Genomic DNA, 115343 nt, shown 5'->3' with positions numbered 1-115343 from the left:
TTGGCCACATGTGTGCCCCCACAGGGCTGCAAGTCCACAGCATCCACATGAATCAACCGCACCCGCCCGGTTCCCCGGGGAGGCTGCACAGATAGAGTACGTACCAGTTCCGGCTGTGCATCCAGTTCTTCGTCGGTAATCCAACGCATGGAAACCGGATGCTGCGCCTGAATCAATTGGTTCAGCTGTTCAGTCAGGCTCTCTTTGTCAGGGGCTTCCGGCAGATCAAAGTCCAGTCGCCCCTTATTGCCGGATATGTTGCCTCCGGTCACCGGAGCATCAATGAGAGAGCACAATAAATGCAGACAGGTATGTACTCGCATGTGAACATGGCGCTTGTCCCAATCCAGCGTCATGGAAACCCTGTCGCCTTTATTGAGACCATCCACGCTTTCAAGAAAATGAATATGCTGCCCGCTATCCCGGTCTTTACGGGTATCCGCTACCCGGTATTGCTGACCGTTTTGCCCGGTCAGATAACCTGTATCCCCTGGCTGTCCACCACCGAGGGGATAAAAGATGGTTCTGTCCAGCTCAACGCCCTGCTCCGTCACAGCCACAATTGTTGCCTCTCCTTCACGGAGATAACCGTCTTCTCTGAACAACTCCAGGGTCATATCCTCTCCTTTCTTTGTTTTCAGGACCAATTCCCGGTTTCCAGGATCAATTCTCGGTTTTCAGGACCAATTCTCAGTATTCAGGATCAATTGAAGAGGAACTCTCTTTGTCCTGCACCAACACCCAGGGCGCGACAACCACAGCCCAGACTCCACGCTTTTCCTCGTGCCATCTACGGGCTTTATCCGGATCAACCTGACCAACCTTTTGCTGGTTCATCCAATCTCCCACCGCCGCACTGTCATCCTTGCTGACAGCCAAAGCCACTTCAATCAAATCCAGTTCCGGCTGAACCTCCACAACCTGCCCTTTGGCATAAAAAATTTCCAGATCTCGCCAATTGATGCGGGAGGTTTCTCCCAGCAACTTGGCCTTGCGCTCATCATCGCTGCCAATGGTGTTATCAGTACTCACAGGAATCTATTTCTCTTAATGTCAGGGTTTAAAAAATTACTTACGTGGGGTCAGAGTCCGCTTCCCTGACCAAAAGACTCATTATCAGAAATCATTTCGAGGATATCCACCCGGCGATACTTGGTCGATAGAGATCTTTAACGGCTTTTCTGAGGATCTGTCTGACGACCTGATCCAAATTGGCCTCGGATTCCTGGTGAAATTTTACTATCCTGTACGGAAACTCATTCGATTTCAAAACTGTGATACTGCATGCAAGAGCCAAGCGTTTTCAACACTCTATTACCACTTCTGATTGTCTTCACCGTTGTCGTGGTCACTTATCTCGGCCTTCACAAAGTCGTAGAGTTTGGAATGATCCGTATGGGAATTCTCAAACCTCTCTCAAAAACCACCTGGGAAGACGTTCGCAAACTTCGGGATAGCGGCCAGGTCTACTGGGCGCTTCGAAGATTTCGGCAATTGAAGAAAAAGGACGGTCTTCGTCTTTCGTTCCGTGAGGGCATGGACCAACTTCAGAAATTATGAGCCCGATTGACGTATTACGTCACTTTTCTTCCTGTTTTTTACATCGCCAACCCTCCCGTCGTCCCCTCCCACGCATAAGTCAATGATATATATAAATTTTCATAATTGGCACGTTATCTGCTGTATTCTCGCTGAATATCTATAAACGATGGATTTGAATGAGCCGGGTATCAAACCCAGCCATCATCAGGCACCTGAAGCCACAATTGAGTGAAGAAAAACGGGAGAAATATCGGCATGCAAAGAAGTGCAAGGATTATCGATTTTCTGCAATTTAAGTCCGATAAAGGTCTGGATGCACTTAACCGACTGACGGGATTGAACTGGGGTAGAATGCCCAGATCCCTGATAAATGCATATGATGAGGTCAGTGGAACGGCAAAAAAGCCTGAAATGGCCCCCATGGAGGGAGCCAAGACTCTGATAAAGGAAACGCAGCCCCACACACCTCGGGCCGCAGAAGGTAAATAGCAGAAACTCCGAAAAGAGACTTAAGCAGTATGCTTGCGGGCTGTCGCTGCTGATTCTGTCCGTTCTTTCTGGACATACAGCTCTTCTACAGAGAAAAGCTCACCGTCACGGGCACCACCACAACAAGCCTTCATGTATTCGATGTTCCCTTTCGCTTCGATAGTGACGCAACCAGACAGCATGGTTGATGAGCCCGCCGTGAGTTTAGCCTCATCCAGCATCACCGCAAATTCATCCCGCTGATCGCGATATACCAGCCAGAATGAAATAGGCTGTGTCGGTGCGTTGACAAATCGTATCCACGCCGCCGCATTAAAGGTTTTCTTTTCAATGGTGTTGGACACCGGTGCAGGTGCTGATGGTTTCTTGGACCCCATTCTAAGCTTTTTAATAAACGACAGGCGCGATGCTGTATCCGCTGGATTATCACACTTGGGAGCGTCACAGAATTCCGCGCGTGGGACCTCTGCCAGCACCTTAAGCTTAACTAATTTGGAAGGGATGATGTCCGACATATGCGACTCCGAACAAATATATGTGTAGTTTCATCTGTCCGTGCAGTTTGGAAGTCTTGCTCACTCATTATAGCTAACATTTTATAGCCTGTTTCCTTGGCTGGCAGGGACATACGTAGTTGGTTGATAACGCTACTTTAACCGATCTTGGAACGTGACGCAGCGATCAAATTTCCATTGGGATGAGGAATCCGACACGTTTATACAAAACTTCACCCAGCCTCACAGACAGTTACGATCATGGTATACTCCCGTCCCCTTAATTTCTGAATGGAGTTTTGACCCGATGTTCAATGTGAACGAATATTTTGATGGCAAAGTAAAATCCATCGCCTTCCAGACTGCGACCTTGCCTGCCACTGTCGGTGTCATGGCTCCCGGGGATTATGAATTCGGCACCAGTCAGCATGAGACCATGACCGTTGTCAGTGGTGAGCTGACCGTACTGCTTCCCGGCCAGGACGAATGGCAGTCATTTACACCCGGGCAAAATTTCGAAGTGCCTGCCAATAGCAAGTTTCAGCTCAAAGTTACGGTAGACACTGCCTACCTTTGTACTTACGCTTAACACCTAATAAACTGACAAACATGAGCCAAAGTGGCGAATAGCATTCGCAAAGGGAAATATACGCCACTCATCTAGATCTAAGAGAGAAAGACTATGACAGAGCCAGAAGTTACTATGAATCCGGACGAGCTGTATCTGGAGGAAATATTTACAGATCAAAAAGTTGGCACCATTCGTCGCCTGACGCCAATGAACAAAGACGGTCAGCCCGACAGCAACCGCAAGGTACTTTTCTTCGGACAAGCTCAGATGATGACACCTGCCGGTGCTCTACCCCTGAATTTTGAGCTTGAAGTGGACACTCTGGCGGACGCCTGTGCCAAATTTGCCGACGAAGCCAAGGTTGCGATGGAAAGAACGATCGAAGAACTGAAGGAATATCGCCGTCAGCAAGCCTCTTCGATTGTAGTTCCCGGTCAGGAAGGCGGCATGGGTGGAATGCCCGGCGGCCCAGGCGGAAAAATCCAGCTAAGATAACAGCTGCACTTTCTTTATTCCGGCCACCGTTCCGGAAAATAAAAAGCCCCTCAGTTGAGGGGCTTTTTTGTGACTGCTATTTGCCAGTCTTTTGGTTTGTCAGTCCCTTGGCTTGTCAGACCATGAAAAAAGGACTGATAGCACTCAGTTACAGGTTAGTGCCCGGCTACAGGAGCAGTAGCACCACGAGGAACCCGGATATCTTCCACCAGATGCTGGATATGCTCAGGGGGCTCTGCCGTCAGTTTGGACACCACCGTGGAGACCGCAAAGTTGAAAATCATCCCCAGGGTACCGATACCTTCCGGCGAGATCCCAAACCACCAGTTATCAGGAGTATTACCGGCAGGATTAACGAACTTGAAGTACACGATATAGCTGAAGGTAAATATCAGACCTGTCAGCATTCCAGCAATCGCACCTTCTTTGTTCATCCGCTTATAGAATATTCCCATAATGATGGCAGGGAAGAAGCTCGCCGCGGCCAGGCCGAAGGCAAATGCCACCACCTGGGCCACAAATCCCGGCGGATTAATCCCAAAATATCCTGCCACGGCAATGGCACAAGCTGCTGCGATACGAGCCGCCAGCAATTCGTGCTTCTCACTGATATTCGGCATGATGTTACTCTTCAGCAAATCATGGGATATGGAGGTCGAGATAACCAGCAACAGCCCTGCCGCTGTCGATAATGCCGCCGCCAAACCACCGGCTGCGATCAGCGCCACTACCCAGCCCGGCAATTGGGCAATTTCCGGATTAGCCAACACCATGATGTCACGGTCTACGTATAGTTCGTTGGTGTTGTCTGTCGGCGCATTAGTCAACATGCGCTGACCGTAGTCACCACGTGTGTCGCCTGCAAAGTCAGGCTTACCGGCAAAGGCCGCACCCGCTGTATAGGTGATCTTGCCGTCACCGTTTTTATCCTGCCAGGCCAACAACCCCGCGTTTTCCCAGTTCTGGAACCAGCTCGGCAGCTCCTGGTACTGGGTTTCAGACACGGTATTCACCAGGTTCAGACGGGCAAAGGAGGCCACAGCCGGAGCAGTGGTATACAGGATCGCGATGAAGAACAATGCCCAACCCGCTGACAGACGCGCATCACTGACTTTAGGGACAGTAAAGAAACGCACGATAACGTGAGGAAGTCCTGCGGTTCCCACCATCAGCGCAAAAGTAATGGCAAAGGTATCAATCGTGGATTTCGATCCCGACGTATATTCATTGAATCCTAGATCCACCGATATCTGGTTCAGCTTATCAAGGAGATAAGTGTCCGTACCGTCGACTGTGCTGCCAAACCCAATTTGAGGAATCGGGTTACCGGTTACCAGCATGGAAATAAAGATAGCAGGAATCATATAAGCAAGGATCATGACGCAGTATTGCGCCACCTGGGTATAGGTGATCCCTTTCATTCCCCCCAATACCGCGTAGATAAATACAATCGCCATCCCAATGATAACGCCTGTATTAATGGGCACTTCCAGGTAACGGGAGAACACGATTCCTACACCGCGCATCTGACCGGCCACATAGGTAAAGGAGATGAATATGACACAGACAACAGCGACCATACGCGCTGTCTGCGAGTAATACCGTTCTCCGACAAATTCCGGCACTGTAAACTTACCGAACTTACGGAGGTAAGGAGCCAGACACATGGCCAGCAACACATACCCACCGGTCCATCCCATCAGGTACACTGCCCCGTCGCGACCGATAAACGAAATGATCCCCGCCATGGAGATAAAGGATGCGGCTGACATCCAGTCAGCACCAGTGGCCATACCGTTGGCGATAGGGTGAACCCCTTTGCTGGCAACATAGTATTCACTGGTGGAACCGGCCCGCGACCATATCGCGATGCCGATATAGAGGGCAAAGGTCGCCCCGACGAACAGATATACTAGAGTTTGGGTATCCATTTGGGGCTCCTTCAGTCTTCGTGAACATCATGCTTACGATCCAGTGCGGCCATCCGCACGACGTAAACAAAAATCAGGACTACAAAGGTGTAGATAGAACCCTGCTGAGCAAACCAGAACCCGAGGGGAAATCCTCCGATTTTGATTTTGTCCAGTTGATCAACGAAGAGAATGCCTGCCCCGTATGAGACAACAAACCAGATGACAAGTAGCGTTATAAGCAGTTTTAGATTATCGCGCCAATAGGCGGCTTTGGGAGATGGATTACTAGCCATTACGACTCCTCCAATTTTGTTATTTTTGTATGCATATCCACAATAGCACCGTCTGAAAATTGGCAAATCTAGACCTTGGTATAAGGAATAATACCTATACATATCAATAGGATACGATTTTGACATGAATAAAATTTCATTTTCAGCCGCAGCAATTAGACTTAAGTCTATCCGCCTCTCTCGCTTTTTTTGGAAGATCGTGGGACGCTATAACCGGTTGTCATTTCAAAAGAATAACGTGCTACATGATTAACGGCTTTTTACTTTTTATTGTCTCCATCGCTTACATTGCCATTCTGTTTGGCATCGCCTATTTCGGAGACCAGAACACTCGGGTCTATGCTCAGCAGAATCGACGGCGAGCGATTTACAGCCTTTCGCTGGGTGTCTACTGCACTTCGTGGACTTTCTATGGTGCCGTCGGCAGTTCAGCCCAGAATGGCCTGGGATTCATGCCGATATATCTCGGCCCTATTGTCGTGCTGATTTTCGGAGCGCCGTTAATCGCCCGTATCATCCGCATCAGTAAACGACATAACACGACCTCCATTGCCGACTTCATTGCATCCCGTTACGGCAAATCCCAAAGCCTGGCGGTCATCGTCACTCTGATTGCCCTGGTGGGTATCGTCCCCTACATCGCTCTGCAGCTGAAAGCAGTGTCCATGGGATTTAATGTACTGACCGAAGGCGGCCAGGTCCGCAGCATTGAACAAACGCCCTACATACAGGACTCAGCCCTTTATGTGGCCCTGGTAATGGGGTTGTTCACCATATTGTTCGGGACCCGTCATATCGATGCCACCGAGCACCATCGCGGCCTCATCCAGGCTGTGGCATTCGAATCGATTGTCAAGCTGGTGGCCTTCGTCGCCGTCGGAATTCTGGTGTCCATATTTCTGTTCGATGGCTGGGGGGATATTACGCGTCAGCTACGCACAACGAATCAGGCTGCCGTGTTCAGCTTCGATGCGATCACGCCAAGTTCCTTTATCGTGCAGACCCTGTTGGCCGGGATTGCCATTATCTGCCTGCCAAGACAGTTCCATGTTTCCGTCGTTGAAAACTATGAACCCAGGGATATTTACACGGCACGGTGGGCGTTGCCGGTGTATCTGCTCGCGCTGACGGTATTTGTGATTCCTATCGCTGCCGCCGGAATTCTGATCTATCCCAACGGCACGATTGATTCAGACATTTTTGTCCTCAGTATTCCCATGGTGGCCGACTACGAGTGGCTGGCAATGCTGGCGTTTATCGGCGGAGGATCTGCCGCGACCAGTATGGTGATTGTCTCCACCGTCACCCTCAGTACCATGGTCTGTAACGAGATTATTGTGCCTCTGTTGCTGCGCATTCAGGCCCTGGATCTGTCTCGCAAGAAAAACGTCCAATTCTGGCTGCTGACCATCCGCCGTGTCACCATCCTGGTTAACCTGTTGGCCGCTTATGGCTACTACCGGCTGATGGGGGACTCCTTTTCACTGGCATCCATTGGTCTTCTGTCATTCGTTGCTGTCGCGCAATTCGCTCCGGTGTTGATAGGCGGTGTGTTATGGCGTTATGGCAATCGCCAAGGCGCCATCTCAGGACTGGTCTGCGGATTCGCAATCTGGATTTACACCCTATTGGTCCCGACAATTATTCAGGCCACCAACGCAGACTCAACCCTCATTAGTGAGGGCCTGCTCGGTATTGCCTGGCTGCGCCCCACAGCGCTATTTGGGCTTGATGGTTTTGACCTGATCACCCACGGTACCATTTGGAGCCTTGGCTTCAACATTCTGCTTTACTTAGTGGTGTCAGCCATTACGACGCAGAGGGTTATTGAGAGAATACAGGTAGCGTCGTTTCTGGACAGTGCCCAAAGCGCTGAAGCCAGTACCACCACCTGGGTCAGTGAAGCCACGGTTGAAGATATCAGCGCACTCTCCGAGCGTTTTCTTGGCCCGGAAAGAACCCAGGAAACGCTGAAGGATTATTCCCGCCGTAACCGGGTACGACTGTCACCCAATCGACCAGCCTCTGTCGATCTGATCAAGCACATTGAGAAACAACTGGCCAGCGCCATCGGCTCCTCAACCGCCCGCGTGGTTCTCAATTCTGCCCTGAAAGGTCAGAACATGCAGATTGAGGATGTGGTCAGTATTGTTGATGAAGCTTCGCAGGTCATTAAATTCAACCGGGAACTGCTCCAGTCAGCAATTGAAAACATGAACCTGGGTGTTGCCGTTGTCGATGATGCCCTCAACCTGGTGGCCTGGAACAGCCGCTATGTGGAGCTGTTCAACTATCCCCAGGGATTCACCCGGGTAGGTCGCCCAATCGCCGATCTTATGCGCTACAACCTGCTGATGGCCCATGTGCCTGCCAGAAGAGCGCAGAAAATCATTTCCCGTCGTCTGGAAATGATGAAGTCTGGTGAAGCTCATGAATACGAACGTATGCGACCGGATGGCACCGTGCTCCTGATACAGGGAAGCCCAATGCCAGGCGGCGGATTTGTTACCACCTTTTCCGATATTTCTGCCATGCGCCGCACTGAGCTGGCCCTGAAAGAAACTAATACCTATCTGGAGCAACGCGTTAAGGAACGGACCGAAGAACTGTCCAAACTTAACAAACAACTGGTTAAAGCCAAGTCAGTGGCCGAAAACGCCAACCTGAGTAAAACCCGCTTTCTGGCATCGGCCAGTCATGACCTGCTACAGCCCTTAAATGCGGCACGGCTGTTTACCTCTGCGCTGGCCAATAAGGTGAAGAATGAGAACGAATACAACGAACTGGTTTCTCATATTGATCACTCCCTCAATGCTGCCGAGGAAATTCTCAGCACCCTGCTGGATATCAGCAAACTGGATGCGGGAGCACTAGAGCCCCACTACTCCGTTTTCAACATCAATGAACTGCTGGGGCATCTGAACACTGAATTTACCGTCATCGCCGCAGAAAAAGGTCTTGGACTCCGCACTGTCCCCTGTAATGCCTTTGTCAATTCGGACCATCAGTTGCTCAGACGGGTTATCCAAAACTTCCTGACCAACGCCATTCGCTACACCCGAAGCGGGCGGATACTGCTGGGTTGCCGGCGCCATGACAAAGCAATCAGCATTGAAATTTGGGATACGGGCCCGGGTATTCCTGAGGATCAATTGAGCTCCATTTTTGAAGAGTTCAAACGCCTCAACCAGAATACGGAGAAAAACGGGCTTGGCCTGGGTCTGGCCATTGTTGACCGCATATGTCGCATGTTGGATTACCGGGTAGAGGTGAAATCCATCCTGGGCAAAGGCAGTATGTTCTCGGTCACTCTTCCTGTTGTCAGCAAACCGGTAGAAAGCTTGGCATCGCCCAAAAAAGTCTCACGCAGTCTGGGCAGCCTGGAAGGCACTGTGGTGTTCTGCATCGATAACGAGCCCGTCATATTGGAAGGCATGCGAGCATTGCTTGAGGGATGGGGATGCACCGTCTTCACCGCATCGAATCCCAACGAAGCTGTGACAACCTGCATGGCTAATCCACCGGAAATTATCCTGGCCGATTATCAACTGGATGAAGGCGACAATGGACTGGATACCATGGATATGCTGCGTCGTAGCCTGGCCCGTAATCTTCCGGGCATACTGATTACCGCGGTGAACAATGATGAAGTCAAAATGGAAGTCAAACAACGCGGCTATCAAATCCTGCACAAACCGGTAAAACCTGCTGCTTTGAGGGCCATGATTAACAAAGAGTTGAGTAAGAATTAAGTCTGAAACACTTAAGGAAGAAAGGAAGAAAATTTTAATCGTGACGGGAAATCCTTCGACAGGTCAGAGTAAACCTGTCGAAGTCCCTAAACCGTCCTGAAGCAGCTCATGCAATAGCAGGACAGAATCTATGCATTCCTGTCAGCTCTGGGCTGCCTGCTCCACTTCCATCTGCTGAACGGCGATGACTGCCTGAGTACGGTTGCGCACTCCGAGTTTACGGAACAACGCTGTGATATGGGCTTTGACTGTCGCCTCAGACACATCCAGTTCGTACGCAATCTGTTTGTTCAGCAAACCTTCCGTCAACATTCCCAATACACGGAATTGCTGCGGTGTCAGAGTGGCCAGACGCTCTGAGAAGTCAGTATCCTCAACCCTGACCGAGTCAATCTTCGCTGCCACTTCAGCCGGCAACCAGACTTCTCCGTTAAGCACTTGCTGGATTGCCTTGGAAATATCGTCCAGTGCCGCAGATTTAGGGATAAATCCGGAAGCACCGTAGTCAATGGCCCGGCGAATGACTTGCAAATCCTCACTACCGCTGACAATCACCACCGGTAGTCCGGGATACTGTCCGCGCATGAATACCAGCCCGGAAAAACCATGGGCGCCCGGCATATTAAGATCGAGCAGTACCAGATCGGCATCCGGGTTGGCTTCCACCGCATTCTGCAATGCGGCGATGGTATCCACTTCAATCACTTCGACTGACTTAACGGCCTGGGTCACCGCCTGCTTTAATGCGGCTCTGAAAAGGGGGTGATCATCAGCGATGATGATCTGTTGAGACATTAGCATGAGCCCTCACTTATCCTGCTCATCAAGTTCGATTCGATTGTATGTCCATAGGCTAACACATATTTCACCTGCTGGACTTTGCACTTTCCGCTATATCCAGCATTTTAGCGCGCGTTCACCAACAATACCTAATAATTACACCAATTTCCGGGCGTTTATCCTAATGGATCCAAAAGGCAGAAAATCATTTCCACCCGTCCCAAAAAGATCACCATGCCGTCTTCAAGCTCAATGTCGTCGGTCTTTTTACCTTCAACATGAACTCCGTTGGTGGAGCCTTTGTCTTTTAAGGTCCATTGCCCACCGGCATAAGATAATTCAGCATGTTTATCAGAAACACTCGGATCACCGATAATCACGTCGGCTTCTCCACCACGACCGATGACCCAGAGAGGCTTTGGCGTTTCCAGTGATAATCCCACCACTTGAAATTCCGTTTTATTCTTGAAAAAAACCAATGCCGCACTGTAGATCTCATTACTGCCGGACAAGGCCTGAGTTACCAGCTTGTCTACACTGGCACGACTATGGGTTGATTCATCCTTACGAAATTCAGCCAGTCGGTCACGATCAAGGGGAGACCATCCGGGAGGCAAAGGATAGCTTTGTTGCACCCGAGTGGCATCCGGATCTTCTTCATCCTCTTCACTGACCACCAGGGATTCAGCCTCTGCGGAACCGACTCCCAGGTGACTGGATACAATGGTGTGATCCGCTTCGTCTTCACAGGTGATCAAAAACTCTTCACTACTGAACTTCACCACATCCCCCGGATTCAACCGGGTCGCTTCCGATATTCGCCGGTTATTGACTGTTGTCCCATTAGTGGAATGCAGGTCCTCGACAAACAACCCATCCTTGCGCCAGACCAGTCTGGCATGTTCCCTCGAAGGAACGCCCTGTTCCAGGGATATGTCACAGGTCGAACTTCGACCAACCAGTGTAGAGGGACGGGTTACGGGGAAATCCTTTCCATCATGAACTCTCTTAAGATGGAATTTAGCCAACATTTCAGGCAGATCCTCAAAGCTTTTTCCATAGCTTAGCTGGAATAGCCTTAATTCCCAAGGTTTGCACAGGGGGAAATTTCAGTCGATTGAAAACGGCTACCAGACTGCAAAGACTTCATCGTAGGGAGACTCTCGTCTCCCCTGTTATTCGAGGCTCTTCGCTCCAGGTCCTGGCCTATTCCAGATAAAGTCCAGATTAAGCGCAGAATCAGGCTGCCTGGCTCTGTTGCTCCAGAGTCGTCTTCTTCAGCTTGTAAACACGACGCGGTCTGAGTGCGTATCGGTTCAGGCCGGGAACGTGAACCTTGCGAAGATACATCCCCCAGTCATAGTTGGAAGAATCGACCGGGAACTCTTTCCTGTCATATTCCCCCATTCTTTCCGCCAGGGCCTTAAGCTTGGAATTGCTGAACGTATAGGATGGTGAAGTGTAGAAAGAGAATACGATCGACAACTTACGGGTCGCCTCCAGATTGGAGAGCATTCTGGAACTGGGCTCACGGCCTAGCGCTTCCAGTAATTTGAAGCCCAGCTTGATGGCGTTATATCCGACGGTCATTACTGCATTGAAAACCGGGCTGGGAATCAACATGAAGGACTTCTGCGGCTTACGATAGAAAAGACGGTCATGAACCTCATGATGCTCTTCAGCTTCAGCCTGCACATGAGCAATGACATCCTTGATCCGGATGGGGTTAGCCTCACTGCTGCAACACTGATAAATACGCTGCTGGCCAGAATCCGCCATAGCTTCAGCCGCTGACAGGATAATACTGTTGGAGACCAGATCCGCCGGGATAATATCGATGATCCCGTCTTTTTTGCCCGGAAAGAAATTCACTTTTTCACGGGCATAGGCCAGGATGATGGCGTCTGCCACTTTGACACCTTCAATCCAGCCAGGGACCGGACCTTCCAGTGTACTTTCCACGATGGCAGGACGCAGAATGGTCAGGGTTTTACCGTACATGGCTTTCATCAAAAGCTGCTCACCCATCCACTTGGTAAAGGTGTAGGTGTCATTCCAGCCGTAGCGATTGGATTCTGCAATCCCCAGATCAACCAGATCCTTTTCACGCTGGTCGTCATCTTTAGCCGCTGCAGACACATCCTGAATTCTGGATTGCAGGAGTTCAATCAGCGGTTCGACTTCATAATAACCGAACTCAGATCGCTCAATCGGGTGCCCTGCAGGTGCAACGTTATCCTCCTCCATGACGCCCTTGTTATGGCCGTTTACATAGCAGGTGGATACTTGAACGATCGGCAGGTCTCCTCCAGCCTGTGACAGAGCAATCATGTTGTGCAGGCAAAGAGTATTGATCTTCAATGCCTGGTCGAGGGCTTCTCGAAAGTTGACACTGGCTGCAGAATTGATAATGAGATCGATATTGCCCGCCAACTCCTGAAATTCATCATCGGACAGACCAAAGTTCTTCTCGGTCATCTCACCACTGACAAACCTCAGATGCTCATCACACAATTTCTGGAATTGTTTTGCATCCTCACCTTTCAGGGTTTCGAATATGGAAGACTGGGCAATCTCGTTGGCAAACCGTTTCTCTGCCGTGGGATAACTGCGGTTGCCACGAACTAACAGATAGACTTTGCCGATAGTAGGTACACTGCGAAGCAGCTTTTCGAGTACAACCTTGCCCACAAACCCTGTGGTCCCCGTGATGAGCACGTTTTTTCCCGCCAGTGCGGAGAGAGTTTTGGATTCATTCATATCCACTTGCTCCTGTTTTCCATTAATGTTGTAAAGCTGATATTTCTAAGTGACCTGTTCTCTATCCTTACTGCTATCCTTTATTTCGAGCGGCCTTTATTCCGAGCTGGCGTTTATTCCGAGCTGGTTTTTGATTCGAGCCAGCTATCGTTTTCGCCTTGTCGTTACAAACAGGACTCCGCTTCAATTCACTCGCCGGTGACCCCGACGCCAAATCAGGTGACTGTCAGTCAGATTCCATAAAACCATTTAGAAATATCATCTCGCTTCGGGACTCTACTGCTCAAAGTTGACCCCTTCTTGATAAAAATATTTACATTTGGTTACAGAGTAGAACGTGAACTGATTCGCAATAACCGCCCTTTGCCAAATCTGATCCGCTCCCCGTGATAAATCTCACAGCAAAAATCTGACCAGCTTTCCAAAAGCCTCCTCGATTGTCTTACAATCTGTTTTTAAACCACTGGCAAGTCAGCTGCAGAACTTCCCTTTTCTGGGTATCCATATGCCCCATATGGCCATTTTCAGGAAGAATATGAAGCGCCTTATCGCCGCGTAGCCGGTGAAACAGCATTTCAGCTGACGCAGGTGGGTCGACTTCGTCGCGAGCACCATGAATAACACACACGGGACAGGTAACCCTGCCAACCCGTTTCAGGGTGTCCACTTCAAAGCATTCCAATGAGCCAGGAAGCGGCAGGCGCGAATAAGCCTCTATAATATAAGGGTCTTGTATGACGGCTCGGTTAATGTTGTCGTCTACTGCTGCCCTCACCTGACTCAAGGCGAAAGCTAACGGTAACCGCACTTCCTTGAGCCCAAGCATGACTTTGCATCTGCCCAGCAGGCTGGCAACTCTAAAGAAGGGGGACTCATACCACTTGAGCACACTCCTCACAGTGGCATCCAGAGTCACCAGCGCTTTTAACGGAAGCCCCTCAGCGGCCGCTTCCAAAACGGCGGTTCCTCCGGAAGAAAAACCAAATGCACCGACGGCTTCGTGCACCACATCGGTGCGCTGACGTAGATATTTTAGTGCACAACGAAGGTCTTCCAGCCATTCGTCCATTTTGACGTGATAACGCTGACCACCGGACTCCCCATGGCCGTGCATATCCAACACCAGGCTGGCAATGCCCTCTTTGGCCAGATCTTCTGCCAGCTCAAAGAAGTGTTCCTTATAGTCGAAAGCGCCATGACAAATGATGACAACAGGAGAAGGATGTTCCTGGCGGGGGAAAAACATACGGCCAACTATGGTGGCACCAAGAGACCTGAACTGGATGGATTCCTGTCTGGGCATGTTTGAATCGTATTCCTGATTGAGTGTCTGGAGTCTGGAAATCCCCTGAAAAGTCCCTTTTTACTACTCAAAATTCCAGAGCCTGCCAATGATTCATTTAACGCTAAAGGTCAAATAAAGCATTCACAACTCCAGGGAAACGAAAGTGTACGCGTAAGTGATTTCAATCAAAAGAGGCAGACAAAATTAAATTGTGACACACCCCACAACCGACCATTTGATTGTCTGACAATCTAATACAAATTAATGAATTTCATTGGGTTTTTATGCGCTTTCGTTAACTTCTGCAACCAAAAAGTGCGGCATGACGCACAGTCTTGTAACAGTCAGTAAACTACCATTCAGTCCAACATGAAAAACAAAAACAAGACTCACTAAAACAAAAAGCAGGCAAGAGATCATGACAACAGAAGTCGTAAGCATGAAAGAATCCGGCAAAGACAGTGGTGTCACAAAAGATAAATATCGACTGATCGGCCCCCTGTATGACTTTCTCAGTGCACTTTACAGCGGTAAGTCGATTCATCAGTGCAAAATCGGCATGCTTAATTCCGACCAGGTACGCCCAGGAGACAAAATCCTTTTTGCCGGCGTGGGTCACGGTAAAGATGCCATTCATGCCGCCGAGCTTGGCGCTGAAGTGACCGTCGTTGATCTCTCCGCTACCATGCTGCGCAAGTTTGAACAAGGTTTGTTGGAACAAAACAAATCCCACCTCCCTATTCGCCAGGTACATGCGGATATTTTCACCTTCGACGAGCTGGAAGAATACGATATGGTCGTCGCCAACTTCTTCCTGAACGTTTTCAATGAAGACCTGATGGCAAAAGTTCTGGAACACCTCATTGCCTTGACCAAGAAAGGTGGCAAAGTGGTTGTGGGTGATTTCGCCTTCCCTACCGGCAATATCTTTTCCCGCACCTTTAAAAAGGCCTATTGGTATGTTGCCGTATCACTATTCTGGCTGTTCGCCAATAACGCCATGCACAGTATCTACAACTACCCCGAGCACATGAAAAAGCAAGGGCTGGTTATTCGCGACAGGAAATACTTCAAACTGCTTAACGTTAATTGTTACTGGTCCATTCTCGGCTACAAATCACTGTAAATACGAATCTCACAATAACGATAAAAACAGACGAGGTGTTGTGGTATGACTGATCAGGTATTAGTCCTGGACCGGTACAGCGATGTTCGCCAGGGTAATTTCAGTTTCTCAGAACGGGTCAACTATTTGAAAGAGTTTGGCCGGCATTCACAATCCTTTTCCACTCTGCAGCCAGGTATGGACTTTTTTGACCTGGAGGGAATCGGCTATATCGGGTACATGCGTAAATGGGGCAATGTATTCGTTCTCTCCGATCCGGTCTGTGCAGCGGAAAACTTCGATCTTATTCTGACTGAGTTCCACAAGAAATTTCCCCGGGCGAACTATATCCAGGTAAGCAAGTCCGTGGCGGATATACTGCACAGACGATTTGGCCTGTATGGCACTCAATTTGGCTCTGAGACCAGGATCGATTTACAGAAATGGAGCCTGACCGGTAAAAAGAAACAGGTACTCCGGACAGCGCTTAACCAGGCTGAGAAACAGGGGATCACTGTAAAAGAGCGTTTTAGTGACGACCATACCCGAGAAATCTCTGAAGCCTGGATCAAAACACGAAAGTGCAAAAGCAATGAAATTCGTTTTCTGATTCGCCCGATGAATATGAACTACAAGGAAAACGAGCGCCATTTTTATGCATACCAGGACGGTAAGGCAGTCGGCTTCATTTACTTTGATCCGATCTACGACAAAAACAAAATTGTCAGCTACGTACCCAATATTTCCCGTGCTTCAGCCGATTTCAAACAAGGCATTTTCTACACATTAATGGCACACGCCATGGAAGTGTTTAAAGAAGAAGGCGTTCCTTTTCTCGACCTGGGGCTAATCCCCTTGATGCTGACCAAAGAAACGGAGCCCCAGGAAGCCGGACTGCTGAAAAAACTGCTGCATCTGGTATATGAAAAAGGAAACTTTCTATACAACTTCAAGGGATTGGAGTTCACAAAAACCAGATTCCGGGGCGAGGTTTTCAAAACCTACTGTTGCCACAGCAAGACACTTCCCATGCTTGAATTCCTGGCGATGTTTAAGCTGACCAGATTGATCTAAACCTCAAAGAAAGCCACAAATAACAACTAAAAATAATGACAATATCCGCCCGCAGGATCGCGGGCATTATTTTTTTATAAGCTAGCGTCAACAGCCCGTGGACCAGCTTTTTATACACACTACTATTTCGCTATATACACTTCCATTTCGTTATAAGCACTCCGATTGCAGTTCTACATATACATATATATGGCGACACCATATCGATAGCATTATATCGACAGCGACATCACCTGATGAAATCCCAGGCGTGCCACGCCATTCTCCCACTCCGGATTCACTTTCGTACCGCTAGACACGGCAACATGGCGAACAGAACTTTCCCCAGGCAGAGTCGAAGCTCCAGCCATCGTCAGCAAATCAGCCACTCGGCGGGCAATAGCCTGTCCTGAATCCACCCATCCGATATGCGGTGAAATCTGCAATAGAAAAGGTTTCAGCAAAGGAAAATGCGTGCATCCCAATACCACTTGGTCACATTCCGCTTCCAGAACGGGAACAATCTCTCGCTGCAAAAGTTCCAGATCCGGCAATTGTCCGCACGAGACATCTTCTGCCCACCCTACCAGAGCATTCGATCCAACTCTTGTAACCTGGCAATCGGATGCATGTTGATGAATCAAATCCTCCAGATATTGACGCTGTACCGTGCCCGGTGTTGCCAGCACCCCTATTCGCCGGTTGCGGCTGAGCGATGCAGCCGTTTTAACCGCCGGCACCACTCCGACAACAGGAAAAGGAAATTGCTGACGGATAGTATCCAGCACAATGGTGCTGGCGGTATTACAGGCAACGACCAGAAGACCAGGCCGAATCACTGGAACCAGAGTCTGCAACAGAAGAATCACCCTGTCGGTGAGCTCCTGCTCCGACTTCAACCCATAGGGATAAGCGGCGAAATCAGCCAGATAGAACGTATTCAGCTGGGGTAAATGTCTGACGATCTCTCCCCAGACCGTAAGCCCGCCGCTTCCCGAATCGAGAATCAATGCCGGTGAATTGCCATAGGACAATCCGCCCAGACAATCTCTGAGGTCTGTTGCCAATCTGTCGTCTCTGGTGCTGTTCAGGAATGCTCCTGACGAATAATCTGTATGGAGGCATCTATCAGTTTGCGGGAGATGGTCTGGCGTGGTGGAATCGTCGGCAGCTCATCAATATCGAACCATCTGGCGTCTCTCAATTCCGCAGGATCGAACAGAAGATCACCGCTTTTGTACTCGGCCAGATACCCTAACATCAGCTGGTGAGGGAACGGCCAGGCCTGAGAAAACTGGTATTGAATGTTGTGCACATGAATACCAGACTCTTCAAGCACTTCTCTTTTCAGGCCATCTTCGGCACTTTCTCCTGCCTCAATAAAGCCTGCCAGGCAGCTGTACATTTCGGTATGGATACGAACAGGCTGCCCCAGCAGAATCTCACGCCCTTTTCTCACCACAGTAATAATACAAGGGGAAACCTTTGGATAAGACAGATAACCACACTTGGCACAGGCAAGCGCTCTGTCGCTATCGTTAAACTCGAGATTATGACCGCAACGACTGCAAAAATTCTGGGTACTTAACCAATACCGCAACTGAGCAGCAGCATTGATCACCTTAAATGCGGGCTCGGGCGCACGCAGGAGGTAATCACGCAATGCAACCGCCTGCCAGCCATCCGGGGCCGATTCAAGTTGCACCACTCTACAGGGTGAATCGTTCAGCTCACCCAACAGCAATGCCAACTTGGGTTCCGGCGACAGCGTTTCATAAGACCATGGCATATGCTGGGAAGGATCCGCCAGCAACTCCGGTTTTACCAGCAATTGGTCATCGACAAAATAAATCGATAACGTCTGTGGGTTATCAACGCCTGCCACCATGGCCGGATGATATTTAAAATGAACCGCCATATTTACTCCTCATCTGGCGCTCATGCCGACCGTTATCAACATGAGCGCCTTTTGACGTGAAGGTCGCCAGCTCCCCGGATTTTTCGTGAGTCAGTGCGACCTCTGCGTCAGACCATCCTTTTGCTTCTTCGCCACAATGCAACCAACAGAGCAATCACCGTTAGCGCCAGCGGCACCAGGACAATATTGATCAACTTCAGTTGACGCCCCAGGTCCTCAATATTTTGGTCAAGGCTGTGCTGGACATCCCGCAATGCCTTGCGAATTTTGAGTTTTTCCTCCTGGAAGCTCAGCAGCGCCTGTTCCTGCTCCGGAGATAGTATCGCACTATTGGCATCGGCTCCGGCACGCGCTGATTGAAGTTCCGCCAGCTTGGACTCGGTTTCCTCCAGACGCGTCTCCAGCTCACGCTGCTGGTCGGCAAACTTTTCTTCTGCCTTGCGACGCAGCTCTTCCACCACCGTAAATGGGCGGGTGAAGCGACCGCGGGAGCGAATATTAATCAGGTCAGCATTCCCGGACAGGTTATCCAGTGCATTAACCAGCAAATCGCCGTTGTTAGCCCAGGGACTGGCAATCCGTTGGCCGAAAAACTCCTGAACCTGCACCCAAAGACGGTCACTCAGAATATCCGTGTCGGCAAACACCAGCACATTCAGATTGTCAGTCTCACTGATATCCGCCATCACTTTGCGGGTCACTGTCTTGGGTTCTGCATCTGCCTCATCTGCGGTCGCTTCGCTATTATTTGTGGCTTCATCGCCTGCGGAACTTGCGCCAGTATCATCACCCTCTGCGGGCTCTACAGGCTCTTCAATTTCGATCCCGTCAGGATAAGCTGTCGTCGCTTTACCCTCCACACGTGCTGCAATGGTATAGCGCTCGCCGCTTGGCGTGAAACCATCAAACAGTTTTTCCGGATTATCCAAAGTGGCGAACAACGACGCTTCCAACGCACTCGACTCTGTGCTGGAACTGATCAGCGGGGTGATTTTCGTGGTATGCCCTTCAACCATGTCCAAAATACCCGAGGTGGATACATTGATGGACTCAAGTCCCGATAGCACCACATCTTCACCATCCCAGTTGTCCTTGGTCAGCCCTAACAGAGCCAGATGCCGTGTAGGCGTTCTCTGGGGACCAACGCCGACCACCATGCTGTTGTCGAAATCCGCCAACACCGCGCCTTCCCGTAACTGCAATCCCCAGGCTTTGAGTAAAGGACCGAGATCAGAGTTACGTGACTGGTTAGCCGCCATCATCGGCATGGAGGGCTGATCCTGCTCAGCAAACGGATCAACAAACGCAAGAATCCGTCCCCCCTTCAAAGCAAACTGGTCGATTGCCAACAGTGCCTGATCCGAAAGATCCTTGGGATGTATGAGCAGCAGCACATCAATGGAGTCGTCAATCTTATCCGCATCATTGGATACCCACTGCACATCGAAAAGGTCTTCCAGGTATTGCATGAAGACCCAGGCTGGACGCTGTCCCTGGCCGTAAAAATCCATACCGCCGTTGATTTCCAGGCCGGAGAGAATACCGACTACCGGAGACTTCTGCCGATTCAGGCTATAAATGAGTTTGCTAAGGTCGTATTCCAGAAACTGTTCCTTATCCGGCTGAAAAAATGCGATGACTTCTTCAGCAGCGACTACTGCGGCAAGATCTTCCTCAGTTTCTGCATCTTTAGCATCCCCCACCTCGTCAGACTTCACCTTCCCTACCAGTCCAAAAAACACATTTTCCCCAGAAACTCCCACCGGGATGGACTGCAGTCCTGCCACTGTGGCGTTGTCTTCATCTTCGGAAAACGGCGCCGGATCAATAACATTTAACGTAATTTTTCCGCCGGCCAGTTGTTCAAATTCCTGCAGCAGCTCCTGCACCCGCTTGGCATATGCCCTCAGCGCAGGCAGGTCTTTGGAAGACTGATCAGAGAAGTAGAGATTCAGTTCAATATCCTTATCCAGATTCTGCAGGATCGACTTTGAACCTTCGCTCAGCGTATACAGTTTGTTTTCTGTTAGATCCCAGCGCATTCCGGTCAGTCCGGAGGACATCAACAGGTTGAAAATCACCAGTGCGGCGACGGCGATAACAGCAATGATTCCAGTACGTTTCATAATTTCCTTACCTCTTCACCGTATGCCGAACCAGATGGGCCGTGAGCCAGAGGCCAAACACCATAATGGAAATAAAATAGAGGGCATCCCGGATGTCGATCACCCCACGGGATATAGCCTCGAAATGTGACATGAAGCTTAAGCCGGCAACCAGATCCAGAACCCAGTTGGGAGCCCAGACCGAGAAGGCATCCAGCACCAACGGGAATCCGGAGGCAACCAGAACAAAACACACCACCAGAGTCAGGACGAAAGCAATCACCTGATTGCGGGTCGCAGCAGAAAACATGGAGCCGAGCGCCAGGAATCCACCAGCCATGAACCAGCTTCCCAGATATCCCGCAAAAATGGCTCCGTTGTCCGGTTCTCCCAGGTAATTGACGGTAATCCATAACGGGAAAGACAGAATTAGCGCGCACCCGAGGAACACCCAGGCCGCCAGGAATTTGCCCAACACCCAGGCAGAAGGTGATACCGGCAGAGTCAGCAACAGCTCAATGGTTCCGCTCTTGCGCTCTTCCGCCCACAGCCGCATGGTCAACGCTGGAACCAGCACCAGATATAGCCAGGGCATAAAGTTGAAAAAGGAATTGAGATCCGCCTGCCCACGCTCGAAGAAGCGTCCCAGGTAAAACGTAAAAATCCCGCTGAGAACCAGGAATATCACTGTAAACAGATAGGCCAACGGCGTTGACAGATAGCTCAGCAGCTCTCGTTTGAATATTGTGGTTACCGTACTCATGCTGCATCCTCCATCGTCAGGCGGCGGAACACATCGTCCAGGCGGCCTTTTTCCACATGCAGCTCTTCCACATCCCAGTTACGGTCATGTATCAGTTGATTCACAGCATGCAGTGCCTGGGTACCGGGTTCGGTGTATAGCAGATAGCCATGATCGCTGCAGGTTTCCACCTCGGTAATTTCCGGCAGTGCCCGGAGCGCTTCCAGTGGCTCATACTCCTCACTGAAGCGTACATAGACCGCTTTGTGATATCGGGACATCTGGGCCAGTTCCATTGGTGTCTTGTCGGCGACGATTTTACCTTTGGCGATGATAACCACCCTGGAACACAAGGCATCCACCTCTTCCAGAATATGGGTGGAGATAATCACGATCTTATCCTTGGACAGGTTTTGAATCAGTTTACGCACCTCATGCTTCTGATTCGGGTCCAGGCCATCGGTAGGCTCATCCAGTATCAGCACCTGAGGGTCATGAATAAGCGCCTGCGCCAGACCGACCCTGCGCTTATAGCCTTTGGACAAGGTATCAATCGGCTGACTTAAAACCTTCTGTAACGAGACCTGCCTGACCACTTCATCAAACCGTTCGTTCAGGCGCTGTGCGGTCATACCACGCACCTGCCCCACAAAGCGGAGGAACGCCGCCACGGTCATTTCCCCATATAAAGGCGCACCTTCCGGAAGGTACCCCATAATTTCCTGGGCCTTCTGTGGGTTGGACAGCACATCCGTCCCCATGACGGAGATATTGCCCCTGGTTGGCTGAATGTATCCGGTAATCATTCGCATGGTGGTCGATTTGCCGGCACCGTTGGGGCCAAGAAAGCCCAACACTTCCCCCGGTTTGACTTCAAATGAGATACCCTTTACGGCATGGAGGTTGCCGTAGCTTTTTTCCAGATCTTGGAGTTTGATCATGTGATTAGGCTTCCCGTATAACGAGCTGCAGGTTTTATTATGTGTACAGGTCTGTTGCAGACCTGGTATTCGGATGCAGAACTCCCCGGAATCCCCCTCTCCATGAGAGGTCCAGGGAAGCAGCGAAAAGAATAAGTAGTCAATAGTAGGTTTGCAAGAACCTATCGAAAACAATCTATTACAGTGTGGCAAGGTTCAGGGTTGTCGACTAAAGTGAGGTTTGCTCCAACGGCCACGCAGACTAAACTTGTTACCAGGTTTCACCGGGTGGAAGTCAACTTGACAAGGCATCACGAGGCGGCGACTATTCGCCAGGGTCCGGTGACCTGAATTAACCCTTCCCTTCAACCGTTGGATAAATCAATGTTTGGGATCAGCTCCTTCTTCTTTACCATCCTCCGTAAAATACTGTTCTTATGGGTACGTACCGACGTGATCGGCAATGACGCCAAAGAGTTGGGGCTGGACCCTAACAAACCGGTCGTCTATGTACTCCAGCACAGCTCACTGAGCAACCGGTTGGTATTGGAGCAGAAGTGTCTGGAGAACCATTTTCCTTCCGCCCAGCAACCTTTATCCCTGGGCGATGAAACCATCAGGCGCAGTCACTTTTTTATATATGAAAAACAGGGACAGCCGTTCCGCCGCCGCTACCGACCGGTGATTACGGAAAGACTCAAACAGTTGGTCGCCGCGGCTAAAAAAGATTCTGATCTGGAAGTCCAGATTGTTCCGGTTTCCCTGTTCTGGGGAAGGGCTCCCGAGAAAGAAAAGTCTCTCTTTAAACTCATGCTGGCAGACACTTGGTCAGTAGCCGGCCGGATCCGGCAGTTCTTTGTCATCATGATTCATGGCCGAAATACTTTCGTGCAGTTCAACAAGCCGATCTCTCTGCACCAGATCGTGGAAGAAAGCGAAAGCAAAGCGATCGCCACCCGGAAGCTGGCCCGTGTCCTCAGGGTACATTTCCGACTGGTGCGTCAGGCGGTGATCGGACCGGACTTATCCCACCGCCGCACCCTGGTATCCTCACTCATCCGTTCCAATGCGGTGAAAGAAGCGATCAAGGAAACGGCCAGAAAAGGGAAAATCCCACCGCTCAAGGCCAAGCAGAGAGCCCGCAAATATGCCAATGAAATTGCTTCCAACGTTTCCATCGCGGCTGTCCGCTTCCTGGATATCCTGCTGACCTGGGTCTGGAACAAGATTTATAACGGGGTCAAAATCAACAACCTTGAGGCGGTTAAGGAAACGGCTCAGAAAGGCGCTATCGTTTATGTCCCCTGTCATCGCAGTCACATCGATTACCTGTTGCTGTCATATGTCCTGTTCCGCAACGGATTGATGGTGCCGCACATTGCCGCAGGGATTAACCTCAATATGCCCATCGTCGGCCCGATCCTGCGTCGCGGCGGCGCTTTCTTTATGCGTCGCAGCTTCAAGAACAACAAGCTATATACCGCTGTCTTCAACGAGTACATGCACTCCATGTTTACCCGCGGCTATCCGGTGGAATACTTCGTTGAAGGGGGCCGCAGCAGAACCGGCCGGACACTGCAGCCGAAAGCCGGTATGTTGCTGATGACCGTCCGCAGTTTCCTGCGGGACTCGAAGAAACCCATATATTTCGTACCGGTCTACGTAGGCTATGAGAAGATTCTGGAAGCCAGGTCTTACCTGGGCGAATTGAAAGGGGCCAAGAAACAGAAGGAAAACGTGTTTGGCCTGTTCAAGTCCCTGAGAAACCTGCGCAGCTCATTCGGCCAGGTCAGCGTGAACTTTGGAACACCGTTCGCACTGGAAGAAACTCTCAGCAATATCCAGCCGGACTGGAAAGAACATACCTATACCCAGGATTCCCGACCCGAGTGGTTGCCGGGGGCCATCGACGAACTGTCCAACCAGGTCGCCACGAGTATCAACAACGCTGCCGCCATCAACCCGGTGAATATCGTCGCGACGCTGTTATTGGCAACACCCAAGCAGGCCATGGATGAAAGAATGCTCGGCGACCACTGTGACGCGATGATCGCTTTGCTGAAACAATTCCCTTACAGCGATGTGATGAGTTTCCCTGAAGGAAAAGGATCAGACTGGATTGCCTATATGGAGTCCATGGGGCTGGCGGTCCGCCAGAAACAGAAGCTGGGGGATATTATTGCACTGGAAGGCGCCAGCGCGATTCTGCTGACCTACTACCGTAACAATATCCTGCATTTGATGGCCCTCCCTGCTCTGGTCGCCAGTATGTTCCAGAACAACACCACGCTACGAAGGGAAAAACTGGTCTGGCTGGTGAAAACTGTCTATCCATATATCCAGTCCGAACTATTCCTGCGCTGGTCCAGGGAAGAAATTGATTCCGTGATTGAACGCTGGATCGACACATTATGTGCCAATAACCTTCTGCTGAAGGACGATGACAATCTTTACAAGCCGATTGTCGGATCCCGGGAGTTTGTCCTGCTTGACGCGCTGGCCAGAACTATCATCCCGACACTGGAAAGGTACTACATTGCCATCGCCATTCTGCGTCGTAACGGTCGTGGCACCATTACCGCCAACAAACTGGAAGAACAAAGTACGATGATGGCGGAGCGCATGTCGATCCTCTATGGACTGAATGCGCCGGAGTTCTTCGATAAATCCCTGTTCCGAAACTTCATCAATAATCTGAAGCGCAAAGAAATCATTCAGATTGATGAAAACGGCAATATCGTTTACGACGAGAATCTGGATCAGGTCGCTGAAGATGCACGTCTGGTGCTCAATGCTGAAATGCGCCAGAGTATCCTTCAGGTCGCCATTGAAGCAGAGTCCAAACCGGTCTCGAAAGAGCCACCTCCAATGGACAAAGCCGCCGGCCAGAACTGACAGATCTGCTCTTTCTCCCCAGGTCAGCATTTTTTCTGCCCTGGGGATATTCGCGGAGCCTTTTTCATTTCACTTTTTCTTCTTTTCAATCTACCGTCCATTCTCTTCCTGACCACTTTTCATTTTCTTCCCGACCACCTTCCATCCACACCCTGTCCACCTTCCCTTCTTTCCTGTTCATATTTTCTGCCTTGCGTTCATATTGCCTTGCCTGCATCTCTATAGCCCTGGCGAATCATTCGAATCCACTCCCCTGACAGAAAGTTGGATTTGATGTTCTAAACAAGGGCGACTTCACATTACGTGATTTTCATCTGCGTATAATTTCAGAATCCATTGATGTTTCTCCCAAATCGAACACCAATGGAAGCATCAACAGATGCTGGTCCTGTGAGTCGTAAAGGGACAATAAAAATAACAACCCGGAGAGAATCATGAATCTGGCACCCCAACCTCAGGCATTGGGTATTTCAGAGCACCTGCGTGTATTGATTATCGACGACCATCAATTGGTTGCCGAAGGCCTTCGCGCCTCACTACGCCAACAAAATCTCCATTTGGATATGGAAATCGCACTGAACTGCACCGCCGCCGCAGAAATTCTTAGCAAAGACCAAAACTTTGACCTGATTCTGTTGGATCTATCGCTGCCTGACAGTAAAGGGCTTCGCTTTCTTCGCAAACTTTCGGAGCTTCGCGTGCTCATCCCGGTGGCCATCTTATCCGGGTCTGAAGACCCCGAAGACGTGGATCTTGCACTGGCCAGCGGCGCTTGCGGTTATATCAGCAAGTCCAGCAGCGGAAGCAATATATATCAGGATATCTCGGCCATTCTGGAAGGAAAAATGGTACTGCCGGATTTCTATCCGAGATACCGTCGTCGTCGGCCTGTTGATCTGCAGGTGGATATTCAGGCCATCACGCCCCGTCAAATGGAAGTGCTTCAGCTACTGGCCCAGGGATTGCCGAACAAAAAGATCTGTACGAAATTGCAGCTCACAGAAGACACGGTCAAGACACACCTGAAATCCCTGTTCATGCATCTGAATGTTCATAACCGGACAGAGTGTGTCAGGGTCGCCGAGAAATGGAATCTGATCGACTGACAGATTCCTTCAAATAAACAGGCTCCTTCGAACAAACAGGCTTTCAAATAAGGCCGGTAAGCAGCCTGATCATGCAACCGGCTGACTGAGCTGACTGCGAATAGCGCTTAACAGCCTGGCAGGCGTCACGGGCTTGGTGAGAAATACAATGTCCGGCCGATCATCCGAAAGATCTCGCACCTTTTCCACATCGGCCGACAGGATTATCGCGGGGACAAACCGGTCCGCCAGCTTGCGTATCAATTTCACCACGCTGAGGCCGGTTTTACTGTGCCCCAGTCGGTAGTCAGTCAACATCAGGTCCGGTGTGGAAGCATCATTCAATCCATCAAGCTGTGCGACAAACTCTCCGTACCCGGCCAGAGACACCACCTCTGCCCCGCATTGAGTGACAAAAGCGGTCAGCGCTTCTCTGTTGGTCTCGTCATCTTCCACCAGCCAAATCCGCACACCGGAAAGTACCTGATGCATACCTCCTGCGGCGCTTTCCTGGGCTGATGGCAGTACGGGATCTGAGGCGGGTATCGTCAGGCGAAATACCGTCCCTGCTCCTTCGTCACTCTCCAATTGCAAAGAAATGTCCATCAGCTCAGAAAGCTGTTGAACAATTGCCAGTCCCAATCCCAGGCCATTGGGAGGTCGCCCATTATTTCGGCGAACCTGCTGAAATTCCTGAAACACCTTTTCCTGATGCTCTTTTGGAATCCCCCGTCCGTCATCCCTGAACACCAGCGTCACCCACTCCTCTGAAATTTCAGCGTCTATTACCACGTTGTCGGCCTCCGCATGCTTCAGACTATTGGACAGCAGATTGCGAAGAATGCGCTCGATCAGAATCGGGTCTGAGTAGATTCCCGTCCCTTCAGGTATTGAATTGAGCATTGCGGGGCTGGCGTCATCCGCCTTAACCTGCTCTTCGATAATACGCTCTACCAGATCGTGAAGGTCAAATGCACTGCAGTGCGGCTTGATCACCCCCAGGTTCAAACGGGATATGTCCAGCAAGGTACCCAATAGACCATTCAATTGGTCCAGGGATCTTTTCAGTTTTTGTTGAACTTCCGAAGTTTCAGTATCACCCGGTGCCGGTTTCGGCATTCCTTCCAACAGCAGATTCATGGCATTCAACGGCTGCCGCAAATCATGGCTGGCGGTGGCAATAAATCGGGTCTTGGCTTTGTTTTCCCTGTCAGCTTCTGCCTGACGAATATGCAATAGCTGCTGGTTCAGGAAACTGCTACGGAGATTGTGTTCCTGAATGTAGGAACCGACAGAACCAATCAGATTGGCACCGGCCAGAAAAAACATATTCAGATAAAGCTTATCCGGCGGCATGTCAGCCATGACTTCCGCCACGGCATAAAAAGCAAAAATCAGCCAGGAAGGTACCAGGGCATGGCGGAATGGAATGGACATGACGAAATAGCCATAGCTCAGAACGAGAAACAGGCCGTCGTAGGGCACCATCACATTGTTGGAATGGGCAATCCAGATAATCGCAACCACTGCCATGCCACACACAAAGTAACTGGCCATGTATACAAAAAAGAAAAGTCGGGGTGACCGGGTTCTGCAGTTAATGATGGTAGAGATCACAATGACCGGGGCCACCAGAAACAGGCGTATGGGAATCGTCCAGCTCGCCACCTCAAACGGAAATATGAGGTAATCCACCAGTGAATAGATAACGAAGAAAACCAGCGCGACCAAGTTCACAACGCCCAGCCTGCGTCTGATACGCTTAAACTGGAACGTTTCAAACAGCCGCTCCAGTTCAGGTTCAAAATTCAGATTGTAGTAACCGGCTCGACTGGCATTTATTATTAATTGTTCGTTCATATCAACTCCAGCAGAGCCGATATGATAACACTCAGCCATTTAGCTCAATGTGCCCTAAGTCCAGAAAATGTGGCATACGTCCAGAAATTGATCAGAGTGTGGATGATTGTTGCCGATCGATAAGGCCCTTTCACAGCGATCCAAAAGACTAAGAAGTACGATCTCTCAAGCGCGCTTTGAGCCGTTCTCTTTCATCGGTAAAATACTCCGCCCTTAACGACTCCAATTGCCTTTGCTGATCTTCTTCACTGAGACCTGCCTCGAGTATCTGGTCCCGCTGTACCTGATATTGCGCATATCTCAAATCGAACTTCCTCCGCGCTTCCCAGTTCTTCGCGATCTGATCAATTTCCTCTGCGGGATAACCGAGATTTCCTAACCCGCTTCGAATATCCTCCTCACTGGCTGCATTCTGCAACAGCGCTGCAGCCTGCTGAGCCCGTATGGCCGAACGCTCCAGCTGCTCGTCCACCGTCCGAAGCTCCTGTGGCAAGTGGCGACGTCTCTCTACAATCAACTGCTGCTTTTTATCGGGACTGAGCTCCTTGTCCTGCTGAATCGACATTTTATCCAGCGTGTAATCCGCATAGGCCTCTTCCATGCCGAAAAATGCCTGGACGGTATCCTCGTTCATGACCTCACGGCGAATCTGTTTCAGCCGGGTCAGTGACCCTCGCAACACTTTCAAATGGTACTCAGGGGTCTGCTGATCAACCGGTAGTAACGGCTCCTGCATCAGATCCAATGCCAGTTGCTTATACTCAAGATACTGGTCCATTAACGCCATGGCTTCATCCGCGGCTGCCGGGGGCAAGCTACTGCGGGCCAAACGTTCAATTTCCGCCAGCGCTTTCTCAGGAGGAACCTCTCCCACCGTATTGAAGAAATAATCAAAGAAATCTTTGACTGCAACGCTCACTATCAGATGGCCGGATTCATCCGCCCGCAGTTCGCCATCGATATCCGTGCCGGCCAGACTGGCAGCAAAAGCGGCACCGTCATATTGTTTTGGGGTCACCCAAGTGGTTTCATCCTGCCTCACCGATTCGTCATCCAGTGTGGCCGCCTCTTCGGTGTTGGTAATGCCTAGCGGCCCCTGCGGTGCAACCCAGGGGTCTTCAAGTGCTGTCTCCAGAGATACCGTTTCAACATCGGGTTTGGCTTTGTACGGTTCACTTTGCCATAACCAGGCGGCAGTTAACGCCAGGGATATGGCCGTGATGACGACAGACAAGGGAAACAGATACTGGTCTCTGATTTTTATCTTCATTCGGGTCCTTCCTGGCGGGCTACTGATCATAAGTCAGCAACCCGCGCAATGGTGATGAGACAACGTCCAACACGGATCTTATAAGCCTTCTTTCTTCAGCCGGTTAGCCTGGCTTCGGTAAAGCGATACCGGATTGGTCCACAAAGAACGCACCGCAAACAGATGATTGATGGCATCCAGGTGATTCATGGAATAGTGGGTTCCAATGACCTTGCCCAGCTTGCTGGAGCAACTTGAGACAAACCCATCGTTCCGCTCATGGCCAAACACCAGTGATGTCACTCCCAGAAAGGCATCCGAGGGATCAAGCAGATTAGTCACAGGACTACGGCCGCTCCAGGAATACAGTTTCACCAGATCGTCGCCATACCAGACCTCTTCATCGCCGCTGTCACAGTTTTCGGGGCTAACGCCTCTCCACTCGAGATCATTGTTCAATTCCAGCATATCGGGAGAGGTCATGGCATCCAGCGCCTGCATACCGTCCTGGGGATTGCTATTCCCGGCCATGACATCCACCAGACTCCCGGCGGCCCGGGCAATGACATCAACACCCCCTTCAATTGGTGTATCAGGGGGGATAACACCTCTGACAATATCGGCGACTTTAGAGCCCTTATTGATACCATCAATTGATGTGACAGACGCGACATGGCAGGAATTGAAGTGAGTGGCCACCCGGGCAGTCGGCGCCCCCTGACCATGCGCCATGATGTTGACCTTGGGGTAACCCAGGCAGTCGATATATTCCTCTAGCTGCTGGCCCCGGTCCCAACTGCTGTGCACAAAGGAAACATTCGCGACTTCCACCGTGGCACCTGAGCGGGCGAGATTATAGGGAATCGTATGGAAATAGCCGATCAATCCCCCGAGGTTATCAAAACCTGCAAAACCGTGGACCAGAAGAATCGGATATTTTGTTTTGGTATAACTTCCGGCCTGGGCGGCGCCCATCATCATCAGACTGCACGATGCAGAAACAATCAGCAGTTTCTTGGCAAAACGACGAAAGCCAGGCTTTCTCACCGGGTTTAACGTTTTTTTATGTTGTTTATTGAATACATTGGCGGTAAATAAGGTATTCATGAATGCTCTCCGGACTCGTTCCTTTGTCAGTTTTCCGTAATATTTTGAATGCACGGCTGATACTGCGAGCGGCAAACGATAGAGTGATTATGACAAAACTGTTAGATCTTAAAATCGCCTTAAGGGACGATATTCCGGGTGGCTCTTCGGCCGAAGGATGATGGCCGATTACCCGACTGTTATCAGCCGGGACTAGGCCTTACTGAATGATTTTGAAGAGATGAAGGCAAGAAGGTGAAATAGAGTCGTGAAACAGGGTCCAAAACAGACGGCACAGACTATAAAGACATATCCCGCAAACGAGCCTGAACCAGCTCTTCTTCCCCAGTGAAAAATTGCTGCCGCAACAGCACTACTTGCTTATCCTGATCCTCGGCAGTCAGACCCGCAGCCAGTATCCGCTCTTTTTGCGACAGGTATTGTGCATATTTATCTTCAAACTGGCGCTGACTCTGCCATTGCCCCACCAAATCATCAATTTGGCGCGGTTCATAGCTCAGTCCCGCCAGCCCTTGCCTCAAAGCCGTCTCGCTGGTCGCAGACTGAAATAACTCAGTCGCCTGACTCGCCCTGATAGCAGAGCTTTCCAGCTGCTCATCCACGACTTTGAGTTCCTGCGGAAGCTGTTGCCGTTTAGCTGCCAGCAGCTGTTGTTTTTCAGTCATGCTGAGACTTGGATCCTGCTGAATCGCCATTTTGGTCAGAGTATAGTCAGCGTAGGCTTCCTCCATGCCAAAAAACGCATCGACGACCTCCTGATTCATTATCTGGCGGCGAATCTGCTTCAACTGCTCAAGCGATTGGGTCAGCACACTCAGGTGATATTCCGGGGTTTGCTGGTCAACGGGCAGCAGAGGTTGTTGCATTAGCTGTAAAGCAGCCTGCTTATATTCAAGGTACTGGTCCAGCATTGCCAGAGCCTGCTCTGCTGCTGCCGGTGGCAGGCTGGTCCTGGCAAGGCGCTCTATTTCCGCCAGGGCCTGCTCGGGTGTCACCTCGCCAACCGTGTTGAGGAAATAATCAAAGAAGTCTTTTACTTCTATTGAAATGATCAGCTTTCCGGTTTCATCCACTTTGAGCTGGCCATCGATATCAGTCCCTTCAAGACTGGCCGCAAATTTCTCCCCATCGTACTTTTTTGGGGTGGCTCCCGGCAGGTTAGCGCTATCTCCTGACAGGTTAGGAACCGCACCCGGCACGTTGGAAGCATCTCCCCCCGAATGACTTTCAGCCGCCTGCTCCAGGGCATGCGGCGCAGTTTGAGTAGTACTTTCAGTTACCTGACGAGAGGGTTCCTGAAAGAGGCCTGGCGTCCGGTTGAACCATAACCAGCCGGCGATGATCATTAGTACAGCAGCGATTGCGATAACGGTCACCTGGACCGGCATGTGGCGACGTACAGCGTTGTGCATACAACTCCCCTTTATCGACGGATACTCAATCAACCTGATCTATGGACGCTTGGCCTCTATTCAAGGTGGCCGTTACAACCCTCTATTTTTCAGACGGTTGGCCTGGCTACGGTAAAGTGATACCGGATTGGTCCACAGCGAACGGATGCCGAACAAATGATTGATCGCATCAATGTGGTTCATGGAGTAATGGGTACCGATAACATTCCCCATTTTGGTCGCACAGCTTGCCACCAGACCATCATTGTCTTCCCAACCAAAAGACAGCCCGGTTATCGCCAGGAATCCGTCAGAAAGATCCAGAACATTGGTTACGACACTGCTCCCGGTCCAGGAGAAGAATTTCACCTTGTTGGAACCGTACCAGACGTCCTCGGCTTTGGTGGCACAGTAGGTCTGGCTGACCCCTTTCCACCCCAAAGTTGAGTTAAGGTCCGTGGTTCCCTGAGTGGTCAAAGTCTCCAGCGCTGCAATACCGTCCTGAGGGTTGTTGTTGCCGGACAATAAATTCACCAAGCCGCCAAGCGCGACGGCAATGGCATCAGCACCACCTTCTACATAGGACCCCGGAGGGATAATCCCGCGAATGACATCCGCAACCTTCGAGCCCTGATTCACACCGTCGATAGATGTAACAGAAGCCACTTTTGAAGGATTGAGATGAACCGCCACTCGTGAAGTCGGCGCACCCTGGCTATGGGCCATGATGTTCACTTTGGAATATCCCAGGCTGTTGATGTAGTTCTTTAGCTGAACGCCACGCTCCCAACTGCTGTTGACGAATGAGACATTCGCCACTTCAACAGTCGCGCCGGAACGGGAAAGGTTATACGGGATCGTATGGAAATAGCCGATGAGGCCGCCCAGATAATCAAATCCGGTTACCCCATGAACAAGGAGAATTGGATATTTGGTTTTGGTGTACGTGTCTGCCATGGCTGCTGATCCAATAAGGAACAGGCAGCAGGAGACTACTGCGGTGAGTAGCTTCTTCATTAAGTGCTCTCCAGTCTTGTTTTTGTTGTCAGGATTTTTCGCTGTAACTGCGAGCGAACACAGGGAGCACTATATCAAAGGGGTCTGGCCGGCAATTCACCTGAATGGGTGATTTTCAGCCCAGGATGTCGTCCATTTGGGTGACCTGGACGCGAGCTTGCCTCTGCCTACACTGCAGGAAATTGGGGGCATACTGGTGAAAGAGGCACTGGACCGTACCCGGGGCAATCAATCTCTGGCTTCAAAGATGCTGGGCATTTCCCAGCCAGGGCTTAGCAAACGACTGAAAAAACTCTCGCCAGAGGAGGACCCGACCAGCTCTATGATCCAGAATTAAGCCGCACCGGCCCGAATCAGGCCACCCAGGCCTACCCGGTCCAGCTCGCTTTCCAGCAGGCGGCGAATTCTGTGCTCATCAGATTTGCGTTTAACTTTGGTCCACAATTCCGCTGCCCGCTCATGGGTCATTGTCCGAATGACCAGCTTGGTTTTGGGGAGGTTATATGCAGAGAGACTGAGCATCTCTACTCCCATTCCCAACAGCAGAATAACGGCAGCCGGATCCGCCGCCATCTCGCCGCACAGGCTGACAGGAAGATTGTATTTTTGCGCACTTTGTACCACGTGTCCGATAGATCGGATAACTGCCGGATTCAGCCAGTTATACAAGTCCGACACCTTGGGATTGTTGCGGTCTACAGCCAGAATATACTGGGTGAAATCGTTACTACCGATGGATACGAAATCTACCAGCTTGGCAATATCACGCAGCATGACCATAGCCGAAGGTACTTCGATCATTGCCCCTACTGGCGGCCGCTGAACCTTTATGCCAGCAGATCTCAATTGTGAAACCGCTTCTTCCAGAAGGCCGTGGAATGCTTTCAGCTCGTCCAAATGACTGACCATTGGCAGCAGAATCTTGAGATTATCGAGCCCTTCAGAGGCCCTCAGCATGGCACGGATCTGACTGAGGAAAATACTGGTGTTGTCGAGAGTAAAACGGATTCCCCGCCAGCCAAGAAACGGATTCTCCTCAGAGAAGCTGAAATAAGGCAGATTCTTGTCCCCGCCAATATCCAGTGTTCTCATATGCACGGGGTTGGGCGCATAGGCTTCCAATATTTTCCGGTAAATATGAACCTGCTCATCCTCAGAGGGAAACGATTCATGCAGCATGAAAGGAATTTCCGAGCGATATAGCCCAACTCCTTCCGCCCCACGCAGCAGTCCTGGTGATATATCCGCCACCAACCCCGTATTGGCATATAGCTTAATGCGGAAACCGTCCGGGGTTTCGGCGGGAAGTTCCCGCAGTTCATCCAGCCCCTTGATAAATTTGGCTTCCTGGCGGGCCAGACGGCGGTATTCTTTGCGCAGATTGGGAACCGGATTGAAAACTACCACTGCCCGGTAGCCGTCAATCACTGCCTCGGCGTGGTCAATCTGCGACGGATTGATACCCCCTCCCCCCATCACCGCCGGTATCCCCAATGCATTGGCCAGAATGGCGATGTGAGATAGCGATGATCCGCTGGAACAAACGATACCCGCCAGGAATTTGGGAGGGAATTGGGCGATATCCGTTATGCTGATGTCCTTCCCGACCAGAATGGTAGGTTCATTAACCTGTAATCCATCTCCGCCGTCATCTCCCTGCATGTTGGCATAGACACGATTACCGATATGACGGATATCATCGGCCTTGGCCTGCAAATAGGGATCGTCCATCTTGGCAAAAATCCGGGCGTGGGCTTCGACGGTCTTTCGCAACGCCGTGGCAGCCGACCAGCCTTCACGGATAAATTGCTCAGTTTCAGAGGATAGTTCACGATCCTCCAAAATCATTTTATAAACACTGAACAAGGCCAGAACGTCTTTCGGCAAAGTGCCTTCCATGCGCCGACCACTATTGTGCAGCTCCTCTTTGGCAAGGTTCAGTGCACGATTGAACTTTTCCAGCTCATACCCCGAGTCCAATGCAAGCCGATCCGGCACAGAAGCCAGCTCGTAGGCACTATGCATCCAGCGGACTCGTCCGATGGCCATGCCCGTTGCACCTTTGACCCCCTGAAATTTCAGATTGGATTGGATAGGAACATCCGGCTGAGCCAGAAACGTTTTGACGTCTTCTGCATGCACCCATTGACTGAGAGGACCGGCCAGCTGGGCGGCAATCGTGATGACAAATGCTTCCTGTTCGTCACTGAAATAGGAAGCGTCCTCTTTCTGAACCGTAATGACACCTATCAACTTACGAAAGCTGATGATAGGAACACCAAGAAATGCCGAATATCGTTCCTCACGGGTTTCCGGGAAATACTTGAAACTTGGATGCTCACTGGCATTATCAACATTCAGCAACGACTGATGCTGCGCGATATAGCCAACCAGACCCTCTCCAACCCGCAGTGTAACCTGCCCCACTGAGACCTGATCCAGACCACGGGTCGCTACAAGTGCCAGTTCCGAAGACTCCGGCTCAAGCAGATAGATACTGCATACATCAGCCGTCATGGATTGCTGCACCCGTTCGACGATAAGTTCCAGAAGATCCTTGGCAGCCTTTAAATCCGCAGCATCCTGAAAAATTTCTCTTAAAGTCTTTAACGGTTCCAGCATCTGATTACTCTGAGGTACAACGATTGGAGGGACGCGCTTAAAACGCTAGTAACATACTATACTGGCCGAGAGCCGTTCTACCAAGAGGGATTTGAGAAAAGAGGAACGGCATAACAGAGGAATACCGGAGAAAATTATCGGTGCATCAACTCCCTTTATGCAACCGCCAGGCACATGCCAACCCAAAACAAATCATAAAAATGTGACCGGCCTGAAAACCAGTTTGATAAGCCCCACTGCCAGCATTAGGGTCCCCACCGATCATTTTGACAAAGGCGCATATTCCAACGATAACTCCGAATATAAAGAACAACTTTTTCAATTTACTCTACCTTGGTTTTCTAACTTCTAAAGGTTCAAAAGGAGCATAGGATCAGGGAAACCTACTCAGAGCCTTCTCTTACTGCCCGCAACAAAATTACCGAAATATTATCGTGACCGCCGGCGGCTTTTGCCGCTTCAGCCAGTTTGAAAGAGATCCGTTTCAGATTGGGTTCAGGCTGATCTGCCTCGGACTCAGTCAATTCGATAAGAGCCCCTTCGGCCTGCAAAATCTGCAGAACGTCACCTGAAGACAACTCATTATACAAACCATCAGAGCAAAGCAGATATAAATCACCCGGTTCAACATCAACATCCATCTGATGCACGATGATTCCGCCGTCACTGCCGACGGCTTGGGTAAGCATATTGCGATAGGGGGAGAGCTCTGCCTCTTCGGCACTGATCGTGCCATCTTCCACCATGGACTGGACGACAGAGTCATCTCGAGTCAGCTGCTCCATACGGGTATTCTGGCCTTGGGGACGAATGCGATAGCACCTGGAATCACCGACGTGCAGTATGGAAGCCTGATGATTTTGGGCCCATAACGCTACGAGAGTGGTTCCCATTTTACCGTATTCCGGCTGCTCGCTCCGGGCCTGGCAGATGGATTCGTGAGCTTGCTCTGCGGCTGTATAAAGCGCGCCTCTCAAGCGCTCCAAATCAATCAGCTTTTTGCTGGCCAGAGGCATGGCCAGTGTAGCCACAAAGACCTCGATCGCCATTTGGCTGGCCTTGGCTCCTCCGGCATGGCCGCCCATGCCATCAGCAACTACGGCAAGAGCAGTTTCCCTGCTGGGAGACAAATACCAGTCAACACTATCCTCATTGGCTTTGCGGACCGCACCTATATCCGTATGGCCTGCGACATCAAACCGCAAACGTTGATCTGAATCCAAATGTATTCCCCTCATTAACACCTGATGAGGGTAACGGCAGACGCTCAGAATACTGGGTAGACATTGCCTGCAGTGACCCCCTAACCTGCGTGACAGCTTAGCGTTAAATGCACACCAGTTCCAGATCTGAGTGTCAGGGGTGCGAACGCCTTCCCAGCCTTTTACGAGCTGGGAAGTTGCGTTGCGCGGTAGGAGGCTGCAATCAGATAAGGTCTGTTACAGCTGGAATGGATAGATTGAACCCAGTTTCAGCAGCTGAGTCAGTTCATCCAGAGCCGTGCGGCATTCTTCCAACAGCGCCGGATCGGCCAGGTCCTGCTGACTGATGCGGTCCCGGTAATGCTTATCTACCCAGGCATTGAGCTGTTCGAATAACTGATCAGACATCAGAACCTGTGGATGAACCGCTGCCAGTTCCTCTTCGGTGAGCGCCACCCGTAAACGCAGACAGGCCGGGCCACCGCCGTTCTTCATACTCTGTTTGAGGTCAAATACCTTCACTTGCTTAATCGGCGTGTTCCGGGTCACCAAGTCATCCAGGTAAGCTTTTACCCGGGTATTTTCCTCACACTCCTGGGGCACCACCAGCACCATATTGTCATCCCCCATGCTTAGGAGCTGACTGTTGAACAGGTAGCTGGATACAGCATCCTCGACCGTAACAGCAGAACTGGGCACCCTCACCTCTTTCAATAAAGCACCCTGAAGCTTCTCTTCCAGCTCCGCCATCACCCGGGAGCTGTTCAGAAAAGCTTCCTCGTGATAGAACAGTACATTCCGGTTACCGACCGCAATAACATCATTATGGAATACCCCTTGATCAATCACTGACGGATTTTGCTGGGCATAAACCACGGAGGAACTATCCAGTCCATGCAAACGGGCAATCGCCTGACATGCCTCCAGAGTCTGCCGGGCCGGATATCTGGTGGGTCTCGGTGCAGATTCATCAAAGGCTACGCGCCCATAGACAAAGAATTCAACTCCGGCGTCATCATAGTCACGACAAAAACGAGTGTGATTGGCCGCTCCTTCATCGCCGAACTGAATCGACGATGGCAATGCAGGATGATGGGCAAAGTGTTTGTCGTTATTAAAGATAGCGCTCAGCACCCGGGAAGTGGTGGTGTGCTCAATCGAACGATGGAACTTGGCCGTCAGATTCGCCGCTGTAAAGTGGACACGGCCATCACGGGTATCCGCACTGGGCGATACGGTGGCGGCATTGGCTGTCCACATACAGGAAGCTGACGCTACAGCCCCGAGAAACGCGGGCGCTTCGTGGGCAGCCTGAAGCATGACCTCCCGATCAGATCCAGAAAAACCCAGTTGACGAAGAGTATCGATACAGGGACGCTCCTGGGGTAGCAGGATGCCCTGTTTCAGCCCCAAATCATGCAGGGCTTTCATTTTTTGCAGTCCTTGCTTGGCCGCTTCCTTAGGGTTGGAAACATCCTTGATATTGGTCTCGGAAGCCACGTTCCCATAGGAAAGTCCGCTGTAGTTATGGGTGGGTCCGACTAATCCATCAAAATTGACTTCGTAGGCTGTCATAGGACTGTTTCCTCTTATCGTCGCATTAAAGCGGCATTAACTCTTTATTAATACGGTTGTCTGCCGGCTTGGGATTTATCCCCAAGCCACGTGTTTATTCCTGAAGCCGGTAACGACGCAGGTTTTGATCAACTGTGCTACAGCTTCATACCTGGAGACAGGCTACCGGGCATTTCAGCCTCGTCAGCCTCCAGGGAGGCCACCGGGTAAGCACAGTAATCCGCCGCATAATAGGCACTTGGACGGTGGTTACCACTGGCTCCTATACCGCCGAAAGGTGCGGCACTGCTGGCTCCGGTTAATGGCTTGTTCCAGTTAACGATCCCGGCACGGCTTTCGAGCAGGAACTGGTCATAGAATTTACGCTGGTTGGTGATGATGCCCGCTGCCAGACCATAACGGGTCTGATTCGCGAGACGGATACCATGTTCAAGGTCCCGACAGCGCTGTATCTGCAATAGAGGACCGAAGTATTCCTGGTCAGGAAGGTTTTCAACTGCCGTCACATCAATAATGCCCGGCTTGAGCAACGAACTCTCCTCTCCTAGTGATTTAAGCGGCAACAGAACCCGCCCTCCCAGCTCTTCAAGGTGACGCTGGGCATTCAGCAATTGCTGCTTGGCTTCCAGCGAAATAACGCCCCCCATGAAAGGCTGCGGATATTCATCATAAGCTCCTACCTTCAGAGCCTCGGCTGCTTTCACCAGATCATGAACAAACTCGTCCCCTTCGGTTCCTACCGGTACGATTACCCGGCGTGAACAAGTACATCGCTGACCTGCGGAAACAAACGCAGAAAACAATGTATGGTGCAAAGCTCCTTTGAGATCATATGGCGGGATGACAAGCAGTGGGTTATTGCCCCCCATTTCCAGGGCCATAATCTTCTCCGGGTGGCCTCCCATCTGCGCATGCAGTGCATGACCGGTGTTGGAGCTGCCGGTAAACAGCAATCCATCCAGCATGGGATGACACGCCAGATCGATACCGGTTTCCTTGGCCCCCTGTACCATATTCAGCACGCCGGCAGGCAAACCGGCCTGTTCCCAGACTTCGACGGTTGCCTGAGCGAATGCAGGAGTCAGCTCGCTGGGCTTGAACACAATGGTGTTACCGGCAATCAGGGCTGGGACAATATGTCCGTTAGGCAAATGTCCGGGAAAGTTGTATGGGCCGAATACTGCCAGGACACCATGAGGACGGTGGCGCAATACTGCATGCCCGGCAGCCACGTTCTGCTCGCGATGACCAGTGCGTTCTTCATAGGCCTTCACTGAGATTTCCACTTTGGCAACCATCGAGGCAACTTCTGTGCGGGCTTCCCACAAAGGCTTACTGGTCTCCCGACCGATCAAATCAGCCAGGTAATCTTTGCGTTCTTCCAGCAATTGGGCAAAACGGCGAATGATTGTCAGCCGGTCTTCCGGCTTTTTACGTCCCCACTGGCGGAAAGCGGAACGAGCGCTTTCAACTGCGTGATTTATATCTTTTTCCATCGTGGCCGGAGCAGACCAAAGAAGTTCCTGGGTCACGGGATTGACGGATTCAACGATTTTTCCATCACCGTTGCCCCAGTTGCCGTTGATGTAATATGAATATTGTTCTGTCATGACGCTCGACCTGGTATATCTGATAAGTTATTAAGTAAGGTACGGTCAATCGACTTATTCAGCCCGTTTAGCCCTGAGCTGTACCGTACGCACCATATCTCCTGACTCCAACTGCAGGTTTTCCAGCAAATCATGGGTCAGAGACACGACATCCTGTTTGACCTGATTCTGGTCAATCAGAGCCACACGAAAGTTTTCAAAAGAACGGTTGGAGACCATCACCGGGGTATCGATTTCCCCGCCTCCGTGCTGGCTGGGCATGACATGACGCTTGACGCTGTCACGCACAGTGCGGATATTGCGGACAAAAGCTTCCACCAGAGGGCCCGCATCAAAAATATCCACCAGTCCGTTAAAGTTAAATCCTTCACTTTCCAACATGGCCAAAGCCGGACGCGTATGCGGGTGAACCTGACCAATCACGTCGCGGGCTTCTTCCGTCAGAAACGGTAAATAAATGGGATATTTGGGCATCAACTCAGCAATGAATGCCTTATTTCCCAACCCTGTCAGATAATCTGCTTTAGAGAATTCCATGGTGAAGAACTTTCGACCCAGACACTCCCAGAACGGCGAGTTGCCTTCATCGTCAGCATAACCGCGCATTTCCGCAAAAACCTTGCTACTGAAATATTCAGCAAAATCCGCCAGAAACAGAAAACGGCACTTGGACAACAACTGACCGTTATGGCCGTTTCTATAATCCGCATGCAGAAATAGCGTGCAGATTTCAGAGCAGTCCGTCATGTCATTCGTCAGATACAACGTAGGCGTCTGCTTATGTATTCCCAGTTCCTTGGAAGCATTCACGGTGGTAGAGACCCGGTAGTTATACCAGACCTCGTCCAAGCCCACTCTTGCCATGATGCCGCTAACCCCTACGACCCGCTTGAGTTCAGTGTCTTCCAGGGCAAAGAGATAATAAGCGTCCTGCGGATCTACACTGCGGGCAAAGGACCGCTCAGAGTGTTCAATTCGGGAAGCCAGCAATTCTTCATTAGCCGGCAAAGTCGTCACTCCCACGCCGGCACTCTGCGCCATGCAATACAGGGCTTCCAGATCATCAGCTACGATGGGGCGAATAAGCATCATCGATTGTTACCTTCTTTATTCTAAGTTGTGCGTTTGACTGCAAGTGACTGGTTACAGAGGTGCGAATGCCACATCTTCGCCTTCGGCAATCTGTAGAGCTTCAGCAGTTGCCCGCTTCAGCCGCAGCACATCTCCCATGCCGTCAGTCATATTGGCCAGGGTGGCACGGAATTCACCAAACCGGGTATTGCTCATCAGATACTGCAACCCTCCCTGGTGCTCTGACAGTTTCACCTGCTTGCGCTTCATGGATTTCACTGTATTCAGATCGGAGCGGTATGCTTCCAGAGTTGGACCACCATCGAATATGTCGATATGACGGCCAAGTTTGAATCCTTCCCGGTACAGGAACTGGCAGTTATCCGCTGCACTGCCATGCGGCTGGGCAATGGCGTCTTGAGCCTCCCGGCTCAACAAGGGGACGTAGATGGGATGAGAGGGCATCATTTCAGCAATGAATGTCTTGCTCTTGATGCTGGAATAGTAATCAGCCGTTGCGAAGTCCATATCAAAGAAATGACGTCCCAGGCTCTCCCAAAAAGGTGAGTTACCGGTTTCGTCCTGCATGCCCTGAATCTCAGCAATAATACGTTGCACAAACCGCGTATGATGCAGCTGCATAAACATAAAACGTGATCGGGACAACAGATCGAAATAAGAAGTCTTCCGGAAACGTGGCGAGATCGACAATGAGCAGAGAGCGGTTGTGCCGGTCAGCTCGTGTGTCATATAGAGGATGTCTACTTCATTGTAGACATCCAGCTGTTGCGAGGAATGAATCAGTTCGTCCAGCCGGTAGTTGTAGAATGGCGCACCGTTTCCGGCACTGGTATCCATTCCACTGGTCCCCAGAATTTCTTTGGTCTCGGTGTCTTCCATCACAAAGAGATAGCGCTCTTTGCCGGATATTTCATCATCTCCGGCAAAAGATCGAGTGGAATAATCCACCTTCTCCCCTAACTTGTCCCTGTCAGAAGGCAGCGTGGACAAACGCGCTGCACTTTCATTGACCAGTTTTTCAATGCCGGGAAGATCTGCAAACCTGCTTGGACGAACAATGATCATGCCGCTCTCCTCTTATCAGGCAGACGCCACAACTTTGGCGACGGCACGTTCAAACCGGGCAAGACCTTCCTTGATATCTTCCTGAGGAATAATCAGTGACGGAGCCATACGAACAACGTTAGGGCCGGCTACCAGAGCCAGAACTCCCTCTTCCAGAGCAGCCGTCATGAACTCTTTGGCTTTGCCCTGGTATTTATCGTTCAGCTGCGAACCAATCAATAACCCCATGCCGCGAACATCGGCAAATACGTTGTACTTCTCGTTGATTGCCTGCAGACCGCTGACCATCAGATCGTGACGCTCCTGAACTCCTGCCAGCACGTCAGGTTGACTGATAATTTCCATCACCTTCAGAGCAACAGCGCATCCCAAAGGATTACCACCGTATGTGCTGCCGTGTGTTCCCACTGTCAGGCTTTTGGCCACTTTATCGGTTGTCAGCATGGCACCGATGGGGAAACCGTTACCCAGAGCTTTTGCGGTTGTCAGAATGTCTGGAGTAACGCCATAGTTCATGTAGGCGTATAGCTGACCGGTACGACCAACACCTGATTGAACTTCATCAAAAATCAATAGCGCTTGATGTTGATCGCACAGTTCCCGGGCACGCTTCAGGTATTCCTGCTTCGCAGGAGTTACACCGCCTTCACCCTGAATCGGCTCAACCACGAATGCACAGGTATTTTCGTCAATGGCTGCTTCCAGAGCTTCAATATCATTGAAAGGTACGTGCTTGATACCACCCGGTACCGGCTCGAAGCCTTCACGGTACTTCTGCTGTCCGCCGACACTCACCGTGAACAACGTACGACCATGGAAGCTGTTAGAGCAGGCTACAATGTTATGTTTGTGGGATCCCGCGTGTTCCCAGCTGTAGCGACGAGCCAACTTGAACGCTGCCTCATTGGCTTCACCGCCCGAGTTGGAGAAAAAGACTTTGTCCGCAAAAGTGAGTTCCACCAGTTTCGTCGCCAGACGAATGGCGGGCTCGTTCGCCAGAACATTACTCAGGTGCCAGAGATTGCCCGCCTGTTCGGTCAGCGCCGCCACCAGCTCCGGATGCGCATGGCCAAGACCGGTAACCGCGATGCCCCCAGCCAGATCCACATATTCCTTGCCCTGTTGGTCCCATACACGAGAACCTTGACCACGTACTGGAATTACCGGACCCGGAGCGTAATTGGGAACCATGACGTCATCAAACATTTCGCGTGTAACTGTCAAACCGTCGGACATGCTTATTTCTCCACTCGTCAGAATATTATTCGATCCCCGGCACAATGCTGCTCAGGGTAGTGGAGAAGAATAGCCGCAGATGGCTGAAAGGGATTTTAGGATCGCGACACCGGTTTATAAAAATGCGTCGTCATATTTTCCGAATATTTGCCAGATTAGCCCGCAGCCCTCTCTTCTGAGGGGGTAATCTGATACATGCTTCGGTAGGAGGTTGAAAAGTGTGCACCGGATGAAAAACCGCATCGGAGTGCGATTTCGGTAATTGAAACATTCGTGGAAAGAAGTAACTGCCGGGCAACTTCCAGCCTGATCTGAACATAATATTTGGAAGGTACGGAATCGAGATGTTTCTTAAACAATCGCTCTAACTGGCGACGTGAAATGTCCAGGTGCTGGGCGATATCATCGGTGGTCAGAGGCTCTTCGACATTGGCTTCCATCAACTGAACTGCCTCATACAGAACAGGAACTTCCTTTTTCAGATTCGCATCCGGATACTTGCGAACTCCTGCTGCAGACTCTCCGACACGATATCGGGTAATGGTCTGGGCAATCATCTCTGAGATGGCGACAGATTCAGACTGGCTGATACGGAACAACATCATATCCTGAGCTGCACTACCTCCACGGCAGGTCCACACGGCTTGATCTGCGGAAAACAAATCTGCCGACTGCTTCACGGATTTACAAGCCTCAACAAGATTCGCAGGAATCGGCGGTAATGACGCTTTTCGACCTTTCAGCAGCCCTGTTTCCACTAACAGCCAGACACCACTGGCAATACCTGCAATCCACTTGAAACCTGCCGCCTGCCCTTTAAGCCATGGAGCTATCTGCATTCCGGCAGGAGTTGAAGATTGGCTCCCACAGATAACCAGTGCATCCAGTCCGTGAGGCAAAGCAAGATTCTGTTCTACAGAGACACTAAGCCCGTCACCGCTATGAACCACCGGTTCCGAGCCCACGGTTACCCAGCGAAAACGCTCTTCCCCCATCAATTGGTTACAGATGCGCATCGGCTCGACCACACTGGCATACGCCAGGGTGGAAAAATGCGGTAATAGAAGAATTCCTACTGACTCGGGCAAATCAAAACCTTTTCTATCGGGTAGCCATTACATACTCCAGCAGCATCCTCGGATCTGTTTTGGAGACAGCAGACACAGGGACACCCAATAAGTTTAGTTGCTGGATAACAATAGGCACACTGGGAAAGTGCCTTGTAGAAGCCATTGCCAAGGAGCAACATTTAAGACTAAGTCCCAAATTGGCGCAATGTGGCTTTCACTTAGATGACTAAATATCCGGAAGAACGAGAAAATGACCAAGCCCCAAAAGGGACAAATAAGCCCTAAGAAACGAATTTAGTAAAGACGGGAACATCCTTGTTCCAAAGACGAAAAGAAAGGTCGATAAAATCCAGCCTCAGCCCAACCCTGTCCAGAGACTGCATAGGAAAATTCATTGTCTAGTGAATTGCTGCCAGCTTTTCCCTTTTATAGCGAACCCATTCACCACTGACGCATTTATAGTAAAAGGCCATCATGTATTGGCTCACAGGCATTTGAATACAGATCACATCACCATTAGCTGAAACTTGCATAAGACTCTCCTTATATATCTGTCGCAATATCGAATTTTTGATTAACAACCGGCGGCTCTACTCATTTATTTAGACCAGCTAAATTTCGAACCACTCTTTTACTTCGAACCGCTCTTTATCTCGGTATGTTCGTCTTTCTGAACCACTCATTCATCCAGAGCAATCCAATGCGATAGTTCGAGCTATTCATTGCGATAAGAAGCGTGAAACAATAAACAACTTTTAACATGTGTTTTTATACAGTACTGACACTGTATACAGCACCTGTTGTTATGTCCAGTAGTTAATCATAAATATTTCCAATCCATTCTTTGATATTTAGACGATTTTCGCTATTGTGCAAACTCCAAAAAACAACAGGAAATAATTTTGGCCAGGAGACTGCTCACCGCAACGCTGACAACCCTCATTATCGTGCTGGCTTTGTTTTTCGGTGTGGTCCCGGAATTAGTTGACCATATCGCTAACAGCCGTCTCCCGGGTGATCCCAAAGTGGTCTCTCCTTCTGTCGAATCACTTCACAAAGATCTGTTTATCAGCGATCTGCACTCTGATGCCCTTTTATGGGGGCGGGATCTTTCCAAAGGCTATAACCGCGGCCACACCGACCTACCCAGGCTGATCCAGGGGAATGTTGCACTGCAGGGATTCTCAGTCGTCACGAAAGTTCCTTTCGGCTTGAACCTGCAAAGCAACGATAGCCAAAACGACATGATTTTCTGGCTTGGTGTGTCCCAGACCTGGTCAACCAAAGCCCTTGGCAGCTTGTTTGGTAGGGCTGAAAGAGCTGCCAACCGGCTTCAGAGTCTGGCAGATAGTCAAACGGACTTCTTTCTTATCCGCAGTCGTCAGGATCTACAGGATTATCTGGATACCCGGAAAATTGATCAGAAAATACTGGCCGGCTGGCTCACCCTGGAAGGTGCCCAGGCTCTCGAAGGCAATCTCAACAATCTGGATCGGCTATACGATCTTGGCTACCGCATGATCGCCCCCACCCACTTTTTTGATACTGAAATTGCCGGTTCGGCTCATGGAGTGGCAAAGGGTGGGCTCACCCCGCTGGGCCGACAATGGGTTAAAGCGATGGAAGAAAAGTCCATGATTATTGACCTTGCCCATGCGTCCAGACAGACCATCGCTGAAGTCCTGGAAATGTCTACCCGGCCGGTGATTGTGTCGCACACTGGGGTCAAGGGAACCTGCGACAATAACCGCAATCTGTCTGATCAGCAGCTGAGGGCTATCGCAGAGAAAGGCGGCATCATCGGTATAGGTTTCTGGCCTGTGGCAGTCTGCGGAAATAGTGTAGACGCCATTGCCGGCGCTATTCGATATGCCGTGGGAATTGCTGGGGAAGAACACGTAGCGCTGGGCTCAGATTTCGACGGAGCAGTGGCCACACCGATAAGCGCACCGGAAATGGACCAACTGACCCAAAGCCTGCTGGATGCCGGTTTGAGCCAGGAAACCATTGCCAAAGTTATGGGTGATAACGTTAAGAATTTTCTATTGAAGTATTTGCCTTAATCGGCCGCAAACCGTTCCAATTGCCGGTCATGCCAGCGGCTCAGCATCAGCAGAGCCGCGATCCCACCAACCAGAGCATATTGCATGTCGGACTGGGTGTCCCAAACGTACCCCTGCGTCCCCAGAAAAGCCGTCGCAGATTCTCCACTCATCAATGCCACCCACCACTCAATCAACTCATAAAAAGCACTGAAAGACAACACAATACACAGCACAACATAGGCCAACCAGAGACGACCGTTCACGACATTGAGTCGAAGCAACAGCTCCCGGGCCAATATCGCGGGAACAAAGCCCTGCACAAAATGTCCGACCTTATCGTAATTGTTGCGGCTCCCACCGGTGTAGTCCCGAATCCAGTCAAACAACGGAACCTCAGCATAGGTATAGTGCCCTCCCACCATCAAAATAAGGCAGTGAATCAATATCAACCAGTAGAGTAACGGTGTGAGTGGGAAGCGCCGATAGGTACCGACGATCAATGCGATACCAATCAATGCCGGAACCACTTCCAAAAACCAGGTCGGGTAGTCCTTCGGATTCACGGCGGACCAAATCAGAACAGCCAGAAATATCAGCAGCCATACTGCCCTCTGGCCAGTTCCCGGATAAGATACCTTTCTTTCGACTGAACTTTCGACTGACATAGCGGCTTCCATCAAATACTAACCAGTAACAGGGTTAAATTCGCTACGGCTACGGCGATTTACCCACAACACCAATACCACCAACATGACCATCACCGACGACAGTCCGAGTAATGTATCCCAGCCATATTGATTAACCACCCAGCCAGAACTCAAAGCCGCCGTCGCCTGTATACCAAAGACGATAAATTCATTCACCGACTGAACCTTGTATCGCTCCGCAGGTTGATAACATAGAGGTAACAGGGCTGTCCCGCCAACGAACAGGAAGTTCCAGCCTACGCCCAGCAATACCAAAGCCCACCAATAATGCATCAAATGATGTCCCGAGTATGCAACGGCAAGGCATACCACATAGGCCAATACACCGGCGGCAATCATCCTATGATGACCGATTCGGCTGATCAGCCAGCCCGAGAAAAATGAAGGTAAAAACATGGCCATGATGTGGGATTGAATGACCCATTTGGTATCCATCAGGCTGTGGCCGATAATCTTGTGCATATTGACCGGAGTGGCCGTCATCATGAAGCTCATCATGGCATATCCCATGGCAGAAGCCACAATCGCCAGCCAGATCAGGGGATGCCGAAATATCTGTCCCAAGGGACGCCCTTCCCCAAAAGCGGTGACTTCCACGACGCTTTGATTCCTGTAGCCAACAAGCAGCACCAGCATGGCCAGCAGGCAGACAGCTCCAAGCAGAAGAAATGCTCCGATAAACGGTAAATGTTCGGGATTATCGGCAGTCAATCCCACTATGGGACCAAGGTTTCGGCCATACACGACCAACTCAGGCCCTATATACGCCGCAATCAAGCCACCCAACAATACTCTAGAGGCGGCTTTCCCTGAATCCCCTGAAGACACGGCCTCTATCGCAGCAAATCGGTATTGCTGCGCGATAGCCACGCTCCCCCCCATCAGAAAACCGGCCACACAGAACCACCAGAAACTCGCTGCAGAAATCGCCATCGCAGCAATAACCGACGAGCCACCGGCTAACAGAGCCCCCAGCACAAAAACCGAACGCCGCCCCCAACGATGCATCATTCTTGTCACGGGTATGACGCTGGCTGCCGTTCCGACCATGACCAGAGCGATTGGCAGGGTTGCCCAACCCGCTACCGGCGCAAGGTCTCCACCAACGATACCGCCGCTGAAAACGATCAACGGCGCGGCAGACATTGACAACGCCTGTGTGAACATCAGAACCCAAACGGTGACAGGCATGTAACTCCCTAACATTGTAGATTAACGGCTAGTCATCATAGATTGGATCTCGATTGCCGTCACCTTCGGGAAAGGACTTACCGGTTAGCAGATAACCAGATAACCAGATAAATATGGCGCCACTCCCCGCCAAGGATCGGGGGGAGTGGAAAGATGGAAGAAGAGGAATGTTGCCTGTATTAAACCTTAAACCTCGCCACTTGCTCACGCAGGTGCTCACCCAGATTGGATAGCTCGTGGCTGGTCTGAGCCGTCTGCTCGGTCCCTCTTGCCGTCTGTTCAGAAGCATCGGCAATGGAGGTAATGCTCCGGCTGATATCCTCCGTTACAGCGGTCTGCTCTTCCGAGGCACTGGCAATCTGGGTATTCATGGAACTGATCGTACCGATGGAATTGGTAATAACAGTCAGCGATTCACCGGCCGATTGTGCTTTACCAACCGCACTTTCTCCATTGGCACGGCTCTGTTCCATTGAACTGACCGCCCGGTTTGAGCCGTCCTGCAAGCGGGAAATCATGGCTTGTATCTCTTCTGTGCTTTCCTGAGTCTTGCTGGCCAATGCGCGCACTTCATCCGCTACCACAGCAAACCCACGACCGGCTTCCCCAGCCCGGGCAGCTTCTATCGCCGCATTCAATGCCAACAGGTTGGTCTGCTCTGCAATCCCCCTGATAACACTTAATACAGAAACAATGGAGTTCACATCGCCCTCCAGAGCATTGATTACCTCGGAGGCTTCACCAATCTGTTCAGACAACTTGGCAATGGACTTGATTGCATCATCCACGACAGTCTGCACATTGACGCTTTCTTCATCCGCTTTTTGGGCAGCTTCTGCAGCCTGCTGGGCATTTTGTGCAATTTCCCTGGCGGCGGCAGACATCTCATTGACCGCAGTTGCCACCATTTCAGTTTCTTGCCGCTGCATGGCAACCGCATCACTGGTGTCACTGGCGAATTGGTTCATCTCATTGACCGAGCCCGCCATACTTTGTACGGAGTTTTTAATATCAGCCACCAGTTCCTGGACTTTGCTGGCAAACCCGTTAAAGCCGCTGGCCAGTTTGGCGAATTCATCATTGCCGTGAACATCAAGCCGCTGAGTGAGATCCCCTTCGCCCTGCGCGATATCCTGCATAGTGTCCGCCAGTTTCACTACCGGCTTCATCAGGCTGTTCAATAGAAGAGTCATCAGGCCGATGACTATGGCAACCCCGACAATGGTGAATATCAAAGCAGAGTTCCGGAAACTGTACAGAGAGGCATAAGCCTTGTCCTTGTCGACAACGATCGCCAGATTCCAATTAACGGATTCCACCCCCTGAATGGGCACGAACCCCACTAGTACGTTTTGTCCATCGATAGCCGCATTGGTCAATTCCTGACTCATGCTGACCTTACTTCCCTTGAAGAGATCAGACAGTCTTTTATCCACCCATTCCTGCTCAGGATGCACCAGGATTGTGCCGTCTTCTGATACGAGAAAGGCATACCCCATATCGAAAAAGTTAATGGAGTTCACCAGATCGGTGATGACATTCAGGAACAGGTCGCCACCCGCAACACCTCGACTGCTTCCCGAAAAAGGCATTGCAGCGGTGATTACCAGTTTCCTCGAGTCCGCATCAATGTAGGGAGCGGTAAATACACCACGACCTTCCTGATTAGCTTTGATATACCACGGGCGCTTGCGAGGATCATAATCCGACGGCTGAACATAAGTCGGATTGTTCATGATCATTGTCCCGTTATCGAGACCAACGTAAACATCCGGCATTTCCTTGAATGCAGCGCCCTGGTCAGTAATGATTTTTAACGTCGCGTTGTCTGTTTCAGATGCGGCCCGTCTGGCAACAGATTTAACCGTATCCAGTTTCGCATTCATCCAATTGGAAATATTGCCGGAAACAGCTTTCCCCACTTCATTAAGACTGGCCTGGAGCTGTTTATCCGTTTCACCGGCCAGATAGAAGTAGTTATTAATGGCAAATGCCGCAATGGAAATGAATAGTATGCTGGCACTGAGTAGTATGATTTTATGTCTGAATTGTAGGGACATCACCCACCTCATGGTATTCCTGAAGACAATCAATGTCGGCAAAGTCGTCCTGGCAAGATGTTTAAATCCTGAATGCTATAAGTTTAGACAAGGATGGAGATTTGGCAGGAATAATGTTGCAAATCAGTCGAATAATATTATTTGACCCGTTTTAACAGTATCACTCCGAGAATACCGCTGATAATGATCGGCACCAGCGTGGCCAATATCGGGTTGAAGCCGAATACCAGACTGGCCGGCCCAAGCAGGTCCTGCATGTATTTAAACAACAGCCCCACGATGATTCCGCAAAACACCCTGAATCCCATGGTGACCGAGCGCAAGGGACCGAATATGAAGGAGATGGCCACCAGCACCAGAACCCCTGTCGCCACCGGCTGCAGAACTTTCTTCCAGAAGGCCATGAGGTAAGTGTTGGCATTCAACTCCTGGGCAACCAGATAATTCACATAGGTATACAGCCCTCGAATGGAAAGGTACTCAGGCTTGATGATCAAAACCCCAAGCACCGCAGGTGACAATTCCGTATCCCAACGCCTGGAAACGATGTCCATACGTGTGGTTTCATTGTCCTTAATATAGGTTTCCTTCAGATCCTGCAGTATCCAGTAGTCGCCCTGGTATAGTGCCCGCTTGGCAAAAGATGACTTCACCAACTCATGGGCACTGTTAAATTCAAACAGACTGACGCCATGCAACACCCCTTTGGGTTCCACGGCGTTGAAATGCATATAGATGTTTCCTTCCCGGTGCCATATCCCCTGCTCTGAAGCGATGCTCTCAGCGGCCCCTTGCTCCAGGGCTCTCTGGGTTTGAGCAATTCGTTCCGTGTGAGGAGCAATAAACTCGCCGATAAAGAGACTCAGCAACACAACCGCCAGGGCCGGCTTCATGGTTGACCAGACGATACGCGACACAGAGATGCCTGCCGCCCGCATGACGGTCAGTTCGCTGGTATTGGCCAACACTCCCAGTCCAACCAGGCTTCCGATAAACGCCGCCAGGGGTAAATAGTCATAAATACGTCGGGGAATCGTAATGCCGACATATTTGATTGCCTGCAGTACTTGGTAATTGTTTTTCAGCTCGTCCATTTCGGCGATGAAAGCAAACACCAGGTCCAGTGACAACACGACCAGTAAAACCAGCAACATGGCGGAAGACACCGTAGATACGATGTAACGGTCAAGCCTGCGCACGTTGCACTCTCCTCTTCTGCATCCAGTCGGGCCCGAACATCAATCCCAGCGCCGTGATCAGAAACACCAGGTGAACCCACCACATTCCAATCCACTCCGGTATACGTTCCTTTTCCAGACTCTTGCGGCTGGCAATCAGCAGCCCCAGATAGAGAATATAAATCAGCATCGCCGGCAGCAGATGGAAGAACCGGCCCTGACGAGGATTCACCCGGCTCAGCGGTATCGCCAGCAAAGCCACCACAGGCACCAGGAGCGGGATAGAAATCCGCCACTGCAAGAGGGCTCGTTCTTTGGGATCGTCCGACGACCATAGTTCCTTTGTCGGAATGGCTTCCGCTTTTCCTCGCTTGGCTTCCTTGGCAGGTTCTGCAATTTTGACCCCGTAGGACTGATAGTCGATCACCCGGTAATTGAGTTCGCCAGGCCTTCCTTCATAACGGGCGCCTTGGTGCAGAACGATAAAACGACTTCCCGTTTTATCGTCAACCAGCTGGGTTCCTCTCTGCGCAGCCAGCACAGCAATAGATCCCTGGGCTTCGTCACGCTCAGCAATAAAGACGTTCTGCATTTCACGCTTATCGTCACTTAACGCTTCGGTATATGTGACCCGCTCACCTGATCGCAGACTTTGGAAGCGACCTGGCACCAGCATTTCAAACTCGGTCATTTTGGACTGGTCGACAAAAATCTGTTCCACCTGCTGCATACCCCAGGGGCTGAGGTAAAGACTCATAAATCCGACCAGCAGGGATACCAGACCGGCAGTCGCCATAGTTAATTTGATGAGTTGCCATTTGGTCATTCCGCAGGCAAACAGAACCGTCATCTCACTTTCCAGGTACATGCGTCCATAGGCAAGCAGAATGCCGATAAACATACCAAGGGGGAGAATCAACTCTAGAAATCCGGGTAATCGATACCCCATTATGGCAAACAGCACATCCGCCGATAGCTGGCCCGCCGCTGCATCCGCCAGGTATTTGATAAAACGGCCACTCATAAAGATCAGTAGCAATATACCGGCCACGGCTATCATGCTGATCAACAGCTGCTTGGAAAGGTAACGTAGGATGATGAACAAAACAGGTTCCGTGGATCTGACACTCAGGGAGGCAAGATACCAGACACGGACATATTTTTCATAGAAAAACCTTTCACGCCCGGTTGGTGGCCGCTGTTAATTCATTGTATGCTTCCTGTCTTATTTTAACTCTGTACACATAAGTTCAACTTTTTACTTTATTCGTGTGGCGTTACATCCACCTTCATTCAATATTCCATGCCACAAGCTAAGGAAGCAGATATGAATTATTCCGTGCTAACCCAAGACGCATATAAACAAAAAACAGACTGTCTGATTTTGGGCATTCCAGAAGGCAAGACTTTACCCAAGTCTCTTGCTGCACTTGATGCAAGCCTTGATGGCATGCTGAAAGGGCTTTTCTCAGCCGGGGATATCAGCAGCAAAGTGGGCGATACAAGTTGGGTGCATACACCAGACAAGCCTGCCAAACGACTTCTGTTTGTCGGTGTGGGTAAAAGCAAGGAATTGGATGCCGCCAAACTCAGAAAAGCCATTCAGGCTGCCATGGGTGCACTGGCTAAAAGTTCAGCCACTACCGCGATATCTACACTTGGGGAGTTTGCCGACAAAACACTGGCCAACGACCGGGTGGTCGAGCACAGTATCCTGGCACTGGAATCCGCTCTCTACACGTTCGATCAATTAAAAAGTGAGAAAGCCAAGCCAGGTAAACTCAAACAATTGAAACTGACTGGCAGCAAAGCTGATGAAAAAGCTGTCGCCAAAGCCGAAGCCATCGCCAAAGGTATTGCTCTGACCAAGACTCTGGGCAACCTGCCCGGCAACATCTGTACACCGGAATATCTGGCCAAGCAAGCCAGGGAAATGAGCAAATCCTACAAGTCCGTCAAAGTTACCGTCCTTGATGAAAAGAAAATGAAAGAGCTGGGCATGGGGTCTCTGCTGTCGGTCGCTGCCGGTAGTGCCGAGCCTCCGCGGCTGATCACCATGGAATACAAGGGTGCGGACAGCAAGAAGAAACCCCACGTGTTGGTCGGCAAAGGTATTACATTCGATACCGGCGGTATCAGCCTGAAGCCGGGTCAGGCGATGGACGAGATGAAGTACGATATGTGCGGGGCAGCCAGTGTTTTCGGTACTTTGACCGCCCTGGCAGAGATGAACGCACCTATTAATGTCGTCGGCGTTGTCGCAGCAGCCGAAAACATGCCTGGCAGCAAGGCAACCAAGCCCGGCGATATCGTGACCAGTATGTCCGGACAGACCATCGAAATTCTGAATACTGATGCAGAAGGTCGTCTGGTGCTGTGTGATGCGTTAACCTACAGCGAAAAATTCAATCCAGACACCGTCGTGGATATCGCCACATTAACCGGCGCTTGTATTATCGCCCTGGGTAATGAAACGACCGGCCTGATGGCCAATGATGACAAACTGGCCCAGGAACTGCTGGCAGCGGGTCAAGCCACCGGCGACCGCGCTTGGCAATTACCGCTATGGGATGAGTATCAATCAGCCCTCGACAGCAACTTTGCCGACATACAGAACATTGGAGACCGGTCTGCCGGCACCATTACTGCCGCCTGCTTCCTGTCGAGGTTTACCAAGAAGTACCGCTGGGCTCACCTGGATATTGCCGGAGTAGCCTGGACATCCGGCAAGGCAAAAGGCGCTTCTGGCCGTCCGGTGCCATTACTGACAGAGTACCTGCTTAACAAACTTTAATCCCGGTAAGGTCAAAGGCACGTGGGCTGCTTATGCCTAGTCCGCGTGCCCTACCAGCAATCAACACCAAATTAGCTTCAGAAAAATTATCAGTTCCAACACATTTATCAGTTCCAACAACGAGTCCTGAATGCCCAAAAAGGCCGATTTCTATCTGTTAAACACGGCAACTCCTGAAGCCGTGAATCAATTTGTATGCCGTCTGGCGGAAAAGGCCGTTCGCCTTGGGAACCACATATATATTGCCTGTCGCAACCAGGAGCAGCTGCAGTTTCTGGATGACCTGCTTTACGAATTCAAGCCAGACAGCTTTCTGCCACATGCGCTGGTTGAGGAGTCTGATGGCAAAGCCCCCATTGAATTGGGTAGCGGAATCCACCCTCATCAGCCCCCGGCCGTAGTGGTTAATCTGTCACCAGTCGTTTATACAGAAACGTCTAGGGTTATAGAAATAGTCCCAAATGCATCGGCCGAAAAGCATATTGCCAGGAACAAATTCAGAGAGTACAAAGAAGTTGGATTTGAAATGAAAACCCATTCGCTGGAGTTGTAATAATTTATTACTAGGCTTTTCGGACTGTTGCCAATTTGGGATATTTTTACCAAAATCAACCAACATTCCGGAAACGGTATGAATTATTCAGATAATAATAAACAGTAGAAGACGTACTACAACCCCATAATACTTGCAGAGAACAGGGATTATCATGAGTGCCTCCATAGCCGGGAATGACAATAGCATCATTCCACTATTGGACGACCGAGTCCTCGAACAAAAAAAGGTCAGGGACAAGGCTGCTCCATCTCAATCCACAGGATCAGCAACTTCTTTGGAAGGAACCGACACGATGAAATCAGTCAACAATCCAGACCAGACACAATCAAAGAACCCATTTCTGCCTTATGAAAACCTTGCCAAGCTGGCCCTCGAGCGCGCAGAGTTCCAAAAACAGTTCAAATCTTTCTTTGAAAGCCAGCAGAATCAACGCCCTGCCAGCTCCGCAATGAAGGATACCCAGGATCTGGACCGTATCGTCCATCTGGCAACCCAGAAGGTGCTGGCCGAATACATGCCTCAGATTGAACAGCGAATCCGTGCAGAGGTCATTCGCCAGCTGGGCTCTCGCCTACCGGCACTTGGTAACTCAGGTATCAAAAGCTGACCTCCGGATTATCCTCCCAATCCCCTCCCGTCTTCATGGGTTATTGGCAGACTTCTGATGCAAATGAGCGTCAATAGAAAGCCAATAGCCCACATTAGCGCCCCGGGTTCTATTAAGCACATGGTGCGCTGTGTATAATGCTGGTCTTTTATTTTCATCGTCGAACCTGACTCTGGGCACGGCGATGTTAATGTCCGGAGTTCAATAACCTCCGGGCGAACCTAGGTTATGACTTACTGTGGATTATCATTTACAGATCGTGGGTTATCATTTGCAGACTGTAGGTCGTCATTTACAGAAAGCCCGCCTTATTCATGGTAATAAGTATTAACCTAAGGATATTGATTTCCCGGGCTTCCGTGGATGCCGGTGCACAAAACCTCGCAGGAACCCCGATTTCCCAAACAACGTTCAGCCAGAAACTTTATCAGCATGATGGAAAAAACCTACCAACCAGGTCAGATAGAAAATCAGTGGTATAACTACTGGGAGCAGCAAGGCTTTTTCAAGCCGCACCAAACCAACACCAATGAACAGAGCCCCTCGTTCTGTATCATGATCCCTCCTCCCAATGTCACTGGCAGCCTGCACATGGGCCATGGATTCAACAACGCCATCATGGACGCGCTGACCCGTTATCACCGTATGAAAGGTGACAACACTCTGTGGCAACCAGGCACGGACCACGCAGGCATTGCCACGCAAATGGTGGTTGAACGCCAACTGGCAATGGAAGGCATTTCACGCCACGACCTAGGGCGCGAGAAATTCCTTGAGAAAGTCTGGGAATGGAAAGAACAGTCTGGTGGCACCATCACTCGTCAGATTCGTCGTCTGGGCTCCTCTGTTGATTGGTCCAGAGAGCGTTTTACTATGGATGATGGGCTCTCAAACGCAGTAAAAGAAGCATTTGTACGCTTGCACGAAGACGGGTTGATCTATCGCGGCAAGCGCTTGGTTAACTGGGATCCGAAACTACATACCGCCATTTCTGACCTGGAAGTCGAGAACGTCGATGAGAAAGGCAGTCTCTGGCACTTCCGCTACCCTCTGGCAGATGGCGCAGCCACAGCAGACGGCCTTGATTACCTGGTCGTTGCCACGACACGTCCGGAGACCATGCTGGGTGACACAGCAGTTGCCGTTCATCCGGAGGACGAACGTTATAAAGACCTGATCGGCAAATTCGTGACTCTGCCGGTAGTGAACCGTCGCATCCCAATAGTTGCCGATGATTATGTTGACCGTGAGTTTGGAACCGGTTGCGTCAAAATCACCCCGGCCCATGACTTTAACGACTACGAAGTGGGCAAACGGCACCAACTGCCGCTGATCAATATTTTCGACCGTGATGCCGCCGTACTGTCCAAAGCTCAAGTGTTCAATATAGACGGAACCGTCAACGAAGAACTGGACACTTCATTGCCGGAAAAATATGCCGGCCTGGACCGTTTTGAAGCTCGCAAACTGATCGTAGAGGAGTTTGATTCACAGAGCCTGCTGGAAAAAGTAGACCCGCATGCCCTGAAGGTCCCCCGCGGAGACCGTTCAGGGGTGATTATCGAACCCTGGTTGACCGATCAGTGGTACGTGAAAGCCAGTGCCATGGCAAAGCCCTGTATTGACGTAGTGGAAGACGGGCGCATTCAGTTCGTTCCCAAGCAATATGAAAATATGTACTTTGCCTGGATGCGTGATCTGCAGGACTGGTGTATCAGCCGACAGCTGTGGTGGGGTCATCGTATACCAGCCTGGTATGACGATCAGGGCAACTTCTATGTCGGACGCAACGAAGAGGAAGTACGCGCCAAGCATAACCTTGGTGATACCGCTTTGCGTCAGGACGAAGATGTATTGGATACCTGGTTCAGTTCTGCCCTGTGGACGTTCTCTACTCTGGGCTGGCCGGAAGAAACCCCGGAATTGAAGACATTCCATCCGACTGACGTTCTCGTTACCGGCTTCGATATCATTTTCTTCTGGGTAGCCAGAATGATCATGATGACGACCCACTTCATGAAGAATGAAGACGGCTCACCCCAGGTTCCGTTCAAGTACGTTTACGTACACGGCCTGGTCCGGGACAGTGAAGGTCAGAAGATGTCCAAGTCCAAGGGTAATGTTCTGGACCCACTGGATATTGTGGACGGTATTGATCTGGAAGCCCTGATTCAAAAGCGCACCACCGGACTGATGCAGCCCAAGATGGCGGAACAGATCAAGAAGAAAACTCACGCGGAATTCCCGGAAGGTATTGCCAGCTATGGTACTGACGCCCTGCGTTTTACCATGTGCTCACTGGCCTCGACCGGCCGTGATATCAAGTTTGACATGGGCCGGGTCGAAGGCTTCCGTAACTTCTGCAACAAAATCTGGAATGCCGCCCGCTATGTACTGATGAATGCGGAAGGTCAGGATGTCGGGTTGGAAAACACCGAAGTGGAACTCAGTCTGGCAGATCGCTGGATCATTTCCCGTCTGCAGCATGCAGAGGCTGAAGTAGTTCGCCAAATGGACCAGTTCCGTTTTGACCTGGCCACCCAGGCGATTTATGAGTTTATCTGGAACGAATACTGCGACTGGTACCTGGAACTTTCCAAGCCGGTTCTCTGGGACGACAATGCATCAGATGCCCTCAAGCGCGGCACCCGCAGAACTTTGGTCAGAGTACTCGAAGCAGCATTAAGATTGGCGCACCCCATCATGCCGTTTATTACGGAAGAGATCTGGCAGAAGGTCAAAACCCTGGCAGGTAAATCCGGCGACACCATCATGCTGCAGCCCTACCCGGTCCCTGAAGACACCAAAGTCGATGAAGAGGCCGTACAATCCATTGAATGGCTCAAAGCTGTCATGCTGGCAGTGAGAAATATTCGTGGTGAAATGGATATTGCCCCAGGGAAACCTCTCTCGATACTGCTCTCACATGGTACGGACAAAGATCGCGAGGAATTGTCCAAACAGGAAACCGTGCTGAAGAAGCTGGCCAGACTGGAATCAATTCGCTTCCTCAGCGAAGGTGAAGTACCGCCGGCTTCGGCCACTCAGCTGGCCGGGCAATTGGAAGTGCTGGTGCCCATGGCAGGCTTGATCGATAAAGAAGCCGAACTGGCGCGCCTGCAAAAGGAAATCGACAAGCTGACCAAGGAACAGCAACGCCTGCAAGGTAAGCTATCCAACGAGAAGTTTGTGGCCAAAGCACCTGCTGAGGTTGTGGAGAAAGAAAAGGCCAAGCTTCAGGAAGCGCTAGACGCTCTGGCTAAACTGCAGGAGCAGGTCACCCGGATCGAAGCGCTATAATCCCTTCATGACACCGACGATCCATATTCTGGGCGCCGGATCCATCGGCGGGCTGTTCGCAGCCCGCCTTTGTCATCACTTCCCGGTGACATTTGTTACTCGTCAGCAGGAAGAACACCGGAAGTTTCGGTTTACCGACAGCTCAGGTCAGAACACACCGATTACCATTTCCTGTGAACCTCATCACTCCAACACCCCACTGGAACATTTGCTGGTCACAACCAAGAGTTACGACACCCTGAATGCACTTCAGAGTCTCGTACATAGACTTACCCCCAAGACACACATTTATTTATTCCAGAACGGCCTGGGCAGCTATTTCCAGATCCTCGAGTACTTTCAAAATCTAGAGCACTTTCAAAATCTGGAGCATTTTCAAAAATTGAATGGAGCGACACCATCTCTCTATGCTGCCTCAACAACGGAAGGGGCTAACCGGCCATCCCCCGGACAGGTTATACATGCCGGTGACGGTCAAACCTGGATTGGTTCTCTGAATGAAGCGGCCAAATCCGCAGGCTGTGAAAGTATTATTACTATGTTCAGACAGGCAGGTTTTCACACTGAAGCCAGCCCTGATATCTGGGAGATTCTCTGGAGAAAACTAACCGTTAATTGCGGCATCAATCCTTATACGGCCATCTGCCAGTGCCCAAACGGAGACATTCTCCAACAACCCCTGTTTCAGAATACGATTGATTCCTTGTGTCACGAACTTGAAAGCATCTTGCGTGTCGCAGGCTATCCCGAGGATCGCGAGGCGATAAAAGCCAGAATACTGTCAGTGGCTGAAGCCACTAAATCCAACATCTCTTCGATGTTACAGGACATACGTAACAGCAAACCGACTGAAATTTCTGCCATAAATGGATTTGCGACCGACTACGCCCACCGTCACGGGATAAAGGCAGATACCAATGAATATCTGACGCAGCAGGTTTTAACATTGTCTGGGCAGAAGAATACTTAACCCCATCAAGCAACAGGTTAATGAAATGGGCAACAGACTATCAAAAATTGTTACTCGCACTGGAGACGGCGGCACTACCGGACTGGGCGACGGCCAGAGAGTCCCCAAAGACTCAATCAGGATAGAAGCCATTGGTGCAGTAGACGAAACCAACAGCAGTGTGGGAATCCTCATTGCTGAGCTGGATTCCTCCGATGTTCTCAAGCCCATATTCCAGACAATTCAAAATGATCTGTTTGATGTGGGCGGTGAAATCGCGATGCCCGGCTATCAGCTGATTACCGAAAACCATATCAATCGACTGGAGAACTGGATCGGGGATATTAACGCTCCCCTTCCCCCACTGAAAAACTTTATTCTGCCTGGCGGTAACCGTCCTGCGGCACTGTGTCATATGTCCCGCAGTTTGAGCAGACGAGCCGAACGAGTGGTTGTTACGCTGAGCAGCAGTGAAGCCATCAATCCGGAGTTACAAAAGTATCTCAACAGACTGTCGGACTTCCTGTTTGTCGCAGCACGCACCCTGGCCCGACGTAACGGGGATGAAGAAATTCTCTGGACCAAAACCGAATTCTAAAAAAAAAGCCACCGTTTGGTGGCTTTCTTATAACAACCCTATTGTTTCCTATATCTTGAATGATGCCAGCAGTTCATGGAGCGTATCAGTCAGCTTAGACAATGAGCGACTGCTCTCCAGGGTTTCGTTGGCATTATCCATACTTTCCTGGCCGAGGTTGGAAATGTGGCTGACATTCTCATCAATGTTCTTGGCCACTGCTGTCTGCTCTTCGGCTGCTTGAGCAATCTGGTGACTCATATCCACGATCGTCGCAATAGAAGCCACAATATGGTCCAGCGCCTCAGCCACGTTCTGGGATTGTGCCACAGTGGACTGCGTCACTTCCTGGCTGCTTTGCATTGAGCCGACCGCTTCTTTCACACCGGCCTGCAACTGAGAAATCATCGCCTCAATTTCTTCTGTGGATTTCTGGGTACGCTGGGATAACGTGCGAACTTCATCAGCTACCACCGCAAATCCACGCCCCTGCTCACCGGCACGGGCAGCCTCAATGGCCGCATTAAGAGCCAACAGGTTGGTCTGTTCGGCAATCGCCCGAATCTCCACCAACACCTGGGAAATATTCTGCGAATCCTGAGAGACCCGATTAATCGATTCCACGGAAGAGGATATTTCGTCAGACAGCCGGTTAATGGTGTGCATGGTATCGTCGACTACCTGCTTACCTTTCTGCGCTTCCTGATCAGCCTGATGTGCGGAATTGGCAGCTGCCTGGGAGCTGGAAGCTACTTCCGCAACCGTATCCACCATCTGGTGCATCGCTTCAGATATCTGTGTGGTTTCTGACATCTGGCGATTGGATGCATCACTATTGGCCACGGCCACATTGTTAACCCGCTTAGCCTGGTTATCCACCTCACTGGCGGTATCCACCAACTGGGTCATCAACTGATGAACCTTTTGCGTCATCTGGTTGAACTCACGGGTCAGTTCACCCATTTCATCCTGATTGGAAGAATCCAGGGTCACGGTCAGGTCGCCACCGGAAACCTGGCGGGCACCAGTTGCAAAGCGCTCAATCGTGGACTTAACCGAGACAAAAAAGCCCATAAAAATATAGACAATGATCAATAGAAGCACGCCCTGCACGGCGAAAATACCAAACAGGGTTGTCTGGCGCTCATCCAAGCGGACATCGAGAAAATTCTTGGCCAGGTCATAGATACCGTTATTAAGGGCGTACAGTCCCTCGATCTTTCCGGAAATGGACTTATCGTAGTCAGACCACTGCTGCTCCAGCACCATGGGCGTGATAATTTCTGTATCCAGTTGATCCCGGGCCGCCATAATCAAGCCCTTGGCGTTCTCAGCAGGGGCAGCCAACCCCCTACGTACTTCCGGACTCGAGCTTAAAGTGACTTCCAATTGATTGGTAAAACCGACATTAACCGCGGTCAGTTCGTCGAAAACCTTGTTCAGATAGTCGCTGACATCAAAGCCGACACGCCCTTCCACCAGAGAAAAAACGCCACTTGCCCTGGCTTCCCCGATCTTGTCGGTTGCGTTGACAATGTATTCATTGGATAACTCCATCAGGAATTGAATATCCCGGGATGGATCCTGAGCAACACCTGATACCTGCTGGACACTATCCAGGAAATTCTTTGCCTTGGAGACAAAACTGCCGTAGTAAGCGATCTGGGGAGCCATGGAAAGCTCATTATTGTCATCGGATACCAACTTGCGCCAGGAACGCTGCAAATCCTCTAACTGCCCGACAACATCACCTTTCCTATCAAACTTGAAACCGGCCCCTTTTAAAGTCTCAAGCTGTGCATTGATACGCTTCCTCAGATCCATGGATCTCTCTTCCAAACCTGGATTCTGGCGTAGCTTGGCAGTCGCCCGGTAGTCCCGGTATTGCTGAGCAAGATCCAAGAGCTGAGCAGCGTCCCGGCTCACCTGGATACCGTACACTTCGTTTTCAATACGCTGAATATCTGAATAGAGCTGGCTGACCAGCATATACCCCATGAAGGCAATGGGGAGAAGAAATAAAACACTGATTAACAGGAACTTATAGACCAGTTTCAACTGGTTCATTAATTGGATAGCAGGCCACAAAATCTGCTTCACGATATTACCTCGACATCTGCGTTGAGCGTCCGCTGCTATTTTTATTTTCCTTCACACTCTCCTGGCTCTGCTTAATAAATCGACTGCCTTACAAATAAATGTAGCATAGCCTGACCACTCACTGGCCTTGGCACCATGTACTCCCTGACCCTCCTGAAAAAACGAATCCAACTTCATTTTTTACCCAAATAAATATCGCTCTTTACAACCTTTGGCTTTGAGCGACTTCACATGCAAGTGTAGACTATGGGGCAGGCACAGCTTGACAGCATAAGTCAATTTAAAGTTAGTTTTCCGCTGATTTTTGTAAGCTAATGTATATATATCATTCGGATGAGTCCGCCACTGACCGGCCTCAATTCCAACCGAAGAACACTCAGACTGCAGAATTCCCATGACATCAGAAATAACCCAGGCCCTGGAATCACTGTTCCAGAAATTTATCCACCACACTCACAGCCTAACCGGCCAGCTCCCTTGCGCCAGCATGGATAATGACCTGGAAGGTTGGACTACCGGCCCTGCCGTGACATCCCTTAGCGGCGAGGAATCAAAACTTTACTGGCAACCCGTTTCCCATGGGGATACGAGCGGTCTGGAAGGTTTGGAAAACGGACTGGAAACCAGACTTCACCAGGATATAAAAGACTACTATGGAAGTTTTTGGAGCGACGGCATTGACTGCACAAGCCCCGCCGGTGAGATTCACCTGCTCCAAGTCTGGAATGATGCCGATATGGAGATTCTGAAACAGAACCTGTTGGGGCACGCCTTTATGAAACTCAAAAAGAAGCAGCCCCTCACGCTGTTTTTTGGCGTCGGACAGGGAGACGAGATACTCGTCATCGATAACTCCACCGGTGAAGTCTACCTGGAGATTCCCGGACGTCGCCCACACCGAAAACTGGCGGATAACCTTGCACAATTTATCAATGCCTGCGATATCGCCTAGAGTTTTCTGGAAAGCATCCCAAATGCTGCCGACAGCGTCAGAACAACCCGAAACAACTTCAGGACATCCAGCCTACGATCGTCAGAATCGCAATCACGGAAAACCACACCATCACTGAGCGGTTCAGCAAATCACGTAATGCTACCAGCTGCCGGCTGTCGCGCAGGGCATTAGCCTCACCGGCAGCAGGGACGGCAGGCATGCTCTCAATAGCTCCAGCTGCTGCCTGCTGCAGAACCTTGAGCGCACCCACAGCGGGATCGATCATATAGTTCAAACTGCTCTTGATCGTTTCCCCAAAATTTCCCACCAGAGCAAAACTCAGTGCCAGCAACCTCGCAGGCAACCACTCCAATACTTTGTAAACAATGCCGACCTGTCTGGGCACATAAGTGGTGGACTCGCATCCAGCCACATGGGCCAGTCTCGCTACCAGAGCGCCAACAGGTCCGGCCACCATATACCAGAAAATCACCATAAAATATCTCTGGAAAGTCATATACATATACTGAGAGGTCGCCTGATAGTGGACTTCAGCAGGCGTCAGCTTGTCTGCATCCTTAATAAAGATGTCAGCACTCTCCAAAGTCCTGAACGCCGACTGGTAATGCTCCGCCTCCCATTGGGTACGATATAGCTCCACTGCCTGCTTGAGGTAGCCACAGCCGAGACACAAAAAGAGCATCACGATATGAACAAATAAAGTGGCGACACCAAACAGCACGTCATCAACAAGCGTTAGAACCAGAGTCAATACCACCGCCGGCAACAGTATTGCGATGACAACATAAAGGGTCGCGTTATGCCTGATCACCGGAAATTTTGCTTCAAAAAATTCCAAAAACTGTCGGGCCCACTGATCATGCTGTCGGCTGAGAGTCAGGTTAAGTTTACGTTGCAGCACAAAAGTCAGCAGTAGAACAAGAAACTTCATCGGCGGTTCAGCTCTTATCGTTTTCTAACATAGATCTAAGTGTAGGCCATTCGAAGGCGTTGCCGGGATCAGTTTTTCTGTCCGGCGCGATATCGCAATGACCAACAATGCGTGAGTCTGTGATTGACGGAAAATGATGTTCCAGTGAACGAATGACACAGGCCAGTTGTTGATACTGAACTTGCTCGTAAGGAATATCGTCAGCTCCTTCCAACTCAATACCGATCGAAAAATCGTTACAATTATCACTCCCTTCCCAGCTGGACTTTCCGGCATGCCATGCGCGATCAAAGAATGAAACAAACTGCACAATCTCACCATCACGACGAATCAGCAGATGAGCCGACACCTCCATTGAAGAGATTCCCCGGAAATACGAATGCTGCGATGCATCCAACTGATTCTGGAAAAAGTCTTCTATGTAGGGACCGCCAAACTCGCCTGGGGGAAGGCTGATATTATGCACAACTACCATATCGATATTCCTGCCGACAGGGCGTTGATTATAGTTCGGTGAGGGAACTTTCCTGGCCCCTTCAAGCCAACCATCCTGCATAACGGTCAGTATTTTCGGCGCAACATACTTCATCTGGCAGCAATCCGGTCTTCTATCATTTTAGGAAGCTGGGGCGGTTAATTTGACACGCTGGACAAATTTTCCACAGACAATTAAGGAACAGGTAAAGAAAGATAGGTGAATTTGAGTGTAGATTAAAGATTGACAGGTAAAAGATACAAAAAACGGGAACCAGGTTCCCGTTTATTCAGATAGCAAATGATGCAGGCTAACCTCTGGCTATGCTTCCTGCTTCTGCGACTTGTTTGAGCGAAGGTTCCCGATAACAGACTCTAATGCGCGGTCGAAGAGCAAACCGTCATCAAGCATCGACATGGTGTGAGTCTTAAGCGCCATGGCCAAGCCCAGACGACTTTTTTCCATGACCTTAACCCCCATGCGGTTAACGAAAATGTATTTACCGGTCGTCGGGATAATCGCCGCCAGCTTGCAACGGTATTTCTTGTCTTCACCTTCGTTAACTTCAACCCATGATCCGATCTTGATCCGGTCGACCATTTGGAGGGATTTCTCATCGGGAGTATCTTCGACTTCCGCTTCAGCAACCTCTTCAACCAGAACAATCTTACCAGCTTTGGCTACCGGCTCATCAACATTGGCAGCAGTCGGTTCCTGCTGCTGAGGAGCTTTTTGTTGCTGAAGAGCCTGGGAAGCAAGGTCTTGCGCTGCAACTGGTTCTGATTGCTCTACTGTAGACTCTGGAATGGCCTGGGCAACCGTCTCGACTTCCTGCTCTTCTTCGAGCGTGTCCAGATTCTCGGCGACCTCATCCAGATCAACAACATCCAATCCCCCAAGCACTGCAGACTCGAAGTCTTCCTGTTCTGAATCGAAGCTATACTCCTCTTCAAACTCCACTTCTGCCGCCAGGCGCTTCTGGGCAGTGTCGACAATATCCGCTTCCAGTTTCTGCAGACACTTATCCAAATCGAAAGGTTTAAAGGCTGTTTGAGCCAGGCCTTCTTTCAGTTTACCCAGCAACCCTTCAACCGCATCCATATCCAATGGCTCAGCTTCGCCATTCAGGTTGGTGGCATTGATCAGATTATCAACCGTTGCCAGGGCATCATTCCAATCATCATGGGTGATACCATATTTCAGGTGTAACAGCACCATATAGCTGCTCCAACCTTCTTTCAGGATCTCCAGCGCCAGTTCAGAAATCGCAGCACCTTCAAGATGCTGATTCAGAACCGCTTGAACTTCTTTCTTGGCAGCTTCGGACTTGGCCTTACCAACTTCAGAATCCCGGGTTCTTTGCTCCACCAACTGACGGCGCTTCTTCTCGCCTTCCTGGAAAGACTGAAAATCCTGCATGATATCGTCAAAAATCGACAAATCACTTTCGAACTCGTTCAACAGTCTCAGTACGACTTCTTCCAGCTTGTTCAGGAACGGATCATTCCCGCCATCGGCTTTTTCTGTCCAGCCAATCGCAGCGGTCGCAAGCTCGTTCAACAAACGTCTGGCAGGGTGACCACCACGATTAAAGAAAGTTTTATCCAACAGAGCCACTTTGACGATAGGAATCTGCAACCTGGCAATCAGCGCCTTAACTGAGGACTGGAGTTGCTGATCGCTCAAGATATACTCAAACAGCATATTGACCAGATTCATAACATCCTGGTGGGTATCCCCCACTCTGGCTCTGGCCTGTCCCTGATCGTTTCTCACCATATGCTCAAGCAATCTGGCGTAGTCTACCAACCCGTTGGAAATGACAGGGAGATTGCTGTTGTTGTGCTGAGCAGTAGACAGCAGGCTGACCAGCGTATTTTGCTGCAACAGCGGCAATTGAACACTGGCGTTGCCGGCAGGTCTGCGTGCACTCTGGCTCATCAACTGTAGAGGATCAACCGTCACCCCGTCACTTAAGCCTACTTCTTCATAGGCATCAGACAGGTAACCATCGGAAGCGTCTGCAGGCATGTACGTGTCCCGCGCGCTGCCCCTACGATCCAAGGTCTGTCTGGCAGGCCCCTGATACCGGGGAACCGGAACCGGACGCACCACGGACATATCCGGAATGACACCCTGCTCGATCAGATACTTATTGGAAGCCTCCAGCATCGACTTGACGTGCCCCAGAACATGCTTTTCAAATAATTTGAAAAAGACCAGCTTGGCCTTGATATCCATTTCCAGGTCTTGGCAGGCAGCAGCAAAGTTTTTGGTAATACGGGCAGGTCCCAGCGGATTGCTCTGGTCCTCGACGTCGACATTGAGCATCAATGCATCCATGCGCAATGTGAGGTGCTCCAACTCCCTCCCGGCCTCAGACTGGAAACGGTTAACCATATTGTCAACCGCCACCTGCTCCTCAAGGGCATCATCTTTTACAAGTGACAGGTTTTCCAGATCCAGCGGTTTTTTGGCTGCTGGTTTACCATTGCCACTATCCCGGAACTGAAAATCACGGGTGAACCCCTGGATAAATAGTGCGGTGACACGGTTTTTCTTGAGCCGGAGCTCCCGCATCGCATCAAAATAGCTGGATTGTTGGGCGTTACTGGTCGCCTGATCGGCCAGATCAAAGTAGGTATCGTCCATCTGATCAAACAGACGAACCATCAATTTACGCAGGTGCTCGCCACAGCGATCACGCAGTTTTACCAGAGGTGCAGGCAATTTCACTCCCTTCGCGGCACTCTGGTCAGCGCGATGGCTATCAAGCTGTACAACTTTTGAACCCTGCGACATTTTAGACTCCAATATGCCCGATCTAGCATCCTTATGTAGATAAGTTTAGCTGACAAAAATTGTCAGGTTGCGACAAAATTTCGACTTATGATGAAGTATATAACGTCATAATACCGACGTTTGTTGCAAAATGTAGCTTAGCGATCCAATTCACATTCTTTTTTTTACGCCTCTACCTTTTGGACTAGGAGTTAGGGGTTTCAAGGCATTTCGGCGCATTAAACCTGATACATCACCACTTATTGGAAGCATTTCTGCCCCAGGCACAATCAGGTACAATAGCTGCCGTTGTATTTTTGGAGCCTGCTATGAGCCAGGATAGTCCGAGCCCCCGTCAAACCGGTAAATGGATGATGGCGGCAGCATGGATCATTGGTATGTTACTACTAACTCAACTGTTCGGATTCTGGGAAGACCAGCAACGGAATCCCAACCAAACCCTGAGAATTGTGAGCGGGGCGGACGGCAATGAAGAGTTGGTATTACAAAGAAACCGGTTTGGCCACTATTTATTTACAGGAAAAATTAACAACCGCGATGTTGAGTTCCTGGTAGATACCGGTGCAACGGTAGTTGCTGTCCCGGAATCCATGGCCAGATCACTTGGTCTTCCCGAACTCGGACAAACCAGCATGCAAACAGCCAATGGCACAACCAGAGCAACCCGGACCGTCATCGATCAGCTGCAGTTGGGACCATTCACTCTACGTGATGTCAACGCCACAATCCTTCCCAGAATGAACGGTGACCAGGAAGTCCTGCTGGGAATGAGCGCATTACGCCATTTATCGTTTTCCCAGCAAGGCGACCAGTTGATACTCAGAGCAGAGTAGTCCCGAATCGTTTTTAAGCTATTGCCGGACCTGATCATTGCCCAAAATGACAATCGCCCGATATGACAACCGCCAATGCCATTATTCTATATAAATGCCATTGCCCTATATAAAAGCAATCACCCTATTTAATTAAGAAACCTGTTAATTGAGAAACCTGCCATTATGAATCTGCTAGACGAATTGATTCCTACAGCTATAAAAGAAGACGCAGCCAAGGCATTGAAAGAAGATGTTGGCGATGGCGATATCACCGCCCGGCTGATTTCTCCCGATGCCCGGGCAACAGCCCATGTCATCACCAGGGAGCCAGCAGTTATCTGCGGCCAGGCCTGGGTCAATGAAGTTTTCCATCAAGTGGACAGCGATATCACCATTGAATGGCAGGTGAATGACGGTGACAGAGTGGAAGCAGACAGCAGGCTTTTCACCGTCACCGGTAATGCCCGCTCTTTACTTACGGCGGAAAGACCCGCATTGAATTTTCTACAGACTCTGTCCGGCACCGCCACCATCGCCCGGTATTACGCCGACAAAGTCGCCCATACCCATACCCGCATACTGGACACGAGAAAAACCCTGCCCGGGCTGAGAGTGGCTCAAAAATATGCGATCCGCTGTGGCGGCTGTCATAACCACCGTATCGGATTGTGGGACGCATTCCTGATAAAAGAAAATCACATTATGGCCTGCGGCAGCATCAGCCAGGCAGTGGCGACAGCGAAACAGATCGCTCCCGGCAAACCTGTTGAAGTGGAAGTCGAGACCATTCAGCAGCTGGAAGAAGCCATCTCCGCCGGTGCAGATATCATCATGCTGGACAACTTTGACCTGAAAACGATGGCCAGAGCGGTGGATCTGGCAGATAAGAAAGTGAAGCTTGAAGCTTCGGGCGGCATAAGTGATGAGACACTGGTTGCCATTGCGGAGACAGGGGTTGATTTCATCTCCATTGGAGCCCTGACCAAACACTGCCAGGCAATAGACTTATCCATGCGAATTGCGAACTGATCGACAGCAACAATAAAGCACCTGAATTTTCTTTCAGGATATGTGATCCTTGCCCAAAGACATCTGCTAGAATTAATTAGCCGGGGCCCATGCCCCAAATAAGAAAAGACAGCGCTAAGAAGACAATGGATTGACTGAACCCGCTTATCAGCGGGTTTTGCCAGGAGTGGTGAAAGGTGATCCCTTTTATCGCAAGGAATCTATGCCCACGAAGTCTCATTATGATCAGGAAGATAACCCCAAAAAGGGACCTTTTAAAATCAGCGGTATCCTACTACTGCTTGCAGGGATTGCTCTGGCCTGCTCGACGGGTCTGTTTTTGTTCAAAAACGGCTACCCACCGCTCTTATTGCCGGCCACAGCCTTCATTTCAATGCTATTTTTCCGTCGGGGCGTTTCTGCCGCATGGCTGGCAGGGCCATTAGCCCTCGTCACGGGTATATCCGCCAGCTACGCTATTCCAGGTCCTTCTATTTCAGAGTCGGCATATATTGCAGCACTCTGTACGTCTTATGTCCTCGGACAATCTTACCTGTTCTATCAGACGTACCGCTGGCTAACCCCTGACGAACCTGACAATCGGGCCGAGACCACCGTCCTGCGGCTTCTGATCAGCCTCCTGGTCAGTACTGCGGCCTGCGCATGCCTGACAGCGCTATGTTTCACCCTGCTGTCCACACGCGAATATGAATTATTTTCTCTGTTTGCCTTACTGTTTCTGGCGGTAGCGCTTCCCACCCTGATCGGATTTCCAGCTTATCTGCCCAACAAGAAGCCCCTCAATCTGTCACAGTTCCTACAGGAACGCTTTGTAGAGGTTGTGGCTTGGCTCGGCCTGCTGCTGCTTGTCGGCGAATTGATCACCAATATGGGCGGCTTCCTGATTTTTGCACTGCTGCCACTGCTCATCTGGTCCAATCTGAGATTCCCCCAGTACCACAGCAACCTCGCAGCCTCACTTGCAGGTGCGACTGTTATTGTATCCTTGTGCATTTACAGCCCCACGCCAGAACTGAGCATCATCAACCTGCTGCATCTGGAAATTGCCGTATTTGTGTTTTCCAGTTATTACCTGGGAGCGTTGACAGAAGACCGCATTCAACTGGAGAACCGCCTGGAGGAAATGGTCATCCAACGGACTCGGGATCTGGAGATGACCAACCATGAACTCCAGAGTGAAGTGGCCATCAGGCAAAAAGCCGAAAGATCCTTCCGCCAGAGTTCACGCCGCTACAGAGCATTGATAGAAACCGCAGGCAGCCCTATCGTGGTCATGGACGGTGAATTCAAGATTTTACAATGGAATGACGCCGCAGCCCGTTTGTTTGGATATAACCGGGAGGACATTTTCGGGCGCAACTATATAGAAGGCTTTGTTCCGTTAGAATTCCGGGACGAGACTGAGTGGAAAATTAAAAAAGTCCTGGAGACAGGTATCCCGGTCGAGAACTTTGAGACCGAAGCCAATGCCCCGGACGGCAGCAAGCATGTCATGTTGTGGAACATAAACCGAGTGGTGGATGAAGAAGACGAGCAGCCACAGGTCGTATTGGCCGGACAGAATATCACCCCTATCCGGCAGACTCAGAACCAACTCCATTTTCTCGCCCATTACGACGTTCTCACCGGTGCGGCCAACCGCAGACTTTTTGAAGACCGCTGCACCCAGGCATTGAAACAAGCCGTTCGCCACCAAAACGAGGTGGGACTGATCAGCCTGGACATCGATCATTTCAAACGAATTAATGACACCCTGGGCCATGACGCTGGCGATGAGCTGTTAAAAGAAATATGCCGTCGATTGAAAAAGTGTATCCGGGAAGAGGATACCATTGCACGGCTGGGCGGCGATGAATTTGCCATCCTCCTTAACAAGGTCAATGGCGAAGAAGGCTGCCTGAGGGTTGGCCAAAACCTGCTGGAAAACATCACCCAGCCCATCAATCTGCCAAGCCAGCAACTGGTCATCACCACCAGCATCGGAATCACTCTGGCGCCGAGAGATGGCAAGGATTATTCCGTGCTACTGAAAAACGCGGACATGGCTATGTATCGGGCCAAGAGTGCCGGCCGCAATAACATCCAGCTCTACCGCAAGGAAATGAATGACGAGCTTGAACTGCTGTTGAACACCGAGCAGGAACTGCGGGCAGCCATCGAACAGCATCAGTTTGATATTTACTACCAACCCCAGATCGACCTGGAAAGCGCACGGGTGATCGGCCTGGAGGCTCTGTTGCGTTGGAAGCACCCATCGCGCGGCATTCTGGCCCCCATTGAATTTATCGATGTTGCCGAACAATGCGGTCTGCTGCCAGCCCTTGGACAGTGGGTCATATACAATGCCTGCCTGCAGTGCCGTGCAATTCAGGCCATGAGCCAGCATCCCGTCCAGGTGTCAGTCAATATTTCGCCACGCCAGTTCTACCATCCTGAGTTGATCAGCACATTGGCTACAGCGCTGAGTGAAACCCGTGTGGATCCAAACTATATCTGCCTGGAAATTGCCGAATCGGTACTCCTGCACAATCAACAGGAAGCCGAAGAAAGATTGACACAACTGAAAGCCCTGGGACTACAGATCACCGTGGATAGTTTCGGCTCCGGCTTGTCTTCTGTTTCAACTCTCGCCCGCCTCCCCGTAGATGCGCTCAAAATTGATCGGGCACTGGTTCGCAATGTCCCCGGTGAAGACATAGACATGGCCATTTCGGAAACCCTGGTGGCAATTGCCCATAAAATGAGTATCAAGGTCGTGATCGAAGGTGTCGAGAGACCCGATCAGGAAGCATTTTTCCGCAATAACGGTGTCAGATTTGTACAGGGGCACCTCTATGCTCACCCGATGCCTTCCATCACCCTGCCAGACTTCTTCGATGGACTAAAACACGGTCAAATCTCAGCCGAAGGCAACCAGATCCACCTGCCGCTGGAAAACTGAGATATGAAGGATCACCTGAAGACCCGACCGACCAGCGATCTCAATCCATGCATCCGAAACTGTTGCCTGGATCAACATGATGTATGCTGTGGCTGCAAACGCACCCTGGAGGAAATTCTGGCCTGGCACTCAATGAACCAAGAACAAAAAGAAGCACTTCTGGAAGAGCTAAAAAAGCGCCAAGAGTCCGGGAATTGAGTTGATGCGGTGTTTCTTCGGCATTACCCCCAATCCAGAATCCATCAATGACATCTGCCAACACATAGGACGCCTTCAGGAGATTGCCGGCATACCTCCCCACGTACTTCGCTGGCAATCCGCCATGCAGCTACACATCACATTACTGTTCATGGGCAATATTACTGCTGAAGATATCGCTGCCATGGATCCGCTCGTTGAAGGCATCTGCAAGAATTCACAACAGATGATGCTGACCACTGGATCCACGATACTTTTCCCCACGACCAGAAAGCCCAGATGTCTGGTACTGGAAATTCTCGAATCTGAAGAATTATCCAAACTGCATCAAGAGATCAAAACCGTTGCGAGAGAGACAGGCATTCAGGTTGAAAGCCGGCACTACCACCCTCACCTGACCCTGGCCAGAATTCATAAAGGCAGTAGGATAGACTTCGCTGAACGACAGGAACTGAATATTCAGTTCAACATAGACAAGGTAACACTGTTCAGCAGCCAAGCTACGGAACAAGGCTCGCGATATGATATGGTTCGGGAATACCCGTTATCTATCGAATAAGACGGCTTTAACCTTAATCTCCTCCACCTCTGTAATTAACCCTGAGACACACGAACCTCTTTAGCCAGACCAGATGACACAAACCATAGAACTACTAGACCTGCTCATGACTGAAATACAGGATTGCCGGATCTGTGAAGATCACTTACAGCCGAACCCTGTGTTAAGACTATCTACAAGCGCCCGCCTATTGGTGATTGGCCAAGCTCCCGGCACCCGGGTTCACGCTACCGGAATTCCGTGGAATGACCCCAGCGGTGTGCGGCTACGTTCCTGGCTGGGCATGGATGATGAGGTTTTCTATGACACCAGCAAGGTCGCCATTATGCCCATGGGCTATTGTTATCCGGGGAAAGGAAAAAGTGGCGACCTGCCGCCAAGACGGGAATGCCGGGAGGCCTGGCACGACAGGGCCTTGCAACTAATGCCGGAGATTAAGACCACATTACTCATCGGACAATACGCCCAAAATGCCTACTTGCCGACCCCGGGTAAATCGCTCTCAGACAACGTCAGAAACTGGAAACAATGGTTTCCACACCTGATCCCACTTCCTCACCCCTCTCCCAGAAACACTTTATGGCTCAAGCAGCGCCCCTGGTTTGAAGACGAGGTGGTTCCAGCAGTTCGGGAGTTTGTCCACGAACTGCTTCATCCGGGCTCTAGCCGTGATATTCCATGATCAAATCATCAAAGCGCCTGATTACATCCAGTAAAGCGTCCACTTGCTCAAGCTCCTGTTTATAGCGTTCTTCTGCCATGGGCAATATGCCACTGGCCTGAGGTAATGGGGCATCAGCTTCTATGATGACTTTCATGCGGGAAATCAGTATAAACTGCAACCACTCATGAAACTCCAGGGTATCAATACAAAAAGGCTGCTGACTAGCCAAGGCTTCAGGGGAAGGTGGCTGACTACTCCACATATCCAGCCGCCTCAGTTCAGCTTCCATTTCCAGAAGAACATCTGCCAACTCGGTTAGCACTCTGGTATTTGACAACGTTACGAAACCTCCGTAGTGACATTTTCGCCCTGCAACACTTGATACAGGCTCACAAACTGTTGCGTCAACGGATGCTTGGGTGCCATATATATCAAAGGTTCATGGGCCTGGTGGGATTCTTTCATCTTGACCGACGAATTTAACTGGACAGGCAGCACCGGCAACCCTTCATCGGTCAGGTCTCCGATAATCTTTCTTGGCAGGGACGCACGGGGCTGGAACTGATTGGCAATAATCCCCTCAATCTGAAGATCCTGATTGTGGTCCTCCTGAAGATCCTGAATTTCCCCAAGAATCGTATATAACGCCTGGCGGGAAAAATCATCGCAATCAAATGGTATAAGGCATCGCTGCGCGGCAATGAGAGCCGATCGGGTGTAGAAGTTCAGGGCTGGTGCTGTATCAATAAATATCCGGTCAAAACTTTCCCCCAACTTCGCCAGGGCATCCCTTAACTTATAGATCTTGTGCTTCGCTTCCAGCTTACGCTCCAGGAAGTCGAGTTCAGGGCTTGCCGGCATGATAAACAAGCCAGGAAAGCGTGTGGCGTGGACAAAGTCATCGATTTTTTTGTTGAAGATATTGAAGGCGACGGACTGCTCAAAAAAATCAGCCACCGTATCTTTGAGCTCAACTGGATTCTTTCCCAGCAGATAGAGACTTGAGTTTCCCTGTGGATCGAGATCAACAACCAGCGTTTTGGATCCCTGCTCTGCACTAATGGCAGCAAGATTACAGGTAATACTGGATTTTCCAACCCCGCCTTTCTGATTGAAAATGACTCTTCGCATGTTTCCCCCGGATGTCCTGATTGGCACGCGTCACACGGTTATACTGAATATTATGATGCCGCGAGTGCCTGTGTGATGGTTTTTTGAAAGCAACAAAGTTGTAACCCATCTACCAGCATAATTCCAGAATTACGCCGATATTCCAGAGCTATCCCTCTATCTTTCTATCCCACAACCTTTCTATCCCACAACCACACCTGCATCAGATAACCCGGTAAAGCCTTTACCAACCGGTAATCGATTTCACAAAGGGAACGGTGATAGCTCGTTTTTCTTCCAATGAGGCTCGATCTATCTGCTTCAACAATGTTGTTAATGACCCCAAATCCCTTGGCGCACGCCGGATGATGAACTGTTTGACCTCATCCGACAGGAAAAATCCAAAATGCTGTGCCTGCTGCTCCAGCACTTGCAGGCGCAGTTGCTCGTCTAAAGCAGGCAACCTGATCGTCACCCCCCATCCCAAGCGAGACTTCAAATCCGGCAGTTGCCAGGGTAAGTTTGCCGGGGTCTGCAGCGCACAGGCAATCCACTGGCATTTTTGCTGCTGGCATCGATTGAACAGGTGAAACAAGGCCTCCTCCCACTCGGAGTGACCCGCTACCTTATCAATATCGTCAAGGCACAACAGCTGGCAATACTCGAGTCCTTCCAGAACAGCCGGGTCCATTGCCAGAAGCTCCCCAAAGGGCAAATAGAATGCTTCTCCAGAGTCATATAACTGACTGGATGCCAACAGCAAATGGCTTTTGCCCGTAGAACTTTCGCCGGCAATAAAGAGTATGGTTTCGTCTGGGGACGACAGGAAATTACGAATCGTCGTAACGGTCTGGCCTCCATCCGGCTCAACAAAATTTTCCAGTTCAGCCGAAGGATTGGAGGAAAGATTCAGCGCAAGCTGAGTCAGAGAGTGATTTTTAGAGTTATTCGACATGCGGTTTTCAACAGAATCAAAAAGCCTCAGGTAGTTGTCCCTGAGCGTTCAAGCCAGTACTTTCGCCCCCAAACAGTCACATAATGCGCTCCACTGATCAGGCTTGTTGCTGCGACAATCCATACCCCCTGCTCGACAGCCAGAAGAGGCATGGGTAGTCCGGCATAGTACAGAACCACTACCAACACGTAAGTAATCTGTGCAAAGGTGCTTAATTTCCCCCACACGCTGGGCCGTATCGAATAGCTACCTACCAGCATGTGATATGTCAGGGCACCCGCCACAATAATCAAATCCCGGGCAAATACAAGAATTGTCAGCCACAGGGGAAGCAATCCATTGATCGTCAACACAACAAACACAGATACCAGCAACACCTTATCCGCCAACGGATCGGTAATCGCCCCGAACCGGCTGGCCCAGTGAAAAGTTCTTGCCAGGAACCCATCAAGCCCATCGGAAAGTCCCGCGACCAAAAACAGCCACAGAGCATCCCGATACCATTCCCTCGCGAGGCAGAATACTATCGGCGCCACCAGGAAAATACGCAGTAATGTAATGGCATTGGGCAATTGCCTCCAGGAAATACGCAACGATTCCTGCTCCACTCAGCTGGTACCCGGCACAGTCGTAATGACTGACCGCTGTTGTCTATTCAACTGCCACACCCAATAATCTGAATACTCAGCCAACACATCCCACAGCTACCACGGCTCATGCAAAATACTCCGCATTGTAACTTCAGGCAGCCGACCAATCACTCAGGCAATATACAGATACAAGACCACCAGATGATTTTCAGCCGATCAGCGATCAATGACCGCCATTCTATTGGTCACCCCATTGATAGTATAGCCAATAGCCGATTTCCTCAGGATTCCCATCACCCAATATCGGATGCAGCTTTTCCTGCAACGCGATGTGTTCTTCCAGTTGCTCTGGTGCCGTATTCAGGGACAGCTGGAACCTGACCACATCACGATCCATATAAAATGGCTCCACCCGCTTTACCGGCGCAAGCTTCTGCAACATACGTGAAACATCAACATAGTCCCGGAAATTTCTGACATTGGTGACCTGAAGCTTAACCAGATTGGCCGAATTCTCATCCAGCGTGATGGCATATTTCTTCGCCTGGGATGATGCGACGGCAGCCATTAACTGTTGAGCCCACTCATCCTGGCTGGGAGCTTCCAATTCTCCCTGACTCAATTGCTGGCCATTGACCCGCAATTGCCACAACCCAGTCCACCGACCGGCGTTGTCCTGATATACCCGGGCCATAACGATAGCATCGCTACCATAGCGAACAGATGCCGTCTCTATCGGGCTGGCAAAGAATCCCCACAGATCTGAGACATTCAGCGCGGAGGAATCCTCCAGATCCATCAACGGAAGCAGCATCGGCAACCCCCAATGACGGGCAGCGGATTGAAGATAGCCAACCATCGGGCTTTCCTGATATTCAGCCAGAACATCCCGGCTTCCCTGGTTATCAAGAGCAATCCAAAACAGAGTCTGAGGTCTGCTTTGCCCCCACACAGGGAGTCCCTGCTGAGCAAGCAACTGGGCTAGCGCACTACCGGCAAACTTTGCCTTGAAGACCCAAGGCAACTGCGCTGAGGGATCAGCGCTGCGATCATAACTGTACTGTTCCAGCAAACGCTGACTGTTTGTGGCAAGGTCTTCCGGAGAATATACGTCTCTCCAATAAGGTGTTCCTGTAATACGATCCACCACCTGCTCGAGCGCCAGCTTTGTCGCCTGCCGTCGGGAGTCAGCAGCCTGGTCCGCCACCGGGATTTCCGCCTCATACAGACCACGAACGGTTACCGCATAGGCATTCGATTGCAGCAAACAAGCGCTCAACATCAAGGTCATCACCAAGCCCCACATCCCTTTACGGGACTGTTTCAGGCCAGAGTGAGTATTTTTAATGCGCACTGAAAGCATTTGGGTAAACAGAAAAATCACTTTTGCGTCCAATATCACTACTCATCAGGGATGCCCGGCGGCAGATTAAATCCAGTCATATCAATGCGGTCCTGCCCCGGAATTCAGCAAATGCGGGGAAGGATACACTATTTCCCATCGAGCCACTATTAAAGCGGTTTTAGTTTCAGTCCCCCTGCAGAGCAGGCATATTCATCATTCTGGCGGGCAGGTATCGCTGAAACATCAACAGGCCCTAGTGCTCCACTGCTTCAATTGCTAAAATACGCGACCTTCCAAGTGCTCATCCTGATTTAGCCTATCTAGTACAGTTCGGGATGAAACCAGTTAACCTACAGAGAGCATAAATCCTCATGACTGCACCGACAGATAAACCCTCCCTCAGTTACCGTGATGCCGGCGTTGATATTGATGCAGGTAATGCACTGGTCGAGCGTATCAAAGGTGCGGCACAAGCCACCCGTCGTCCGGAAGTACTGGCCGGCCTGGGAGGATTTGGTGCCCTGTTCGAAATTCCAAAAGGATACCAGGAGCCTGTATTGGTCTCCGGCACTGACGGCGTAGGAACCAAGTTGAGACTGGCAATGCAGCTCGGCATGCACGATTCCATCGGGATCGATCTGGTAGCCATGTGCGTGAACGACTTGATCGTCCAGGGAGCAGAGCCGTTGTTCTTCCTCGATTACTACGCCACGGGTAAACTCTCAGTCGATATCGCCTCTACCGTCGTCGAAGGTATCGGCAAAGGATGTCTTCAGGCCGGCTGCTCCCTGATCGGGGGTGAAACTGCAGAGATGCCTGGAATGTATGAGGGTGAAGACTACGACCTGGCAGGTTTCTGTGTAGGGATTGTGGAGAAATCCAGAATTATTGACGGGCAACTGGTAAAACCCGGCGACGTCATCCTGGGATTAAGCTCTTCCGGCGTCCACTCTAATGGCTACTCTCTGGTTCGCAAGATTATTGAAGTCAGCCAGGCAGATCTTTCCATCGAATTTGACGGGGGCACACTGGGCGAAGCTTTACTCAAGCCGACCCGAATTTACGTCAAACCTTTACTGGAGCTGATCAAGCAAACTCCGGTTCATGCCCTGTCCCACATTACCGGCGGCGGTTTCCTGGAAAATATCCCCAGGGTTCTTCCTCAACATTCCAAAGCAGTTATCAATCTGGACAGCTACACTCTGTCTCCCCTGTTCCAGTGGCTGCAGAAAGAAGGCAATGTGGACTGGACTGAAATGTATCGCACATTCAACTGTGGTATCGGTATGGCCCTGGTGGTCCCCGCTGACAGCAAAGACCAAGCGATGGATATTCTCCGCAATGCCGGAGAAGAAGTATTTGAAATCGGCTACATTGCTGAACACGATGCTGAAACCCCATTAGTGGAATTACAGGGGCTTCCCCAATAATGGCGGAATCTAACCACACGTCCTGCCGAATTGTCGTTCTCATTTCCGGAAACGGGAGCAATTTACAGGCACTAATCGATGCACAGGCTCGGGGCATACTCCCTGGCACGATTGTCTCCGTGATCAGCAACAGACCGGATGTGTTTGGGCTGGAACGAGCAACGAAGGCCAGCATTCCTGCGATCACCCTGGATCACAAGGAATTTGATTCCCGGGAGACTTTTGACCAGGCCCTGCAAGCCCGCATCGATGAACATCAACCCGATCTCGTGGTGCTCGCAGGCTTCATGCGTATCCTGACCCCGGAATTCGTCAGGCACTACCATGGACGGATGTTGAATATACATCCGTCATTACTTCCCAAATACCAGGGATTGCATACGCATCGACGGGCCCTGGAGGCTGGCGACCAGAAACATGGCGTCACGGTTCATTTTGTCACCGAGGAGCTGGACGGAGGACCCAATATTCTACAGGCCGAAGTTCCCATCCTGCCGGGAGACACTCCTGAAGTCCTGGCTGCCAGAGTGCAGCTACAGGAGCATTTGATCTATCCGGAAGCCGTTCGCTGGTTCTGCGAAGGGCGTTTAGTTATGGAAAATAATGCTGCACTTCTGGACAACAATGTGCTCGCACCTTCCGGCATATCCTTTGCCAATACCGAGGCTTGACCTCCGGTTGAAAGGGCTTCAATGGATGAAGCCCGCTTTCACTCATTGACCGGCATACACCTTACGTATTTCATCCGCCATCAGGATAAGTCCTTTTTCCACCAAAGCGTCATCCTGAGAGTATGTGATTCTCAGGCACTGGCGGGTATGCTCCCACTCTCCTTCAAGGCCCGGGAAGAAATAGTGTCCGGATACAACCAATACGCCACGCTGCTTAAGCCTTTGATAAAGCTCTTTACTGGAAATCGGCAAGTCACGCAGCCATAACCACAGAAACATGGCACCTTCCGGCTCATGAAGAGCAAAGGGCAAACCATCAAGATGCTGACTCAGAGTATTGAAGGCACGCTCTGCTTTCTGCTGATAGAAAGGCTTAACCACCTCGGAACTCAACCGCAGAATCTCACCGCTGGTTACCATTGAGTTCGCCAGCATCGCACCGAAGCTTCCTGGCGCCAGATTCATGATGGCATTAACACCAGCGACCGCTTTAATGATTTCAGGCTTGGCAATCACAATACCGGTTCGTACCGCCGGAAGCCCCAGCTTGGAAAGGCTCAGGCACAACACCAGATGGTCATCCCATACCGGTTTAACCTCTGTAAACACCAGGTCGGGAAACGGCAGACCGTACGCCCCATCGACAATCAATGGCAGATCATGCTTTTTCGCCAACTGGATGAGATGCGTCATCTCATCGTCCGTCAGCACATTCCCGGTAGGATTAGTCGGCCGGGATACACACATCACACCGATATTGTCATCAATATGCAGATTGTCGAAATCCACGTGATACTTAAATCTGTGCTCATCCAACATTTCAATCGTCGGACGGGTCGACACAAAAAAATCGTGAGTGAGCCCGGAATCGGCATAGCCAATGTATTCAGGTGTCATCGGCAACATCACTTTTTTGGTTGTGCCGTCGGCATAGCGGCCTGCAAATAAATTAAACAGGATAAAAAACGCCGACTGACTGCCATTGGTGAGGGCAATATTTTCCGGACCTATCGGCCAGCCATATTCACGCGACAACAGATCTGCCAGAGATTGGATAAATTGTTTCTCTCCCTGAGGCGGATCATAAATTCCAGTGAGCCGGCGAAAATCCACAGGATTTTCGGTGATACGCTGCAACTCTTTCTGAAATATTTCCTGCACCTCCGGGACCAGTCCTGGATTCCCGCCCCCCATCATGATCATGTTACCGTCGGCGAGGGCATTCCCCAGGTCTTCCATCAGGGAGTTAATTCCCGCCTCCTGGGTGAACTTGGTTCCAAATTCGGAAAGCTGCATGGACAACCTCTCTTTTCGTGCTGTACCCACAAAGAATGCAGAAGGATCACTCCGGCATTCTACTTATTATTAGAGACTCACGTTTATAAAGGGCTCTTGTTTATGCAGAGCCTCTATCTATACAAAGCAGCTATTTATGTAGAGCCACTAATTATGCAAAGCTGCAGTGAATGAAAAGCTCATATGTATGAAAAACCAAGAGCCTCGTTTCATCAGGGCTTATAACTCCTGACGGGCAACCCCCATTATTCTTCTTCGTCCTCACATAGAGAAATACCAATATTGCTGACGCCCCCCTGGGCCGACAGCTCACGGATCTGCCGCAAGAACGAAGCTGTCGGAGCAGCAGCCTTCTTCAATAATTCAACAAGTTCACGTTGAAAGACCAGTTCCGAACGAGTGAGCGGATGTCGCTCCAGCAACATCACAAGATCATGCTCCTCCAGACCATCCCCCTCACTGAACTCAACAAAAGAGGCCACCGTCTGCAAGCTGGCTTCCGCAGCCTTTCTTGCCATATCGGATGTTGAAATCACCAGGGATTCCAACGCATTCAGAATTTGCTCAATGGCATCCCTCGCCGGCATTGCGCCATATTCTTCGCGTCCGCCCAATTCTTCATCCAAGGTCTCCAAAGCCTCTATTTGAGGTTGAACACTGATGGATTCACGGGTTTCTATGCCGTGCCAAATGGCTTCGACCACCCTCTCGGGAAACACCTTCAGATCGACTTGCAGCAGGTCGGCAAAGAACACCAGGTTAGGTAACGCCCGTTCTGCGAGAGCCGCCACAAACACTTGTTGGCGCCACCCCTTGAGCTGTTCCAGTTGTTTGAAGTGCTTTATTGACGCCACCTGGCCTCCTTTTTGTCATATATTGATAGCTTGCGCCATACCGTAAGAGCTTGTGTATACCGTGAGAAGTCAAATAGCGCTTTGTCTTTGTGCAATATTATGAATGCTCCAGTGGAAAAATGGGCCTTCTATGAGCCAAATTATTTCAGGAGACTATTCCAACCGAAGGCTTTGATCATGCAATGCCAGGACACGGCTCAAAGCCCCTTGAACGGTCCGGTGAAAGGCAATGACACCGTCCTGATGACCCAACATCACAAATATTCCATGGGACAGAAGATCCCTATTTTGCCACAAATCACTGACGGCCTGGACGAGACGCTCACTTCCATAGGGCGCATCACGGGGTGTAGAGAGCATTCCCAGCTTATCGTAATGATTCCAGATATCAGGTGAATGAACATGAATGACGGCACCAATCTCCCGACTTAACTGATAAAGCAAGGCATGAGTAGTGGATTCTGATGAGGGCTTGATGTCGCCCTGGGAGCATATCTTATTGGCAATCAGATCAGCGTCCGTTATCAGCGCGTAGTGGTGCAAATCCAACGTGGGCAAACCGCCGGTCTGACTGCCGGATACGATAAATTGGTTTCCTTCGCACCTCTGACTCAGATTTCCAAACCCCAATCCACCGTACCTCTTGGGATCCCGGCCAATCAGGCCGCGCTGCATTAACAGCGCGCGTGCCCGCTCAAGTTCAGAAATGTCGATACGTTCAGGCAGGGTCTTCCATTGATGATCAAGATCGAACTTGATAACACCTTCGGCTTCCATTAGAGACTCCCTACATGCACCAGCAACAGACACTACACGCCTTTGCTTCCAATTTGAGGGTTGTTAAGCCTTGGGCAATGTCACTCCGGTTTGCCCAAGATACTTACCGCCACGGTCCTTATAGCTGACTTCACAGGGTTCATCCGACTCAAAGAACAGCATCTGTGCAACGCCTTCATTGGCGTATATTTTGGCCGGGAGATTGGTGGTATTGGAGAATTCCAGTGTCACATGCCCTTCCCACTCAGGTTCCAGAGGAGTGACATTGACGATAATTCCGCAACGGGCGTAAGTAGACTTACCAAGACAAATGGTCAGGACGTTGCGGGGAATTCGGAAATACTCAACCGTACGGGCCAGAGCAAAGGAGTTCGGAGGGATAATACAAACATCTCCAACGAAATCGACAAAACTCTTTGAATCAAAAGCTTTAGGGTCAACCGTCGCAGAGTGCACATTGGTAAAGATTTTGAACTCATTGCTGCAGCGGACATCGTAACCATAGCTGGAGTTACCATAGGAAATCAGCTTGCCCTTTTCTGCTGATTCTCTCACTTGTCCGTCCTGAAATGGCTCGATCATGCCATGTTCCTGGGACATTCTCCGAATCCACTTGTCTGATTTAATCGTCATGTCGGTACTCGCGTTACGCTGTCAATCTGGCTATTAGAAATTTCAAGTCAATCTATTAGAAATTTCAATCTGGAAGGCAGACCTTAGGAGCCTGCTAATCTGCCGCGCATGATACTGGAAGTGTGAGGTATAACCAAGTAGAGCCGGGCTTCAGTTAGGCGCTAATAGGTCGCTGTGTACAGACAAGCACACCTCTAAGCCTCCCCTGCATCTGGAGAGACAGGCTCTGATAAGGATTAACCGACATGAAAAACTACGGAAAATCCTTACTACAGGCTTCTAAGCTATACAGCCAGCCAACTCAATCAGCTTTCACAATAATTTCAGGGAACAACTGTGATTGGTCTTTAGCTCTCAAAGAAAGGCCGGCCCCCAGCTTTCGGGCAATATCACGATAGATCAAGCCGACTTCGGAGTCTGGTTCCGCAGCGACCGTAGGCTCGCCCGAGTCCGTCTGTTCTCTGATTGTCATATGTAACGGCAACTGCCCAAGCAGCTCGGTATCATACTCTTCTGAAACTCTCTCGCCCCCACCGGCACCGAATAACGGCTCATGATGCCCGCAATTGCTGCAAATATGGATACTCATATTTTCCACGACACCTAATACCGGAATATCCACTTTACGGAACATTTCGATGCCCTTTTTACAATCCAGCAATGCGATATCCTGTGGCGTGGTGACAATCACAGCCCCGGTGACAGGGACTTTCTGTGCCAGCGTCAGCTGGATATCACCGGTACCGGGAGGCATATCAATGATCAGGTAATCCAGCTCATCCCAAAGACTCTGGGTTAACAATTGCTGCAGCGCGCCGCTGACCATGGGACCGCGCCATACCATCGGCGTTTTATCCGTCACCAGAAAGGCCATGGACATCACCTGGATGCCATGCGCTTTAACCGGAATAAAATACTGATTATCCTTCACTTCCGGCCGGGTTCCCTCGGGCACACCGAGCATCATTCCCTGGCTGGGGCCATAGATATCAGCATCAAGAATCCCGACCTTCGCACCTTCTTTCTGCAATGCAAGAGCCAGATTCACTGCCGTCGTGGATTTACCGACACCGCCTTTGCCGGACGCGACGACCACAATATTTTTCACGTTGGCCACTGCCGGAAGATTCTTTTGCGCTTGATGGGGAGCGATCTTCCAGTTTACTTCAACTTCCGCAGACTCAACGCCATCACAATTCTCAATCGCCGTAGCCACGATCTGCTTGAGGCCGCCCGCAATTCCAGCTGCAGGATAACCAAGCTCCACCTTAAGCGAGACTTTATCACCCTCTACCTCAAGGGATTTTACAGCTCCAATCGCAAACAAATCCGCTTTAAGGTAGGGATCCTGGTAACCTCGAATCGCATTTTCCACATCAGCTCGGTTAATGGCGGTCATTGACATCTCCAGTGTGGCTCCCCACATTCCGGGAAACCTGATAATCATTCGGTTGAGCCGAATACTATACCAATTCAGTATGGTATTTCCAGATTGCGGTTAACTGTCGCAAGTGGCTGCGGATGACGGATGAAAATTCACCTGCATAGCGCTATCATAGCGCCCCATTCGCGAAACAATGCGGATGGAATATTTGGTTTAAAGAGACTTATGAGTGGAAGGTCTTCGCAAAAGCGACTCTCCATTCCACTCTATTAACGGAAAGGTAATATGTCCGCTCAGCAAAGAAAGATTCTTGTCACCAGCGCGCTTCCCTACGCCAATGGCCCTATTCACCTGGGTCACTTGCTGGAATACATCCAGACCGATATCTGGGTACGTTTCCAGAAAGCCAGGGGGCATAAATGCACCTATGTCTGTGCCGATGATGCACACGGCACTGCAATCATGCTGAAAGCTGAGCAAATGGGCATGACTTCCGAACAACTGATCGACCAGGTGAACGAAGACCATCGCCGGGACTTCGCAGACTTCCTGATTGAGTTTGACAACTATTACTCGACTCATTCAGAAGAAAACCGTGAACTCTCTGAACTGATTTACCAGGCGCTGCGGGATAAAGGCCACATCGCCACCCGCGAAATCACCCAGGCTTATGATCCAGAGAAAGAATTATTCCTGGCTGATCGCTTCATCAAGGGCACCTGTCCCAAGTGTAAAACCGACGACCAGTATGGCGACAACTGCGAAGCCTGCGGTGCGACCTATACACCGGCGGAACTGATCAACCCGCGCTCGGCGATTTCCGGCGCCACTCCTATTACTAAAGAGTCCACCCACTATTTCTTCAAACTCCCGGAGTTCCAGGAATTCCTGAAGAGCTGGACCCGTAGCGGCACCCTGCAACCTCAGGTGGCCAACAAACTGGCAGAATGGCTGGATGCGGAACTGCAGGAGTGGGATATCTCCCGTGACGCGCCATATTTCGGTTTTGAGATTCCCGACGCCCCCGGCAAGTATTTCTATGTCTGGCTGGATGCCCCTATCGGCTACATGGCCAGCTTCAAGAATCTCTGTTCGCGCCGCGATGACCTGGATTTCGATGAATACTGGAAACCCGGTTCGGATGCCGAGCTGTACCACTTTATCGGCAAAGACATCATCAACTTCCACGCCCTGTTCTGGCCGTCCATGCTGAGTGCCTCGGATTTCCGTACTCCGACTGCCGTCTGGGCTCATGGCTATGTCACAGTGGATGGCACTAAGATGTCCAAATCCCGTGGCACTTTCATCATGGCCAGCACCTACCTCAAGCATCTGGATCCGGAATACCTGCGTTATTACTACGCAGCCAAGCTGAATGCCAATGTAGACGATCTGGACCTCAACCTGCAGGACTTCACTGCCAGGGTCAATGCTGACCTGGTGAACAAGCTGGTCAACATTGCCAGCCGGTGTGCCGGATTCATCAATAAAGCCGGCGGCAAGCTTTCCGCCAGCGTTACCGAGCCTGAGTTACTGGCACAATTTACTGAAAAATCCGACGCCATTGCTGACGCCTATGAAAAGCGTGAGTTTGGCCGGGCAATCAGGGACATTATGGCCCTGGCGGATATTGCCAACGGCTACATCGCAGAGAAGGAACCCTGGAAACTTGCGAAAGAAGAAGGCAAGGAACAGGAAGTCATTGATGTCTGCTCCAACGGCATCAACATGTTCTATATCCTGATGACCTATCTGGCACCAGTGGTTCCGGAAATGGCCAAGAAAGCCGAAGAGTATCTGAACGTCAATCTACATTGGAAGGCGGCACCGACACCTCTGACGGATCATGCTGTGAACAAGTTTAAAGCCATGCTGACCCGCGTTGACCCGAAAGCCGTGAATGCCATGGTTGAGGACTCCAAGGAAGCTCCGGCCCCGGCAAAGAAAGATGCCAAAAAAGCGCCTCAAAAGCCTGAGACGCCGGCGGAAATCGAATATGACGATTTTGCCAAGGTAGATCTCCGGATTGCCAAAATTGTCAATGCAGAGCATGTGGAAGGCGCTGACAAACTGCTCAGACTGACTCTGGATCTGGGCGAGCAACAAAAACAGGTGTTTGCCGGCATCAAATCCGCCTATGCGCCTGATGACCTGATTGGCCGATTAACTGTCATGGTCGCCAATCTGAAACCACGTAAAATGAAATTTGGCATGTCGGAAGGCATGGTCCTGGCAGCAGGCCCCGGCGGAAAGGATATCTGGTTGCTACAACCGGATAGTGGCGCGCAGCCAGGAATGCGAGTTATGTAACTTAAACAGCCAATGGGGCGAAGTCGCTTCGCCCCATTTTGATTTATATCACCTCTGACCTGCCAAAACTGACAATTACATACAAGCCAATGGCTAGACTTTTACGCTATAATACGCGCCCCACTAATTCTGGGAAGCTATTTTAGCCTGGTATTCGATCACAATTGCTGTCCAACATGAGAGCCATTTGCCCATGACCGAGTATTTGCTGATTCTCGTCAGCACCATTCTGGTAAACAACTTTGTGCTCGTCCAATTTCTTGGACTTTGTCCGTTTATGGGCGTTTCCAACAAACTGGAGACTGCCATGGGCATGTCCCTGGCGACCACCTTTGTATTGACGCTCTCCTCATTGTGCAGCTATCTGGCCTACGAATACCTGCTGGTCCCGCTGGGTCTCGACTATCTGAAAACCATCACGTTTATTCTTGTTATCGCCGTGGTGGTCCAATTTACCGAAATGGTGGTTCACAAAACCAGCCCGCTGCTATACCGGGTATTGGGGATATTTCTGCCACTCATCACCACTAATTGTGCAGTGCTGGGTGTTGCCCTGTTAAACACCAAAAAACAAAACGGATTTATGGAATCCATCCTGTATGGATTCGGTGCAGCGGTTGGATTCTCCCTGGTACTGGTACTTTTCTCCGCCATGCGGGAACGCATTGTCGTTGCCGATGTCCCGGTCCCGTTCAAGGGCAGCGCCATCGGCATGATTACCGCTGGTTTGATGTCCCTGGCGTTCCTGGGCTTCACCGGACTGGTTAATATTTGAGGGGACTGGTATGAGCGTCGTCATTATCGCAGTACTCGCGCTGCTCGCCCTTGCCATCACTTTTGGAGCCATTCTCGGGTTCGCGTCTGTCCGCTTCAAAGTCGAAGGCAACCCCCTGGTTGACCAGATCGACGGTATTCTGCCGCAAACCCAATGCGGGCAATGTGGCTACCCGGGTTGCCGCCCCTACGCGGAAGCAATTGCCGGTGGAGACGCCATCAATAAATGCCCCCCGGGAGGCGAGAGTACGATTGCTGCTTTAGCCGATCTGCTGGACGTAGACCCCATGCCTCTGGACGAAGAACACGGGGTATCCCAGGGCAAACGCGTAGCCTTTATACGCGAAGATGAGTGCATCGGCTGCACCAAATGCATCCAGGCCTGCCCGGTGGATGCCATTCTCGGCGCTGCCAAGCAGATGCATACGGTAATTGTTGATGAATGCACCGGATGCGATCTCTGTGTTGATCCCTGCCCTGTTGACTGTATTGATATGATCCCCGTTGGCCAGACTATTCGTGATTGGTCCTGGGACAAGCCCGGTTCCAAGCCGATTGATTCCAGACAAATCATCGCAACAGACCTGCAAGCCGAATCCAATGACCAGGAGGCGGCATGAGACAGATCTGGGACTTCCACGGCGGTATCCATCCTCCGGAAAACAAACATCAGTCGACCCGGCAAGCCATTAAGAATGCCGGCATCCCTCAGTACCTGTTTCTGCCGCTTAGCCAGCATATTGGTCAACCGGCAGTTCCCGTTGTGGAAATAGGACAGCGGGTCAGAAAGGGCGAAATGGTGGCAGAAGCGATCGGCCCCGTCAGCGTGCCCGTCCATGCCCCAACCTCAGGTACCGTGATTGCTATTGAAGACCATCAGGTTCCGCATCCCTCAGGCCTGACCGACTCCTGCATTGTCATCGAAACAGACGGCCTTGATGAATGGACAGAACTGACCCCTTGTGAAGATTACGAGGAACTCTCGTCGTCAGACATTCTTCATCGGGTCCGCCAGGCAGGTATAGCAGGACTCGGCGGTGCCGGCTTTCCTACCGCCATCAAACTGCACCCACCACGCAACGATAAAGTGAATGCATTAATCCTGAATGCCGCCGAATGTGAACCCTACATTACGGCGGATGACATGTTGATGCGGGAGCGGGCGAGCGAAGTTATCGGCGGCCTTGAAATCATGGCGTCCATCCTGCAGCCGGAAGAATGTCTCATTGGCATCGAGGACAACAAACCTGAAGCCATTGCCGCTCTCCGTGAAGCGGCTCGGGAAACCCAGATTGAAGTCGTGGTTATTCCCACCAAATACCCATCCGGTGGCGAGAAACAATTAATCAGGATTCTCACCGGTCTCGAAGTACCACAGGGACACATACCTGCCGATATCGGTGTTATGTGCCAGAACGTAGGAACTTCGGCGGCAGTATACCGGGCAATTCGCTATGGCGAACCGCTTATTTCGCGTATTACCACCGTCACCGGGGACGCAGTCGCACATCCGGGTAACTTTGATACCTTGATCGGCACCCGGATGTCGCACCTGCTGACACAGGCAGGATTTAATGCGGACAAGGCATCCAGAGTTCTGATGGGCGGACCGATGATGGGCTTTGCCCTTCTTTCCACTGACATACCGATAGTTAAAACCACCAACTGTCTGCTGGCAGCAACGGATCTGGAATTCCCTCAGCCGCAACCTGAACAACCGTGCATCCGCTGCGGCATGTGTGCAGAAGCCTGCCCGGCAGAACTGCTGCCCCAGCAGCTGTTCTGGTTTGCCAAAGCCCAGGAGTTCGAAAAAGCGGAGATGTACAATCTTTTCGATTGTATAGAGTGCGGCGCCTGTTCTTATGTGTGCCCCAGCAGCATTCCCCTGGTTCAGTACTACCGCTATTCCAAGAACCAGGTACGGACCACAAAGCTGGAACAGGAAAAGTCAGACAAGGCGCGCGAACGGTTTGAGTTCCGCCAATCCCGACTGCAGCGAGAACAGGAAGAGAAAGAAGCCAAACGTAAAGCGCGGGCTGAAGCTGCTGCAAAGGCACAGGCAGCCCGGGCGGCTGAGGCAGAAGCAGCGGTAGATCCCAAGAAAGCAGCTGTCGCAGAAGCGGTCAAACGAGCCCAGGCCAAACGCGAGCAGGCTTCCGCTCCTTTAGCCGATCTCACAGAACTTGAGAGCAACGTACAAAAAGCCAAAGACAAGCTGGCTAAAGTTGAGGCATCACTGCAACAGGCTGAAGCCGATCAGTCCGATATGACAGACAAGCTGCGCAATGCCGTGGCGAAAAATCGGGATCGACTGGAATTCGCCGAAAAGGCGCTCGCTGATGCCAGAAAACAAAGCTCAGATTCGGATAACACGGGCACAAATACTCCGCCCCAGGATACTGAACAACTGCAACGCAGCATCAAACGCCAGGAAGACAAAGTTGCGACGTTGAAGAACGCGATAGAGGAAGCACTGAAATCCGACCCCGATCGCGCAGCCCAGCTACAACCATCTCTCGACAAGAGCCTGGCCAAACTGGCTGAGCTTAAATCGGCACTTGGAACAAACTCCTCTGATCAATCTGAGAACAACACCCCTGCCCCGGATCCTGAACAGCTTCAAGTACAGGTAGACAAAGCCAGGGATAAATTGCTCATGATGCAGGGCATGCTGGATGAAGCCCGGCAAGAGTCTCCTTCGGACGACGCAAAAGTCACCAAGCTGACCAGAGCCGTGGAAAAGAACCAGGAGCGATTGACAGCGGCAGAAAAGGCCCTGACGGACGCCCAACAGCAAGCAACCCCAGTGGCACCGAAAATCTCGGCGGAAGAATTAGAGACTTTACGGACCAATATCGACAAAGCTCGGGACAAACTAAGCATGATGCAGGGAATGCTCGACGAAGCTCAAACAGAGTCTCCAGAGGATGAGGCTAAAATCGCCAAGCTGACCCGCGCCGTAGAAAAGAACCTGGAACGGGTGAATGCCGCCGAGACAGCATATCAAGAAGCCGGAGGCGAAATCCGGGACCCGGTAAGCCAATCATGAAACAGACCGCAATATTCACTAAACAGACCACATTATTTCGGGCAACACAATAATGGCATTGTTACAGATCACCTCCCCTCACCTTCGGGGCAAAAACCGCACCGCATCGGTCATGCAGTGGGTGCTACTGGCGACCTTGCCTGGCTTCGTGGCATTGACCTGGTTCTTTGGCTGGGGCGTGCTGATTAACGTGGTTTGGGCCAGCTTGCTGGCGCTGGTCAGCGAAGCAGCTATCGTCAAACTCAGAAAACGTCCCGTCATGTTTTATCTGGGTGACTATAGTGCCGTTGTGACAGCCGTTCTTCTGGGACTGGCATTGCCACCATTTGCTCCGTGGTGGGTCACCATGGTCGGCATTCTTTTCGCCATTGTGATATCCAAGCAACTATATGGCGGACTTGGCAGCAATCCCTTTAACCCCGCCATGGTCGGTTATGCATTGTTGCTGGTGTCTTTCCCCGTTGAAATGACCACTCATTGGGCCACGCCCTCATCCCTCACTGAACTTCCGGATTTTCTGTCCACACTTCAATATATTTTTGGGGGCGGCAATCTGAATATTGACGGCGTCACCATGGCCACGCCTCTGGACACCTACAAACATCAAATTGACGTACTGACCAGAGAAGAAGTGTCGCAACTCCCGATCTTCGGACAGCACGTAGCCCTGGGATGGGAGTGGGTGAATCTGGGCTTTCTCGCAGGTGGCCTGCTTTTGATATGGCGTAAGATAATTACCTGGCATATCCCGTTGAGCATGTTGGCTGCACTGGCCGTCTGCTCGCTGGTACTGGGATGGGACCCCGACAGATATACACCGGTCAGCATTCATTTGTTATCCGGAGCGACCATGCTCGGAGCGTTTTTTATCGCAACAGACCCAGTCACCGCAGCCACCAGCCGTCTAGGCAAACTCTACTACGGCGCGGGTATTGGAATACTGATTTACATCATTCGCACCTGGGGCAGTTATCCGGACGCGGTGGCGTTCTCCGTGTTATTAATGAATTTTGCCGCGCCATTTCTGGATTACTACACCAAGCCCAGAACCTACGGGCATCGTAAAGCCCACCGCGGGATTAAAAAGTCGGACTGAATTTCAAGAGAGGCTGACAGAGAATATGACAAGTTTGGGCGCTGCCATTTTCAGGGGAAGTATCGGGCTGGGGTTATTTGCCATTATTACCGCCGGTCTCATAGCGTTCACCCAGGTCTCGACTGCCGATCGCATTGCTAAAGCCCAAAAACAGGCTCGCGCCAAGGCATTGATGGAGATTGTACCTGAGGACAGTCATGACAATGACCTGCTGGACTCAGCCATCTCACTGGCACCAAGCCCGTTATTAGGCACCAAAGAGGAAAGCGAAGCCTTTATTGCAACCAATCACGGCAAGCCAGTAGCGATCATTCTGCCAGTGGTTGCACCTGACGGGTACACTGGAGAGATCAATGCCATCGTCGGTATTCGACCGGATGGCACAATTCAGGGCGTCAGAATTACCGCCCACAAGGAAACACCAGGATTAGGCGATCAGATCGAAGCTCGCAAATCCCGCTGGATAGACAACTTTGCTGACAAATCCCTGGATGATCCGGGAGAAGAGCTATGGAAAGTCAAAAAGGACGGCGGCTACTTTGATCAACTGACAGGTGCCACCATTACCCCACGCGCAGTGGTTGGCAGCATCAAGAAAGCACTCGTATATTTCGAACAGAACCGCACCATATTATTGGGCACAGCATTAAGCACAGCGCAATGAACCAGGCGACCATTCACATCAGTTTGCCTCAGGCGCTAAGCAGAAGATAAGGGAAAAGACAGTCATGGCGAAATCCTATCTGGAAATCACCCAGGACGGACTCTGGAAGAACAACCCGGCACTGGTCCAGTTACTGGGTCTCTGCCCTCTGCTGGCTGTGACAGGCACCGTGGTTAATGCCATCGGACTGGGCCTGGCAACGATGCTGGTACTAACCGGTTCCAATATCGCCGTATCCCTGATCAGAAACTTTGTTCCCGAATCCGTTCGTCTCCCGGCTTTTGTCATGATCATTGCGTCCTTCGTGACCTGCGCTGAACTCCTCATGCAGGCCTACACTTACGAACTCTATGAGATTCTGGGTATCTTCATTCCACTGATCGTCACCAACTGCTCCATACTGGGCCGGGCTGATGCGTTTGCCAGTAAGAATCCCATTCTGCCGTCTGCGTTGGACGGGTTCATGATGGGCCTGGGCTTCACTCTGGTATTGATGCTGCTGGGAGGTATCCGTGAGCTTATTGGACAAGGCACTCTGTTTACCGGCATGGATCTGCTGTTTGGTGAGGCAGCTAAAAGCTGGCAGCTGACCGTATTCGAGGATTACCCTAACTTTCTTTTTGCAGTCCTTCCTCCAGGTGCTTTCGTCGGCATGGGATTTATCATTGCGCTCAAAAATATCATTGATAATCGCATGAAGCGTTCAGCGGAGACCAAAAAGGAAGCAGTAACCACCGGAAGCAAGCGAGTCAGAGTTACCGGCACTATTTCCTGATGACCGCTTGGCTCCTGCAAAACAGATAGCTTTTACAGACCAGATAGCTCATGCAAAACCGATATCTCCTGTAGAAGCGGCAGCTCTTGTAAAGCCAGCAGCCCAGGCAGACCGAAACGATCAATCAAGCGTATTCTCATGAACAAAGACAAACGACTGGAGATCTTTGCCCGTTTAAAGGCCGAGAACCCCAACCCGACAACCGAGCTGGAATACAACAGCCCTTTTGAACTTCTGATCGCTGTCATTCTGTCAGCCCAGGCTACCGACGTGGGCGTCAATAAAGCGACCCGCAGACTGTATCCTGTTGCCAACACTCCTGAGACTATTTACGCCCTTGGTGTAGAGGGCCTTAAGGAATACATCAAAACTATCGGTCTCTTTAATGCCAAGGCTGAAAATGTCATCAAGGCATGTAAAATCCTGATTGAAAAACACAACTCTCAGGTCCCGGAGACCCGGGAAGACTTGGAAGCACTACCAGGCGTTGGGCGCAAGACTGCCAATGTGGTACTGAATACCGCATTTCGCCACCCCACCATGGCAGTAGATACTCATATTTTCAGAGTATCCAACCGAACCGGTATCGCTCCCGGCAAAAACGTTCTGGAGGTGGAAAAAAAGCTTCTCAGGCATGTTCCAAAAGACTATTTAATGGATGCCCATCACTGGCTGATTTTGCATGGACGTTACATTTGCACCGCCAGAAAACCCAAATGCGGGGCCTGTGTCATTGAAGATCTCTGCGAGTTCAAGCAAAAAGTCATCGACTAGAGAGTACTGGTGCCGGTGTGTTTCGTACTAACGGACTTGCAGAACCTCTCCACCCACAGAACGCTTTCCACCTAAAAAACGCTCTCCGCGTACAAATAAAATATTTCAGTTACGTTTAATCCGTGTGAATATTTGATTAATTCGTCATCAATTGTCTGCTTTACATACCGCACTTCTATTACAATTTGATGATGTTTTGATTTCACCATGGATGTTTGCCGTCGTGGCTCCGATAACCTCTCTTAATCATCAAGCTCCTAGCGCTACCAGATTTGCCCAGCTAAGCAAGGTACGTATTGCCTATGAAACATTCGGCAATCCGGAAAATCCTGCCATGCTAATGATTATGGGGCTTGGCGCTCAAATGCTGGTGTGGCCGGACGCCTTATGCCAAGTGTTGGCCAACAGCGGGCTATATATCATCAGGTTCGACAATCGTGACATCGGCCTTTCGTCCCAATTTGACAAACATCCCACCAGCCTGACACTTAACTTGATTCGCCAAAAGTTCGGACTCCCGTCTTCTGCTCCGTACTCACTTGAAGACATGGCTCAGGACGCTGCAGAGCTTTTGGATCACTTGAACATAAAGAGAGCACATATCGTCGGTGCGTCAATGGGAGGAATGATTGCCCAGGTGTTGGCGGCGTGTTGCCCAGAACGTCTGATCAGTCTGTCCGTCATCATGACCTCCAGCGGATTTTCGGGAATTCCGACCTTCAGTCCCAAACTGGCCATCAGCCTGATTCGAAAGCGCACTTTTGAGTCACAGAAACACTTGCTGGAGCATAAAGTAAAAATCATCAGAGCCATCGGCAGCAGCTCCTATCCTTCGCCTGATCTGGAGTTAATGTCACGCCTGAGCCGAGTCCTCGAGAGAAACGACAACGATGCCCCCGGCACCAGACGACAGACAGCCGCCATCATGGCAACCGGTGCGTTAGATCGCTATCAGAGAATTATCCGTTGCCCCACACAGGTTATCCATGGCGACGAAGACCGACTGATCAGACCGGAGCAAGGAAAAGAGGTCGCCCGCAAGATAGAGGGAAGTAGATTCGAGCAGATCCACGGAATGGGTCATGATTTTCCCACCCCACTGCTGGCAAGGGTATGCCGACTGCTGACTCAGCATGCATCGAGCCATCAAAACATCCGTATCCTGGCCGAATCACAAAATCACCTGTAACCAATGATTCCAGATCTTCATCATTATTGGACTCAGAGGTCACAAAAAAAGCCCCGTAAACGGGGCTTTTTTCATTTCCTGGACAGCCGCAATCAGCCTTCGCCCAACATCGCCTTTTTCAGACTTTCCTGCGCGGGCTTATCTGACAGCCAGATACCAAACAATGCCTGCTTGAAATCCACGCCACTGCTGACGGTATTAACCAGCTCTTCATTCTTGTATATCTCGACCCCTTTACCGGGCACATACACCAGGTCGAAGACGTCATTCTCAAGAATTTCTTCATCAAATGCTGACATGAATTGGTCGATCTGAGATTGGATCGGCGCCATATTTCCACCGGTAGCGTTTTCAAAACCTTCCATTGTGGTTTTCTGCATTTTCTCACTGGTAACCAGACCAGATACCATGTGCAGTTTAATCGCCATAGGTTCATCGGCATTCACGATTTCTGAGGCATCCTGGCTCGCCTCAGGAAGATACAGGCCACCAACATATACATCGATGAACCATTTGGAGCGCACACCCGCACCGTTCAGTTTGAGCTCTGAACCTGAAGCATCGAACGTGTCAGGTATTTCAACATCCGCCACTGTGGCTGCATTGGCCAGCGGAGAGAGAGCGAAGGAGAGTACAAAGGCTGTGAGTAGCTTTTTCATATTCCATCCCTAATTGCTTGGTTGTGTTCTGTTATTGTGATTATGGAACGCAAGGGCAAAGGGGACGCGTAGGCAATTGAAATACCACAATGTCACCAGTGACCAGGCGTCAAATGTCCTTATTTCGGGCCAAAAGCCGGATCCTCCCGGCCTATCGACAATCGGCGACGTCATTATAGGCATCAGTACTTATACAAAGGTAGAGTCCGCAGGCATATCTGTCCGGTAATGTGAGCTGGTTAGCAATCACCGGGTGACATTGGTAGGTTTATGATCGCTAGTGATTTTAGAGCGTCGGCGATTTAAAGGCTCTGGTAACTTGCACTTGTAGATGTGCTTAAACGTGCCATTAAAAAGAGCTCCATTAATAAATGCCAATAAAAAAGCCGCCCGATGAGCGGGCGGCTTCGTATTAACCTGACAGCTGATGACAGAAGGCTATTTGAACAGAGTCTCCCCAGTCAAACCTTCTTTCTCCAGCAGTTCACGCATACGCTTGAGAGCTTCCACCTGAATCTGACGAACACGTTCGCGAGTCAGACCGATTTCCTGCCCTACTTCCTCAAGTGTGCTCATCGGGTAACCACGCAGACCAAAACGGCGTGCGATCACTTCCTGCTGCTTATCAGACAGCTGATCCAACCAACGATCCAGACACCCTTTCAGGTCAGAATCCTGAAGCATCTCAGCAGGATCGTTACTCGCTTCATCGGCAACCGTTTCAAGCAGGGATTTTTCGGAATTTCCGCTGATAGGAGAATCAACCGAAGTAATGCGCTCGTTCAGACCCAGCATACGCTTGACGTCTTTCACCGGCTTCTCAAGCAATTCTGCGATTTCTTCCGCACTTGGCTCATGATCAAGCTTCTGGGTTAACTCACGAGCGGCACGTAGATAAACATTTAGTTCTTTTACTACATGAATCGGCAGACGGATAGTCCGGGTCTGATTCATGATAGCCCGTTCGATGGTTTGACGAATCCACCAGGTGGCATATGTAGAGAAACGAAACCCACGCTCGGGATCGAACTTCTCAACAGCGCGGATCAGGCCCAGGTTGCCTTCTTCAATCAAATCCAGCAATGAAAGGCCTCGGTTAACATAGCGACGTGCAATCTTAACAACCAGACGCAGATTGCTTTCGATCATCCGCTTCCGGCCTTTTTCATCACCCTTGCGGGCCAGACGGGCAAAATAGACTTCTTCTTCAGGGGTAAGTAACGGCGAAAAACCGATTTCATTCAGATAGATTTGAGTGGCGTCCAGATTACGGTAGGACTGACCTTCTCCAAGACTAAAGCGACCACTGCGATTTTGCTCTATAGAAACAACTACATCATCGTCATTATCAAGTTCGTTCATCTCCTCCATTTCGGAGATATCAACATCATTTTCAAACGAAATGTCTTCTGCATATGCTTCGCGTTCTGCTGCCATGATAAAAGCCCTGCTCTCGTGAACTCCTTAGGGAGTGTGATAGTTGGTGTCCCGCATTTTGCGGACTTTCTTCTTCGTGCCTTGCTTTGTTTAGGCTTATTTTTTTGGTAAATAGGTCAGCGGGTCTACAGGCTTTCCGTTTTTTCGTATCTCAAAATGTAACATCGGCCTTTTCGCCCCCGTCTGCCCCAGTTCGGCGATTTGCTGCCCCAGTTTTACGTAGTCTCCTTCTTTTACCAGTATCTTGCGATTATGAGCGTATGCACTAAGGTACGTTTCACTGTGATTTACGATCACTAATTTACCGTACCCGAGTAACCCACTGCCTGCATAAACCACTTCGCCACTGGCTGCGGCTACCACCGGATCACCGATCTTACCGGCAATGTCCACTCCCTTATTGACTTCACCGGTAACAGAATATGTATCAATAATCGGGCCAGGGTGAGGCCACCCCCATCCGGACACATTTTGAGGTACATATTTGTTACTCGTACCGGAAGGCTTTTGTTTCTTTTTGTAAACGGGCTTTTTCGAAGCCACCTGCGCAGGTGGACTTTGTGTACTTTTTGAACTTTTGGCAGGGGTTGGTGCAGGTTTACGCGTGCGAAAGACATAGTCTTCCGGCACCACAAGACTGATTCTCTGGCCAATTTTTATAATATATGGCGGCGGAATATTGTTGATTTCAGCCAGTTCCTTGTAGTCCCGGCCATACCTCCAGGCTATGGAATATAAGGTATCCCCTTTGGAAACACGGTGAGATCCCCAGTAAACGGGAGGGTTAAAATCGGGGTCTTGATAGATGTTCGGTGAGGTGCAGGAAGTCAAAAAAATGGCGATAACGAACCAAGCGCATTTGTAAGCATAATTAACGCCACTTCTCATATACAGTCTGTTACATAAGCCTGTGTATTTGACTATTTGCTGCCTCACAATCACGCTTTTTTTAAAACATTTCGGAATTAAATATACCTACTTTATTCTTATTTTTTACATCCATTTCTAGATATCATCGCTAACTAGTTAAAAAACAACGTTATTCTCAATAGTTATAGATAGCCTCAAATTACGCTTCCTGGCCATTATGCTACCTCTGGTAACACCTGTGCGGTATTTCGGTAACACTTGCGCATTTGCTACTTTTGATAACTGGTTCTCAATTTCTCCAGCAACAATACGATGGCCAATCCAAGTACTGCCAGAAGAATCACAGCAATCAACTGAGAAGACTCACCGGTAATAGATTCATACCGGATTGGCGACACATTCATCTGTACTAAAGGCTGGGTATTCCCATGCGAATCAATTCTGTACTCCAGGGTATACTTCCATGGCCAGACCTTGTTCAAAGCCCCCAGCATAAATCCCGTCAATACCGCCAGCGTGGCATCGTGGTATCGTTTCAGCAGCCAGTTCAATACATGGGTAAAACTCACCAGACCGATCACACATCCTGATGCGAATATGGCAAGCACCGTCACATCAAAGCCCTTTACCGCCGTCAGTATCGGACTATACATGCCCAGAAGCAGAAGCAGAAAACTCCCGGATACGCCAGGAAGTATCATGGCGCAGATTGCAATAGCACCGGAAATGAAGATGTTGAGATACGTGGGCTCCATACTGGTGGGTGCAAACGAAGTTAGAATATAGGCACAGATAGCGCCGGCCACCAATAAAAAAGATGTAATGATGGATCGCTCCTTAATGGCCCTTCCGATAAACCAGACCGATCCCAGGATCAATCCGAAGAAAAATGCCCACAACAAGGCAGCATGCTGGACCAATAAGTAGCTAATCAATTTAGAGAGGGTAAATACGCTGGTAAGAATACCGGCAAATAGCACCACCAGAAATGTACCGTCAATCTGCCTCCAGACTGCCTGCACACCTTGTTTGCGGAAGACAGTCCATAACCCGGGGGATATTTGGGCCAATGCCCCGATCAATCGCTCATAAATACCAGAAATAAATGCAATGGTTCCTCCGGACACTCCGGGCACAACGTCAGCAGCGCCCATCGCCACTCCCTTGAAATAATTACTCCACATCAGCGAACAACACCTCCTAACAAGGGAACAAACCTGACCGGCTCAACCAACTCTTCATCAAATCCTTCCTCCTGGCGGGTAATCACGGACAAATACTGCTTTCCGTCCTCCCCTACAGGGATGACCAACCTGCCCCCCACCTTCAACTGCCCCAGCAGTTCCTCGGGAAGCACCTCCGGCGCAGCCGTCACCATAATCGCATCGAATGGGCCCTTTTCCGGCCACCCCCAGTGACCATCGGCCAGCTTGGTATGTATGTTATTCAGCTTTAATGCGGCATAGCGCTTTCTAGCCCGATCGAGCAGAGGTTCAATGCGCTCCACGGTAAATACCTGTTTGGCCAGATGAGCCAGTATGGCCCCCTGATACCCTGACCCCGTCCCAACCTCAAGCACCCGGTCCAGCTCAAGGCCACCACTGAGCAGCTCAGTCATTCGGGCCACGATATAAGGTTGGGATATTGTCTGGCTGTGGCCGATGGGTAAGGCTGTATTTTCGTAGGCACGATGGGCCAGAGCCTCATCGACGAATATATGCCGGGGAACGTCCGCCATGATGGTAAGCACCTGCTCATCACTGATGCCATCCTGACGAAGCCGATCAATCAGACGCATACGGGTACGTCGGGATGTCATTCCAATCCCCTGCAAATCAAATTTCATTACAGGTCTCCCACCCAGCGGGTTAAGTGCTCAATCGCGTCGTAGCGGGTCATATCCACATGTATTGGCGTAATGGATACGTAATTCTGTTCGATGGCATGAAAATCCGTGCCTTCCCCGGCATCATCCCCTTCGCCGGCAGCAGCAATCCAATAACGGGTCCGCCCTCGCGGATCAACATATTCCACCGGGTCATCGCCACGGGCACGATGACCAAGCCGGGTTACCTTGATCCCCTGCAGTTCTTCATAAGGAACATCGGGAACGTTAATGTTTAATACCGTCCGAGGAGCCAGAGGATGCAGCTCATCGCTCTCAAGAAGGCGGCGCACAACCCTGGCAGCGGTTTCGAAGTGATTGTTCCCCTGATTGACCAGCGAGACAGCAATAGCGGGATGCTCAAGGAAACGCCCTTCCATCGCCGCAGCAACGGTGCCGGAGTACAGCACATCATCTCCGAGGTTGGCATGGGAATTTATCCCGGATACAACCCTCTCTGCCGTAAAGCCGAACATGTCGCTCAATCCCAAATGAACACAGTCGGTAGGCGTACCGTCCACCGCAAAAAAACCTTCAGATGTGGGCTGAAGAAACAGCGGGCGGGTCAAAGTGAGAGAATTGCTGGCTCCACTGTGATCACGGTCTGGAGCAATAACCTTTATATCGGCAATCATGCGGAGTTCGTTGGCCAAAGCAGCTAACCCCGGCGCGTGAACGCCATCATCATTGGATAGTAACAACTTCACAATTTAATTTTCCGTAGTTATCGATGTCATGCTGTGCCGGACGTCAACACTGCCGCTACTAAACGTTAATCCAAACCGGAACTTAAACCCGGCTGGCAGTGAGTTGCCCATACCCTATTGTTATTTGCTTGATCTTGCTTAACGACCAATAAATTGCAGTCTCATTCACCCCAAATTGCAGGCCTGATATGTTCCAGAATCTCAGTTTAAATCAAAACACTGATCCAGCAACACTGATGCAAAGCATCCTGACCCAAGATCGAATGAAATTTCCAGGTGATCCTTTTCCCACTGCCAGGACATTTGGTCCGCATTTGCCACCATCGCCCGACGTGCCGTCCTGACACCTTCATCATGAAGACCCGTCAGCCAGCTCTCATATCCCTGGACAGCCTCCCGTTCAATGTCACCTGCGTTGCCTGATAAGAATTCAGCCCCACCAAGCATAGGTCCCGAAGGCACAGTTTTCTCCAATTGCGGATTGGCAGAGACAATATTGACTGGTTCATCCCCATCAACCAATTGATTCCAATTACCTTGAACCAGACGTGCTTCCAGAACACGATTAAACAGATAGGATCTGGCAGCAGAAAGATACAACCCACGCTGGGCTTTTTTCTTAGGCTTACCTTCTCCTTTAAACCAACGATCAGCCTGCCCCAGATTATAGCCGTCATGCCCGAAGCGCTGTGGCCCGAAATAGTTGGGGAAGCCTTCCGCTGCAATTACTTTGAGCTGCTCTTCAATACGCTCCCGATCACCCTGGATATCTCGAACAACAATTCTGAAACGGTTTCCGCGATGCTCCCCTCGTCTCAGCTTTTTGGTGGTACGACTAACCAGCAATAGCCGGGTTCCTTCCACCTCCAGTTTCTCCCAGTCGGGCTCCGGCCGTTTACCAAGATAAACACTCATCCATTGACGGGTAACCGCGTGCCTGTCCTTCAGACCATGCAACCCAACGTCAAAGTCCCGAACACCAGCGAAACGAGCTATCTGACGGGCAACCCAGTCACTGTTTTGTCCGGACTTTTCAATGTGGAGCAATACATGCTCCCCCTTTCCCGGATTCTCCGGCTCCCAAAGTTCTTCTACATAAAAATCTTCCGGCGACTGCTTCCATGTGCCTGTTGCAGACCCTTGCCATAACTTGCGTGTAGACGTATCCATCAAGCTTTTACTCCTACGTTGTCCCGATAGATCAAAACGGTCGCATAACAGGCAACCCCCTCCTTTCTGCCGGCGAATCCCAGCTTTTCAGTGGTCGTCGCCTTAACACTCACCGAGTCTTCTCCGATATCACAATCCTCTGCTATTGCTTTTCGCATTGGGAGAATATGTGGCGCCATTTTGGGAGCCTGGGCAACCACTGTGCTATCGATGTTTCCTATCCGGTAGCCCCGAGTCTCCAACAATGATTTTACAGCACGCAACAGCTTACGGCTGTCAGCCCCCTTATATTCAGGATCAGTATCTGGAAAGTGATGACCGATATCCCCCAGCGCTGCAGCCCCGAGCAAAGCGTCACAGATGGCATGAAGCAGCACATCACCGTCAGAATGAGCCAATAGACCCCGCTCGTGAGGAATCACCTGACCACCGATAACAATATGATCACCTTGATCGGCAAATGCATGTACATCGTAGCCTTGTCCGACTCGAAAAGGGGTCATGGAATTCTCCTACTCAAATAACAAAAGACTTTTCCGGCATGGGTATATAAATCATGATTCTTCTTGCTGAATCCGCTGCAGAAACATTAACGCGAGGGAGAGGTCTTGCGGATGAGTGATCTTAATATTGTCACTATGTCCTTCCACCAATATCGGTTTATAACCGAGATACTCCACCGCCGAGGCTTCATCTGTAACAAGCCTCCCGCTTCCCATTGCCTCCTCCATACCACGCCACAAAACACCGAAGCGAAACATTTGCGGAGTATAGGCTCGCCATAAAGAATCACGAGGAACTGTATTTTCAACACAACCAGCCGAGTCTGACTTTTTCAGGGTATCCGTTACCGGAACAGCCAGTAAGCCGCCCACTTCGCTGTTTTCAACGGCTTTGATCAGGGCTTCAACATCCTGACACCTGATACAAGGCCGAGCGACATCATGGACCAATACCCAGTCATCATCCTGAGCTTCGCCACTGACAGCTTCCATAGCATTCATGACGCTGTCAGCCCGTTCGGCACCTCCGCGTACGACGGTGACTCTGTCGCTGTATCCCGGTGCCAGGGAAGGCCAGACCTCATCAGCCTCACTCACCGGGAGCCAAACATGCTCGATCTGCGGTACGGAGAGTAATTTGTCCAGAGTATGCTCCAGAACCAATTTGTCCCCTAATGGCAAATACTGTTTCGGAAGGCTTCCTCCAAATCGCCTGCCTACGCCGGCGGCAGGCACAATAACCCATAGTTTCTTTTTGAGTTCGCTGGACTGGGAGGGCGGTATTAACGACATCTGTTTCTGGTGTGTAGTTGCGGTTCAGACTGCATAAGACAGCAATCCGGGTACTGGATTCAAGAGGAGTATGGTAACCGCTGAGAGAAACCTTTGCCCGACTTTTTTGGAGCAGGCAGGAAAAATGAGTTCTGCCCCACAATCACCCGGCCTGAAAGCATCAGGTCAGTTGACAGAATCGGGCTCAATCAGGAGAAAAAACTGTTCGTCAGGATAGACCATCCCCAACTGATTACGGGCACGCTCTTCAATGGCACTCTGGGCAAGCTTAAGTTCCATCACCTCAGCATCAAGGCGCAGGTTTCGCTCATGCAGCGTTTCGTTTTCTGCCTTTTGTTCCTTAACCTGCTGATAAAGGCTATACGCCTGCGCATAGGAGCCTTCGCCCATCCAGAGGCGAAACTGCAGCAACACGATCAATGTCGCCATAAGCACCCAAATCGCTTTCACACCTTTACCCATTAACAAGAACTACTCTGAACCCATTAAAAAGAACTGCCCAGCCCTATTAGCAAGAGCTGCTCTGACTATCCCTGCCACCAGGGCAAGTAATATTTCCAGTGTTGGAAATCCCTGATCCATCGAAATTTCTGAACAAGGAACCGACAATTTTAGAGCGTATTAAATATATAGTCGATAACTGTTAATAATTTCCAGTAAGTTTGGCCTATAAATTCATAAATTTAATGATTTTTTTCATATAGAAAATTTAAAGCATCACCGGTTTTATCACCTGTAATACGAAAAAAGGGCCTTACGGCCCTTTTTCAATCCTGACTAAAAATTAGCCCTGACCTTTAATTTCCTTCAAACCACGATATGCCGCTTTGCCGGCCAATTGCTCTTCGATACGCAGCAATTGGTTATACTTGGCAACGCGGTCTGAGCGACACAGAGAACCGGTTTTAATTTGGCCGGCGCTGGTGGCAACTGCCAGATCAGCAATAGTCGTGTCTTCCGTTTCACCGGAGCGGTGGGAGATAACGGCTGTGTAACCCGCATCTTTTGCCATTTTGATGGCGTCCAGGGTTTCAGACAGGCTACCAATCTGGTTGAACTTGATCAGAATGGAGTTAGCGATGTTCTTGTCGATACCCTGCTTCAGGATCTTAGTATTGGTGACGAACAGATCGTCGCCTACCAATTGCACCTTGTCGCCGAGTTTCTGTGTCAAAACAGCCCATCCATCCCAGTCGCTCTCATCCATTCCGTCTTCGATGGAGACGATAGGATAACGGTCGCTCAAGTCAGCCAGGTAATCGGCAAACTGCTCAGAGCTGAAGGTTTTGCCTTCACCGGACAGATTGTATTGACCTTCTTTATAAAATTCGGAAGACGCACAATCCAGTGCCAGGGTGACGTCAGTGCCCAGTTTGTAACCTGCGTTGGTCACGGCTTCTTCGATGGCAGCCAGCGCAGCTTCATTGGACGGCAAGTTTGGAGCAAAACCACCTTCGTCACCCACAGCAGTATTCAGGCCTTTTTCCTGCAATACCTTCTTCAGGGCGTGGAAGATTTCAGCACCCATACGCAGGGCTTCCCGGAAGCTGGTCGCACTGACCGGCTGGACCATAAATTCCTGGATATCCACATTGTTGTCGGCATGCTCACCGCCATTCAGGATATTCATCATAGGCACGGGCATAGAGAACTGCCCTGGAGTGCCGTTAATTTCAGCGATATGCGCATAGAGAGGCACGCCTTTATCAGCTGCTGCTGCTTTTGCTGCCGCCAGGGATACCGCCAAAATGGCATTAGCGCCCAATTTGGACTTATTTTCGGTTCCGTCCAGATCCAACATGATCTGATCAAGAGCACGCTGATCAGCGGCATCTTTACCAATCAAAGCAGTGCGAATCTCTTCATTCACTGCTGAAACGGCTTTGAGCACACCTTTCCCCAGATAGCGTGCGGGATCCTTGTCCCGTAACTCCAGCGCTTCACGGGAACCCGTTGAGGCTCCAGATGGAGCGCATGCTGTTCCTACGACACCGGATTTCAGAATAACGTCAGCTTCTACAGTAGGGTTACCACGCGAATCGAGAACTTCGCGCCCTTTAATATCGACGATTTCCGCCATGTTTAATCTCCTAAAGATTTAGATACCGTAACTGAATGGCCATGCTGGCCCTGAAATTTTTATTATTCGCCTTGTCAAACAAATAGCCTCGGTGCTGTCTTTATTGGCTTTATCTGCGTATTTGCTTATCGACAAGGCTGACCCTCTATTCCTCACCGGCCTGCCGGGTGGAATACCAGCAGACCAGGTATTCATTATTCGTTATGCGGTGTTAAGGTCTTCAAATCCTTTTACCAGATCATCCAACGCTTTGAGCTGAGACAGGAAAGGCTCCAGTTGAGACAATCTCAGAGCACAGGGACCATCACACTTTGCTTTGTCCGGATCAGGGTGAGCTTCGAGGAACAAACCAGCCAGCCCAACTGAAATACCGGAACGTGCCAATGTCGCAACCTGCTCACGACGACCGCCAGCAGCGTTGGCCAGCCCACCCGGCATCTGCAAAGAGTGGGTCACATCAAAAAATACCGGATATTCCATGGCCTTCATGATTCCGAAGCCCAACATATCGACAACCAGATTGTTATAACCGAAGGAAGAACCGCGCTCGCAAAGGATCAACTGATCGTTACCCGCTTCTTCACACTTGGTCAGAATATGCTTCATCTCCTGAGGTGCGAGAAATTGGGCTTTCTTGATATTGATTACGCGACCAGTCTTGGCCATAGCCACGACCAGGTCGGTCTGACGGGAAAGAAAAGCCGGCAATTGAATGATATCAGCCACCTCCGCAACAGGCGCAGCCTGGTACGGCTCATGGACATCGGTTATCACAGGAATGTTGAAAGTGCTCTTTATTTCCTCAAAGATCTTCAATCCCTCTTCCATTCCCGGCCCGCGATAGGAGTGGACGGAAGAACGATTGGCTTTATCGAACGAGGCTTTGAATACGTATGGGATACCGAGTTTTTCAGTGACCTTGACGTAAGCTTCCGCCACTTCCATTGCCAGATCTCTGGATTCGAGTACGTTCATCCCACCAAACAGAACCATGGGACGGTCGTTGGCAATTTCGATATCACCAACCTTGACAGTTTTTTGAGCCATGAGCTTTTGAATTTCCCGTGGGGGTCTAACGAGGCCGAGGCAACATCTGCGATATTGGACTCAGTGCGGCCGAGACTGATTAAACCCGTATTGCTGAAAATAAAAAGGGCCAACATTCTAACAAATGTGGGCCCTTGATGTCCTCTACATTAGTCGACCCCGGGATATCCGGAAACCACGGGGGACCTGTATGTCTTATTTATCATTCAGGCTTCTGAGCATGCGCCACCGCAGCCTTCACAAAACCTTCAAACAGTGGATGTCCATCCCGCGGTGTAGAAGTAAATTCCGGATGGAACTGACAAGCCACAAACCAGGGATGCTCAGGTACTTCCACCACTTCGACCAAAGAACCATCCGCAGACCAACCGGATATTTTCAATCCGGCCTCCTGCAGTTTGGGCAGCAGGTTGTTGTTTACTTCATAGCGGTGACGATGCCGCTCAGCTATCACCTTCTTGCCATAAGCAGCATAAGCCTGCGATTCTTCTTCCAAGCGACATTCCTGGGCGCCAAGACGCATGGTACCACCAAGATCAGATTGCTCTGTCCGGATTTCCGTCGCCCCGCTCGCATCCTGCCATTCAGTGATCAGACCGACAACGGGAAACGGTGATTTTGTATCAAACTCGGTACTATGCGCCGCTTCCATACCTGCTACGTGGCGGGCATATTCGATCACCGCGACCTGCATACCCAAACAAATCCCAAGGTAGGGAATCCTGTTTTCACGGGCATACTGAACGGTCTTGATTTTCCCTTCGACGCCACGCTCTCCGAAACCACCGGGGACCAGTATGGCATCCACACCTTGCAGGAGCTCAACACCTTTCTGATGAACCTGCTCAGAATCAATGTACTTGATATTGACCTTGTTTCCTGTACGGATACCCGCGTGCTTGAGCGCCTCATTCAGAGATTTGTAGGCGTCCAGCAGATCCATATACTTGCCCACCATTGCGATGGTGACACCGCCTTTCATGCTGGCTTCAGCATCAACAACCGCCTGCCATTCGCTGAGGTCCGCAGGACCACACTCCAGGCCGAATCGCTCAACGATAATCTCGTCGAGCCCCTGTGCGTGCAGCATACGGGGGATTTTGTAGATACTGTCGGCATCTTCCAGAGCAATAACCGCCTTTTCCTCAACGTTGGTAAACAACGCGATCTTACGGCGGGAAGATTGATCGATACTATGCTCGGATCGACAGACCAGAATATCCGGCTGTAAACCAATTGAACGCATTTCCTTCACGGAATGCTGGGTAGGCTTGGTTTTGACTTCGCCGGCAGTGGCAATGTAAGGAACCAGGGTCAAGTGCATGAACAGCGCCCGCTTGGCCCCTACTTCCACCTTCAACTGTCTGGTAGCTTCCAGGAATGGCAGGGATTCGATATCACCGACCGTACCACCGATTTCAACCAGCGCCACATCGGCCTCGCCCGCCCCTTCCACGATGCGGCGTTTTATCTCATCCGTAATATGAGGAATAACCTGTACGGTTCCGCCAAGATAGTCCCCACGGCGCTCCTTGCGCAATACGGTTTCGTACACGCGACCAGTGGTAAAGTTGTTACGCTTGGTCATCGGCGTTCGGATGAAACGCTCATAATGACCCAGATCCAGATCTGTTTCCGCACCATCTTCAGTGACGAAGACTTCCCCATGCTGAAACGGACTCATGGTTCCGGGATCAACATTGATATAGGGATCAAGTTTAAGGATGGTAACTTTTAGCCCGCGTGCTTCGAGAATAGCGGCCAAGGAGGCGGATGCGATGCCCTTCCCTAAGGAAGAAACAACCCCACCTGTGACGAATATATAGCGCGTCATGCAGAACCCGTTTTGGCGTTAAGATGTTAGTCGGATTGGAGGGAGATATTCATCTCAAGATGGGACGCCAGAGTAACAGAAACCGGAGGCCAGCTCAATCAAAGAAGCGTGCGTGGACTGCGATTATTTCTTCGGCATATGATCCAGGGTCATCCGAAGTGGGTAAGGCCTACATGCAGAAAATATTTTGTATAGCGGCAAGATCGTACGGGGGAGGAATCTACAACACCTCATTTGGAGTCAAAATAAGCGGTGGGGGGCGTATGACAAACGGAAAAGTATGACAAATGGGAGCGTATAACAAAGAGCATTCAGGCATCCATGCCTGAGAACTGCAACTATTTAATTAGGGGGAAAACCTGATCAGGCAGTTGCTGTATGCATCCAGATCAATGTCTGTAGAATCACTTGCCGACAGAGAAAATCCGGTATCGGTAATCTGAAAACTGGGTGCGAAACAAATTTTTTCCACACCGCCGTCATCAATGACGACAAATGCGCTATCTACAGTACTGAAAGGTTTATCATTTAATTCAGAGTACACTGTAATGGCATACTTGGGGCTAATCGCACCATAAGCAGAAAGGTCTTCGCTGAATGCATCCCCGACCTTATAAGCTAAGGACAAATTATCAAACCGCTTAACAACTTTCGGCGTCCCGCTGCATGTGTCATTATCATAAAAGTACCCAGCGATATTGAGGGGCTTCTTTGTCTCGACACTAGATTCTTCAAAATCGACGTTAACACTTAGCCAGTAGTCTCCCGCACCAACACCTGCCGAGGCGGTACAACCTTCTGCTGCATCGTCGGTAGTCCAGCAGCCTCCGAGCTCACTGTAAGCTTCATCGCTGCAGTCAAACACAACCCCCACAACATCACCGCCGCTATCGTCGACGGCATCCAGATCGCTCTGTTCCAATTCAAGGTTCAGATCGGTGGAAACTTCTTCAGCCCCGTCAGTATTAATCCCAACGGCACCAGATCCCCCGCTAGAGCCACCTCCTCCGCAGCCCAACATCAGGGAACAAACAAACACTATCAACATCACTCCGATGTTATTCATAAATATACCTTTCATGCACTTTAAAATGACGCACTGCCTAATCCTAAGCAGTAAGTAACGGTATGTTACATTTTGCGACCATTGTAATTGTTATGGTCACAGCTGACATTCTATCCATGCTGACAATTTGCAAAGCTTTGCAAAATGTTAAAGGCGCTTGGGACGCTCCTCCTTTTCCTTCTTAAACTACTTTCCTGATCCAAGTTATTTCGTATTTAGCCCGATCTGACTTCCTTAGGTTTCACCTCCTCCAAATTATGCGGTAACCCTGCTCCTTACTGGCATAGGCGGAATCCAACGCCAAATCGCCAACAGCCACCAAGACATCGTCGTAAAATACCAATGGTATTCTTGTCCTTTCCCATTCAGGTATATGGTGCTCATTCAACCATTTTTTCAGGCTGCACTTTCCGCCCCGGCCAGCCGGACGAAACTTTTCCCCTCCACGGCGCATACGGATAGTGACTTCCTGCCCGGAAGCAGGTGGTGTTAATAGAAACGCCTGCCCCTCACCCTCCTGAATTTCGGCCCTCAATTCACCAAATGGCGTATTAACCAAGCCTGGGAATTTCCATACCTGATACGGAATATCGATGTCATGACAGGACTTCACCAGATAGACCGTTTCTCGATGAACACCAATCCCGTATTCATCATGAATTTTGAAGATCCCTTCCGGGGACTTCCCGAAAATGAAGTCCACAAGAGACTGCATCTTGTTTTCATTTAATTCGATATTGGCACATTGCAACCAATATCGTAATAGATTGTATTGCCTAGGCACGGACAATAACCTTAGTCCAGACATCAGCAGTCGATCAGCCTGTTCACCTACTCGGCATGATTCGAAATCTATCCGGGCAAGATCCTCAAGCATACCGGATGCTTCACGGCACCAGCGGCCAGCATTTGATATTCGACTGGAAGTTTTTGGCCAACGGGCACGGATAGCTGGCAAGACTCGATGACGTAGATAATTGCGGGAATAGCCTGGATCGGTATTGCTTTCGTCATCAATCCAGCTCAACTGCCAATATTCGGCAACCAATTCCAGCTCTTGCCGGGTAAACGCGAGCAGAGGACGAAACAATTCTCCCTGTCCAATATTCCTTCGTGAAGGAATGCCGGCCAGACCTCGAACACCATGCCCTTGAATCAGACGATAGAGAATTGTCTCGGCCTGATCATCACAATGGTGCCCCTGCAACAAAAGCCCCTTCTCCGGAAGGGTTTGCTCAAACACGCGATACCTGGCATGTCTGGCAGCACCTTCCACGCCGGTGCCGTCAGAATGCACCGCCACTTTTTTTGTAACCAGGGGAATACCCAATTGATGACATTGCCCGATACAGTGCTGCATCCAGGCGTCTGCATTGGGGCTCAAGCCGTGATGAATATGAATAGCCTGAATGGCTTTCTGTGGAGAATAACGGTGGCAGGCATGCAACAGGACTGTAGAATCCAGTCCCCCGCTGAAGGCAACCATCCAATCTCGTCCTTCAGGAAGGGATTGGATGGCTTCACGTAAACACTGCTCAATGTGAATAGCAGGATTATCCAGAAAACACCTTAGTCCAAAAAGCGTTCATAAGAGGTTAAGCGCTCGTATCGCTGCTTGATCAGCTCTTCCTTACTAAGCTTGTTGAGTTCTTCCATACGGGCTACCAATGCGCTTTTGATGGTGGCGGCCATCTGCTCCGGATTACGATGTGCCCCACCCAGAGGTTCGTCCAACACGTAATCGGTCAGGTTCAGCTCTTTCAGCCTTCTGGCAGTGATCCCCATGGCCTTGGCTGCCTCGGAGGCATAGTCCGCACTCTTCCACAAAATGGAGGCACAGCCTTCAGGAGAGATAACCGAATAGGTTGCATACTGCAGCATCATCAGGCGATCACAGACTCCAATGGCCAAAGCCCCCCCGGAACCGCCCTCACCGATGACGGTGGAAATGATCGGCGTTTTAAGGCGGGACATTACCGCCAGATTGTAGGCGATCGCCTCACTCTGGCCACGCTCCTCCGCTCCGATACCAGGATAGGCTCCAGGCGTATCGATAAAGGTCAGGATGGGCACATTGAAACGCTCTGCCATTTCCATCAGGCGCAATGCTTTCCGATACCCTTCAGGTCTCGGCATACCGAAATTGCGTCGGACTTTCTCTTTGATCTCACGTCCCTTCTGGTGACCAATCACCATCACCGGCTGCCCTTCTAGCCTGGCCAGACCGCCGACGATCGCTTTATCGTCAGCATATTTACGATCGCCATGCAGCTCGTCGAAATCATCAAAAATCAAATCAACATAGTCCAGCGTATATGGCCGCTTAGGATGCCGGGAAACCCTTGAGATATCCCAGGGAGACAGATCCGCAAAGATCGACTCCGTCAGACTGACACTCTTCGCCTTCAGCCGATTAATTTCATCCGAAATATTGACCTCATTATCGTTGCCGACAAGACGAAGCTCTTCAATTTTTTCTTCCAGTTCGGCAATCGGCTGCTCAAAATCCAGGTAATTGAGATTCATAGACTTGGCTGAATTACTCATAAGTGTTCACATGTCCGTTTAATGTATTCATGCAACCCCAGTGTCTGACTCAGGTGGTACAGTCAAGCATATCAACCGTTATACCTCAACTGGACCCGTTCACTGCCTAACATTCCACGCAGCCCCTGGATCAAATCATCACTGGGATTCACTTTCCAGGACTCGCTCAAACGGAGCTTGGTCCTGGCGGTTTCGGTTTCATAATGAATGACAACCGGGCAACCTTCATCGAAGGGGTCACCCAACACGCCACCCAATTTCTCAACGAAACCATTATTAAAATCGTTTTTGTTAAGAAATAGTATAAGCTCTTTGGCGAACTTAAGACGGGCCTGACTAATATCTGTGACGGATTTTGCACGAACAGACAAGCCACCAGAGTACTCATCATCCTCAACATTGCCTTCCACCACCAGTATTCGATCCGTGTGTAAGAGCTCCTTTGCCTCTTCATAGGCATTGGAAAACAGGGTTACTTCAATTCGACCGCTACGGTCATCCAACGTCACGAAACCGATATAGCCCCCGCGCTTACTCTTCATGGTACGCACAGCCACAACAAGGCCCGCTACTGTCTGCAGTCCTTTGCCGGGACGCAGCTCTGATATCGGCGTCCGGACGAAGCGCCGGACTTCCTGCTCATATTCATCAAAAGGATGTCCGGTTAAATATAGACCCAGAGTATCCTTCTCCAGCTTGAGCCTCTCCTTCTCCGGCCATTCCTTAATATGGGTTGTCGCGGAATAGGCATCCGCCTCGGCTTCCGGAATCACTTCTCCGAAGAGGTCCATCATACCCGCATTTTCATTACGGGCATGTTGCTCTGCCCTCTGCACCGCTTCATTTATTGACGCCATCATTCTGGCGCGGCCGGGTCCGAGCTTGTCCATGGCTCCTGAGCGTATCAACGCTTCCAGAGCTCTTTTGTTCACCTTGCGCAGATCGACCCGCTTGCAAAAATCAAACAGATCCCTGAAAGGCCCACCTTCCGCCCTGGCATCCAGGACACTCTGGACCGGGCCTTCACCCAAGCCTTTCACCGCTCCAAGTCCATAGACTATACGGCTATCGTCATCCACCGTGAAGGTGTATTGACTGTTGTTGACGTCCGGCAGCACCAACTCCAACTTCATCCGGCGGCATTCTTCAATCAGCGTTACCACCTTGTCGGTGTTCTGCATATCCGCCGTCAGTACCGCAGCCATGAATGGTGCAGGAAAATGCTGTTTCAACCAGGCTGTTTGATAAGACACCAAGGCATAAGCGGCGGAGTGAGATTTGTTAAAACCATAACCGGCGAATTTTTCCACCAGGTCAAAAATCTTTTCCGCCAGATCCTTTTCAAGGCCCTGATTGATACTCCCCTCAACGAAGATGGCTTTCTGTTTCGCCATTTCTTCGGGTTTCTTTTTACCCATTGCCCGTCGCAACAGGTCAGCGCCCCCGAGGGTATAACCGGCCATCACCTGGGCAATCTGCATAACCTGTTCCTGATACAGGATGATTCCATAGGTCGGTTGCAGGACCGGTTTTAAGGATTCCAACTGATAATCCGGGTGCGGATAGGCCAACTCGGCGCGGCCGTGCTTCCGGTTGATAAAGTCGTCAACCATCCCTGATTGCAGAGGACCAGGCCGGAACAGCGCCACAAGTGCGACGATATCTTCGAAACAGTCTGGCTGCAGACGTTTGATCAGCTCTTTCATCCCGCGGGATTCAAGCTGGAAAACGGCTGTCGTTTCACCATTCTTCAGCAACCGGAAGGTTGCATCATCATCGATGGGGATAAAGTTGATATCCAGCGCCGGCTTGCCCTCAGCTTCCAGCCGGGGGTTGATCATATTGACGGCCCAGTTGACGATTGTCAGTGTCCGCAACCCCAGGAAGTCGAACTTTACCAAACCAGCCTGTTCGACGTCGTCCTTATCGAACTGGGTCACCAGGCTCTGACCGAACTCATCACAGTATAAAGGGGCGAAATCAGTCAGCTTGGTAGGCGCAATAACAACCCCACCAGCGTGTTTACCGACGTTCCGGGTCACACCTTCCAGCTTCTTGGCCATCTCCCAGACTTCGGAAGCTTCTTCATCATTGGCCAGATACTCACGTAATGGCTCTTCCGCTTCATAAGCCTTGGCCAGCGTCATGCCCACTTCGAATGGAATCAGTTTGGATAAGCGATCACCAAGAGAATAGGGCTTCCCCTGCACCCGCGCCACATCCCGAACCACAGCCTTAGCCGCCATGGTACCGAAGGTGATAATCTGACTTACCGCATTACGACCATAGGTATCTGCCACATAGGATATAACCCGGTCCCGGCCGTCCATACAGAAGTCAACGTCAAAGTCCGGCATCGAAACCCGTTCAGGATTAAGGAATCGTTCGAACAGCAGATCATAGGCCATTGGATCCAGATCGGTGATTTTCTGCGCGTAGGCCACCAGAGAACCTGCACCGGATCCCCGGCCAGGGCCTACCGGGACCCCGTTGCTCTTCGCCCACTGGATAAAGTCCATAACGATCAGGAAGTAACCGGGGAATCCCATCTGGATAATGATATCAAGCTCGAACTTCAACCGGTCATAGTATCGTTGACGCTTCTCCTGATATTCCGGATCTGATGGATCTAGTAGTGATTTCAAACGATCTTCAAGCCCTTCTTCGGTAATCTTGATGAAGAACTCGTCCATCGTCATACCTTCCGGAATTGGGTAATTCGGCAGAAAGTATTTACCTAAACGCAGACTGACATTGCATCTCTTGGCAATCTCAACCGTATTTTCAATCGCTTCAGGAATATCGCTGAAAAGCTCCTGCATTTCCTCACTGGATTTGAGGTACTGCTCTTCGCTGAAGCGCCTCTCACGGCGGGGGTCATCAATGGTCTTACTATCGTGTATACAAACCCTGGCCTCGTGCGCATCAAAATCATCCGCCGCAAGGAAGTGAACATCGTTGGTAGCGACCACTGGGCACCCGGTAGCCGTAGCCAGCTCAACGCTGGCATGGACGCACTCTTCATCCCCTACCCGTCCGGTTCGCTGCAGCTCAAGATAAAAAGCGTCAGGAAATATCTCCATCCACCGAGCCAGACGCTGCTCAGCCAAATCAGGTTTGCCGGCCAATAACGCTTGACCGACATCTCCCAAACTAGCTCCTGAAAGCGCCAGCAACCCTTCCGACTGGGCTTTGATCCATTCCTCTTGCAATACGGCACGATCATGGTGCTGACCTTCGGTAAACCCTCGGGAAACCAACTCGGTCAAATTCAAATAGCCCTTGTCATTGCGGGCATAGAGAGTCAGGCGAAAAGGGGATTCTTCCTCCTCGGGATTTTCCAC

The 115343-nt window shown here is 50.5% G+C and carries 99 protein-coding genes (2 of these 99 cut by a window edge); 35 read left to right on the top strand and 64 right to left on the bottom strand.

What is annotated here, in order from left to right; translation table 11 throughout:
- Positions 1 to 617, bottom strand: partial view of an alanyl-tRNA editing protein gene (locus BTA51_RS15600; RefSeq protein WP_094708814.1) — the 5' portion only. It extends 91 nt beyond the left edge of the window; only the first 617 of its 708 coding nucleotides appear in the window; its start codon is at positions 615 to 617; the stop codon falls past the left edge of the window.
- A gap of 73 nt (positions 618 to 690) precedes the next feature.
- Positions 691 to 1032 carry a DUF2288 domain-containing protein gene (locus BTA51_RS15595; RefSeq protein WP_094708812.1) on the bottom strand — a complete coding sequence of 114 codons (342 nt, stop codon included), beginning with the start codon at positions 1030 to 1032 and terminating at the stop codon, positions 691 to 693.
- Between the two features lie 252 nt (positions 1033 to 1284).
- On the opposite strand from BTA51_RS15595, the gene BTA51_RS15590 reads away from it, so the two are divergent.
- Positions 1285 to 1560, top strand: a complete 276-nt coding sequence (locus BTA51_RS15590; RefSeq protein ID WP_094708810.1) for a hypothetical protein — start codon at positions 1285 to 1287, stop codon at positions 1558 to 1560.
- 237 nt (positions 1561 to 1797) lie between these two features.
- Positions 1798 to 2031 (top strand): hypothetical protein, encoded by a 234-nt coding sequence (locus tag BTA51_RS15585; RefSeq protein ID WP_094708808.1) that lies wholly within the window; start codon positions 1798 to 1800, stop codon positions 2029 to 2031.
- Between the two features lie 20 nt (positions 2032 to 2051).
- On the opposite strand, the gene BTA51_RS15580 is transcribed toward BTA51_RS15585, so the two are convergent.
- Positions 2052 to 2546, bottom strand: coding sequence for a hypothetical protein (locus tag BTA51_RS15580; RefSeq protein ID WP_094708806.1), 495 nt, complete (start codon positions 2544 to 2546; stop codon positions 2052 to 2054).
- A 286-nt stretch (positions 2547 to 2832) separates the two neighbouring features.
- Between BTA51_RS15580 and BTA51_RS15575 the strand changes: the two genes are divergently transcribed.
- Together BTA51_RS15575 and BTA51_RS15570 are read left to right on the top strand one after the other, a co-directional pair.
- Positions 2833 to 3114: a pyrimidine/purine nucleoside phosphorylase gene (locus BTA51_RS15575; RefSeq protein ID WP_094708804.1), complete on the top strand. Its 282-nt coding sequence runs from the start codon at positions 2833 to 2835 to the stop codon at positions 3112 to 3114.
- 93 nt (positions 3115 to 3207) lie between these two features.
- On the top strand, positions 3208 to 3591 hold the full coding sequence (locus BTA51_RS15570; RefSeq protein ID WP_168188193.1) for a hypothetical protein: 384 nt from the start codon (positions 3208 to 3210) through the stop codon (positions 3589 to 3591).
- 155 nt (positions 3592 to 3746) lie between these two features.
- Here the strand turns inward: BTA51_RS15570 and BTA51_RS15565 are convergent, their stop codons facing one another.
- Positions 3747 to 5522: a sodium:solute symporter family protein gene (locus BTA51_RS15565; protein WP_094708800.1), complete on the bottom strand. Its 1776-nt coding sequence runs from the start codon at positions 5520 to 5522 to the stop codon at positions 3747 to 3749.
- Between the two features lie 11 nt (positions 5523 to 5533).
- On the bottom strand, positions 5534 to 5797 hold the full coding sequence (locus BTA51_RS15560) for a DUF4212 domain-containing protein (RefSeq protein WP_094708798.1): 264 nt from the start codon (positions 5795 to 5797) through the stop codon (positions 5534 to 5536).
- A 245-nt stretch (positions 5798 to 6042) separates the two neighbouring features.
- On the opposite strand from BTA51_RS15560, the gene BTA51_RS15555 reads away from it, so the two are divergent.
- Entirely contained in the window at positions 6043 to 9549 is a 3507-nt protein-coding gene (locus BTA51_RS15555; RefSeq protein ID WP_094708796.1) for a NahK/ErcS family hybrid sensor histidine kinase/response regulator, read from the top strand.
- A 141-nt stretch (positions 9550 to 9690) separates the two neighbouring features.
- Here BTA51_RS15555 and BTA51_RS15550 read toward each other — a convergent pair whose 3' ends face one another.
- The 4 genes from BTA51_RS15550 to BTA51_RS15535 form a co-directional block, all read right to left on the bottom strand.
- Positions 9691 to 10350, bottom strand: coding sequence for a response regulator transcription factor (locus BTA51_RS15550; RefSeq protein WP_246841055.1), 660 nt, complete (start codon positions 10348 to 10350; stop codon positions 9691 to 9693).
- Positions 10351 to 10505: 155 nt separating this feature from the next.
- Positions 10506 to 11360: an FHA domain-containing protein gene (locus BTA51_RS15545; protein ID WP_094708791.1), complete on the bottom strand. Its 855-nt coding sequence runs from the start codon at positions 11358 to 11360 to the stop codon at positions 10506 to 10508.
- 208 nt (positions 11361 to 11568) lie between these two features.
- The gene (locus BTA51_RS15540) at positions 11569 to 13089 is read right to left on the bottom strand and encodes a fatty acyl-CoA reductase (protein WP_094708789.1); all 1521 of its coding nucleotides are present in this window, start codon (positions 13087 to 13089) and stop codon (positions 11569 to 11571) included.
- A gap of 442 nt (positions 13090 to 13531) precedes the next feature.
- Positions 13532 to 14392: an alpha/beta hydrolase gene (locus tag BTA51_RS15535; RefSeq protein ID WP_094708787.1), complete on the bottom strand. Its 861-nt coding sequence runs from the start codon at positions 14390 to 14392 to the stop codon at positions 13532 to 13534.
- Between the two features lie 400 nt (positions 14393 to 14792).
- On the opposite strand from BTA51_RS15535, the gene BTA51_RS15530 reads away from it, so the two are divergent.
- On the top strand, positions 14793 to 15500 hold the full coding sequence (locus BTA51_RS15530) for a class I SAM-dependent methyltransferase (RefSeq protein WP_094708785.1): 708 nt from the start codon (positions 14793 to 14795) through the stop codon (positions 15498 to 15500).
- Positions 15501 to 15545: 45 nt separating this feature from the next.
- Positions 15546 to 16553, top strand: coding sequence for a DUF2156 domain-containing protein (locus BTA51_RS15525; protein ID WP_094708783.1), 1008 nt, complete (start codon positions 15546 to 15548; stop codon positions 16551 to 16553).
- Between the two features lie 212 nt (positions 16554 to 16765).
- Here the strand turns inward: BTA51_RS15525 and murI are convergent, their stop codons facing one another.
- The 5 genes from murI to BTA51_RS15500 form a co-directional block, all read right to left on the bottom strand.
- On the bottom strand, positions 16766 to 17599 hold the full coding sequence (murI, locus tag BTA51_RS15520; RefSeq protein WP_168188192.1) for a glutamate racemase: 834 nt from the start codon (positions 17597 to 17599) through the stop codon (positions 16766 to 16768).
- A gap of 20 nt (positions 17600 to 17619) precedes the next feature.
- Positions 17620 to 18450: an NAD(+) diphosphatase gene (gene nudC / locus BTA51_RS15515; RefSeq protein WP_094708779.1), complete on the bottom strand. Its 831-nt coding sequence runs from the start codon at positions 18448 to 18450 to the stop codon at positions 17620 to 17622.
- Between the two features lie 107 nt (positions 18451 to 18557).
- Positions 18558 to 20576, bottom strand: a complete 2019-nt coding sequence (locus BTA51_RS15510) for a Gldg family protein (protein WP_094708777.1) — start codon at positions 20574 to 20576, stop codon at positions 18558 to 18560.
- Between the two features lie 7 nt (positions 20577 to 20583).
- Entirely contained in the window at positions 20584 to 21318 is a 735-nt protein-coding gene (locus BTA51_RS15505; protein ID WP_094708775.1) for an ABC transporter permease subunit, read from the bottom strand.
- Positions 21315 to 22238, bottom strand: a complete 924-nt coding sequence (locus BTA51_RS15500; protein WP_094708773.1) for an ABC transporter ATP-binding protein — start codon at positions 22236 to 22238, stop codon at positions 21315 to 21317. Before BTA51_RS15500 ends, BTA51_RS15505 begins: the two co-directional genes overlap by 4 nt.
- 363 nt (positions 22239 to 22601) lie before the next feature.
- On the opposite strand from BTA51_RS15500, the gene plsB reads away from it, so the two are divergent.
- Entirely contained in the window at positions 22602 to 25112 is a 2511-nt protein-coding gene (gene plsB / locus BTA51_RS15495; protein WP_094708771.1) for a glycerol-3-phosphate 1-O-acyltransferase PlsB, read from the top strand.
- 434 nt (positions 25113 to 25546) lie between these two features.
- Positions 25547 to 26218, top strand: coding sequence for a response regulator transcription factor (locus BTA51_RS15490; RefSeq protein ID WP_094708769.1), 672 nt, complete (start codon positions 25547 to 25549; stop codon positions 26216 to 26218).
- Positions 26219 to 26287: 69 nt separating this feature from the next.
- Here BTA51_RS15490 and BTA51_RS15485 read toward each other — a convergent pair whose 3' ends face one another.
- The 5 genes from BTA51_RS15485 to BTA51_RS15465 all read right to left on the bottom strand — a co-directional run bounded on the left by BTA51_RS15485 (position 26288) and on the right by BTA51_RS15465 (position 32821).
- Positions 26288 to 28057 (bottom strand): ATP-binding protein, encoded by a 1770-nt coding sequence (locus BTA51_RS15485; RefSeq protein WP_168188191.1) that lies wholly within the window; start codon positions 28055 to 28057, stop codon positions 26288 to 26290.
- 148 nt (positions 28058 to 28205) lie between these two features.
- On the bottom strand, positions 28206 to 29327 hold the full coding sequence (locus BTA51_RS15480; RefSeq protein ID WP_094708765.1) for a lipase secretion chaperone: 1122 nt from the start codon (positions 29325 to 29327) through the stop codon (positions 28206 to 28208).
- A gap of 78 nt (positions 29328 to 29405) precedes the next feature.
- Positions 29406 to 30413 (bottom strand): triacylglycerol lipase, encoded by a 1008-nt coding sequence (locus tag BTA51_RS15475; RefSeq protein WP_246841054.1) that lies wholly within the window; start codon positions 30411 to 30413, stop codon positions 29406 to 29408.
- Positions 30414 to 30691: 278 nt separating this feature from the next.
- A complete protein-coding gene (locus tag BTA51_RS15470) occupies positions 30692 to 31825 on the bottom strand; it encodes a lipase secretion chaperone (RefSeq protein WP_094708763.1) in 1134 nt (377 codons plus the stop codon).
- Positions 31826 to 31897: 72 nt separating this feature from the next.
- The gene (locus tag BTA51_RS15465) at positions 31898 to 32821 is read right to left on the bottom strand and encodes a triacylglycerol lipase (RefSeq protein WP_094708761.1); all 924 of its coding nucleotides are present in this window, start codon (positions 32819 to 32821) and stop codon (positions 31898 to 31900) included.
- A gap of 157 nt (positions 32822 to 32978) precedes the next feature.
- Here BTA51_RS15465 and BTA51_RS15460 point away from each other — a divergent pair, with 157 nt between their 5' ends.
- A complete protein-coding gene (locus BTA51_RS15460) occupies positions 32979 to 33158 on the top strand; it encodes a helix-turn-helix domain-containing protein (protein WP_371333190.1) in 180 nt (59 codons plus the stop codon).
- Here the strand turns inward: BTA51_RS15460 and ptsP are convergent.
- The 9 genes from ptsP to BTA51_RS30795 form a co-directional block, all read right to left on the bottom strand.
- Complete coding sequence (gene ptsP, locus BTA51_RS15455; protein WP_094708757.1) at positions 33155 to 35443, bottom strand: phosphoenolpyruvate--protein phosphotransferase; 2289 nt, start codon at positions 35441 to 35443, stop codon at positions 33155 to 33157. The genes BTA51_RS15460 and ptsP overlap by 4 nt on opposite strands.
- Before the next feature lie 383 nt (positions 35444 to 35826).
- The gene (locus BTA51_RS15445) at positions 35827 to 36666 is read right to left on the bottom strand and encodes a PP2C family serine/threonine-protein phosphatase (protein WP_168188190.1); all 840 of its coding nucleotides are present in this window, start codon (positions 36664 to 36666) and stop codon (positions 35827 to 35829) included.
- A gap of 216 nt (positions 36667 to 36882) precedes the next feature.
- Positions 36883 to 38220, bottom strand: coding sequence for an N-succinylarginine dihydrolase (astB, locus tag BTA51_RS15440; protein ID WP_094708751.1), 1338 nt, complete (start codon positions 38218 to 38220; stop codon positions 36883 to 36885).
- A 137-nt stretch (positions 38221 to 38357) separates the two neighbouring features.
- Complete coding sequence (gene astD / locus BTA51_RS15435; RefSeq protein WP_094708749.1) at positions 38358 to 39830, bottom strand: succinylglutamate-semialdehyde dehydrogenase; 1473 nt, start codon at positions 39828 to 39830, stop codon at positions 38358 to 38360.
- Positions 39831 to 39884: 54 nt separating this feature from the next.
- On the bottom strand, positions 39885 to 40922 hold the full coding sequence (gene astA / locus BTA51_RS15430) for an arginine N-succinyltransferase (RefSeq protein WP_094708747.1): 1038 nt from the start codon (positions 40920 to 40922) through the stop codon (positions 39885 to 39887).
- Between the two features lie 51 nt (positions 40923 to 40973).
- Positions 40974 to 41987: an arginine/ornithine succinyltransferase subunit alpha gene (aruF, locus tag BTA51_RS15425; protein ID WP_094708745.1), complete on the bottom strand. Its 1014-nt coding sequence runs from the start codon at positions 41985 to 41987 to the stop codon at positions 40974 to 40976.
- A 15-nt stretch (positions 41988 to 42002) separates the two neighbouring features.
- Complete coding sequence (locus tag BTA51_RS15420) at positions 42003 to 43223, bottom strand: aspartate aminotransferase family protein (protein ID WP_094708743.1); 1221 nt, start codon at positions 43221 to 43223, stop codon at positions 42003 to 42005.
- A 155-nt stretch (positions 43224 to 43378) separates the two neighbouring features.
- Positions 43379 to 44311, bottom strand: coding sequence for a GlxA family transcriptional regulator (locus BTA51_RS15415; RefSeq protein ID WP_246841053.1), 933 nt, complete (start codon positions 44309 to 44311; stop codon positions 43379 to 43381).
- A 380-nt stretch (positions 44312 to 44691) separates the two neighbouring features.
- Entirely contained in the window at positions 44692 to 44826 is a 135-nt protein-coding gene (locus BTA51_RS30795) for a hypothetical protein (protein ID WP_256385729.1), read from the bottom strand.
- Positions 44827 to 45195: 369 nt separating this feature from the next.
- Between BTA51_RS30795 and BTA51_RS15410 the strand changes: the two genes are divergently transcribed.
- Positions 45196 to 46356 (top strand): dipeptidase, encoded by a 1161-nt coding sequence (locus tag BTA51_RS15410; protein WP_094708742.1) that lies wholly within the window; start codon positions 45196 to 45198, stop codon positions 46354 to 46356.
- Here BTA51_RS15410 and BTA51_RS15405 read toward each other — a convergent pair.
- The 5 genes from BTA51_RS15405 to lptF form a co-directional block, all read right to left on the bottom strand.
- Complete coding sequence (locus BTA51_RS15405; protein WP_094708740.1) at positions 46353 to 47003, bottom strand: DUF2238 domain-containing protein; 651 nt, start codon at positions 47001 to 47003, stop codon at positions 46353 to 46355. The two genes, BTA51_RS15410 and BTA51_RS15405, sit on opposite strands and share 4 nt — an antisense overlap.
- Positions 47004 to 47021: 18 nt before the next feature.
- A complete protein-coding gene (locus BTA51_RS15400; RefSeq protein ID WP_094708738.1) occupies positions 47022 to 48236 on the bottom strand; it encodes an MFS transporter in 1215 nt (404 codons plus the stop codon).
- A gap of 179 nt (positions 48237 to 48415) precedes the next feature.
- Entirely contained in the window at positions 48416 to 50296 is a 1881-nt protein-coding gene (locus tag BTA51_RS15395) for a methyl-accepting chemotaxis protein (RefSeq protein WP_168188189.1), read from the bottom strand.
- A gap of 137 nt (positions 50297 to 50433) precedes the next feature.
- Complete coding sequence (lptG, locus tag BTA51_RS15390) at positions 50434 to 51495, bottom strand: LPS export ABC transporter permease LptG (RefSeq protein WP_094708734.1); 1062 nt, start codon at positions 51493 to 51495, stop codon at positions 50434 to 50436.
- A complete protein-coding gene (gene lptF, locus BTA51_RS15385) occupies positions 51482 to 52579 on the bottom strand; it encodes an LPS export ABC transporter permease LptF (protein WP_094708732.1) in 1098 nt (365 codons plus the stop codon). Before lptF ends, lptG begins: the two co-directional genes overlap by 14 nt.
- Positions 52580 to 52801: 222 nt before the next feature.
- Between lptF and BTA51_RS15380 the strand changes: the two genes are divergently transcribed.
- The 6 genes from BTA51_RS15380 to BTA51_RS15355 all read left to right on the top strand — a co-directional run bounded on the left by BTA51_RS15380 (position 52802) and on the right by BTA51_RS15355 (position 60278).
- Positions 52802 to 54268, top strand: coding sequence for a leucyl aminopeptidase (locus tag BTA51_RS15380; RefSeq protein WP_094708730.1), 1467 nt, complete (start codon positions 52802 to 52804; stop codon positions 54266 to 54268).
- Between the two features lie 130 nt (positions 54269 to 54398).
- Positions 54399 to 54821: a DNA polymerase III subunit chi gene (locus tag BTA51_RS15375; protein ID WP_094708728.1), complete on the top strand. Its 423-nt coding sequence runs from the start codon at positions 54399 to 54401 to the stop codon at positions 54819 to 54821.
- A gap of 154 nt (positions 54822 to 54975) precedes the next feature.
- The gene (locus BTA51_RS15370) at positions 54976 to 55431 is read left to right on the top strand and encodes a hypothetical protein (RefSeq protein ID WP_094708726.1); all 456 of its coding nucleotides are present in this window, start codon (positions 54976 to 54978) and stop codon (positions 55429 to 55431) included.
- Between the two features lie 435 nt (positions 55432 to 55866).
- Positions 55867 to 58731 (top strand): valine--tRNA ligase, encoded by a 2865-nt coding sequence (locus BTA51_RS15365; protein ID WP_094708917.1) that lies wholly within the window; start codon positions 55867 to 55869, stop codon positions 58729 to 58731.
- Between the two features lie 7 nt (positions 58732 to 58738).
- Positions 58739 to 59701 (top strand): 2-dehydropantoate 2-reductase, encoded by a 963-nt coding sequence (locus BTA51_RS15360; protein WP_094708724.1) that lies wholly within the window; start codon positions 58739 to 58741, stop codon positions 59699 to 59701.
- A gap of 25 nt (positions 59702 to 59726) precedes the next feature.
- Positions 59727 to 60278: a cob(I)yrinic acid a,c-diamide adenosyltransferase gene (locus BTA51_RS15355; protein WP_094708722.1), complete on the top strand. Its 552-nt coding sequence runs from the start codon at positions 59727 to 59729 to the stop codon at positions 60276 to 60278.
- A gap of 48 nt (positions 60279 to 60326) precedes the next feature.
- Here BTA51_RS15355 and BTA51_RS30195 read toward each other — a convergent pair whose 3' ends face one another.
- Entirely contained in the window at positions 60327 to 62357 is a 2031-nt protein-coding gene (locus BTA51_RS30195; protein ID WP_210404844.1) for a methyl-accepting chemotaxis protein, read from the bottom strand.
- Positions 62358 to 62751: 394 nt separating this feature from the next.
- Between BTA51_RS30195 and syd the strand changes: the two genes are divergently transcribed.
- Positions 62752 to 63309: a SecY-interacting protein gene (gene syd, locus BTA51_RS15340; protein ID WP_094708718.1), complete on the top strand. Its 558-nt coding sequence runs from the start codon at positions 62752 to 62754 to the stop codon at positions 63307 to 63309.
- Positions 63310 to 63367: 58 nt separating this feature from the next.
- On the opposite strand, the gene ampE is transcribed toward syd, so the two are convergent.
- The 3 genes from ampE to BTA51_RS15325 form a co-directional block, all read right to left on the bottom strand.
- Complete coding sequence (ampE, locus tag BTA51_RS15335) at positions 63368 to 64243, bottom strand: regulatory signaling modulator protein AmpE (RefSeq protein WP_094708716.1); 876 nt, start codon at positions 64241 to 64243, stop codon at positions 63368 to 63370.
- A gap of 7 nt (positions 64244 to 64250) precedes the next feature.
- Positions 64251 to 64832 carry a 1,6-anhydro-N-acetylmuramyl-L-alanine amidase AmpD gene (gene ampD, locus BTA51_RS15330; protein WP_094708714.1) on the bottom strand — a complete coding sequence of 194 codons (582 nt, stop codon included), beginning with the start codon at positions 64830 to 64832 and terminating at the stop codon, positions 64251 to 64253.
- Positions 64833 to 65039: 207 nt separating this feature from the next.
- Positions 65040 to 67520, bottom strand: a complete 2481-nt coding sequence (locus tag BTA51_RS15325) for a DUF1631 domain-containing protein (protein ID WP_094708712.1) — start codon at positions 67518 to 67520, stop codon at positions 65040 to 65042.
- 308 nt (positions 67521 to 67828) lie between these two features.
- On the opposite strand from BTA51_RS15325, the gene BTA51_RS15320 reads away from it, so the two are divergent.
- The 6 genes from BTA51_RS15320 to BTA51_RS15295 all read left to right on the top strand — a co-directional run bounded on the left by BTA51_RS15320 (position 67829) and on the right by BTA51_RS15295 (position 73744).
- Positions 67829 to 68353, top strand: coding sequence for a TIGR02281 family clan AA aspartic protease (locus BTA51_RS15320; RefSeq protein ID WP_168188188.1), 525 nt, complete (start codon positions 67829 to 67831; stop codon positions 68351 to 68353).
- A gap of 165 nt (positions 68354 to 68518) precedes the next feature.
- Positions 68519 to 69364 (top strand): carboxylating nicotinate-nucleotide diphosphorylase, encoded by an 846-nt coding sequence (nadC, locus tag BTA51_RS15315; RefSeq protein WP_094708710.1) that lies wholly within the window; start codon positions 68519 to 68521, stop codon positions 69362 to 69364.
- 130 nt (positions 69365 to 69494) lie between these two features.
- On the top strand, positions 69495 to 72305 hold the full coding sequence (locus tag BTA51_RS15310) for a bifunctional diguanylate cyclase/phosphodiesterase (protein WP_246841052.1): 2811 nt from the start codon (positions 69495 to 69497) through the stop codon (positions 72303 to 72305).
- A 3-nt stretch (positions 72306 to 72308) separates the two neighbouring features.
- Positions 72309 to 72503 (top strand): DUF1289 domain-containing protein, encoded by a 195-nt coding sequence (locus BTA51_RS15305; RefSeq protein ID WP_094708706.1) that lies wholly within the window; start codon positions 72309 to 72311, stop codon positions 72501 to 72503.
- Positions 72504 to 72507: 4 nt separating this feature from the next.
- A complete protein-coding gene (gene thpR, locus BTA51_RS15300; RefSeq protein WP_094708704.1) occupies positions 72508 to 73062 on the top strand; it encodes an RNA 2',3'-cyclic phosphodiesterase in 555 nt (184 codons plus the stop codon).
- A 106-nt stretch (positions 73063 to 73168) separates the two neighbouring features.
- On the top strand, positions 73169 to 73744 hold the full coding sequence (locus tag BTA51_RS15295) for a uracil-DNA glycosylase family protein (RefSeq protein WP_371333189.1): 576 nt from the start codon (positions 73169 to 73171) through the stop codon (positions 73742 to 73744).
- Here the strand turns inward: BTA51_RS15295 and BTA51_RS15290 are convergent.
- The 5 genes from BTA51_RS15290 to BTA51_RS15270 form a co-directional block, all read right to left on the bottom strand.
- Positions 73725 to 74063, bottom strand: a complete 339-nt coding sequence (locus BTA51_RS15290; protein WP_246841051.1) for a YqcC family protein — start codon at positions 74061 to 74063, stop codon at positions 73725 to 73727. The genes BTA51_RS15295 and BTA51_RS15290 overlap by 20 nt on opposite strands.
- A gap of 2 nt (positions 74064 to 74065) precedes the next feature.
- The gene (locus tag BTA51_RS15285) at positions 74066 to 74857 is read right to left on the bottom strand and encodes a ParA family protein (protein WP_094708700.1); all 792 of its coding nucleotides are present in this window, start codon (positions 74855 to 74857) and stop codon (positions 74066 to 74068) included.
- Between the two features lie 223 nt (positions 74858 to 75080).
- Complete coding sequence (gene hda, locus BTA51_RS15280; protein WP_094708698.1) at positions 75081 to 75791, bottom strand: DnaA regulatory inactivator Hda; 711 nt, start codon at positions 75789 to 75791, stop codon at positions 75081 to 75083.
- A gap of 26 nt (positions 75792 to 75817) precedes the next feature.
- On the bottom strand, positions 75818 to 76399 hold the full coding sequence (locus tag BTA51_RS15275; RefSeq protein WP_246841050.1) for a CDP-alcohol phosphatidyltransferase family protein: 582 nt from the start codon (positions 76397 to 76399) through the stop codon (positions 75818 to 75820).
- A gap of 220 nt (positions 76400 to 76619) precedes the next feature.
- Entirely contained in the window at positions 76620 to 77777 is a 1158-nt protein-coding gene (locus BTA51_RS15270) for a DUF2066 domain-containing protein (protein WP_141215609.1), read from the bottom strand.
- 320 nt (positions 77778 to 78097) lie between these two features.
- Here BTA51_RS15270 and purM point away from each other — a divergent pair, with 320 nt between their 5' ends.
- Positions 78098 to 79156, top strand: a complete 1059-nt coding sequence (gene purM, locus BTA51_RS15265) for a phosphoribosylformylglycinamidine cyclo-ligase (RefSeq protein ID WP_094708694.1) — start codon at positions 78098 to 78100, stop codon at positions 79154 to 79156.
- Complete coding sequence (purN, locus tag BTA51_RS15260) at positions 79156 to 79827, top strand: phosphoribosylglycinamide formyltransferase (RefSeq protein ID WP_094708692.1); 672 nt, start codon at positions 79156 to 79158, stop codon at positions 79825 to 79827. Before purM ends, purN begins: the two co-directional genes overlap by 1 nt.
- Before the next feature lie 42 nt (positions 79828 to 79869).
- Here the strand turns inward: purN and BTA51_RS15255 are convergent, their stop codons facing one another.
- The 5 genes from BTA51_RS15255 to apbC all read right to left on the bottom strand — a co-directional run bounded on the left by BTA51_RS15255 (position 79870) and on the right by apbC (position 84786).
- A complete protein-coding gene (locus tag BTA51_RS15255; RefSeq protein WP_094708690.1) occupies positions 79870 to 81123 on the bottom strand; it encodes a valine--pyruvate transaminase in 1254 nt (417 codons plus the stop codon).
- 245 nt (positions 81124 to 81368) lie between these two features.
- Positions 81369 to 81977: a DUF416 family protein gene (locus BTA51_RS15250; RefSeq protein WP_094708688.1), complete on the bottom strand. Its 609-nt coding sequence runs from the start codon at positions 81975 to 81977 to the stop codon at positions 81369 to 81371.
- A gap of 153 nt (positions 81978 to 82130) precedes the next feature.
- Positions 82131 to 82754: a class II aldolase/adducin family protein gene (locus tag BTA51_RS15245; protein ID WP_094708686.1), complete on the bottom strand. Its 624-nt coding sequence runs from the start codon at positions 82752 to 82754 to the stop codon at positions 82131 to 82133.
- 63 nt (positions 82755 to 82817) lie between these two features.
- Complete coding sequence (dcd, locus tag BTA51_RS15240; RefSeq protein ID WP_094708684.1) at positions 82818 to 83387, bottom strand: dCTP deaminase; 570 nt, start codon at positions 83385 to 83387, stop codon at positions 82818 to 82820.
- Between the two features lie 301 nt (positions 83388 to 83688).
- Positions 83689 to 84786 (bottom strand): iron-sulfur cluster carrier protein ApbC, encoded by a 1098-nt coding sequence (gene apbC, locus BTA51_RS15235; protein ID WP_094708907.1) that lies wholly within the window; start codon positions 84784 to 84786, stop codon positions 83689 to 83691.
- A 270-nt stretch (positions 84787 to 85056) separates the two neighbouring features.
- On the opposite strand from apbC, the gene metG reads away from it, so the two are divergent.
- The 9 genes from metG (at position 85057) to BTA51_RS15190 (ending at position 95402) form a co-directional block, all read left to right on the top strand.
- On the top strand, positions 85057 to 87081 hold the full coding sequence (metG, locus tag BTA51_RS15230; protein ID WP_094708682.1) for a methionine--tRNA ligase: 2025 nt from the start codon (positions 85057 to 85059) through the stop codon (positions 87079 to 87081).
- Between the two features lie 193 nt (positions 87082 to 87274).
- Complete coding sequence (gene rsxA, locus BTA51_RS15225) at positions 87275 to 87856, top strand: electron transport complex subunit RsxA (RefSeq protein ID WP_094708680.1); 582 nt, start codon at positions 87275 to 87277, stop codon at positions 87854 to 87856.
- Positions 87857 to 87866: 10 nt separating this feature from the next.
- Complete coding sequence (gene rsxB, locus BTA51_RS15220; protein WP_094708678.1) at positions 87867 to 88475, top strand: electron transport complex subunit RsxB; 609 nt, start codon at positions 87867 to 87869, stop codon at positions 88473 to 88475.
- Positions 88472 to 90904: an electron transport complex subunit RsxC gene (rsxC, locus tag BTA51_RS15215; RefSeq protein WP_094708676.1), complete on the top strand. Its 2433-nt coding sequence runs from the start codon at positions 88472 to 88474 to the stop codon at positions 90902 to 90904. The genes rsxB and rsxC overlap by 4 nt, the downstream gene beginning before the upstream one ends.
- A 52-nt stretch (positions 90905 to 90956) precedes the next feature.
- Positions 90957 to 92000 (top strand): electron transport complex subunit RsxD, encoded by a 1044-nt coding sequence (rsxD, locus tag BTA51_RS15210; protein WP_094708674.1) that lies wholly within the window; start codon positions 90957 to 90959, stop codon positions 91998 to 92000.
- Between the two features lie 25 nt (positions 92001 to 92025).
- Positions 92026 to 92664, top strand: a complete 639-nt coding sequence (gene rsxG, locus BTA51_RS15205) for an electron transport complex subunit RsxG (protein WP_094708672.1) — start codon at positions 92026 to 92028, stop codon at positions 92662 to 92664.
- A 64-nt stretch (positions 92665 to 92728) separates the two neighbouring features.
- The gene (locus BTA51_RS15200) at positions 92729 to 93439 is read left to right on the top strand and encodes an electron transport complex subunit E (RefSeq protein WP_094708670.1); all 711 of its coding nucleotides are present in this window, start codon (positions 92729 to 92731) and stop codon (positions 93437 to 93439) included.
- Between the two features lie 138 nt (positions 93440 to 93577).
- A complete protein-coding gene (nth, locus tag BTA51_RS15195) occupies positions 93578 to 94213 on the top strand; it encodes an endonuclease III (protein WP_094708668.1) in 636 nt (211 codons plus the stop codon).
- 223 nt (positions 94214 to 94436) lie between these two features.
- Positions 94437 to 95402: an alpha/beta fold hydrolase gene (locus tag BTA51_RS15190; protein WP_168188187.1), complete on the top strand. Its 966-nt coding sequence runs from the start codon at positions 94437 to 94439 to the stop codon at positions 95400 to 95402.
- Between the two features lie 92 nt (positions 95403 to 95494).
- On the opposite strand, the gene BTA51_RS15185 is transcribed toward BTA51_RS15190, so the two are convergent.
- From BTA51_RS15185 to dnaE, 17 genes are all read right to left on the bottom strand, one after another.
- A complete protein-coding gene (locus tag BTA51_RS15185) occupies positions 95495 to 96061 on the bottom strand; it encodes a chalcone isomerase family protein (protein ID WP_094708664.1) in 567 nt (188 codons plus the stop codon).
- 438 nt (positions 96062 to 96499) lie between these two features.
- Complete coding sequence (gene rpoS, locus BTA51_RS15180) at positions 96500 to 97498, bottom strand: RNA polymerase sigma factor RpoS (protein ID WP_094708662.1); 999 nt, start codon at positions 97496 to 97498, stop codon at positions 96500 to 96502.
- A 96-nt stretch (positions 97499 to 97594) separates the two neighbouring features.
- A complete protein-coding gene (locus BTA51_RS15175) occupies positions 97595 to 98386 on the bottom strand; it encodes a peptidoglycan DD-metalloendopeptidase family protein (RefSeq protein WP_094708660.1) in 792 nt (263 codons plus the stop codon).
- Between the two features lie 251 nt (positions 98387 to 98637).
- Positions 98638 to 99552 (bottom strand): DUF368 domain-containing protein, encoded by a 915-nt coding sequence (locus BTA51_RS15170; protein WP_094708658.1) that lies wholly within the window; start codon positions 99550 to 99552, stop codon positions 98638 to 98640.
- A complete protein-coding gene (locus tag BTA51_RS15165; protein WP_371333188.1) occupies positions 99552 to 100214 on the bottom strand; it encodes a protein-L-isoaspartate(D-aspartate) O-methyltransferase in 663 nt (220 codons plus the stop codon). Before BTA51_RS15165 ends, BTA51_RS15170 begins: the two co-directional genes overlap by 1 nt.
- Positions 100214 to 100960 (bottom strand): 5'/3'-nucleotidase SurE, encoded by a 747-nt coding sequence (surE, locus tag BTA51_RS15160; protein WP_094708656.1) that lies wholly within the window; start codon positions 100958 to 100960, stop codon positions 100214 to 100216. Before surE ends, BTA51_RS15165 begins: the two co-directional genes overlap by 1 nt.
- 201 nt (positions 100961 to 101161) lie before the next feature.
- Positions 101162 to 102130 (bottom strand): tRNA pseudouridine(13) synthase TruD, encoded by a 969-nt coding sequence (truD, locus tag BTA51_RS15155; RefSeq protein WP_094708655.1) that lies wholly within the window; start codon positions 102128 to 102130, stop codon positions 101162 to 101164.
- Positions 102130 to 102633, bottom strand: a complete 504-nt coding sequence (gene ispF, locus BTA51_RS15150) for a 2-C-methyl-D-erythritol 2,4-cyclodiphosphate synthase (RefSeq protein ID WP_094708654.1) — start codon at positions 102631 to 102633, stop codon at positions 102130 to 102132. Before ispF ends, truD begins: the two co-directional genes overlap by 1 nt.
- A gap of 51 nt (positions 102634 to 102684) precedes the next feature.
- Entirely contained in the window at positions 102685 to 103425 is a 741-nt protein-coding gene (gene ispD / locus BTA51_RS15145) for a 2-C-methyl-D-erythritol 4-phosphate cytidylyltransferase (protein ID WP_094708652.1), read from the bottom strand.
- 165 nt (positions 103426 to 103590) lie between these two features.
- Positions 103591 to 103887 carry a septum formation initiator family protein gene (locus BTA51_RS15140; protein ID WP_094708650.1) on the bottom strand — a complete coding sequence of 99 codons (297 nt, stop codon included), beginning with the start codon at positions 103885 to 103887 and terminating at the stop codon, positions 103591 to 103593.
- Between the two features lie 322 nt (positions 103888 to 104209).
- Positions 104210 to 105505, bottom strand: coding sequence for a phosphopyruvate hydratase (gene eno / locus BTA51_RS15135; protein WP_094708648.1), 1296 nt, complete (start codon positions 105503 to 105505; stop codon positions 104210 to 104212).
- Positions 105506 to 105706: 201 nt separating this feature from the next.
- Positions 105707 to 106552, bottom strand: a complete 846-nt coding sequence (kdsA, locus tag BTA51_RS15130; RefSeq protein ID WP_094708646.1) for a 3-deoxy-8-phosphooctulonate synthase — start codon at positions 106550 to 106552, stop codon at positions 105707 to 105709.
- Between the two features lie 202 nt (positions 106553 to 106754).
- Positions 106755 to 108386, bottom strand: a complete 1632-nt coding sequence (locus BTA51_RS15125; protein WP_094708644.1) for a CTP synthase — start codon at positions 108384 to 108386, stop codon at positions 106755 to 106757.
- 346 nt (positions 108387 to 108732) lie between these two features.
- Positions 108733 to 109452 (bottom strand): hypothetical protein, encoded by a 720-nt coding sequence (locus BTA51_RS15120; RefSeq protein ID WP_094708642.1) that lies wholly within the window; start codon positions 109450 to 109452, stop codon positions 108733 to 108735.
- A 241-nt stretch (positions 109453 to 109693) separates the two neighbouring features.
- Complete coding sequence (gene tilS, locus BTA51_RS15115) at positions 109694 to 110938, bottom strand: tRNA lysidine(34) synthetase TilS (protein ID WP_094708640.1); 1245 nt, start codon at positions 110936 to 110938, stop codon at positions 109694 to 109696.
- Between the two features lie 83 nt (positions 110939 to 111021).
- Positions 111022 to 111978, bottom strand: coding sequence for an acetyl-CoA carboxylase carboxyl transferase subunit alpha (gene accA / locus BTA51_RS15110; RefSeq protein WP_094708903.1), 957 nt, complete (start codon positions 111976 to 111978; stop codon positions 111022 to 111024).
- Positions 111979 to 112070: 92 nt separating this feature from the next.
- A protein-coding gene (gene dnaE, locus BTA51_RS15105) for a DNA polymerase III subunit alpha (RefSeq protein WP_094708638.1) crosses the window boundary here: on the bottom strand, positions 112071 to 115343 show its 3' portion. Its footprint extends 207 nt past the window's final position; the window shows 3273 of its 3480 coding nt (coding positions 208-3480); its start codon lies off the right edge, out of view; the stop codon is at positions 112071 to 112073.

The sequence above is a fragment of the Hahella sp. CCB-MM4 genome, assembly GCF_002260525.1.
In the GTDB taxonomy this organism is placed as follows: Bacteria; Pseudomonadota; Gammaproteobacteria; order Pseudomonadales; family Oleiphilaceae; genus Hahella.
This window is presented reverse-complemented; position numbering and strand designations above follow the sequence as displayed.

What these genes read in the sequence shown, in the direction of transcription:
- ispF (WP_094708654.1), bottom strand. Translation starts at nt 102,633, where the DNA reads ATGACCCCTTTTCGAGTCGGACAAGGCTACGATGTACATGCATTTGCC.
- BTA51_RS15285 (WP_094708700.1), bottom strand. Translation starts at nt 74,857, where the DNA reads ATGCGAAGAGTCATTTTCAATCAGAAAGGCGGGGTTGGAAAATCCAGT.
- BTA51_RS15255 (WP_094708690.1), bottom strand. Translation starts at nt 81,123, where the DNA reads ATGCAGCTTTCCGAATTTGGAACCAAGTTCACCCAGGAGGCGGGAATT.
- rpoS (WP_094708662.1), bottom strand. Translation starts at nt 97,498, where the DNA reads ATGGCAGCAGAACGCGAAGCATATGCAGAAGACATTTCGTTTGAAAAT.
- BTA51_RS15505 (WP_094708775.1), bottom strand. Translation starts at nt 21,318, where the DNA reads ATGAGTACGGTAACCACAATATTCAAACGAGAGCTGCTGAGCTATCTG.
- rsxG (WP_094708672.1), top strand. Translation starts at nt 92,026, where the DNA reads ATGACAAGTTTGGGCGCTGCCATTTTCAGGGGAAGTATCGGGCTGGGG.
- rsxC (WP_094708676.1), top strand. Translation starts at nt 88,472, where the DNA reads ATGAGACAGATCTGGGACTTCCACGGCGGTATCCATCCTCCGGAAAAC.
- BTA51_RS15525 (WP_094708783.1), top strand. Translation starts at nt 15,546, where the DNA reads ATGACTGATCAGGTATTAGTCCTGGACCGGTACAGCGATGTTCGCCAG.
- astB (WP_094708751.1), bottom strand. Translation starts at nt 38,220, where the DNA reads ATGACAGCCTACGAAGTCAATTTTGATGGATTAGTCGGACCCACCCAT.
- BTA51_RS15465 (WP_094708761.1), bottom strand. Translation starts at nt 32,821, where the DNA reads ATGAAGAAGCTACTCACCGCAGTAGTCTCCTGCTGCCTGTTCCTTATT.
- ptsP (WP_094708757.1), bottom strand. Translation starts at nt 35,443, where the DNA reads ATGCTGGAACCGTTAAAGACTTTAAGAGAAATTTTTCAGGATGCTGCG.
- BTA51_RS15360 (WP_094708724.1), top strand. Translation starts at nt 58,739, where the DNA reads ATGACACCGACGATCCATATTCTGGGCGCCGGATCCATCGGCGGGCTG.
- hda (WP_094708698.1), bottom strand. Translation starts at nt 75,791, where the DNA reads ATGTCGAATAACTCTAAAAATCACTCTCTGACTCAGCTTGCGCTGAAT.
- BTA51_RS15175 (WP_094708660.1), bottom strand. Translation starts at nt 98,386, where the DNA reads ATGAGAAGTGGCGTTAATTATGCTTACAAATGCGCTTGGTTCGTTATC.
- nth (WP_094708668.1), top strand. Translation starts at nt 93,578, where the DNA reads ATGAACAAAGACAAACGACTGGAGATCTTTGCCCGTTTAAAGGCCGAG.
- BTA51_RS15555 (WP_094708796.1), top strand. Translation starts at nt 6,043, where the DNA reads ATGATTAACGGCTTTTTACTTTTTATTGTCTCCATCGCTTACATTGCC.
- BTA51_RS15575 (WP_094708804.1), top strand. Translation starts at nt 2,833, where the DNA reads ATGTTCAATGTGAACGAATATTTTGATGGCAAAGTAAAATCCATCGCC.
- kdsA (WP_094708646.1), bottom strand. Translation starts at nt 106,552, where the DNA reads ATGGCTCAAAAAACTGTCAAGGTTGGTGATATCGAAATTGCCAACGAC.
- ampE (WP_094708716.1), bottom strand. Translation starts at nt 64,243, where the DNA reads ATGAAGTTTCTTGTTCTACTGCTGACTTTTGTGCTGCAACGTAAACTT.
- BTA51_RS15185 (WP_094708664.1), bottom strand. Translation starts at nt 96,061, where the DNA reads ATGAAAAAGCTACTCACAGCCTTTGTACTCTCCTTCGCTCTCTCTCCG.
- astA (WP_094708747.1), bottom strand. Translation starts at nt 40,922, where the DNA reads ATGATGCTTATTCGCCCCATCGTAGCTGATGATCTGGAAGCCCTGTAT.
- BTA51_RS15380 (WP_094708730.1), top strand. Translation starts at nt 52,802, where the DNA reads ATGAATTATTCCGTGCTAACCCAAGACGCATATAAACAAAAAACAGAC.
- BTA51_RS15570 (WP_168188193.1), top strand. Translation starts at nt 3,208, where the DNA reads ATGACAGAGCCAGAAGTTACTATGAATCCGGACGAGCTGTATCTGGAG.
- BTA51_RS15500 (WP_094708773.1), bottom strand. Translation starts at nt 22,238, where the DNA reads ATGATCAAACTCCAAGATCTGGAAAAAAGCTACGGCAACCTCCATGCC.
- nudC (WP_094708779.1), bottom strand. Translation starts at nt 18,450, where the DNA reads ATGGCGGTTCATTTTAAATATCATCCGGCCATGGTGGCAGGCGTTGAT.
- truD (WP_094708655.1), bottom strand. Translation starts at nt 102,130, where the DNA reads ATGGATACGTCTACACGCAAGTTATGGCAAGGGTCTGCAACAGGCACA.
- BTA51_RS15395 (WP_168188189.1), bottom strand. Translation starts at nt 50,296, where the DNA reads ATGTCCCTACAATTCAGACATAAAATCATACTACTCAGTGCCAGCATA.
- ispD (WP_094708652.1), bottom strand. Translation starts at nt 103,425, where the DNA reads ATGTCGTTAATACCGCCCTCCCAGTCCAGCGAACTCAAAAAGAAACTA.
- rsxB (WP_094708678.1), top strand. Translation starts at nt 87,867, where the DNA reads ATGAGCGTCGTCATTATCGCAGTACTCGCGCTGCTCGCCCTTGCCATC.
- BTA51_RS15370 (WP_094708726.1), top strand. Translation starts at nt 54,976, where the DNA reads ATGAGTGCCTCCATAGCCGGGAATGACAATAGCATCATTCCACTATTG.
- BTA51_RS15325 (WP_094708712.1), bottom strand. Translation starts at nt 67,520, where the DNA reads ATGTCGCAGGGTTCAAAAGTTGTACAGCTTGATAGCCATCGCGCTGAC.
- BTA51_RS15400 (WP_094708738.1), bottom strand. Translation starts at nt 48,236, where the DNA reads ATGCCTGTCACCGTTTGGGTTCTGATGTTCACACAGGCGTTGTCAATG.
- BTA51_RS15485 (WP_168188191.1), bottom strand. Translation starts at nt 28,057, where the DNA reads ATGAACGAACAATTAATAATAAATGCCAGTCGAGCCGGTTACTACAAT.
- BTA51_RS15170 (WP_094708658.1), bottom strand. Translation starts at nt 99,552, where the DNA reads ATGTGGAGTAATTATTTCAAGGGAGTGGCGATGGGCGCTGCTGACGTT.
- BTA51_RS15585 (WP_094708808.1), top strand. Translation starts at nt 1,798, where the DNA reads ATGCAAAGAAGTGCAAGGATTATCGATTTTCTGCAATTTAAGTCCGAT.
- dcd (WP_094708684.1), bottom strand. Translation starts at nt 83,387, where the DNA reads ATGACGATTAAATCAGACAAGTGGATTCGGAGAATGTCCCAGGAACAT.
- plsB (WP_094708771.1), top strand. Translation starts at nt 22,602, where the DNA reads ATGTTTGGGATCAGCTCCTTCTTCTTTACCATCCTCCGTAAAATACTG.
- aruF (WP_094708745.1), bottom strand. Translation starts at nt 41,987, where the DNA reads ATGATCATTGTTCGTCCAAGCAGGTTTGCAGATCTTCCCGGCATTGAA.
- astD (WP_094708749.1), bottom strand. Translation starts at nt 39,830, where the DNA reads ATGACAGAACAATATTCATATTACATCAACGGCAACTGGGGCAACGGT.
- BTA51_RS15295 (WP_371333189.1), top strand. Translation starts at nt 73,169, where the DNA reads ATGACTGAAATACAGGATTGCCGGATCTGTGAAGATCACTTACAGCCG.
- purM (WP_094708694.1), top strand. Translation starts at nt 78,098, where the DNA reads ATGACTGCACCGACAGATAAACCCTCCCTCAGTTACCGTGATGCCGGC.
- BTA51_RS15510 (WP_094708777.1), bottom strand. Translation starts at nt 20,576, where the DNA reads ATGAAACGTACTGGAATCATTGCTGTTATCGCCGTCGCCGCACTGGTG.
- BTA51_RS30795 (WP_256385729.1), bottom strand. Translation starts at nt 44,826, where the DNA reads ATGCAAGTTTCAGCTAATGGTGATGTGATCTGTATTCAAATGCCTGTG.
- eno (WP_094708648.1), bottom strand. Translation starts at nt 105,505, where the DNA reads ATGGCGGAAATCGTCGATATTAAAGGGCGCGAAGTTCTCGATTCGCGT.
- ampD (WP_094708714.1), bottom strand. Translation starts at nt 64,832, where the DNA reads ATGAAGTATGTTGCGCCGAAAATACTGACCGTTATGCAGGATGGTTGG.
- nadC (WP_094708710.1), top strand. Translation starts at nt 68,519, where the DNA reads ATGAATCTGCTAGACGAATTGATTCCTACAGCTATAAAAGAAGACGCA.
- BTA51_RS15540 (WP_094708789.1), bottom strand. Translation starts at nt 13,089, where the DNA reads ATGAATGAATCCAAAACTCTCTCCGCACTGGCGGGAAAAAACGTGCTC.
- BTA51_RS15530 (WP_094708785.1), top strand. Translation starts at nt 14,793, where the DNA reads ATGACAACAGAAGTCGTAAGCATGAAAGAATCCGGCAAAGACAGTGGT.
- BTA51_RS15125 (WP_094708644.1), bottom strand. Translation starts at nt 108,386, where the DNA reads ATGACGCGCTATATATTCGTCACAGGTGGGGTTGTTTCTTCCTTAGGG.
- metG (WP_094708682.1), top strand. Translation starts at nt 85,057, where the DNA reads ATGTCCGCTCAGCAAAGAAAGATTCTTGTCACCAGCGCGCTTCCCTAC.
- BTA51_RS15245 (WP_094708686.1), bottom strand. Translation starts at nt 82,754, where the DNA reads ATGGAAGCCGAAGGTGTTATCAAGTTCGATCTTGATCATCAATGGAAG.
- BTA51_RS15305 (WP_094708706.1), top strand. Translation starts at nt 72,309, where the DNA reads ATGAAGGATCACCTGAAGACCCGACCGACCAGCGATCTCAATCCATGC.
- BTA51_RS15565 (WP_094708800.1), bottom strand. Translation starts at nt 5,522, where the DNA reads ATGGATACCCAAACTCTAGTATATCTGTTCGTCGGGGCGACCTTTGCC.
- BTA51_RS15550 (WP_246841055.1), bottom strand. Translation starts at nt 10,350, where the DNA reads ATGCTAATGTCTCAACAGATCATCATCGCTGATGATCACCCCCTTTTC.
- apbC (WP_094708907.1), bottom strand. Translation starts at nt 84,786, where the DNA reads ATGACCGCCATTAACCGAGCTGATGTGGAAAATGCGATTCGAGGTTAC.
- BTA51_RS15480 (WP_094708765.1), bottom strand. Translation starts at nt 29,327, where the DNA reads ATGAAGATAAAAATCAGAGACCAGTATCTGTTTCCCTTGTCTGTCGTC.
- tilS (WP_094708640.1), bottom strand. Translation starts at nt 110,938, where the DNA reads ATGGTTGCCTTCAGCGGGGGACTGGATTCTACAGTCCTGTTGCATGCC.
- BTA51_RS15365 (WP_094708917.1), top strand. Translation starts at nt 55,867, where the DNA reads ATGGAAAAAACCTACCAACCAGGTCAGATAGAAAATCAGTGGTATAAC.
- BTA51_RS15140 (WP_094708650.1), bottom strand. Translation starts at nt 103,887, where the DNA reads ATGGGTAAAGGTGTGAAAGCGATTTGGGTGCTTATGGCGACATTGATC.
- BTA51_RS15470 (WP_094708763.1), bottom strand. Translation starts at nt 31,825, where the DNA reads ATGCACAACGCTGTACGTCGCCACATGCCGGTCCAGGTGACCGTTATC.
- BTA51_RS15590 (WP_094708810.1), top strand. Translation starts at nt 1,285, where the DNA reads ATGCAAGAGCCAAGCGTTTTCAACACTCTATTACCACTTCTGATTGTC.
- rsxD (WP_094708674.1), top strand. Translation starts at nt 90,957, where the DNA reads ATGGCATTGTTACAGATCACCTCCCCTCACCTTCGGGGCAAAAACCGC.
- rsxA (WP_094708680.1), top strand. Translation starts at nt 87,275, where the DNA reads ATGACCGAGTATTTGCTGATTCTCGTCAGCACCATTCTGGTAAACAAC.
- BTA51_RS15560 (WP_094708798.1), bottom strand. Translation starts at nt 5,797, where the DNA reads ATGGCTAGTAATCCATCTCCCAAAGCCGCCTATTGGCGCGATAATCTA.
- BTA51_RS15355 (WP_094708722.1), top strand. Translation starts at nt 59,727, where the DNA reads ATGGGCAACAGACTATCAAAAATTGTTACTCGCACTGGAGACGGCGGC.
- BTA51_RS15490 (WP_094708769.1), top strand. Translation starts at nt 25,547, where the DNA reads ATGAATCTGGCACCCCAACCTCAGGCATTGGGTATTTCAGAGCACCTG.
- syd (WP_094708718.1), top strand. Translation starts at nt 62,752, where the DNA reads ATGACATCAGAAATAACCCAGGCCCTGGAATCACTGTTCCAGAAATTT.
- BTA51_RS15200 (WP_094708670.1), top strand. Translation starts at nt 92,729, where the DNA reads ATGGCGAAATCCTATCTGGAAATCACCCAGGACGGACTCTGGAAGAAC.
- BTA51_RS15475 (WP_246841054.1), bottom strand. Translation starts at nt 30,413, where the DNA reads ATGAATACCTTATTTACCGCCAATGTATTCAATAAACAACATAAAAAA.
- BTA51_RS15535 (WP_094708787.1), bottom strand. Translation starts at nt 14,392, where the DNA reads ATGCCCAGACAGGAATCCATCCAGTTCAGGTCTCTTGGTGCCACCATA.
- BTA51_RS15545 (WP_094708791.1), bottom strand. Translation starts at nt 11,360, where the DNA reads ATGTTGGCTAAATTCCATCTTAAGAGAGTTCATGATGGAAAGGATTTC.
- BTA51_RS15375 (WP_094708728.1), top strand. Translation starts at nt 54,399, where the DNA reads ATGCCCAAAAAGGCCGATTTCTATCTGTTAAACACGGCAACTCCTGAA.
- purN (WP_094708692.1), top strand. Translation starts at nt 79,156, where the DNA reads ATGGCGGAATCTAACCACACGTCCTGCCGAATTGTCGTTCTCATTTCC.
- BTA51_RS15320 (WP_168188188.1), top strand. Translation starts at nt 67,829, where the DNA reads ATGAGCCAGGATAGTCCGAGCCCCCGTCAAACCGGTAAATGGATGATG.
- thpR (WP_094708704.1), top strand. Translation starts at nt 72,508, where the DNA reads ATGCGGTGTTTCTTCGGCATTACCCCCAATCCAGAATCCATCAATGAC.
- BTA51_RS15165 (WP_371333188.1), bottom strand. Translation starts at nt 100,214, where the DNA reads ATGAAATTTGATTTGCAGGGGATTGGAATGACATCCCGACGTACCCGT.
- BTA51_RS15405 (WP_094708740.1), bottom strand. Translation starts at nt 47,003, where the DNA reads ATGTCAGTCGAAAGTTCAGTCGAAAGAAAGGTATCTTATCCGGGAACT.
- BTA51_RS15120 (WP_094708642.1), bottom strand. Translation starts at nt 109,452, where the DNA reads ATGAATAACATCGGAGTGATGTTGATAGTGTTTGTTTGTTCCCTGATG.
- BTA51_RS15420 (WP_094708743.1), bottom strand. Translation starts at nt 43,223, where the DNA reads ATGTCCGACGGTTTGACAGTTACACGCGAAATGTTTGATGACGTCATG.
- BTA51_RS15580 (WP_094708806.1), bottom strand. Translation starts at nt 2,546, where the DNA reads ATGTCGGACATCATCCCTTCCAAATTAGTTAAGCTTAAGGTGCTGGCA.
- accA (WP_094708903.1), bottom strand. Translation starts at nt 111,978, where the DNA reads ATGAATCTCAATTACCTGGATTTTGAGCAGCCGATTGCCGAACTGGAA.